105 protein-coding genes and 1 riboswitch (2 of these 106 only partly in view) are annotated in these 113,523 nt (G+C 69.9%); of the genes, 55 read left to right on the top strand and 50 right to left on the bottom strand.

Annotation, left to right across the window (positions count from 1 at the left end; all coding sequences use genetic code 11):
- The 3 genes in view from KCH48_RS19555 to KCH48_RS19545 are tightly spaced (at most 16 nt apart) and all read left to right on the top strand, a layout consistent with a single transcriptional unit that may run on beyond the window.
- Nucleotides 1-836, top strand: the 3' portion of a protein-coding gene (locus tag KCH48_RS19555; protein WP_210575743.1) for a cysteine desulfurase. It extends 421 nt beyond the left edge of the window; only the last 836 of its 1,257 coding nucleotides appear in the window; the start codon falls outside the window, past its left edge; the stop codon is at nt 834-836.
- A gap of 16 nt (nt 837-852) precedes the next feature.
- Nucleotides 853-1,320 carry a Fe-S cluster assembly sulfur transfer protein SufU gene (gene sufU, locus KCH48_RS19550; protein ID WP_210575741.1) on the top strand — a complete coding sequence of 156 codons (468 nt, stop codon included), beginning with the start codon at nt 853-855 and terminating at the stop codon, nt 1,318-1,320.
- Entirely contained in the window at nt 1,317-1,649 is a 333-nt protein-coding gene (locus KCH48_RS19545; RefSeq protein ID WP_055636909.1) for a metal-sulfur cluster assembly factor, read from the top strand. Before sufU ends, KCH48_RS19545 begins: the two co-directional genes overlap by 4 nt.
- 68 nt (nt 1,650-1,717) lie before the next feature.
- On the opposite strand, the gene KCH48_RS19540 is transcribed toward KCH48_RS19545, so the two are convergent.
- A complete protein-coding gene (locus tag KCH48_RS19540) occupies nt 1,718-2,533 on the bottom strand; it encodes an AbfB domain-containing protein (RefSeq protein WP_210575739.1) in 816 nt (271 codons plus the stop codon).
- Nucleotides 2,534-2,705: 172 nt separating this feature from the next.
- Here KCH48_RS19540 and KCH48_RS19535 point away from each other — a divergent pair, with 172 nt between their 5' ends.
- The gene (locus tag KCH48_RS19535; protein ID WP_210575738.1) at nt 2,706-3,026 is read left to right on the top strand and encodes a multidrug efflux SMR transporter; all 321 of its coding nucleotides are present in this window, start codon (nt 2,706-2,708) and stop codon (nt 3,024-3,026) included.
- Nucleotides 3,026-3,583 carry a TetR/AcrR family transcriptional regulator gene (locus KCH48_RS19530; protein ID WP_210575737.1) on the top strand — a complete coding sequence of 186 codons (558 nt, stop codon included), beginning with the start codon at nt 3,026-3,028 and terminating at the stop codon, nt 3,581-3,583. The genes KCH48_RS19535 and KCH48_RS19530 overlap by 1 nt, the downstream gene beginning before the upstream one ends.
- Here the strand turns inward: KCH48_RS19530 and KCH48_RS19525 are convergent.
- Nucleotides 3,552-4,445 carry a winged helix-turn-helix transcriptional regulator gene (locus KCH48_RS19525; protein WP_210575736.1) on the bottom strand — a complete coding sequence of 298 codons (894 nt, stop codon included), beginning with the start codon at nt 4,443-4,445 and terminating at the stop codon, nt 3,552-3,554. The genes KCH48_RS19530 and KCH48_RS19525 overlap by 32 nt on opposite strands.
- Nucleotides 4,446-4,572: 127 nt before the next feature.
- On the opposite strand from KCH48_RS19525, the gene KCH48_RS19520 reads away from it, so the two are divergent.
- From KCH48_RS19520 to KCH48_RS19510, 3 genes are all read left to right on the top strand, one after another.
- A complete protein-coding gene (locus KCH48_RS19520) occupies nt 4,573-5,784 on the top strand; it encodes an MFS transporter (RefSeq protein ID WP_374104693.1) in 1,212 nt (403 codons plus the stop codon).
- A gap of 54 nt (nt 5,785-5,838) precedes the next feature.
- Nucleotides 5,839-6,837, top strand: coding sequence for a 2,3,4,5-tetrahydropyridine-2,6-dicarboxylate N-succinyltransferase (gene dapD, locus KCH48_RS19515; protein ID WP_210575734.1), 999 nt, complete (start codon nt 5,839-5,841; stop codon nt 6,835-6,837).
- Between the two features lie 514 nt (nt 6,838-7,351).
- Nucleotides 7,352-8,488 carry a hypothetical protein gene (locus tag KCH48_RS19510; protein WP_210575732.1) on the top strand — a complete coding sequence of 379 codons (1,137 nt, stop codon included), beginning with the start codon at nt 7,352-7,354 and terminating at the stop codon, nt 8,486-8,488.
- Nucleotides 8,489-8,633: 145 nt separating this feature from the next.
- On the opposite strand, the gene KCH48_RS19505 is transcribed toward KCH48_RS19510, so the two are convergent.
- A complete protein-coding gene (locus KCH48_RS19505) occupies nt 8,634-8,990 on the bottom strand; it encodes a hypothetical protein (protein WP_210575730.1) in 357 nt (118 codons plus the stop codon).
- A 216-nt stretch (nt 8,991-9,206) separates the two neighbouring features.
- Between KCH48_RS19505 and KCH48_RS19500 the strand changes: the two genes are divergently transcribed.
- Nucleotides 9,207-9,431 carry a hypothetical protein gene (locus KCH48_RS19500; RefSeq protein WP_210575728.1) on the top strand — a complete coding sequence of 75 codons (225 nt, stop codon included), beginning with the start codon at nt 9,207-9,209 and terminating at the stop codon, nt 9,429-9,431.
- A gap of 97 nt (nt 9,432-9,528) precedes the next feature.
- Here KCH48_RS19500 and dapA read toward each other — a convergent pair whose 3' ends face one another.
- Nucleotides 9,529-10,425 carry a 4-hydroxy-tetrahydrodipicolinate synthase gene (dapA, locus tag KCH48_RS19495; protein WP_210575726.1) on the bottom strand — a complete coding sequence of 299 codons (897 nt, stop codon included), beginning with the start codon at nt 10,423-10,425 and terminating at the stop codon, nt 9,529-9,531.
- 143 nt (nt 10,426-10,568) lie between these two features.
- Here dapA and KCH48_RS19490 point away from each other — a divergent pair, with 143 nt between their 5' ends.
- The 3 genes from KCH48_RS19490 (at nt 10,569) to KCH48_RS19480 (ending at nt 11,844) form a co-directional block, all read left to right on the top strand.
- Nucleotides 10,569-10,745 carry a hypothetical protein gene (locus KCH48_RS19490; protein WP_210576015.1) on the top strand — a complete coding sequence of 59 codons (177 nt, stop codon included), beginning with the start codon at nt 10,569-10,571 and terminating at the stop codon, nt 10,743-10,745.
- Nucleotides 10,742-11,419: a hypothetical protein gene (locus KCH48_RS19485; protein WP_210575724.1), complete on the top strand. Its 678-nt coding sequence runs from the start codon at nt 10,742-10,744 to the stop codon at nt 11,417-11,419. Before KCH48_RS19490 ends, KCH48_RS19485 begins: the two co-directional genes overlap by 4 nt.
- Nucleotides 11,420-11,484: 65 nt before the next feature.
- Nucleotides 11,485-11,844 (top strand): DUF3618 domain-containing protein, encoded by a 360-nt coding sequence (locus KCH48_RS19480; protein WP_210575722.1) that lies wholly within the window; start codon nt 11,485-11,487, stop codon nt 11,842-11,844.
- 11 nt (nt 11,845-11,855) lie between these two features.
- On the opposite strand, the gene KCH48_RS19475 is transcribed toward KCH48_RS19480, so the two are convergent.
- Entirely contained in the window at nt 11,856-12,134 is a 279-nt protein-coding gene (locus KCH48_RS19475; RefSeq protein ID WP_210575720.1) for a hypothetical protein, read from the bottom strand.
- Nucleotides 12,135-12,308: 174 nt separating this feature from the next.
- Here KCH48_RS19475 and KCH48_RS19470 point away from each other — a divergent pair, with 174 nt between their 5' ends.
- From KCH48_RS19470 to KCH48_RS19460, 3 genes are all read left to right on the top strand, one after another.
- The gene (locus tag KCH48_RS19470) at nt 12,309-13,010 is read left to right on the top strand and encodes an antibiotic biosynthesis monooxygenase (RefSeq protein ID WP_210575718.1); all 702 of its coding nucleotides are present in this window, start codon (nt 12,309-12,311) and stop codon (nt 13,008-13,010) included.
- 105 nt (nt 13,011-13,115) lie between these two features.
- Nucleotides 13,116-13,721: a winged helix-turn-helix domain-containing protein gene (locus tag KCH48_RS19465; RefSeq protein ID WP_210575716.1), complete on the top strand. Its 606-nt coding sequence runs from the start codon at nt 13,116-13,118 to the stop codon at nt 13,719-13,721.
- Between the two features lie 14 nt (nt 13,722-13,735).
- A complete protein-coding gene (locus KCH48_RS19460; RefSeq protein ID WP_210575715.1) occupies nt 13,736-14,479 on the top strand; it encodes an SRPBCC domain-containing protein in 744 nt (247 codons plus the stop codon).
- A 10-nt stretch (nt 14,480-14,489) separates the two neighbouring features.
- On the opposite strand, the gene KCH48_RS19455 is transcribed toward KCH48_RS19460, so the two are convergent.
- Nucleotides 14,490-16,313, bottom strand: a complete 1,824-nt coding sequence (locus KCH48_RS19455; protein ID WP_210575713.1) for an endonuclease/exonuclease/phosphatase family protein — start codon at nt 16,311-16,313, stop codon at nt 14,490-14,492.
- Nucleotides 16,314-16,602: 289 nt separating this feature from the next.
- Between KCH48_RS19455 and KCH48_RS19450 the strand changes: the two genes are divergently transcribed.
- The 5 genes from KCH48_RS19450 to KCH48_RS19430 all read left to right on the top strand — a co-directional run bounded on the left by KCH48_RS19450 (nt 16,603) and on the right by KCH48_RS19430 (nt 23,488).
- Entirely contained in the window at nt 16,603-18,030 is a 1,428-nt protein-coding gene (locus tag KCH48_RS19450; RefSeq protein ID WP_210575711.1) for a hypothetical protein, read from the top strand.
- A gap of 188 nt (nt 18,031-18,218) precedes the next feature.
- Nucleotides 18,219-19,670, top strand: coding sequence for an alkaline phosphatase PhoX (locus KCH48_RS19445; RefSeq protein ID WP_210575710.1), 1,452 nt, complete (start codon nt 18,219-18,221; stop codon nt 19,668-19,670).
- 486 nt (nt 19,671-20,156) lie between these two features.
- Complete coding sequence (locus KCH48_RS19440) at nt 20,157-21,740, top strand: TROVE domain-containing protein (protein ID WP_210575709.1); 1,584 nt, start codon at nt 20,157-20,159, stop codon at nt 21,738-21,740.
- A gap of 87 nt (nt 21,741-21,827) precedes the next feature.
- On the top strand, nt 21,828-22,457 hold the full coding sequence (locus tag KCH48_RS19435) for a GntR family transcriptional regulator (RefSeq protein ID WP_210576001.1): 630 nt from the start codon (nt 21,828-21,830) through the stop codon (nt 22,455-22,457).
- Between the two features lie 14 nt (nt 22,458-22,471).
- A complete protein-coding gene (locus KCH48_RS19430; RefSeq protein ID WP_210575708.1) occupies nt 22,472-23,488 on the top strand; it encodes a 1-aminocyclopropane-1-carboxylate deaminase in 1,017 nt (338 codons plus the stop codon).
- A 67-nt stretch (nt 23,489-23,555) separates the two neighbouring features.
- Here the strand turns inward: KCH48_RS19430 and KCH48_RS19425 are convergent, their stop codons facing one another.
- The 8 genes from KCH48_RS19425 to KCH48_RS19390 all read right to left on the bottom strand — a co-directional run bounded on the left by KCH48_RS19425 (nt 23,556) and on the right by KCH48_RS19390 (nt 31,501).
- Nucleotides 23,556-24,773, bottom strand: a complete 1,218-nt coding sequence (locus KCH48_RS19425; RefSeq protein ID WP_210576000.1) for a TerD family protein — start codon at nt 24,771-24,773, stop codon at nt 23,556-23,558.
- 85 nt (nt 24,774-24,858) lie between these two features.
- Nucleotides 24,859-25,080, bottom strand: a complete 222-nt coding sequence (locus tag KCH48_RS19420; RefSeq protein ID WP_210575706.1) for a hypothetical protein — start codon at nt 25,078-25,080, stop codon at nt 24,859-24,861.
- 328 nt (nt 25,081-25,408) lie between these two features.
- On the bottom strand, nt 25,409-26,398 hold the full coding sequence (locus KCH48_RS19415) for a zinc-dependent alcohol dehydrogenase family protein (RefSeq protein ID WP_210575705.1): 990 nt from the start codon (nt 26,396-26,398) through the stop codon (nt 25,409-25,411).
- On the bottom strand, nt 26,395-27,240 hold the full coding sequence (locus tag KCH48_RS19410) for a carbohydrate ABC transporter permease (RefSeq protein WP_210575704.1): 846 nt from the start codon (nt 27,238-27,240) through the stop codon (nt 26,395-26,397). The genes KCH48_RS19415 and KCH48_RS19410 overlap by 4 nt, the downstream gene beginning before the upstream one ends.
- Complete coding sequence (locus tag KCH48_RS19405) at nt 27,237-28,175, bottom strand: carbohydrate ABC transporter permease (RefSeq protein ID WP_210575703.1); 939 nt, start codon at nt 28,173-28,175, stop codon at nt 27,237-27,239. Before KCH48_RS19405 ends, KCH48_RS19410 begins: the two co-directional genes overlap by 4 nt.
- Entirely contained in the window at nt 28,172-29,542 is a 1,371-nt protein-coding gene (locus tag KCH48_RS19400) for a sugar ABC transporter substrate-binding protein (RefSeq protein ID WP_210575702.1), read from the bottom strand. The genes KCH48_RS19405 and KCH48_RS19400 overlap by 4 nt, the downstream gene beginning before the upstream one ends.
- A 76-nt stretch (nt 29,543-29,618) precedes the next feature.
- On the bottom strand, nt 29,619-30,389 hold the full coding sequence (locus KCH48_RS19395; protein ID WP_210575701.1) for a DeoR/GlpR family DNA-binding transcription regulator: 771 nt from the start codon (nt 30,387-30,389) through the stop codon (nt 29,619-29,621).
- 302 nt (nt 30,390-30,691) lie between these two features.
- Nucleotides 30,692-31,501: an NAD(P)-dependent oxidoreductase gene (locus KCH48_RS19390; RefSeq protein ID WP_210575699.1), complete on the bottom strand. Its 810-nt coding sequence runs from the start codon at nt 31,499-31,501 to the stop codon at nt 30,692-30,694.
- A gap of 204 nt (nt 31,502-31,705) precedes the next feature.
- Here KCH48_RS19390 and KCH48_RS19385 point away from each other — a divergent pair, with 204 nt between their 5' ends.
- From KCH48_RS19385 to KCH48_RS19300, 18 genes are all read left to right on the top strand, one after another.
- Nucleotides 31,706-32,647, top strand: coding sequence for a 5-dehydro-4-deoxyglucarate dehydratase (locus tag KCH48_RS19385; RefSeq protein WP_210575698.1), 942 nt, complete (start codon nt 31,706-31,708; stop codon nt 32,645-32,647).
- Nucleotides 32,644-33,816 (top strand): hypothetical protein, encoded by a 1,173-nt coding sequence (locus KCH48_RS19380; protein ID WP_210575697.1) that lies wholly within the window; start codon nt 32,644-32,646, stop codon nt 33,814-33,816. The genes KCH48_RS19385 and KCH48_RS19380 overlap by 4 nt, the downstream gene beginning before the upstream one ends.
- A 169-nt stretch (nt 33,817-33,985) precedes the next feature.
- Nucleotides 33,986-34,579, top strand: a complete 594-nt coding sequence (locus KCH48_RS19375; RefSeq protein WP_210575696.1) for a TIGR03086 family metal-binding protein — start codon at nt 33,986-33,988, stop codon at nt 34,577-34,579.
- Between the two features lie 124 nt (nt 34,580-34,703).
- A complete protein-coding gene (locus tag KCH48_RS19370) occupies nt 34,704-35,384 on the top strand; it encodes a GntR family transcriptional regulator (RefSeq protein ID WP_210575695.1) in 681 nt (226 codons plus the stop codon).
- Nucleotides 35,381-36,292 (top strand): dihydrodipicolinate synthase family protein, encoded by a 912-nt coding sequence (locus KCH48_RS19365; protein ID WP_210575694.1) that lies wholly within the window; start codon nt 35,381-35,383, stop codon nt 36,290-36,292. Before KCH48_RS19370 ends, KCH48_RS19365 begins: the two co-directional genes overlap by 4 nt.
- Nucleotides 36,289-38,019 carry an L-arabinonate dehydratase gene (gene araD / locus KCH48_RS19360; protein WP_210575693.1) on the top strand — a complete coding sequence of 577 codons (1,731 nt, stop codon included), beginning with the start codon at nt 36,289-36,291 and terminating at the stop codon, nt 38,017-38,019. The genes KCH48_RS19365 and araD overlap by 4 nt, the downstream gene beginning before the upstream one ends.
- Nucleotides 38,020-38,140: 121 nt before the next feature.
- The gene (locus KCH48_RS19355; RefSeq protein ID WP_210575691.1) at nt 38,141-39,079 is read left to right on the top strand and encodes a carbohydrate ABC transporter permease; all 939 of its coding nucleotides are present in this window, start codon (nt 38,141-38,143) and stop codon (nt 39,077-39,079) included.
- A complete protein-coding gene (locus tag KCH48_RS19350; RefSeq protein ID WP_374104692.1) occupies nt 39,076-39,975 on the top strand; it encodes a carbohydrate ABC transporter permease in 900 nt (299 codons plus the stop codon). Before KCH48_RS19355 ends, KCH48_RS19350 begins: the two co-directional genes overlap by 4 nt.
- A complete protein-coding gene (locus KCH48_RS19345; RefSeq protein WP_307840904.1) occupies nt 39,972-41,255 on the top strand; it encodes a pectate lyase in 1,284 nt (427 codons plus the stop codon). Before KCH48_RS19350 ends, KCH48_RS19345 begins: the two co-directional genes overlap by 4 nt.
- A complete protein-coding gene (locus KCH48_RS19340; protein WP_210575690.1) occupies nt 41,252-42,403 on the top strand; it encodes a Gfo/Idh/MocA family protein in 1,152 nt (383 codons plus the stop codon). Before KCH48_RS19345 ends, KCH48_RS19340 begins: the two co-directional genes overlap by 4 nt.
- Nucleotides 42,403-43,248 carry a PmoA family protein gene (locus tag KCH48_RS19335; RefSeq protein WP_210575688.1) on the top strand — a complete coding sequence of 282 codons (846 nt, stop codon included), beginning with the start codon at nt 42,403-42,405 and terminating at the stop codon, nt 43,246-43,248. The genes KCH48_RS19340 and KCH48_RS19335 overlap by 1 nt, the downstream gene beginning before the upstream one ends.
- Nucleotides 43,245-44,753: a glycoside hydrolase 43 family protein gene (locus KCH48_RS19330; RefSeq protein ID WP_210575686.1), complete on the top strand. Its 1,509-nt coding sequence runs from the start codon at nt 43,245-43,247 to the stop codon at nt 44,751-44,753. The genes KCH48_RS19335 and KCH48_RS19330 overlap by 4 nt, the downstream gene beginning before the upstream one ends.
- A gap of 75 nt (nt 44,754-44,828) precedes the next feature.
- A complete protein-coding gene (locus tag KCH48_RS19325) occupies nt 44,829-45,893 on the top strand; it encodes a polysaccharide lyase family 1 protein (RefSeq protein WP_246885537.1) in 1,065 nt (354 codons plus the stop codon).
- A gap of 31 nt (nt 45,894-45,924) precedes the next feature.
- Nucleotides 45,925-47,274, top strand: a complete 1,350-nt coding sequence (locus KCH48_RS19320) for a sugar ABC transporter substrate-binding protein (RefSeq protein ID WP_210575684.1) — start codon at nt 45,925-45,927, stop codon at nt 47,272-47,274.
- Between the two features lie 133 nt (nt 47,275-47,407).
- Nucleotides 47,408-48,190 (top strand): rhamnogalacturonan acetylesterase, encoded by a 783-nt coding sequence (locus tag KCH48_RS19315; RefSeq protein ID WP_210575683.1) that lies wholly within the window; start codon nt 47,408-47,410, stop codon nt 48,188-48,190.
- 142 nt (nt 48,191-48,332) lie between these two features.
- Nucleotides 48,333-49,637: a polysaccharide lyase family 1 protein gene (locus tag KCH48_RS19310; protein WP_210575682.1), complete on the top strand. Its 1,305-nt coding sequence runs from the start codon at nt 48,333-48,335 to the stop codon at nt 49,635-49,637.
- 100 nt (nt 49,638-49,737) lie between these two features.
- A complete protein-coding gene (locus KCH48_RS19305; protein ID WP_210575681.1) occupies nt 49,738-50,847 on the top strand; it encodes a pectinesterase family protein in 1,110 nt (369 codons plus the stop codon).
- Nucleotides 50,789-51,880 (top strand): dienelactone hydrolase family protein, encoded by a 1,092-nt coding sequence (locus tag KCH48_RS19300; RefSeq protein ID WP_210575680.1) that lies wholly within the window; start codon nt 50,789-50,791, stop codon nt 51,878-51,880. Before KCH48_RS19305 ends, KCH48_RS19300 begins: the two co-directional genes overlap by 59 nt.
- 5 nt (nt 51,881-51,885) lie before the next feature.
- Here the strand turns inward: KCH48_RS19300 and KCH48_RS19295 are convergent, their stop codons facing one another.
- Complete coding sequence (locus tag KCH48_RS19295; protein ID WP_210575678.1) at nt 51,886-54,084, bottom strand: family 43 glycosylhydrolase; 2,199 nt, start codon at nt 54,082-54,084, stop codon at nt 51,886-51,888.
- Between the two features lie 203 nt (nt 54,085-54,287).
- On the opposite strand from KCH48_RS19295, the gene KCH48_RS19290 reads away from it, so the two are divergent.
- Nucleotides 54,288-55,442 carry a right-handed parallel beta-helix repeat-containing protein gene (locus KCH48_RS19290; protein WP_210575676.1) on the top strand — a complete coding sequence of 385 codons (1,155 nt, stop codon included), beginning with the start codon at nt 54,288-54,290 and terminating at the stop codon, nt 55,440-55,442.
- Nucleotides 55,443-55,539: 97 nt separating this feature from the next.
- On the opposite strand, the gene KCH48_RS19285 is transcribed toward KCH48_RS19290, so the two are convergent.
- The 3 genes from KCH48_RS19285 to KCH48_RS19275 form a co-directional block, all read right to left on the bottom strand.
- On the bottom strand, nt 55,540-57,222 hold the full coding sequence (locus KCH48_RS19285; protein ID WP_210575675.1) for a rhamnogalacturonan lyase B N-terminal domain-containing protein: 1,683 nt from the start codon (nt 57,220-57,222) through the stop codon (nt 55,540-55,542).
- Nucleotides 57,223-57,304: 82 nt separating this feature from the next.
- Entirely contained in the window at nt 57,305-58,162 is an 858-nt protein-coding gene (locus tag KCH48_RS19280; RefSeq protein WP_210575674.1) for a hypothetical protein, read from the bottom strand.
- Nucleotides 58,159-58,725: a SigE family RNA polymerase sigma factor gene (locus tag KCH48_RS19275; protein WP_210575673.1), complete on the bottom strand. Its 567-nt coding sequence runs from the start codon at nt 58,723-58,725 to the stop codon at nt 58,159-58,161. The genes KCH48_RS19280 and KCH48_RS19275 overlap by 4 nt, the downstream gene beginning before the upstream one ends.
- 250 nt (nt 58,726-58,975) lie before the next feature.
- On the opposite strand from KCH48_RS19275, the gene KCH48_RS19270 reads away from it, so the two are divergent.
- A complete protein-coding gene (locus KCH48_RS19270) occupies nt 58,976-60,430 on the top strand; it encodes an NCS2 family permease (RefSeq protein WP_210575672.1) in 1,455 nt (484 codons plus the stop codon).
- A gap of 78 nt (nt 60,431-60,508) precedes the next feature.
- Here KCH48_RS19270 and KCH48_RS19265 read toward each other — a convergent pair whose 3' ends face one another.
- From KCH48_RS19265 to KCH48_RS19240, 6 genes are all read right to left on the bottom strand, one after another.
- On the bottom strand, nt 60,509-61,957 hold the full coding sequence (locus KCH48_RS19265; RefSeq protein ID WP_210575671.1) for a penicillin-binding protein 2: 1,449 nt from the start codon (nt 61,955-61,957) through the stop codon (nt 60,509-60,511).
- Nucleotides 61,958-62,022: 65 nt separating this feature from the next.
- Nucleotides 62,023-62,697 carry a response regulator transcription factor gene (locus KCH48_RS19260; RefSeq protein ID WP_210575669.1) on the bottom strand — a complete coding sequence of 225 codons (675 nt, stop codon included), beginning with the start codon at nt 62,695-62,697 and terminating at the stop codon, nt 62,023-62,025.
- Complete coding sequence (locus KCH48_RS19255) at nt 62,694-63,983, bottom strand: sensor histidine kinase (protein ID WP_210575667.1); 1,290 nt, start codon at nt 63,981-63,983, stop codon at nt 62,694-62,696. The genes KCH48_RS19260 and KCH48_RS19255 overlap by 4 nt, the downstream gene beginning before the upstream one ends.
- Nucleotides 63,980-64,984 carry a hypothetical protein gene (locus KCH48_RS19250; RefSeq protein ID WP_210575665.1) on the bottom strand — a complete coding sequence of 335 codons (1,005 nt, stop codon included), beginning with the start codon at nt 64,982-64,984 and terminating at the stop codon, nt 63,980-63,982. The genes KCH48_RS19255 and KCH48_RS19250 overlap by 4 nt, the downstream gene beginning before the upstream one ends.
- Before the next feature lie 79 nt (nt 64,985-65,063).
- Nucleotides 65,064-65,537 carry a GNAT family N-acetyltransferase gene (locus tag KCH48_RS19245; RefSeq protein WP_210575662.1) on the bottom strand — a complete coding sequence of 158 codons (474 nt, stop codon included), beginning with the start codon at nt 65,535-65,537 and terminating at the stop codon, nt 65,064-65,066.
- A gap of 4 nt (nt 65,538-65,541) precedes the next feature.
- Complete coding sequence (locus KCH48_RS19240; protein ID WP_030956770.1) at nt 65,542-66,315, bottom strand: IclR family transcriptional regulator; 774 nt, start codon at nt 66,313-66,315, stop codon at nt 65,542-65,544.
- A gap of 133 nt (nt 66,316-66,448) precedes the next feature.
- On the opposite strand from KCH48_RS19240, the gene KCH48_RS19235 reads away from it, so the two are divergent.
- The 7 genes from KCH48_RS19235 (at nt 66,449) to KCH48_RS19205 (ending at nt 72,911) form a co-directional block, all read left to right on the top strand.
- Complete coding sequence (locus tag KCH48_RS19235) at nt 66,449-67,978, top strand: aldehyde dehydrogenase (NADP(+)) (protein ID WP_210575661.1); 1,530 nt, start codon at nt 66,449-66,451, stop codon at nt 67,976-67,978.
- 104 nt (nt 67,979-68,082) lie between these two features.
- Nucleotides 68,083-68,691, top strand: a complete 609-nt coding sequence (locus tag KCH48_RS19230) for a DUF1349 domain-containing protein (RefSeq protein ID WP_210575658.1) — start codon at nt 68,083-68,085, stop codon at nt 68,689-68,691.
- 51 nt (nt 68,692-68,742) lie between these two features.
- Nucleotides 68,743-69,234 (top strand): GNAT family N-acetyltransferase, encoded by a 492-nt coding sequence (locus KCH48_RS19225; protein ID WP_210575656.1) that lies wholly within the window; start codon nt 68,743-68,745, stop codon nt 69,232-69,234.
- A gap of 75 nt (nt 69,235-69,309) precedes the next feature.
- The gene (locus KCH48_RS19220) at nt 69,310-70,029 is read left to right on the top strand and encodes a DsbA family oxidoreductase (RefSeq protein WP_210575654.1); all 720 of its coding nucleotides are present in this window, start codon (nt 69,310-69,312) and stop codon (nt 70,027-70,029) included.
- Nucleotides 70,030-70,100: 71 nt separating this feature from the next.
- Nucleotides 70,101-71,186 carry an aminotransferase class V-fold PLP-dependent enzyme gene (locus KCH48_RS19215; RefSeq protein ID WP_210575653.1) on the top strand — a complete coding sequence of 362 codons (1,086 nt, stop codon included), beginning with the start codon at nt 70,101-70,103 and terminating at the stop codon, nt 71,184-71,186.
- 57 nt (nt 71,187-71,243) lie between these two features.
- Nucleotides 71,244-71,849 carry an RNA polymerase sigma factor gene (locus KCH48_RS19210; protein ID WP_210575650.1) on the top strand — a complete coding sequence of 202 codons (606 nt, stop codon included), beginning with the start codon at nt 71,244-71,246 and terminating at the stop codon, nt 71,847-71,849.
- Nucleotides 71,850-71,909: 60 nt separating this feature from the next.
- A complete protein-coding gene (locus tag KCH48_RS19205; protein WP_210575649.1) occupies nt 71,910-72,911 on the top strand; it encodes a maleylpyruvate isomerase family mycothiol-dependent enzyme in 1,002 nt (333 codons plus the stop codon).
- Nucleotides 72,912-72,914: 3 nt separating this feature from the next.
- Here the strand turns inward: KCH48_RS19205 and thpD are convergent, their stop codons facing one another.
- The 6 genes from thpD to KCH48_RS19175 form a co-directional block, all read right to left on the bottom strand.
- Entirely contained in the window at nt 72,915-73,808 is an 894-nt protein-coding gene (gene thpD, locus KCH48_RS19200; RefSeq protein ID WP_210575648.1) for an ectoine hydroxylase, read from the bottom strand.
- 6 nt (nt 73,809-73,814) lie between these two features.
- On the bottom strand, nt 73,815-74,213 hold the full coding sequence (locus KCH48_RS19195; RefSeq protein ID WP_210575647.1) for an ectoine synthase: 399 nt from the start codon (nt 74,211-74,213) through the stop codon (nt 73,815-73,817).
- Between the two features lie 41 nt (nt 74,214-74,254).
- Nucleotides 74,255-75,526 (bottom strand): diaminobutyrate--2-oxoglutarate transaminase, encoded by a 1,272-nt coding sequence (gene ectB / locus KCH48_RS19190; protein ID WP_210575646.1) that lies wholly within the window; start codon nt 75,524-75,526, stop codon nt 74,255-74,257.
- A gap of 46 nt (nt 75,527-75,572) precedes the next feature.
- Nucleotides 75,573-76,091 (bottom strand): diaminobutyrate acetyltransferase, encoded by a 519-nt coding sequence (gene ectA, locus KCH48_RS19185; protein WP_210575645.1) that lies wholly within the window; start codon nt 76,089-76,091, stop codon nt 75,573-75,575.
- Nucleotides 76,092-76,419: 328 nt separating this feature from the next.
- Nucleotides 76,420-76,947: a DinB family protein gene (locus KCH48_RS19180; protein ID WP_210575643.1), complete on the bottom strand. Its 528-nt coding sequence runs from the start codon at nt 76,945-76,947 to the stop codon at nt 76,420-76,422.
- 29 nt (nt 76,948-76,976) lie between these two features.
- Nucleotides 76,977-78,077: an alanine--glyoxylate aminotransferase family protein gene (locus tag KCH48_RS19175; RefSeq protein ID WP_210575642.1), complete on the bottom strand. Its 1,101-nt coding sequence runs from the start codon at nt 78,075-78,077 to the stop codon at nt 76,977-76,979.
- Between the two features lie 138 nt (nt 78,078-78,215).
- Here KCH48_RS19175 and KCH48_RS19170 point away from each other — a divergent pair, with 138 nt between their 5' ends.
- From KCH48_RS19170 to KCH48_RS19155, 4 genes are read left to right on the top strand one after another with little or no spacing between them, the layout of a single operon-like run.
- Nucleotides 78,216-79,061: a transporter substrate-binding domain-containing protein gene (locus tag KCH48_RS19170; RefSeq protein ID WP_210575641.1), complete on the top strand. Its 846-nt coding sequence runs from the start codon at nt 78,216-78,218 to the stop codon at nt 79,059-79,061.
- Nucleotides 79,058-79,885, top strand: coding sequence for an amino acid ABC transporter permease (locus tag KCH48_RS19165; protein WP_210575640.1), 828 nt, complete (start codon nt 79,058-79,060; stop codon nt 79,883-79,885). Before KCH48_RS19170 ends, KCH48_RS19165 begins: the two co-directional genes overlap by 4 nt.
- Complete coding sequence (locus KCH48_RS19160) at nt 79,882-80,673, top strand: amino acid ABC transporter ATP-binding protein (protein ID WP_307840903.1); 792 nt, start codon at nt 79,882-79,884, stop codon at nt 80,671-80,673. Before KCH48_RS19165 ends, KCH48_RS19160 begins: the two co-directional genes overlap by 4 nt.
- A gap of 22 nt (nt 80,674-80,695) precedes the next feature.
- Nucleotides 80,696-81,790, top strand: a complete 1,095-nt coding sequence (locus KCH48_RS19155) for an amidohydrolase family protein (protein ID WP_210575639.1) — start codon at nt 80,696-80,698, stop codon at nt 81,788-81,790.
- 13 nt (nt 81,791-81,803) lie between these two features.
- Here KCH48_RS19155 and KCH48_RS19150 read toward each other — a convergent pair whose 3' ends face one another.
- Nucleotides 81,804-82,208: a hypothetical protein gene (locus KCH48_RS19150; RefSeq protein WP_246885535.1), complete on the bottom strand. Its 405-nt coding sequence runs from the start codon at nt 82,206-82,208 to the stop codon at nt 81,804-81,806.
- Nucleotides 82,209-82,264: 56 nt separating this feature from the next.
- Complete coding sequence (locus tag KCH48_RS19145) at nt 82,265-89,227, bottom strand: polymorphic toxin-type HINT domain-containing protein (protein ID WP_210575636.1); 6,963 nt, start codon at nt 89,225-89,227, stop codon at nt 82,265-82,267.
- A 369-nt stretch (nt 89,228-89,596) separates the two neighbouring features.
- Here KCH48_RS19145 and KCH48_RS19140 point away from each other — a divergent pair, with 369 nt between their 5' ends.
- On the top strand, nt 89,597-90,502 hold the full coding sequence (locus tag KCH48_RS19140; protein ID WP_210575634.1) for an SCO1860 family LAETG-anchored protein: 906 nt from the start codon (nt 89,597-89,599) through the stop codon (nt 90,500-90,502).
- Between the two features lie 29 nt (nt 90,503-90,531).
- Here the strand turns inward: KCH48_RS19140 and cobC are convergent, their stop codons facing one another.
- Genes cobC through cobM form a run of 6 tightly spaced genes read right to left on the bottom strand, consistent with a single transcriptional unit; the run spans nt 90,532 to nt 96,927 of the window.
- Complete coding sequence (gene cobC / locus KCH48_RS19135; protein WP_210575632.1) at nt 90,532-91,584, bottom strand: Rv2231c family pyridoxal phosphate-dependent protein CobC; 1,053 nt, start codon at nt 91,582-91,584, stop codon at nt 90,532-90,534.
- A complete protein-coding gene (locus KCH48_RS19130) occupies nt 91,574-92,494 on the bottom strand; it encodes a sirohydrochlorin chelatase (protein WP_210575630.1) in 921 nt (306 codons plus the stop codon). The genes cobC and KCH48_RS19130 overlap by 11 nt, the downstream gene beginning before the upstream one ends.
- A complete protein-coding gene (locus KCH48_RS19125; protein WP_210575628.1) occupies nt 92,491-93,081 on the bottom strand; it encodes a precorrin-8X methylmutase in 591 nt (196 codons plus the stop codon). The genes KCH48_RS19130 and KCH48_RS19125 overlap by 4 nt, the downstream gene beginning before the upstream one ends.
- A complete protein-coding gene (gene cobJ, locus KCH48_RS19120) occupies nt 93,078-94,778 on the bottom strand; it encodes a precorrin-3B C(17)-methyltransferase (RefSeq protein WP_210575626.1) in 1,701 nt (566 codons plus the stop codon). Before cobJ ends, KCH48_RS19125 begins: the two co-directional genes overlap by 4 nt.
- Complete coding sequence (gene cbiE, locus KCH48_RS19115) at nt 94,775-96,112, bottom strand: precorrin-6y C5,15-methyltransferase (decarboxylating) subunit CbiE (RefSeq protein ID WP_210575625.1); 1,338 nt, start codon at nt 96,110-96,112, stop codon at nt 94,775-94,777. Before cbiE ends, cobJ begins: the two co-directional genes overlap by 4 nt.
- On the bottom strand, nt 96,109-96,927 hold the full coding sequence (gene cobM, locus KCH48_RS19110) for a precorrin-4 C(11)-methyltransferase (protein WP_210575624.1): 819 nt from the start codon (nt 96,925-96,927) through the stop codon (nt 96,109-96,111). The genes cbiE and cobM overlap by 4 nt, the downstream gene beginning before the upstream one ends.
- 117 nt (nt 96,928-97,044) lie before the next feature.
- Here cobM and KCH48_RS19105 point away from each other — a divergent pair, with 117 nt between their 5' ends.
- Nucleotides 97,045-97,761, top strand: coding sequence for a ZIP family metal transporter (locus KCH48_RS19105; protein WP_210575623.1), 717 nt, complete (start codon nt 97,045-97,047; stop codon nt 97,759-97,761).
- Nucleotides 97,762-97,781: 20 nt separating this feature from the next.
- Here the strand turns inward: KCH48_RS19105 and cobI are convergent, their stop codons facing one another.
- The 7 genes from cobI to KCH48_RS19070 form a co-directional block, all read right to left on the bottom strand.
- On the bottom strand, nt 97,782-98,528 hold the full coding sequence (gene cobI, locus KCH48_RS19100) for a precorrin-2 C(20)-methyltransferase (protein WP_210575622.1): 747 nt from the start codon (nt 98,526-98,528) through the stop codon (nt 97,782-97,784).
- A complete protein-coding gene (locus tag KCH48_RS19095) occupies nt 98,513-100,120 on the bottom strand; it encodes a cobyrinate a,c-diamide synthase (RefSeq protein ID WP_210575621.1) in 1,608 nt (535 codons plus the stop codon). The genes cobI and KCH48_RS19095 overlap by 16 nt, the downstream gene beginning before the upstream one ends.
- On the bottom strand, nt 100,120-100,719 hold the full coding sequence (cobO, locus tag KCH48_RS19090; protein ID WP_210575620.1) for a cob(I)yrinic acid a,c-diamide adenosyltransferase: 600 nt from the start codon (nt 100,717-100,719) through the stop codon (nt 100,120-100,122). Before cobO ends, KCH48_RS19095 begins: the two co-directional genes overlap by 1 nt.
- Nucleotides 100,719-102,737: a putative cobaltochelatase gene (locus KCH48_RS19085; protein ID WP_210575619.1), complete on the bottom strand. Its 2,019-nt coding sequence runs from the start codon at nt 102,735-102,737 to the stop codon at nt 100,719-100,721. The genes cobO and KCH48_RS19085 overlap by 1 nt, the downstream gene beginning before the upstream one ends.
- A 169-nt stretch (nt 102,738-102,906) precedes the next feature.
- Nucleotides 102,907-106,560, bottom strand: a complete 3,654-nt coding sequence (cobN, locus tag KCH48_RS19080; protein WP_210575618.1) for a cobaltochelatase subunit CobN — start codon at nt 106,558-106,560, stop codon at nt 102,907-102,909.
- A complete protein-coding gene (locus tag KCH48_RS19075) occupies nt 106,557-108,068 on the bottom strand; it encodes a cobyric acid synthase (RefSeq protein ID WP_210575617.1) in 1,512 nt (503 codons plus the stop codon). Before KCH48_RS19075 ends, cobN begins: the two co-directional genes overlap by 4 nt.
- A complete protein-coding gene (locus KCH48_RS19070; protein WP_210575616.1) occupies nt 108,065-109,006 on the bottom strand; it encodes a cobalamin biosynthesis protein in 942 nt (313 codons plus the stop codon). The genes KCH48_RS19075 and KCH48_RS19070 overlap by 4 nt, the downstream gene beginning before the upstream one ends.
- A 101-nt stretch (nt 109,007-109,107) precedes the next feature.
- A riboswitch (cobalamin riboswitch) is annotated at nt 109,108-109,240 on the bottom strand.
- Between the two features lie 246 nt (nt 109,241-109,486).
- Between KCH48_RS19070 and KCH48_RS42290 the strand changes: the two genes are divergently transcribed.
- A complete protein-coding gene (locus KCH48_RS42290; RefSeq protein WP_210575614.1) occupies nt 109,487-109,699 on the top strand; it encodes a DUF397 domain-containing protein in 213 nt (70 codons plus the stop codon).
- A gap of 93 nt (nt 109,700-109,792) precedes the next feature.
- Here the strand turns inward: KCH48_RS42290 and KCH48_RS19060 are convergent, their stop codons facing one another.
- From KCH48_RS19060 to KCH48_RS19040, 5 genes are all read right to left on the bottom strand, one after another.
- Nucleotides 109,793-109,969, bottom strand: coding sequence for a hypothetical protein (locus KCH48_RS19060; RefSeq protein WP_210575612.1), 177 nt, complete (start codon nt 109,967-109,969; stop codon nt 109,793-109,795).
- Complete coding sequence (locus KCH48_RS19055) at nt 109,966-110,415, bottom strand: hypothetical protein (protein WP_210575610.1); 450 nt, start codon at nt 110,413-110,415, stop codon at nt 109,966-109,968. Before KCH48_RS19055 ends, KCH48_RS19060 begins: the two co-directional genes overlap by 4 nt.
- 24 nt (nt 110,416-110,439) lie before the next feature.
- A complete protein-coding gene (locus tag KCH48_RS19050; protein ID WP_210575609.1) occupies nt 110,440-111,297 on the bottom strand; it encodes a helix-turn-helix transcriptional regulator in 858 nt (285 codons plus the stop codon).
- Nucleotides 111,298-111,553: 256 nt separating this feature from the next.
- A complete protein-coding gene (locus tag KCH48_RS19045) occupies nt 111,554-111,775 on the bottom strand; it encodes a hypothetical protein (RefSeq protein ID WP_210575608.1) in 222 nt (73 codons plus the stop codon).
- A 30-nt stretch (nt 111,776-111,805) separates the two neighbouring features.
- A complete protein-coding gene (locus KCH48_RS19040) occupies nt 111,806-113,044 on the bottom strand; it encodes an inorganic phosphate transporter (RefSeq protein WP_210575607.1) in 1,239 nt (412 codons plus the stop codon).
- A gap of 254 nt (nt 113,045-113,298) precedes the next feature.
- Here KCH48_RS19040 and KCH48_RS19035 point away from each other — a divergent pair, with 254 nt between their 5' ends.
- Nucleotides 113,299-113,523 carry the 5' end (the start) of a class II aldolase/adducin family protein gene (locus KCH48_RS19035; RefSeq protein WP_210575606.1) on the top strand. 507 nt of this gene lie beyond the right edge of the window, so the window shows 225 of its 732 coding nt (coding positions 1-225); it begins with the start codon at nt 113,299-113,301; its stop codon lies off the right edge, out of view.

Genomic DNA, 113,523 nt, shown 5'->3' with positions numbered 1-113,523 from the left:
AGCTGCTGTCGCAGCGCACGGGCGCGAAGCTGAAGTGGTTCGGCCTGACCGACGACGGCCGCCTCGACCTCTCCAACATCGACGAGATCATCACGGAGAAGACGAAGATCGTCTCCTTCGTGCTGGTGTCGAACATCCTCGGGACGGTCAACCCGGTCGAGACGATCATCCGCCGCGCACAGGAGGTCGGCGCCCTCGTCTGCATCGACGCCTCCCAGGCGGCGCCGCACATGCCGCTGGACGTGCAGGCCCTCCAGGCCGACTTCGTCGCCTTCACCGGCCACAAGATGTGCGGCCCGACCGGCATAGGCGTGCTGTGGGGCCGCCAGGAGCTGCTCGAGGATCTCCCCCCGTTCCTCGGCGGCGGCGAGATGATCGAGACGGTGTCGATGCACTCGTCGACCTACGCTCCCGCCCCGCACAAGTTCGAGGCGGGCACGCCCCCGATCGCGCAGGCGGTCGGCCTGGGTGCTGCGATCGACTACCTGTCCGCGATCGGCATGGACAAGATCCTCGCCCATGAGCACGCGCTCACCGAGTACGCGGTCAAGCGCCTTGCCGAGGTCCCTGACCTGCGGATCATCGGCCCGACCACGGCCGAGGACCGGGGCGCCGCGATCTCCTTCACGCTCGGCGACATCCACCCGCACGACGTCGGCCAGGTCCTCGACGAGCAGGGCATCGCGGTCCGCGTCGGCCACCACTGCGCTCGGCCGGTCTGCCTCCGGTACGGAATTCCTGCGACCACGCGAGCGTCGTTCTATCTGTACTCCACGCCGGCCGAGATCGACGCTCTGGTGGACGGCCTGGAGCACGTACGGAACTTCTTCGGCTGAGGGGCGTGCTGAGACGGTGAAACTGGATTCCATGTACCAGGAAGTCATCCTGGACCACTACAAGCACCCGCACGGGCGTGGTCTGAGGGATGGCGACGCCGAGGTGCACCATGTGAACCCGACGTGCGGCGACGAGATCACTCTGCGGGTGAAGTACGACGGCTCGAAGATCGAGGACGTCTCGTACGAGGGCCAGGGCTGTTCCATCAGCCAGGCCTCGGCGTCCGTGCTGAACGAACTGCTGGTCGGCAAGGACCTCTCCGACGCGCAGAAGATCCAGGAGACCTTCCTGGAGCTGATGCAGTCCAAGGGGAAGATCGAGCCCGACGACGCCATGGAGGAGGTGCTGGAGGACGCGGTCGCGTTCGCCGGTGTCTCCAAGTACCCGGCCCGGGTGAAGTGCGCGCTGCTGAGCTGGATGGCGTGGAAGGACGCGACGGCCCAGGCGCTGGGTTCCGACGCCGCTGAAAGGAAGACGGGATGAGCGACACGGTTGAGATGAAGCCGGCCTCGGAGGAAGAAGTCCGCGAGGCGCTGTACGACGTCGTCGACCCCGAGTTGGGCATCGACGTCGTCAACCTCGGCCTGATCTACGGCATTCACATCGACGACGCGAACATCGCGACGATCGACATGACCCTGACCTCCGCGGCCTGCCCGCTGACGGACGTCATCGAGGACCAGGCCAAGTCCGCCACGGACGGCCTCGTCAACGAACTCCGCATCAACTGGGTCTGGATGCCGCCGTGGGGCCCGGACAAGATCACGGACGACGGACGCGAGCAACTGCGGGCGTTGGGGTTCAACGTCTGAGCAGCCGACCCTTTCGTCGTGAGGCCCCTGGAGCGAATCCGGGGGCCTCAGTCGTTCGGCGTTGAGCCTCAGTCGTTGAGGCCCGCCACCACCTGGAACGCCGAGTCCCGGCGGTACAGGTCGCTGTGGTCGTACGACTCCAGGCGGACGACGAAGTTCCGGTGACGGAGGAAGCGGCCGGGGTAGTTCACGGACTCCAGCATGACCGCGCCGGAGGAGGACGCGGGGCGGGCGCAGAAGGTGGCGTCCTGCTCGAAGAGGCGGGAGCCGTCGTCGCGTTCGGAGCGCAGGACGAAGTTGCGGTGGCGCAGGTAGCCGCCGTCGGCGGTGGCGAAGGAGTAACAGGACGACTTCGCAAGGCCCTCGACCACCTTGAAGATGGCATCCTCGGCGGCCGAGGCGGAGGTGATCGGGTCGACGGTCACGTAGTCGTCGGTGGCGTGCCAGTAGCGGTCGGGGTAGTTGACCGCGCGGACCGACTTCAAGCGGGAGACGGGGGCCGGTGAACTCTCCTCCGGTGCCGTCGGCTTGGACCGGTCGGCGGAGGGCGTGGGCGTGGAGCTGTGCCGGGGCGGCGCCTTCGTGGTGGGGTCGGGGGAGGACAGGCCGCCCTTGCCCTTGGGGGGAGCCGTCGTACTCGGTGAGGGTGAGCCGAAGGAGATCAGGCCGGGCAGGGTGGCGTTGACGGGGGTCTGCGGAGTGCCTGACGCTTCGTCAACTTCCCTGTCCGTCATGACGATCGCCGTGACACACGCGGCGACGGTGGCCACCGCGAGGGTGCCGGCCAGCCAGAGCCGTCGCGTCCCCGGTATCCGGGAGGTGTCAGGTGCCCAGCCTTTCTCCCAGGGCTGGTTCCGCGGAGGGCGTGGCGTGGTGTCTGGCATGCACTGTCCTTCAGCGGCGCCCATGAACGACAGGGCAGGCCGCGGCTGCGAAGACCCGGTATGTGAACGGTGAAACAGTAGTGGACCAAGGGGGCCGGGAGCAGCCTTTTGGAGAGAGCGGTTTCCGCATACGCGGTCAGCGCCGCCCCTCCCGTTATGTACGCTCGTACACATGGGATACCTGACCCTCATCGGCGCCATCGCGGCCGAGGTGGCGGCGACGACCGCCATGAAGTACAGCGACGGCTTCAGCAAGCTCTGGCCGTCCCTTCTGACGTTCCTCGGCTATGTCGTCTCCTTCACCCTGCTCGCCCAGACCCTCAAGACCGTCGGCATAGGCACGGCCTACGCGATCTGGGCCGGCGTGGGCACCGCGACGATCGCCGTCCTCGGGCTCTGGCTGTTCGACGAGGCGCTGACCTTCACCAAGGTCGCCGGCATCCTGCTCATCGTGGGCGGCGTGGTGGTGCTGAACCTCGGGGGAGCGCACTGATGGCCAGGCGCTACGACCCCGAACGCCGCCAGCGGATCATCGACGCCGCCATCCGGGTCGTAGGACGCAGTGGTCTCGCCGGACTGACCCACCGCACGGTCGCGGCGGAGGCCGACGTACCGCTGGGCTCCACCACATACCACTTCAAGACCCTGGACGACCTGATGGTCGCCGCCCTCCGCCAGGCCAACGAGGGCTTCGCCAAAGTCATCGCCTCACGCGGCGCCCTGGAGAACCCGGACACCGACCTGGCCTCCGAACTCGCCGCCGCGACGGGCGAATGGCTCGCGGGCGACCGCACCGGCGTGGAGCTGGAGTGCGAGCTCTACCTCGCCGCCCTGCGCCGCCCCGCCCTCCGCCCCGTCGCCGCCGAATGGGCCCAGGACCTGGCCGACCGCCTCACCCCGCGCACTGACCCGGTCACCGCACGCGCCCTGGTCGCGCTGCTGGACGGCATCTGCCTCCAGGTACTCCTCACCGATGAGACGTACGATGAGGAGTACGCCCGCGAGGCATTGGCGCGGATCATTCCCTCTGGCCCGCGCCAAGCTCCTTGACGACGGCCAGTGCCGCCGCCACGCTCCCCACCACATCGGTGACCGGGTACTGCACGTCCCGGACGACTCGCTCCCGGTCGACGACCAGTGTGAGCCGCTTCAGCCGGTCCGCCCCCGCAGCCCGGAACGTCGGCAGCCTCAACCCCGCGACCAGGGCCAGTCCGGAGTCCGACAGCAACGGAAACCCCAGCCGCTCCTTCTCCGCGAACGCCCGCTGCTCGTCCGGACGTTGAGTGGACACCCCGTGCACACTCGCCCCCGCCGCGCGGAACTCACCGAGCCGGTCCCGGTACGTACAGGACTCCAGAGTGCAGCCCGGCGCACCGGGAATCTCCGACCACCCGGGCGGATAGGAGTCGGCGCGCGCGTAGGCCCCCGGGAAGCAGTACAGAACAGTGAACGGGCTCTCCGCCGCAACGGGATCGAGCAACTCCCCGCCGTCATCGACAAGGAGCAGCTCGGGAACCCGCGTGCCCGTCAACTCGTGCACCCGCCGCGCCTCGACGGACGCCTCCGCCGCCGTGGCCGTCGTGCTCCCGTCCCCCAGAACCCAGGCATCTCCCCAGTCCTGAAGGGCGACGAGTACGGGCAACAGGGCAAGGCCGCGCGGGGTGAGTCGGTACTCGTACCGCACAGGGCGCTCCTGATAGGGCACCCGAACCAGCACATCGGCCTCTACCAGAAGCCGTAGCCGCTCGGTCAACACCTTTCTGGACAGCCCGAGTTCACGCTGCAGCTCGTCGAACCGGTGCACTCCGCGCGCGGTGTCCCGCACGATCAGCAGGGTCCACCAGTCGCCGACGACGTCCAGGGCCTGTGCGATGGCGCAGGTGGAGTCCTCCAGGCGAGTCCTGCGTGCCATGGCCGCGTACGTCCCTTCCGCCACCGATCGCCGGTCGGTCGCCGGTCGGTCGTCGTTCGATCGTCGTTGACCCGAGGCTGTCATGCTGACACAGTGAGTTCCCAAAAGGAACTCACTGGGGGGATGCGTGCTCAAGGACGTACCGAGAACTGTCTGGCTACTGGCCTGCGGCACCTTCGCCAACATGGCCGTGAGCGTGAGCTTCGCCTACCTCTTCCTCTACCTCACCGGGCCCCGGGGCCTCGACACGGCAGAGGCCGGCCTGCTCAGCGGGGTCGGGGGCATCGGTCTGCTCGCGGGCAACTTCACCGGCGGCTGGTACGGCGACCGCTTCGGCCACCGCCGCGTGCTGCTGACTGGAGCCGTCACATCCGGCCTGCTCCTGGCCGCCGTCCCTCTCCTCCCGACACCGGCCCTGTACGCCGCACTGCCCCTGTGCCAGTACGCCGCGGGTGTCCAGCGGGCGGCCAACTCGGCGCTCGTGGCCGTCATCGTGCCGGAGGGGTCCCGTCGCCAGGCCTTCGCCGTCGTACGGGCTGCGGCGAACGGCGGCTTCACCGTCGGCCCCCTGCTCGGCGCGGTGGTCGCGACCAGGTTCTCGTACGACTGGCTCTACGTCGCCGAAGGCCTGGGCAGCCTGACGCTGGCCTGCTGGACGGCTCGAGTGGTCCCACCGCGAGGCGCCGCACGGTCCCCCGGCGGTACCGGTCGGGTCTGGCCGGAACTGCGCGCACGCCCGGCCGTACTGATCCTCCTCGCGGCGATCCTGGTCACCGACGTGGTCTACCGACAGCAGTACTCCACCTACCCGCTCTTCCTCGCCGACCACGGCATGGACACGCGCACCTACGGGGCACTGCTCGCGATCAACGGCGCCGTGCTGCTGTGCCTGGAGTTGCCCGCCGCGCTGGCGCTGCGGCGACGGTCGCCGCTGCGCATCGTCGGCACCGGCCTGTTGCTCGTGGCCGCGGGATACGGCGTGCTGCTGCTGGGCGCAGGCCTGGTGACGGCGGTGACGATGATGACTCTCCTGACCCTCGGCGAACTGCTCTACAAGACAACGGCGACGGCCTACGTGGCCGACCAGGCTCCCGAGCACGTGCAGGGCCGCTTCCAGTCCCTCTACGCCGGCGTGTCCATCAGCGGCACGGTCCTGGCGGCACCCCTGGGCGGAGCGCTGTACGAGAGGGCGCCCGGGATGCTGTGGCCGGTGTGCGCGGGACTCGGCGCGGTGGCCGGCATGGCCGTACTGGCGGCAGCCACAGGCCGACGGGCCCCCACGGCCACCCCCACCGGCCGTCTGGCACCCACAGGCCACCCCCACCGGACCGCCACCTGAGACGCCACCCCCACCGGTTGGCCCACCCCACCCCCCGCCGGTTAGGTTGCCCTCATGACCGACACGACTGCACCCAGCACCACCACTACCGGCGGAGCCGTTGCCGCCGGCCTCGCCACGATCGCCGCCGACGGCACCGTCCTCGACACCTGGTTCCCCGCGCCGGAGCTCTCCGCCGAGCCCGGCCCGTCCGGCACCGAGCGGCTGTCCACCGAGCGGGCCGTGGAACTCCTCGGCGAAGGCGCCGCGAAGGCGATCGGCCCGGACGCCCGCCGTGGCGTAGAGGTGGTAGCGGTCCGTACGGTCATCGCGTCGCTCGCCGAGAAGCCGACCGACGCGCACGACGTCTACCTCCGCCTGCACCTCCTCTCCCACCGCCTGGTCAAGCCGCACGGCCAGAGCCTGGACGGCATGTTCGGCTTCCTCGCCAACGTCGCCTGGACGTCGCTCGGACCGGTCGCCGTCGACGACATCGAGAAGGTGCGCCTGAACGCGCGCGCCGAGGGTCTCCACCTGGCCGTGACGTCCGTCGACAAGTTCCCGCGCATGACGGACTACGTGGCGCCCAAGGGCGTCCGCATCGCCGACGCCGACCGCGTCCGCCTGGGCGCGCACCTCGCCGAAGGCACGACGGTCATGCACGAGGGCTTCGTCAACTTCAACGCCGGCACCCTCGGCACGTCGATGGTCGAGGGCCGCATCTCCGCGGGCGTCGTCGTCGGCGACGGCTCGGACATCGGCGGCGGCGCGTCCACGATGGGCACCCTGTCCGGCGGCGGCAACGTGATCATCTCCATCGGCGAGCGCTGCCTCATCGGCGCCGAGGCGGGCGTCGGCATCCCGCTCGGCGACGAGTGTGTGGTCGAGGCAGGCCTCTACGTCACCGCCGGCACCCGCGTCACCATGCCCGACGGCCAGATCATCAAGGCCCGCGAACTCTCCGGCGCCTCCAACATCCTCTTCCGCCGCAACTCGGTCACCGGCACGGTGGAGGCCCGGCCGAACAACGCGGTGTGGGGCGGGCTGAACGAGATCTTGCACAGCCATAACTGATGGGGTGGCCGTGACTTGCGGCCGCCTGTTCGATCAATGTCCTGACCTGACCTGCTGCTGAGCTGTCGGCAGTTGTCGGCGTTGGTCATCGTTGAGCGCCCTTCCACGGCCCGGGGAGGGCGCTCTTGCGTGACTCGGACACCGATGCCAGACGTGGTTGCCGCGTGTCGCTGCGGTCCGCGCTCGTTGATGTCAGCGTTTGGATATCAGCGGAACAGCTCAGGCACCGGGCAAGCCTCCAAGGACTCGTCCGGCCGGTCGGCCCAGCGCCACCAGACATGCCGACGAGTACACCGCGCCACAGCGACCGGCCTTAACGGAGTGACCGCTTCGTTCCCGAAGCAATTCGAGCACCTTGTAGCGCAGTTAGACACTCAGCCGCTTGGCTCGGCCGGCCCCTATACTCCTCTGTGCTGTCCTGCCGTGCCCCACCACCTGCACGAGACGGAACGGTGCACCCCTCCCCCCACTCCCCTGACCGCCGAGTCACCGGAGCCCCGGAGAAAGGTGCGCCATGCGACGTACCACAGTCCTGACCCGCTTGTGCGGCGGTGCCGCGCTCGTCGCGGTTGCCGTCGCGGTCGGTCTCATCCTCGTACGGCATGACGCTCCCACCCCCAGGTGGGACGTCATCGAGGCGCTGGGGCTCGCTGCCCTGGCCGCCGGCGGCTGGGTACTCGCGTGCCGGGCGGCTCCCACGCTGCAGGTTGAGTCGACCGTGCCGGCGCAGGCCTCGATCCCGCGCTCGCTACGCAAACCGCCCCACGACTGGGGCCTGGCGGCGGGCGTGGTGCTGACGATCGTCACTCCGCTCGCCGTGCTGCGGTTCGGTTTCACTCTGTACGAGGGGGTGCTGACGGGCTTCGTCGGCATCGTCGGCATGGGCCTCGGCTTCTGGCTGCTCGTCTACGTCGCGACCGACCTGCTGGGGCACCGGCTGGGCCCCCGCCAGCGCGTCCTGTGCGCGGACGCCGCCGCAGGGCAGGTGCACGCTGTGCGTGTGCGGATCGGGGCGCCTGTCTGGAAGCGGTACGAGAAACGCGGCGACAAGCCCGGCACGACCAAGGCCGAGCACATGCAATGGCTTGAAGTGTCACCGGTCGAGGGTGGCGTCCCGCTGCAGGTCTACCCGATGTATCCGGCGGGCGGCGGCACCGGCCTGACCCGCACAACCACGGACCTGCTCCAGGCCGGACTTCAACTCGCGGACCACCACGCCTGGTTGTGCCTGCCGACGCGCTGGAAGCTGATCAAGAAGGGGCTTCCCGCAGCTCTCGTCGCCGACACTGGGCACGTAGTATGGGGCGAGCTTTCCCGCGATGCCGCCCGCCAGTACCTCGCCGACCGCACCAACGGTGCCCCCGTCAACCTGCACCCCACCTCGCCCGAACGCCCGAGCCTCGCCCTGCCCGGCCGCGCGAAGTTCCGCCAGGATCTGCACGGACGCCAACTCGTCTGGCTCCTTGCCGCATTCGCACTCGCCGCACCGGCCCTGCTCGGCGCCGTGGCGGACTTCCCCGGCTCGTTGCTCTGCCTCGGTTCGACGGTGGCCGTAACCGCCTCCGGCCTGGCCGTCACCCGCCGCGCCGGCGAAATGCCGGGCGCGATCGGCTGGACGGTCCGCGAAGGCCGGGACCCAGCGATCCGGTAGACAAGGCCGTGGTGCGGGAAGCGGAGCAGGCGGCCCGCAGTTGGACACTCATTGCGCCCCTTGACGCGAGCTACGGGCGGGACGGTCATCCCTGCGCATGGAGAGCGACCCACGACGACATCGACTGGCCTGCTCCCGATCAGTGTTAGCTCTGTCGGCGCGACTCTTCCAGGAAGTCTTCGGGGGGATCTTTCAGGAATTCTGGGGTAAACCAGTCACGGGACGATCGAGGCACAGAGAGCAAAAGGATCATCGTGATCCCGCCATAGACCGCGAATCCCTGAATGATTGCCACGACCTTGGCTCCACGGTTGCCTTGCCACAGGCCTAGGGCTGTCATGCCAGGCAGGAACCCCAGAAGGACGAACAAGAGTATGGCTGGGTCGCCCTTTGCCAGGGCTCCGACCACACTCATCAGGAGAAGGAAGACGGCTGGCAGGGCCCAGAGCACAACCGCTGCGATGACCGGTGCAGGTGGTCTCTTTTTTGCATCTACGGACACGCGACGGAAGGTATCGGCACAGGCGCGGGACCGGTCCCGGATCGCGTTTTGCGGTCTCAGCCACAACTGAACCCACCCGTACGGGTACACACCGCGCCCTCGTTGCGCACGATCGGGTTACTCAACGTGACCTGATCAAGGTTTAGGCAGATGAACGGGTGGACGCAGCGTCCGATCAACTGCCGAACCGCGTATCACGTAGCAAGGGACTGAGCGATGACGAACGAGCGGGCGAGGACCGTGGCACGGCTGCTGACCGGGGCGGTCACCGCGGTGATGGTGTGCTGGCTCCCGGCGGGTGCCGCGCACGCCGACGAGACCAACACGGCCTCGCACAACGGCCCCCGGGTCGGCCTGATCAACGTCGGCCAGGTGGATGACCCGATGGAGGACGTACTGGAGCACTTCCTGCTGTTCGGCGACGGCTACCGCTGGGGCTGACGCCGGCAGCACCCGTAGCCGTAGCCGGGCGTACGTACCCGTACCCGACCCGGGGGCCGTACCGCACTCACGCGGCACGGCCCCTCGGCCTTTCTCATCAGCCGGCAGCCATGAACTCCCCGTACGCCGCTAGCAGTCCGTCGACCGCCCCCCGGCCGGCGGGTCGCAGCGGGGCGCGGACCGGGCCCGCGGGCTGGCCCAGTTCATTGAGCAGGGCCTTCGTCGTGACCGTGCCGGGCAGGCTCGACGACATCATCAACTCGATGAGGGGAGTGGCCCGTTGCTGGCGGCGGGCCGCCTCCGTCGTGTTTCCGGCGTCGAACGCGTCGAGGACGGAGCGGAGTTGGCGGGGGACGACGTTGGCGACCGTGCTGATGTAGCCCGTCGCGCCCACCGCGTACAGGGCGAGGTTGTGTTCATCGCAGCCGGCGTAGTACGCCAAGTCGGTGCGGGCGAGGACCTTTTGGGTGCCGAGGAAGTCGTACGAGCAGTCCTTGACCGCTACGACTCGGGGGTGCTCGGCCAGCCGGATCACGGTGTCCGGCTCGATGCGGATGCCGGTGCGGCCGGGGATGTCGTACAGGACGACCGGCAGTCCGGCGGCGTCGGCCACCTCGCGGAAGTGGGCCTCTACGGCGTCCTGCGGGGGCTTGCTGTAGTAGGGCGCGACGACCAACAGGCCGTCCGCGCCCGCCTTTTCGGCCTCCAGCGCGAGTTCGATCGTGTGCCGGGTGTCGAAGGTGCCGACGCCCGCCACGATCGACGCCCGGTTGCCGACCGCCTCCCGGACCGCCGCGACGAGCGCCGACTTCTCGGCGTTCGTGGTGGTCGGGGACTCGCCCGTCGTACCGGAGAGCACCAGTCCGTCGCAGCCCTCCGACACCAGCCGCTCGGCGAGCCGCTGCGTGCCGTCGAGGTCGAGCGCGCCCTCCTCGGTGAAGGGCGTGATCATGGCGCAGAGGGCGCGGCCGAAGGGGGAGCCGGAAGTCGTCATGGCAGTAGTCTCGGCAGGGCGATCGCGTAGCTCCACTTAATTCTGCTACGAGGTATGGGTAAGGGTTGCTGCGACAACGGGGGGACGGGGCGCGCACGATTGTCCCGAGGCCCTATGTCCAAGCCCGCCCCTCATGGGTCACCATGGCCCAGACGGTCAACCGACGGCAGGTCATGGGAGGCGTCATGAAGCTCGGCAAGGCACTCGCCACCGGGGTCGCGGAAGAGCGGCCGGTCAGCCACGAGGAAGAACTCGAACTCCCTGAAGAGATCACGGAAGTCGAGGCGTCCGCGCCTGAAGAGGTGCCGGCCGCGCGATGAGACTGCGGCTTCCGGAGGAACGCCCGACGGAGCCGCCGACCGGATACAAGATCGCCCACCCGATGCTGTCCCAGGACGGCACCCGGGCCGGGTTCACCGGTGTGTCGCTGGGCGGCGCGCTGCCGTACGGGGTCCTCGACGAGGCCCGGTGCGTCTACGGACTGCGGCACCGCGCGCCGCACCGCCGCTGCGACTGCGGTTTCCACTGCGTGCATGACCGTACGGCGGCCGAGGCGCTGCTCACCACCGCCGAGCACCGCGCGGCCGTGCTGCTCGAAGTCTCCGTCCTGGGCGCCTACATCAGGTTCGAGCGCGGATTCCGGTACGCCCGGCAGCGGGTGCGCACCGCGACCGTCGGACCTTGCGCGTGCGGCACCGTCGCGGTGGCCCTCGCCGACGCTGGCTGGGGCAGGCCCGGCTGGTACGCGCTGGCCCCCTCCTGCGGGGGCTGCGTGCGCGGTCGTACGTCCGTGTCGCTCGCCGGGTTCGCGCGGCTGGCGGGGGAGGGGCTGCGGGTGATCGCGGGAAGCGGCGGTACGGCGATCTCGGCGGCCGGCCTCGATATGCCCGAACTCGTCGCGGAGGCGGCCCTGTTGCAGGCCCGGCTCGACTGGTTCCAGACCCAGCTGGCCCGGCTCGGCGAGCGCGGGACGGGCGGTGGCGGGAAGGGGTAGTGGGGGCAGGTGCGGGTACCCGGGTGTTCCGAAGAGGCAGGGCACCACCCGGGAAAGGCACCACGATGACGCACAGGACAGCACCGGAGGTCACGGGCGGCGGGGCCAAGGGCCCCGACGAACTGCGGCAGCAGCTCGAACACGCCAGGGGCCGACTCGGCCGTACCGTTGAGGAGTTGGCCGACAAGACTCACCTGAAGACCCGCGCCGCCGACCTCAAGGACAAGGCCGGCGCGATGACCGTGCAGTTGCGCAGCAGCGCCACCAAGGCCGGACACACCGTGGAGCACAACGTCCCGCGCCCCGTCGCGAACGTCGTCCAGGCCGGCCTGCGGCACCCCCGTCCGGTCGTCGTCGCCGGCGCCGCCGCGGGCGCGGTGGTCGCGGCGGGCCTGCTGCGGCGCCGCCACAACGGCCACCACTGAGCCGCGCCGCGTCAGTTCCGGTCGTCCGCCGCGGGGAGTCCGGCGGGGAGTCCCACTCCGCCGAGGACGGTGAGGTCCGTGCGCTGCGGTGGCGACGACAGCAGCGCCAGGACGTCGGCTGGGGCGGGGGCACCGGCGGTCGGCGGTGCGGTCAGGGCTGTGCGACGGATCAGGCCGGCTGCAAGAGACGGCGCCTCATCGGTGCAGGTGAGCGAGGGTGATGGGGGAGCGTGCAGCTGCACGGCGGAGAAGAGAGTCGACGAGATGGGGGAGTCGGCGACTGACGGCAACGCGGCAGATGTGCTTGCCAGACCCCGCGACGCCGGCATGATCCGGACAGGCCCTTCTGCCGCCTGTGCGTTTGGGGGAGACGGTAGTGCGCGGGCGGAATCGGCTTGACCTGAAGCTTGGTTGAGGTCGGAGGGTGGTCGGTGCAGGCATCGCCCATCGATCAGGAGACCGACATGACCCGCCGTACCGACGCCCACCCCGACCTCACGCGCCCGGAGGTCGGCGCACCCTTCTTCAGCACCTGGCGGGTGGGGACGCCCGAGCGGCAGCGGAAGGCCGTCGAGGCGATCGCGGCCACATGGGAACGCCGTCCGTGGCCCGCCCCTGACCTGCTCGGGTACCACGTCTACACCGGGCACGACGGCACAACCCTGATGCACTACTCGCAGTGGGCGAGCGAGCAGGCCTACGAGGCTTTCCGGAAGACCCACCGGCAGGAGCGCAACGACGAGATCGACACCGCGGTGCCGGGCATCGAGCGGCTGCACCTCGGCCGATACCGGCGCTACCGCAGCGGCGTCCGCGACGGCGACACGCGTACCCCCGGGTGCATTGTGATCGTCGACATCGAATTCGAGGGACCCGACCCCGACCGGCAGCGCGCCTGGGTGGACGCGGTCTTCGACGCGCTGGAGAGCGAGGCCAAACCGCACCCCGGCGGGATGTCCGCCCACTTCCACCTGAGCACCGATGGCACCAGGGTCCTCAACTACGCCGAGTGGGAGAGCGCCCAGGCGCATATCGACGCGCTCGCCGCGCCGGGCGACGGGATCGGCTCGGCCACGGCCGAGTGGCAGCGCGTACAGAGCTGGCCTGGGCTGAAGGGCAGCACGGTCAGCCGCTACGACCATGCCCTCGGCCTCATCCCCGGCTGACCCGGCTGACTCGACTGACCCCACCGAACACCCCCACCGAACACTCCCAACACCGAACACTTCCCCCTCCTGGACAAAAAAAGTTTTCGGTGAGACCGTGGACCCATGCTGGACGTGACCGTGATCGAAGACCCCGAGGCCGCAGCCATATCCCTGGACCCCATCAGGGCCCGGCTGCTCGCCGAGCTGGCGGCCGGGCCAGCGTCGGCCGCCATGTTGGCCGGCAAGGTGGGGCTGCCCCGGCAGAAGGTGAACTACCACCTCAAGGCGCTGGAGCGGCACGGCCTGGTCGAGCTGGCCGGAGAGCGCCGCAAGGGCAATGTCACCGAGCGGCTGATGCGGGCGACCGCGGCGTCGTACGTCATCTCGCCGCTCGCGCTCGCCGCCGTGCAGCCCGACCCGGACCGCTTCCGGGACCAGCTGTCCGCGCGCTGGCTGCTGGCGGTCGGCGCCCGGCTCGTCCGGGACGTCGGTTCGCTGATCACCGGCGCGGCGAAGGCGCGTAAACGCCTCGCCACCTTCGCGCTGGACGGTGAGGTGCGGTTCGCCTCGGCCGCCGACCGGGCCGCCTTCATCGAGGAACTCACCGCCGGCGTGAGCGGACTGCTCCGCAAGTACGACGCCCCGGACGCCGAGGGCGGCCGCGACCACCGGATCGTCGTGGCCTTCCATCCCACGGTCAAGCCTGAGACCACCCACGAGAGTCAGTGACCCAGGAGCGCACCATGTCCAAGGAATTCGAGATCGCCCGCGAGTTTGAGGTCGACGCCACGCCCGAGGAGGTGTGGGAGGCCGTCACTGCCGGAACGGGTGGGTGGCTGTGGCCGATGGAGGCGCCCGAGCCGCGTGAGGGCGGCAAGGGACCCTTCGGATCCACGATCACCGCCTGGGACCCGCCGCACCGCTACACCAACCGGGTCGAGGACGTCGACGGGATCTCCGAGCAGACCGCCAACCAGCTCGACTACACCATCGAGCCGCGCGACGAGGGCCGGCGCGCCTGGGTGCGGTATGTGCACAGCGGCATCTTCGTCGACGACTGGGACAACCAGTACGACGGCGCCAACCGGCACACCGACTTCTACATGCACACTCTGCGCGAGTACCTCACCCGCTTCCGGGGCCGCCAGCTCACCGCCTTCGCCACCTTCGACGGACCCGAGGCCTCCAAGACCTCCGACGCGTTCGTCACCGTGTGCCGCGCGCTGGGGCTCGCCGATGACACGGCGGAGGGGGAGCGCGTGCGGGTGCGGGGTCCGGAGGGCCAAGTCATCGATGCCGTCGTCGACTTCCGCAACCCGTACTTCCTCGGCCTGCGCACGGACGACGCGCTGATCCGCTTCTTCGGCCGCAACCACTGGGACTACATGGTCGGCATGTCCGTGCACGACTTCGCCCCGGACGCCGACGCCAAGACGGACGAGGACATGTGGAAGGGCTGGCTGGACGGGGTGTTCAGCCAGCCCTGAGCACACGGTGTTACGGGCGGAACCGCAGCACCTGCGGGTCGTGGTCGCTGATCTGGTCGTTGAACTCCGCGTTGATGTGCACGCTGTCGTACGTGAAGTCGCAGCTGTAGCGGATCGACGGGGAGATCAGGATCTGGTCCAGGACCTGGCTGTTGCCCTGGTAGTCGTACGTGTAACGCTCGCTCTTCGGCAGCGACTTGATCGCCGACCACAGGGCGCCGTCGGACTCGAGGATCTTCGTGGTGCCGGAGAACTCGAAGTCGTTGATGTCGCCGAGCGTGATCACTTCCGCGTTCCGCTGCTTGGCCAGGATGTCCTTGACGAAGGCGTTCACCGCAGTCGCCTGGGCGTGCCGCTGGGTCTCCGAGCTGCGGACCGGCGGCTGGTACTGCGCGGTCAGACCCTGGTCGCCACCCTTGGAGTTGAAGTGGTTGGCGATCAGGAAGACCGACTTCCCACGGAAGGTGAACTCGCCCACCAGCGGCTTACGGCTGTTCGCCCAAGCCGGGTTGGAGGGGTCGATACGGCCGGGGGAGGCCGTCAACTGCGCCCTGCCGTGCACCTTCGTGACGCCGACGGCGGTCGTCGCGTCGCCGCCCGCACGGTCGGTGAAGGAGACCCGCTCCGGGTTGAACAGGAACACCTGGCGGATGTTGCCGCCGGGCTCGCCGCCGTCCGTGTTGTTCGCCGGGTCGATGGAGCGCCAGTCGTACGTCGGCCCGCCCGCGGCGGCGATCGCGTCGATCAGCTTCCGCACCGTCTGATCGGCGGCCACCGTACCGTCGTTGGCCGAGCCGTTGTTGTCCTGGATTTCCTCCAGGGACAGGATGTCGGGCGACTGCAGGTTGTTCACGATCGCAGCCGCGTGCTCCTCGAAGGAGGAGTCGGACGGGTCGAGGTTCTCGACGTTGTACGTCGCCACCGCCAGCTCGCTCCGGGACTGCTTGCGGGTCGTCTCCCGCTCCAGACCGCCGCTCTTCAGCGTGCCGAGCTCATTGGCGACGAGCGTGTAGCCGCCGAACTGGTTGTAGTCCAGCGGGCCGGAGGTGGCGCCGCTGAGGGTGTCGCCCACGTTCGCGGCCGGGAAGTCGGCGACCTTGCCGAGCGACTGGATCTGCAGCCGGCCGGTGTTCTGCGAGGTGTAGGTGCCGTAGACCGTGCCGCCGCGGCGGTTGCGGTTCTCCCACGGCTTGACCGTGACCCACAGCTCGGTGAACGGGTCGGTGGCGCCGACCACGCGGGTGTCGGAGACCTGGACGTTCATGCCCTCCAGGGACTCGTAGCGGTCCAGGGCGTACCGCGACGGCTGGAGCGGCAGGGCGTTGACCGAACCGTTCGCGGCGGTGTCGCCGGCCGGGGCGTAGGCCGCGGGCACCGACTTCGCGTCGATCCTCGTCGCGGCCGGGAGCGCGTTGCCGCTGGAGACGACGGTGATCGTCGGGCGGGTGATCTCGGTGATCGACTGGTTGCCGGAGGAGGTCCCGCCCGGGACGTACTCCGTGATGGTGCCCGACACGAGCACCGAGTCGCCGGCGGCGACCTCCGGCTTGGAGTTGGTGAAGACGAAGACGCCTTCACTCGTGGCCGGATTGTCGTCCGCGCTCCGATCCTGGATCCAGAAGCCCTTCGAGCCGTAGGCGCGGACGCCGGTGACGATTCCGGCCACGTCCGTGACCGTCTTTCCGGCGTACGGGGATATTCGGGTGCTGCCCTGAATGTCATGGATGCGCACGGTGTCCGCGTGCGCGGGAGAGGTCAGGGCGATGGTGGACGCCGCGGAACAGACGGCGGCGACGGTGAGCGCGGCGAGGCGCGTGGAACTCCTGCTCGGCAAGGGATCCCTCCGGGGATGTGCGTGGGCGCCGGGACGAGAGTGGTGCGAGGTGGTGCAGGGGTGGCACGTGAGGCGCGTATGACGCGCGTAGAAAAGAGTGAACAGCCCAGGAAAGAGTGAACAGTTGTCCCCCTGTTTCTACGCGCGTCAATCTCCTGCCTGATCACGCCAGTTGTCAAGGTTTCAGCCATGTACAGGGCCTGACCGGGAGATGAACCGGGCGGCATGGGTGTAAATCCGTCTACGCTGAGCGTCTAAGTGGTAGAACGCGCCCGAGGAGAACCAGTTCATGTCTGACAGCTCCCCCCTGCCGCCGGTGCGGCTGCACCCCGAAGCGGAGCTGGCGCGGGACGCGCTGTCCACGCCGTTGCTGTCCCGGGCCGCACGGCTCGCCCGCTGGGCCGGACCCGAGACCCGCGTCGACGCCGGCGGCGGGCTCGTCGACGAGCAGTTGCCGGCCGCCGCCGAGACCCTCGGGCTGACCGGCGACGACGCCGCCGCCTGCGCCAGTGAGGCCTGGCGGGTCGCCGTCGACACCGGGCTCGTCGAGATCGCCGACGAGGAGGAGGGCACGGTCGTGACGGGCGACGACCTCGCCCTGCTCACCGGCGGCTCGCCCCACGACGTGCTCGCGGTGTGGCTCGGAGCGCTGGAGACGGTGCTCGCCGACGCCAGCGTTCCGGACCTCGACGACCTGGTCGAGGCGGTCGACGAGGGCGGTGGCATCGACTTCTCCGCCCTCGACTGGGACCCGGAAGCGGAGGCGCAGTTCCTCGACGGAGTGCTGGCGAACCTGTATGTGCTGACGGTCAGCGAGGACGGTCCGGGCGGCGGTCCGATGCCGCTGCCCGCGCTCGCCGCGTCCATGATCGTGCCCAGCGACATGGGGGAGCCCACCAACGACGTCCTGGAGCAGGTCTCCGACGCGATGATGCGCCTCGACGACCAGTTCCGGATGCTGGCGCCCGTCGGTCTCGTCGAGTTCCAGCCGGTCGACGAGGCGCTGATGGCCGACGCCGACGAGGAGCCCGCGGCACCGGTCGACGACACGGACGTCTCCCGCTACGGCATGGTCACGCTGACCCCGCTCGGGCTCTACGGGCTGCGGGCGCGGCTGCTGGAGGCCGGGGTCGAGGCGCCGGCCGTCGGCGACCTCGCGGACAAGGGCGCCGACGCGCTGCTCGACGGGACCTCCGTCTTCCCGCCGGCCGCCGCGCAGGCCGAGACCGAGCAGTGGCTGGCCCGCCGCGAACCTCTCGCCGCGGCGCGGGAGTTGCTGGCCGCGGCGCGCGGGTCCGACGAAGGTGCCCCACTGCGGAGGCTGCGCTGCCAGCAGGCACTGTCACTTGTCGGCGCGGAGGCCGAGCCCGCGCTGCGGGAGGTGCTCGACGACGCGGAACTGGGCGGGCTGGCGAGGGTCTGGCTCACCGAGCACGGGGCGCCGGACGTGCCCGCGCCGTCCGAGGCGATGGTGTTCTGGCTGACCATCGACACGGTTGCCGCGCAGCTGGCGGCCGAGGGTAACTCCGAGGAGTTGCGGGGGCTGGTGGAGGGGCTCGCTCAGCAGCACGGGGGGTTCTTTGCTGCGGCTTGGCGGGTGGAGCATCCGGCGACTGCGGATGTGCTGGAGGCGATGGGGCGGTTGCATCCGGACAAGCGGGTTGCGAAGGAGGCGCGGAAGGCGGCGTTCAAGGCGCGGTCGCAACAGGGGGGTTGAGCAGGTGTTGCGGGTGCGGGTGGGTTGTGGCTGGTCGCGCAGTTCCCCGCGCCCCTGGGGCGTTGGTGGAAGCGTGTGTTCCGAAGATTTCCGGTGTTTAACTGCCGTTCAGACGTGAGCGAGAACGTGGTGGCCGAATACCGAGGTTCGCCACCCTCCACGGCATACCCACCGTTACAGGAGTACGCATGTCGCTCACCCGTAGGGACTTTGCCAGAAGCTCCGCGATCACCGGTGCCGGTGTCGCGCTCGCGGGCAGTGTCGGCGCCCTCGCCACCGCACCGAACGCGCTCGCCTCCACCGACGTCGAGGGCGAGGCCGAGGGAACGGACGCCGCGTATGGCCGGGTCGGGTACGGGCCGCTGATCCCCGACCCCGACGGCATCCTCGCGCTGCCCGCCGGCTTCACGTACCGCGTCATCACCTACAGCGGCAGGACCAAGCTGGAGTCGGGCGAGACCACCCCGTCCAACCACGACGGCACCGCCGCCTTCGACGGCCCGCGCGGCACCACGCTGCTGGTCAACAACCACGAGATCGGCGGCCCGTACGCCGACGCGGACGCCCCGGTCCCGCTCGCCGAGGGCCTCGTCTACGACCCGGCCGCGGCCGGCGGCTGCACGGTCGTCGAGGTGCGCCCCGGTGGCGAGGTCGCCGAGTGGGTCGGCATCGCCGGCACCTCCACCAACTGCGCTGGCGGCAGCACCCCTTGGAACACCTGGCTCACCTGCGAGGAGACCGAGGACAAGGCCGGATCCAAGGGCATGACCAAGGACCACGGCTACGTCTTCGAGGTCGACCCCTGCGACCGCCGCGCCAACAAGAACCCCAAGCCCATCAAGGCGCTGGGCCGCTACGCCCACGAGGCCGTCGTCATCGACCCCAAGCGCGGCCACGCCTACCTGACCGAGGACGCGTCCAACCCCAACGGCCTGCTGTACCGCTGGACCCCGCCCGAGGGCTTCCGCCACGGTCGCGGCAAGCTGCGCACCCTCGCCGACGACGCGGGCACGTTCGAGGCCTTCAAGTGCTTCGACTCCGGCGGCAAGTTCGTCGACGACCTCTCCCGCGCCACCAAGATCGGCACGGTGTACGGCGTCGACTGGATCGACGTCCCCGACCGTGACGCGAAGACCACCTCCGTACGCAAGCAGTTCACCACCGGCCAGGTCACCCGCTGCCGCAAGCTGGAGGGCATGTGGTGGGGTGACGGCGGCGCGTACATCGTCTCCTCCTACGCCCGCGCGGAGAGCCCCGGACAGCCGCACGACGGCCAGGTCTGGTTCTACGACCCCAAGCGCCGCACCCTCACCCTCAAGGTCCTGCTCGGCGTGAACGCCGACCCGTCCAAGGACGGCGCCTTCGACGGCCCCGACAACATCACCGTCTCCCCGTACGGCGGCCTGATCCTCGCCGAGGACGGCGAGGGCATCCAGCACCTGTTCGGCGCGACGGACAGCGGTCGGACGTACCCCATCGCCCGGAACGACCTGAACATCGGCACCGAAGAGGAGCCCGAGTACAGCGAGTTCGCCGGCGTCACCTTCTCGCCCTGCGGCCGCACCCTGTACGCGAACATCCAGGACCCGGGCATCATGGTCGCGATTACCGGGCCCTGGAAGCGGCAGAAGCGCGGCTGATTAATTCATTGGCCCGGCCCGCGGTACGCCTCCTAAAGTGATGCATGTCCAGGTGCGAAGGCAGGACCTACTTCCACTGATAATGGGGCGGCCGCGGGTTCGAGTCCCGCCACCGGTACAACGCGCCGGTGTAGCTCAGGGGTTAGAGCACCTACGTCGGTTCCGCCGGCCTTGAACTCTGGACACCACAATTTCATGCATGTCACGCACCTCCCGGTGCGCAGGCTGCGGCTACTTCTCTCTCAAAGAATCCACGCCGCCGCCGACTTGATCTCGGGAGGCGCAGCAGATGGTGTGTGCCCGGTGCGCAGGCAACGGTTACTTCTGGGATCAGAGGGTTGCGGGTTCGAGTCCCGTCATCGACTCAGGGTCGGTGTAGCTCAATCGGCAGAGCATCTGACTGTTCCGTCGCCGACCCCAGACCTCGGGCACATTCCATTTGTTGCGCCTCCCCTTGGAAAATCAATGAATTCGGGGGAATTCACCATGGCGCGTTTCAACACCAAGTCCACCAAGGCACAGCCCACTTCCCGCGTGACGTCGACCGGGCGCGTTCTGCGTACCCACCAGGGCGGTCGGGGTCAGGAGCGTGACGCACGCTCCGAGCTCTTTCTCCTCTCGATCGCCAACTTCGTCGCACAGCAGACCTTTTACGAGAGCGGCGAGGCACGCGACGACCGGTTCGCCGCGCTCGTACGCCGGCTCGCCGTCGAGGACCCGGAGTGGACCGCGGGCCTGCTCGGCTGGCTGCGCGGCGAGGGCAACCTGCGTACGGCCGCCATCGTGGGCGCCGCCGAGTACGTGAAGGCGCGGCTCGACGCGGGCGCGACAGACGGCCCGTCCAACCGGCAGGTCATCGACTCCGTGCTGCGCCGCCCCGACGAGCCCGGCGAGCTGCTCGCGTACTGGACTTCGCGGTACGGCCGCGCCATCCCGAAGCCCGTGAAGCGTGGCGTCGCCGACGCCGTACGCCGCCTCTACAGCGCCAAGTCGCTCCTGAAGTACGACACGGCGTCCAAGGGATACCGCTTCGGCGACATCCTGAACCTGGTGCACGCCGCGCCGGACCCTCAGAAGCCGTGGCAGGGCGAGCTGTTCCAGTACGCGCTCGACCGCCGGCACAACCCGGACACGGCGGTGGTGCCCAAGTCGCTGCCCGTGCTGGCGGCCCACCGTGACCTGATGGCACTGCGGCCCGCCAAGCGGCGCAAGGTCGTGACCGGTTCGGGCGGCTCGCAGCGTCTCGCGGACGCGGGCATCACCTGGGAGGCGCTGGCCGGCTGGCTGCAGGGGCCGATGGACAAGGCGGCCTGGGAGGCCGTGATCCCGTCCATGGGTGCCATGGCGCTGGTCCGAAACCTGCGGAACTTCGACGAGGCCGGGGTCTCGGACGAGGTGGCGGCTCAGGTCGCCGCCAAGATCAGCGACCCGGCGGAGGTGGCGCGTTCGCGGCAGTTCCCGTTCCGCTACCTCGCCGCGTACCAGCACGCGCCGTCGCTGCGCTGGTCGTACCCGCTGGAGCAGGCACTCGGTCACTCGCTGGCCAACGTGCCCGCACTGCCGGGCCGCACGCTGGTGCTCGTCGACCGCTCGGGCTCGATGTTCTGGTCCCGGCTGTCCGACCGCTCGGAGCTGAACCGGGCGGACGCCGCGGCGATCTTCGGCACGGCGCTCGCGCTGCGGGCGGCGGACGCGGATCTCGTCGAGTTCGGTACGGGCAGCAACCGGATCCGCTTCCGCAAGGGCGAGTCCGTACTGAAGGTGCTCGACCGTTTCGGCGACCTCGGCGGTACCGACACCACCGAAGCGGTGCGCAAGCACTACAAGAAGCACGACCGCGTACTGATCGTCACGGACGAGCAGGCCGCGTACAGCCACCACGGCGACCCGACCGAGCAGGTCCCCGCCCACGTGCCGGTCTACACCTGGAACCTCGCCGGATACCGGGCGGGCCACGGCCCGTCGGGCCAGGGCAACCGCCACACCTTCGGCGGCCTGTCGGACGCGGCGTTCCGGATGGTGCCGCTTCTCGAGAGCGCTCGGGACGCCGACTGGCCCTGGGCCGCGTAGGCCCCGGCGTGTGCCCCGCACTTCGGTGCGGGGCACACCCTTGTCCGTCGCCATGATTGACATCTAACATTTCAGTTTGTGGAAGCCATACCGCGCACCCTGCTCCGCGACCGTGCCTACGAAGCGATACGGGACGCCATCGTCGCCGGTGAGATCGAGCCCGGTGCGGTCGTGCGGGACGGCGAGTTCGCCGAGCGGCTGGGGCTGTCGCGGGCGCCGGTGCGGGAGGCGTTCTCGCGGCTCGTGGACGAGGGGCTGCTGGAGAGCAAGCCGCAGAGTTATACGCGGGTGACTCCGGTCGTCGCGGCCGACGTACGGGACGCGGCGGCCGTCGTCGGAGCCATGCACGAGCTGGCCACCCGGGTCGCCGTGCCCCGGCTGTTCGCCGCGGACATCGAGAAGATGCGGGCCGCCAACGAGCGGTTCGCCGCCGCCGTCCGCGCGGGCGACGTCGACACCGCCCTGCACGCCGACGACGAACTGCACGACGTCCTCGTCCGCGTCAGCGGCAACCGCGCCGCCGCGGCCACCGTCGCCCGCTACACCCCCCTCATCCGCCGGCTGGAGCGCCGCCGCTTCGGTGAGGGCGGCACCTGCCGGTCGCCCGGGCAGCACGAACGGCTGATCGCGGCCTGCGGGGACAAGGACGTCGACGAGGCGGTCCGCGTCACGGCGGAGATCTGGCGCACCCTCGTGGACCTGGCCGACCCCGACTGAGCCAAGGAGGCTCCATGTCCCTCTCCTCGTACGAGCGTTACCCGCTGCTCTTCGGCCCCTCACCGGTGCACCGGCTGGACCGCCTCACCGAACACCTCGGCGGCGCGTCCCTGTGGGCCAAGCGCGAGGACTGCAACTCTGGTGTGGCGTACGGCGGCAACAAGACCCGCAAGCTGGAGTACCTGGTCGCCGACGCGCTCGCCAAGGGCTGCGACACGCTCGTCTCCATCGGCGGGGTGCAGTCCAACCACACCCGTCAGGTCGCCGCCTGCGCCGCCCGTGCGGGACTCAAGTGCGTGCTGGTGCAGGAGAGTTGGGTGGAGTGGCCCGACTCGGTGTACGACAAGGTCGGCAACATCCTCATCAGCCGACTTGCCGGCGCGGATGTACGGCTTGTGCGCGCCGGGTTCGGGATCGGCTTCAAGGAGAGCTGGGAGCAGGCCCTCAGGGAGGTCGAGGATGGGGGCGGGAAGCCGTACGCCATCCCTGCCGGCGCCTCCGACCATCCGCTCGGCGGTCTCGGTTTCGCCGGGTGGGCGTACGAAGTCGCCGAGCAGGAACGGGAGTTGGGCGTCTTCTTCGACACCGTGATCGTGTGCTCCGTGACCGGCTCTACGCAGGCGGGCATGGTCGCCGGGTTCGCGGCACTGGAGGAGGCGGGTGGACGGCCCCGGCGAGTCATCGGCATCGACGCGTCCGCCGCCCCCGTCCGCACCCGGGAGCAGATCGCGCGGATCGCGCAGGGCACCGGGCAACTCATCGGCGTACAGAAGGAGTTGACGGAAGCGGACGTCGAGCTGGACGAGCGTTACCACGCGGGCACGTACGGGATTCCCGACGAGGCGACGCTCGCGGCGATGCGGCTCGCCGCTCGGACCGAGGGGATGGTCACCGACCCCGTGTACGAGGGGAAGTCGATGGCCGGGATGATCGACCTGGTCTCGCGCGGCGAGATCGGCCGGGACTCCACCGTGCTCTACGCCCATCTCGGCGGGCAGCCCGCGCTGAACGCGTACAGCGCGCTGTTCTAGACGACCGAACGCCGGGCCGCCCCCACGGTTGGGGCGCCCCGGCGTTCGTATCGGCTCGGCTCGGCCGCTACAGCGACTGGGCCGCGGGCTTCACCATGCCCCGCACCGTCCGTGACTTGACGAAGTCGCCCATCGCCGTCATCTCCCACTCGCCGGAGAACTGGCGGATCAGCTTGGCCATGATCACGCCCGTCTGCGGTTCGGCGCTGGTGAGGTCGAAGCGGACCAGTTCCTCGCCGGTCGAGGCGTCCAGGAGGCGGCAGTAGGCCTTGGCTACCTCGGTGAACTTCTGGCCGGTGAAGGAGTTGACGGTGAAGACCAGGCCGGTGACGTCCTGCGGGAGGCGGCCGAGGTCTACGGTGATCACCTCGTCGTCTCCGCCGCCCTCGCCGGTGAGGTTGTCGCCGGAGTGGCGGATCGCGCCGTTCACGATCTGGAGCTTGCCGAAGTAGCAGCTGTCGATGTGGTTGCGCTGCGGGCCGTACGCGATGACCGAGGCGTCCAGGTCGATGTCCTTGCCGCGGTACGCCGGCTCCCAGCCGAGGCCCATCTGGACCTGGGAGAGCAGGGGGCGGCCGCCCTTCATCAGGGACACGGTCTGGTTCTTCTGGAGGCTGACCCGGCCCTTGTCGAGGTTGATCTTTCCGGCGCCGGGGGCGGGGGCGGCCGGGGGCGGGGACATGGCAGGGGCCGGCGGGGTGACCGGGGGCTGCATCGTGGGCGTGGGGGCCGGCGGGGGCGGCGGCGGGGTGACCGGCTGGGGCGGTGCCACGGGAGCCGGGGTGGGCGCCGGTTCCTCCACGCTGACGCCGAAGTCGGTGGCGATGCCGGCCAGGCCGTTGGCGTATCCCTGGCCCACCGCGCGGGCCTTCCAGACGCCGTTGCGCAGATAGATCTCCACGACCACCAGGGCCGTCTCGGCGCCGAGCTGCGGGGGTGTGAAGCTGGCCAGGGCGCTGTTGTCGTCCGCGTTGCGGATCGTGGCCGTGGGTTCGATGCCCTGGAAGGTCTGGCCGGGGGCGTCCGGGCTGGCGGTGACGACGATCTTCTCGATGCCGGGGGGTACGGCCGCGGTGTCGACCGTGATCGCGTCGGGGGCGGTGCCGCCGCCCGAGCGGTACGTCACGCCGGGGCCTGAAGGCTGGTTGTAGAAGATGAAGTCGTCGTCCGAGCGCACCTTGCCGTCGGCGGTGAGCAGCAGGCCCGATACGTCGAGCCGCACCGGGGCGGCGACGTCCACCGTCACGCGCGCGGTGGGAAGAGGGATGTTCGAGCCGGGGGTCATAGCTGTCATGCCCGGTGAACGAGCGAGGGTGTTTTGCCGTTCCCTTACCTGGGGGCCAATCGGCTGAGTGGGTCTTAGCGGCGGTTCAGTGGCGGTTGCGGGGGTGGTTGCGTGCCGTGCGTTCGTTGCCGCGTTTGTAGTTTCCGGTCCAGCGGGCCATGACCAGTTGCGGGTCGGCTGTGGTGACCTCGTGGCGGAACTGGTCCGCTCGGGAGCCGCGCAGGACTGTTGCCTCGCGGCCGGAGTGCGTGATCAGGACGGTGCCGTCCGGGCGGTCCTCGTACTGGAAGCCTTGGGGTCTTGGCATGGTCGCGATGGTACGGGCGCGGGGTGGTGCGGCCTAGCGGTTTCGCCCCCGCCGCCCCTACCCGTCCCATCCCTGGGGGCTGCCGCCCCCAGACCCCCGCTTCGGCCTGAACGGCCTCGTCCTCAAACGCCGGACGGGCTGGATTGTGCGGACCGGCGCCGAGAAGCGAGCGCCAGCGGTCCTGAAAAATCAGCCCCTCCGGCGTTTGAGGAGCGGGGTCCAGGGGCGGAGCCCCTGGCGGGGTGCAGAGGCGGAGCCCCGCGGGGGTCCATGGGGGCGGAGCCCCTGGGGGATGGGACGGGTAGGGGCGGCGGGGGCGATCAAAGGGTTACGGCACTACCACGATTTTGCGGCCGACGCCCGATGCGAACTGGTCCAGTGCCTCCGGGTACCGGTCCAGGGGGATGCGGTCGCTGATGAAGATGTCGGGGTTCAGGACGCCCGTGGCGAAGAGTTCTGCCGCGCGTTCGAAGCTGTGGAGGACGGCCATGGAACCCGTGATGGTGATTTCTTGGTTGTAGATGCGGTACGGGTCGATCGTGACCCGGGTCGCGTAGTCCGCCACGCCGAACTGCAGGAACGTGCCTGCCTTCGCCACCCGTTCCAGGCCGTCCTGGATCGCCGCCGCGTTGCCGGTGGCGTCGATGACGAGGTCCCAGCCCTGGGGGCGGTCGAGTTCGTCGGGGTTCGCGGCGGAGGACGAGACGCCCAGGCGGCGGGCGGTTTCGAGGCGGGTGGGGTTCACGTCCACCACGTCGACGCTCGCCGCGCCGGTCCGCTTGGCCAGTTCCAGCATCATCAGGCCCATCGTGCCGGAGCCGTAGATCAGGACGTGGGCGCCCAGGCGGGATTGCAGGACGTCGTAGCCACGGACGGCGCAGGACAACGGCTCCACCAGTGCCGCGTCCTGTGTGCGGACGTGTTCGGGCAGTCGTACGCAATTCGCCACCGGAGCCACCGCGTACCGCGCCGCACCCCCGGCTGTCGTCACGCCGATCGCCGCCCAGCGTTCGCAGAGGTTGTTGTGGCCCGTACGGCAGTACCGGCACTCGTAGCAGTAGAGGGATGGGTCCACTGCCACCCTGTCGCCTACCGACAGCTCCGTGACCTGGGTCCCCACCCCGACCACCTCGCCCGCGAACTCGTGCCCCGGCACGATCGGCAGCTTCGGGGCGAACTCGCCCTGGAGGATGTGCAGATCCGTTCCGCACAGGCCGCACGCCGCGACCTCGACCACGACGTCGCGCGGTCCTGGCGTCGGGTCCGGGACCTCGGCGACGACGGCCTTGCCCACGGACTCGATGACGGCGGCCTTCATTTGACGGCTCCCAACGACAGGCCCTGGACCAGCTTGTCCTGGGCGGCGAACCCCGCGGCGAGCACCGGCAGGGAGATGACGAGCGAGGCGGCGCACACCTTCGCCAGGAACAGGCCCTGGCTGGTGATGAAGCCGGTGAGGAAGACGGGGGCCGTTTCGGCTACGACGCCTGTCAGCACCCTCGCGAACAGCAGCTCGTTCCAGCTGAAGATGAAGCAGATGAGGGAGGTTGCGGCGATGCCTGGCAGGGCGATGGGGGCCACCACTCGGGCCAGGATCGTCGGGAGCCGCGCGCCGTCCACCCTGGCCGCCTCGATCACCTCCACCGGGATCTCGGAGAGGAAGGACTGCATCATCCAGACCGCGATCGGCAGGTTCATCGACGTGTAGAGGATGACCAGCAGCCAGACGTTGTCGAGCATGTCCGTGTTCTTGGCGAACAGGTAGATGGGCAGCAGGCCCGCCACCACCGGCAGCATCTTCGTCGAGAGGAAGAAGAACAGGACGTCCGTCCACTTCTTCACCGGGCGGATCGACAGGGCGTATGCCGCGGGGAGCGCGAGGAGGAGGACCAGCAGCGTCGATGCCACCGACGCCACCGCCGAGTTGATCAGGGACGGCCAGGGGCTCGCGCCGCCGCCCGCGCCGAAGAACTCGCGGTAGCCGTCCAGGGTGAGGGCGGCCGCGAAGGACGGCGGGTTGGTCGCCGCGTCCTCCTCGGAGTGGAAGGACGTCAGCGCCATCCAGGCGATGGGCAGGAAGAAGACGATGCCGGTCAGCCAGGCCACCAGGCCCAGGCTGATGCCCTTGCGCTTGCGGATGCGTACGGCGATGTCGCTCATGCGCGGCCCACCTCCTCGCGGAACAGGGACGACACGACGCGCAGGGCGAAGGTCGCGATGATGATCGAGCCGATGACCACCAGGACGCCGGCGGCCGAGGCGAGGCCGTTCTCATGGGCCTGGTAGAAGGTCTGGTAGACGGTGTAGGGGAGGTTGGCGGTGCCCAGACCGCCCGAGGTGATCGTGAAGACCGCGTCGAAGTTCTGGACGATGTAGATCGAGCCCAGCAGGGCGCCCAGTTCGAGATAGCGGCGCAGATGCGGGAGCGTCAGGTAGCGGAAGATCTGCCAGTCGCTCGCGCCGTCCACCCGCGCGGCCTCCATCTGCTGCTGGTCGCGGCTCTGCAGGCCGGCCAACAGGATCAGCATCATGAACGGGGTCCACTGCCAGACCAGCGCGGCTTCGACGGCGAGGAGCGGGGTGTTGGAGATCCAGTCCGGCTGTGGGCCGCCGACGTAGTGCAACAGGCCGTTGAACAGGCCGTATTCGGGGTTGTAGAGGACGTGCTTCCAGAGCAGCGCCGCGGCCACCGGGACGACCAGGAAGGGGGCGATCAGCAGCGTGCGGACCAGTCCCCGGCCCTTGAACTTCCGGTCCAGGAGCAGCGCCAGGGCCAGGCCCAGGACCAGGCTGGCCAGCACCACGGCCACGGTGAGCAGGATCGTCGTCCACACGGAGCGGCGCAGGTCCGGGTCGGTGAGGACTTCGGAGTAGTTGGCGAAGCCGGTGAACTCGCGGGCGTCGGGATAGAGCGAGTTCCAGTCGAAGAACGAGATCACCAGCGTGGCCACGAAGGGCAGCTGGGTCACGACGATCATGAAGATCAGGGCGGGGAGGAGGGGGGCACGGGTGGCCCAGGCGCGCATGCGTCCCGAGGGGCGCTTCTCGGCGCGGACGGTTGGTGTGGCGATCGGAGCGGTGGTCGTGGCGGTCATCGTCCCTCGTACTCCTCGGAGATCTTCTCGGCGAGCTGCTGGGACTTGCTCAGGGCCGAGTCGACGGACTGGCGTCCGGCGATGGCCGCGCTGATCTCCTGGGAGACCTTGGTGCCGAGGTCGGTGAACTCGGGGATGCCGACGAACTGGATGCCGGGTGCCGGGCGCGGCTGCACTCCCGGGTCGTTCGGCTTGGCGCCTTCGATGGCTTCCTTCGTCATCTCCTGGAAGGCGGCGGCCTCGGCGCGGTAGTCGGGGTTCTCGTACGTCGACGCGCGCTTGCCCGCCGGTACGTTCGACCAGCCGATCTCGTCGCCGACCAGTTGCTCGTACTCCTTGCTGGACGCCCAGGACACGAACTTCCAGGCCTTGTCGGGGTTGCGGGAGGCGTCCTGGATGCCCCAGGCCCAGGTGTAGAGCCAGCCGGCGGACTCGGTCTTGTCGACCGGCGCGGGCACGTAGCCGACCTTGCCCTTGACCGGGGAGTCGGCGGACTCCAGGGAACCGGCCGCGGAGGTGGCGTCGTACCACATGGAGACCTTGCCCTGGGTCATGTTGTTCAGGCACTCGGCGAAACCGGACTGGGCGGCGCCGGACTCGCCGTGGTCACGGACGAGGTCGACATAGAACTTCACCGCCTTCTCCCACTCGGGGGAGTCGAGCCGGGCCTTCCAGTCCTTGTCGAACCAGGTGCCGCCGAAGGTGTTCACGACCGTGGTGAGCGGAGCCATGACCTCGCCCCAGCCCGGCAGGCCGCGCAGACAGATGCCCTTCATGCCGGACTCGGCGCCGTCCGCCTGCGCGGCGAGGTCCGCCACCTGCTGCCAGGTGGGGTGCGCGGGCATCGTCAGGCCCTGCTTCTCGAAGACGTCCTTGCGGTACATCAGGAAGGACGACTCGCCGTAGAAGGGCTGGCCGTAGAGCTTGCCGTCCTCTGCGGTCAGGGACTCGCGCATCGGCTTGAGGATGTCCTGCTCGTCGTACGCCGGGTCCTTGGCGACGTACGAGTCCATCTCGTGCAGCCAGCCGTTCTTGGCGTAGATCGGTATCTCGTAGTTGGACAGGGTGGCCACGTCGTACTGGCCGGCCTGGTTGGCGAAGTCCTGGCTGATCTTGTCGCGGACGTCGTTCTCGGGGAGGACGGTGAAGTTGACCTTGATGCCGGTCTCTTTGGTGAAGTGGGCGGCGGTGAGCTTCTGGAGCTCCACCATCTGTGGGTTGTTCACCATGAGGACGTTGATCGAGTTTCCGCCCGATCCGGCCCCGCCCGCGCCGACCCAGCAGCCGGTGAGCAGCGGGGCGAGCAGCGTCCCTGCGGCGACCGCGGCGAGTGTGGCTCGCGGCCTCCGACGGCTCTGGGTTCGCATGGATCGCTCCTGAACATTTGGGGAGATAAGGGGTGTTGCCGGGCAGGGGGTGCCCTACAGGAGGTGCATTGGATTTTCAGACCCGGATGACCTGCGGCCCCAGCAGTGAGTAGCGGTGGGCCTCGGCCGTCGGGAGCAGTGTGCTCGTGACGATCGCCTCCACCGCGCCGACCTCGGCGAACCGGCAGAAGCTCACCGCCCCGAACTTGGTGTGCACGCCCGCGAACACGGTGCGCCGGGAGGCGCGCACGGCCTGCGCCTTGACCTCGCTGACGGCGGGGTCGGGGGTGGTCAGACCGTGCTCGCGGGAGATGCCGTTGGCGCCGATGAAGGCGAGGTCGATGACGAAGCCGGCGAGCATCTTCGTCGTCCAGTGGTCGACGGTGGCCAGGGTGCCGGAGCGGACCCGGCCGCCGAGGAGCAGCACCGAGATGCCCTCGACCTCGGCGAGCGTGCCGGCGACCGGCAGGGACGCGGTGACCACGGTCAGCGGCCGGTCCCGGGGGAGTGCCTCGGCGATCAGCTGGGGGGTGAACCCCTCGTCGACGAAGACGGTCTCGGCGTCCCCGAGCAGCTCGGCCGCGGCGGTCGCGATGCGTCGTTTCTCGGGGACATGGCTGGTGGCGCGGAAGGCGAGCGTCGTCTCGAAACCGGCGCTCTCCACGGGATACGCGCCGCCGTGGGTGCGGCGGACCAGTCCGTGGTCCTCCAGGGCGCGCAGATCCCGTCGTACGGTCTCCTTCGCCACGCCCAGCTCGGCGGCGAGCGCGGTGACATCGACCGAGCCGGAGGCGCGAGCGACGCGGACGATCTCCCGCTGACGCTCTTCCGCGGTCTTCTCGCCCATGACCGACACCTGCCTTCGTACGGTGAGCTCCGTTGCCCGTTCGGGCCCGGTGGGACCCATGCAGGAAGTTCTACAGCGGGCGCGCGGCACTGACCAGGCCTGTTGGGGGCCCGATAATGCCCGTGTGTGCCCGTTCGACTCTACCGGTGCCCGCCTCGGACCAGCACGGCTGTCGAGAAGGGCGTGAGATCGGGCATGACCCGTGCCCGGATACGCCGAAGGGCGGGCCCGTTCCGTGCCCGCCCGCCGTAGAAGTGCTCTCGCGTACGTAGGAGTGAAGCAAGTATGAGCGAAGTCGGACGTCAGTACGGCCAGATCGGCGGATCGCTGACGAAGTGGCCGCCGAGGTAGGCGTGCGCCACGTTCTCCGGGTCGAGCTCGCCCTGTTCGGCGACGAGCTTTTCGGCGTACGGCTCGGAGTCGTCCTGTGGTGCGTAGCCGAGGGCCCGCGCGGTGGTCAGGTCCCACCACAGGCGGGTGTTGGCGGAGGAGCCGTAGACGACGGTGTGGCCGACGTGCTCGGCGGTCAGGGCCGCGTGGAAGAGCCGGGCGCCGTCGGCCGGGCTCATCCACACCGAGAGCATGCGCACGCTGGTCGGCTCGGGGAAGCAGGAGCCGATGCGCACGGAGACGGTCTCCAGGCCGTGCTTGTCCCAGAAGAACTGGGCGAGGTCCTCGCCGAAGGACTTGGACAGGCCGTAGAAGGTGTCGGGGCGGCGCGGGGTGTCGATCGGAATGAGGGGGTCTTCGCCCTGCGGGCGGGGCGTGAAGCCCACCGCGTGGTTGGAGGAGGCGAAGACGACGCGCTCGACGCCCTCCTGGTGGGCCGCCTCGTACAGGTTGTACGTCCCCTCGATGTTCGCCCTGACGATTTTCTCGAACGGGGCTTCCAGGGAGATGCCCGCGAGATGGATGATCGCGTCGACGCCCCGGACGGCCTCGCGCAGGGCGTCCTTGTCGGCGAGGTCGGCGACGATCGCGTCCGGCTCTCCCTCGATCGGGCGCAGATCGAGCAGGCGGAGTGTGTAGCCGTAGTCCGGGAGCAGGTCCCGCATCAGGGTGCCGAGCCCGCCGGCGGCGCCGGTGAGCAGAACGGTGCGGGGGGCTGGCATCCTCGGTTCTCCTTGAGTTCAGGGGCCGTATGCATGCACGCACGGTATTCACATTCATGGACAAGCTAGGGATCACCGACCTTGCCCGTCAAGGGTGGCGCACTCCGCGTTCATAAACGTAAACTCCGATCAGAAACCTGCATGCAGTTCCTCCTCCTGTGCAACCGCCCTCGTTCGCAGCCGTCCTCGTTATAGGGAGCGCCCGTGACGCCAGCCCCCCTTGCCGCACGCCTGAGCATCCCCAGCGGGCCGCTGTTCTTCCCCGTCACCGCCTACGGCCCCGACGGCGCGGTCGACCTGGACGTCTACCGCACCCATGTCCGCCGGGGCGTCGAGGCCGGGGCCGCCGCCGTGTTCGCCTGCTGCGGCACCGGGGAGTTCCACGCGCTCACGCCGGAGGAGTTCGAGGCCTGTGTGGGCGCGGCCGTCGAGGCGGCCGAGGGGCGCGTCCCGGTCGTCGCGGGGGCCGGGTACGGCACCGCGCTCGCCGTGCGGTACGCGCGTCTCGCGGCGGCGGCCGGGGCGGACGGGCTGCTCGCCATGCCGCCGTACCTCGTCGTCGCCGGGCAGGAGGGGCTGCTGCGGCACTACCGGGAGGTGGCCGACGCGACCGCGCTGCCCGTGATCGTCTACCAGCGCGACAACGCCGTGTTCACGCCGGAGACGGCCGTCGAACTGGCCCGCACGGACGGCATCATCGGATTCAAGGACGGGCTCGGCGACCTGGACCTCATGCAGCGCGTCGTCAGCGCCGTCCGCACCGAGGCCCCCGGCGACTTCCTCTACTTCAACGGACTGCCGACCGCCGAACAGACCCAGCTCGCCTACCGCGGCATCGGCATCACCCTCTACTCCTCCGCCGTGTTCTGCTTCGTCCCGGAGATCGCCCTCGCCTTCCACCGGGCGCTCGGCTCCGGCGACGACACCACCGCGCACCGCCTGCTGGACGGCTTCTACCGGCCCTTCGTCGACCTGCGCGCCCAGGGCCGCGGCTACGCCGTCTCGCTGGTCAAGGCGGGCGTACGGCTGCGGGGGCTCGACGTCGGTCCGGTACGGTCGCCGCTGCACGAACCGGCCGGGGAACATGTGAAGCAGCTGGCCGAACTCATCGACAGGGGCTACGAGTTGCTGCAGGAGGATGCGTGAAGGCGTCGACATTCGTCTACCCCTGGGACGTGAACGGCGACCCGGAGGCCCCCGGCCGGATCGCCGCGCTCGGCGTGCGGCAGGTGACGCTCGCCGCCGCCTACCACTCCACCCGCGCCCTCACCCCCCGCCACCCGCGTCACCGCATCGTCACCGCCGAGCACGCGGCCGTGCTGTACCCGATGGACGACCGGTGGAAGGGGCGGGAGCTGCGCCCGTACGCGGCCGGTGACTGGGCCCCGGGCGACGCCTACGGCGAGGCGGCCGCCGCGCTCGCTGACGCCGGCCTGGAGGTGCACACCTGGGTCGTCCTCGCGCACAACTCCCGTATGGGCGCCGAGCATCCGGACACCTCGGTCGTCAACGCCTACGGCGACCGCTACCCGTGGGCACCCTGCATCGCCCAGCCCGCCACGCGCGCGTACCTGATCGACCTGGCCGCCGAGGCTGCGGTGCGGCCCGGCGCGCGCGGCACCGAACTGGAGTCCCTCGGCTGGTACGGGCTGCAGCACCTGCACGCCCACGACAAGACCGGCGGAGTGGGCCTCGGGGACGCCGGGCAGTACCTGATGTCGCTCTGCTTCTGCCCGCACTGCCGCACGGGATACGGCGAACAGGGCTTGGACGCCGACGAGTTGGCGGCAGCCGTACGCACCGCGCTGGAGCCCGTGTGGCAGGGCGCACCCTCCGACAGAGGCTGGGCGGCGATCGAGAAGCTGCTCGGCGAGACGAACGCGACGGCCACGCGCGCGTGGCGCGACGACACCGCCCGCACGCTCCAGGAGGCGGCGGTCCGAGCGGTGCGTGCGGCCGCTCCCGACGGCTTCCAGGTCCTGCTGCACGCCGACCCGGTGTCGTACCACTGCGGTGCGAACGCGGGGGTGGACCCCGAGCACATCCTGTCGGTCGCGGACGGTGTGGTCGTACCGTGCGCGGGCGGGCCGGGTCTGCTCACGCCCTTCGTGGAACAGGGTGGCGTGGAGCAGGGGAGCGCCGTCATCGCCGCCAACTTCACCGTCGTCTCCGGCATGGGCGGCAGCCCCGCCACGCTCACCGCGGACCTGGCCCGCGCCCGGGAACTCGGGGCAACCGAGATCCGGCTGTATCACGCCGGGTTGGCATCGGACGGCGACCTGGAGGCGGTGCGCTCCGCACTCACGGCGAGCTGACCGCCACCACCAGCAGATGCCTTGATGCGGCTGTGGAACGGATCCTTGAAGTGATCCCGGTCCCGGCTGAGGAGGCGATGAGCCGGCCGGCCGATGAGTTTTGCGCCGCGGGCCGGTCCACCACCTGAGACGTCTGAGACCGCGACCGACGACATCAGGAGGACCCGCCATGCCCGAGCCGATCATCGACCTCGGCCCGCAGACCAGGATCGTGGCACGCCTGGCGGACGGCGTGCCCGACGAACGGCTCGGGGACGTGACGCCCTGCCCCGACTACACCGTGCGCAACCTGCTCGGGCACCTCACCCACCTGGCCGCCGCCTTCCGCGACGCCGGCCGCAAGGACCTCGGCCCCGGTACGGACACCGACCCCGGCGCCTCCGTGCCGGACATCGCACCCGGCTGGCGCGAGGAGCTGCCCAAGGTCCTCGACGAACTCGCCGAAGCCTGGCGCGACCCGGCGGCCTGGACCGGCGAGACCCGCGCGGGCGGCGTGCCGCTGTCGGGCGCGGAGGCCGGAGCCGTCGCCGTGGACGAGCTGGTCATCCACGGCTGGGACCTGGCCCGCGCCACCGGCCAGCCCTACGAGCCCGACCCCGCCGCCCTCCAGCTCTGCCACGGCCTGCTCCTCGCCGCAGCCGACGACCCCTCCCGCGGCGACGGCATCTTCGGCCCGGTCGTCCAGGTACTGGAGGACGCCCCCCTGCTCGACCGAGCGGTGGGGCTGAGCGGCCGCGACCCGGGGTGGACGCCCGCGCCGTAACTTCAACTTCCTTCGGCAGAACCTGTCAGAAGCATTGACGAAACATTGCGCCCCTCTTACCTTCAACGCGTCGTACTTCGTACGTCATATATGAGACGCGATATGTGAGATCCGAGAGGCGCGCATGACCTCTGTGCCCACGCCGATCCCCTCCCGCACGCAATATGTGCAGGAGGAGATCAAACGCCGCATCCTCACCGGGCAGTTGACGCCCGGTCAGGCCCTGGTCGAGACCGAGCTCGCCGCGCAGTTCGGGGTGTCGAAGACCCCCGTGCGGGAGGCGCTGAAGACCCTGGCCGGGACCGGGCTCGTCGTGATGAACCAGTACAAGGGCGTCACGGTGCGCATGGTGGACGCGGACATGGCACGCGAGGTCTACGACGTGCGGCTGCTGCTGGAGCCCGAGGCGCTGAAGCGTGCGGTCCGGCGCGGCGCCTCGCTCGACGCCGCGCGCGCCGCGCTGACCCGCGCCGACGCGGCCGGCGACACCGCCGAACGCTCCCTCGCCAACCGGGAGTTCCACCGCGCCCTGTACCTGCCCTGCGGCAACCCGCTGCTCGGCCGGATGCTCGACGAGGTCCGCGACCAGGCCGCCCTCGTCTCCGCCGTCGCCTGGGCGGCCTCGCCCTCCTGGGACCGGGAGGCCGGCGAGCACCGCGAGATTCTGCGGCTGGCCCTGGAGGGCGACGCGGACGGTGCGGCCCGCGCCCTCCACGCCCACATCGCGTCGTTCGTGCGGCGGGCCTTCCCCGGGGCCCATGAAGAGATCCAGGCCGAGCAGCAGGACGAGGAAGGTCAGGAATGAGCAGCGTGACGTTCGAGGCCCAGCGGGCGGCCCTGGCCGACGTGGTGGCGATCCCGGTGACCCCGTTCGCCGAGGACGGCAGCGTCGACCAGGACACCCACCGGGCCCTGCTGCGTCGGCTGCTCGACGGCGGCATCGGCATCCTCACGCCGAACGGGAACACGGGCGAGTTCTACACCCTCACACCTCAAGAGCGGCAGCTCGTCACCGAGTTGACCGTCGACGAGGCGGGCGACCGCGCCGCCATCCTGGTCGGCATCGGTCACGACGTACCCACCGCCGTCGCCTCCGCCCGGCACGCCCGCGAACTCGGCGCCCAGATGGTGATGGTCCACCAGCCCGTCCACCCGTACGTCTCCCAGGGCGGCTGGGTCGACTACCACCGCACCATCGCCGAGTCCGTGCCCGAGCTGGGCGTCGTCCCGTACCTCCGCAACGCCCAGCTCAGCGGCTTCCGCCTGGCCGAACTCGCCGACGCCTGCCCGAACGTCATCGGCGTGAAGTACGCCGTCCCGGACGCCGCGAGGTTCGCGGCCTTCGCCCGCGACGCGGGCCTGGAACGCTTCGTCTGGGTCGCCGGCCTCGCCGAGCCCTACGCCCCCTCCTACTTCTCCGCGGGCGCCACCGGCTTCACCTCGGGGCTCGTGAACGTCGCCCCGTCCGTTTCGCTGAACATGATCGAAGCGCTTCGATCCGGCGACTACCCGGCCGCCATGAAGGTCTGGGAGCAGATCCGCCGCTTCGAGGAACTCCGCGCCGCCAACGGCTCCGCGAACAACGTCACGATCGTCAAGGAGGCCCTCGCCTCCCTCGGCCTGTGCCGCCGCGACGTCCGCCCGCCAAGCAAGCCGCTGCCCGAGGACGAACGCGCCGAGGTCGCCGCGATCGCCGCGGGGTGGTCCATATGACCGGCAGAAAGCGCCCGGAAGAACTCAGAAGCCACCAGTGGTACGGCACCGAGGGCCAGTTGCGCACCTGGTCGCACAACGCCCGCATGCGCCAGCTGGGATACGAGGCGGAGGAGTACCGGGGCCGCCCGGTGATCGCCGTCCTCAACACCTGGTCCGACATCAACCCCTGCCATGTCCATCTGCGCGAGCGCGCCCAGGCGGTCAAGCGGGGGGTGTGGCAGGCCGGTGGCTTCCCGCTGGAGTTCCCGGTCTCAACGCTCTCGGAGACCTACCAGAAGCCGACTCCGATGCTCTACCGCAACCTGCTCGCGATGGAGACGGAGGAACTGCTGCGGTCGTATCCGATCGACGCGGCGGTGCTGCTCGGGGGCTGCGACAAGTCGACGCCGGCGCTGCTCATGGGCGCGGTCTCGGCCGATGTGCCGTCGCTCTTCGTTCCCGCGGGTCCGATGCTGCCGGGGCACTGGCGCGGTACGACCTTGGGGTCCGGTACCGACATGTGGAAGTACTGGGACGAGCACCGCGCGGGCAACCTGACCGACTGTGAACTGCGGGAGCTCCAGGGCGGGTTGGCCCGTTCGCCGGGTCACTGCATGACCATGGGGACCGCCTCCACGATGACCGCGGCGGCCGAAGCTCTCGGCATGAGCCTGCCGGGAGCCTCCTCGATACCGGCCGTCGACTCCGGACACGAGCGGATGGCCGCCGCCTCCGGGCGCCGCGCCGTGGAGCTCGCCTGGACCGGGATCGCGCCGTCCGCCATCCTCACCCGCGAGGCCTTCGAGGACGCGGTGACGACCGTCCTGGGTCTCGGCGGCTCCACCAACGCCGTGATCCACCTGATCGCCATGGCCGGACGGGCCGGCGTCAAGCTCACCCTCGACGACTTCGACCGCATCGCCCGCACCGTGCCGGTGCTGGCCAACGTACGGCCCGGCGGACGGACGTACCTCATGGAGGACTTCCACTTCGCCGGCGGTCTGCCCGCCTTCCTCTCGCGGATCACCGACCTGCTGCACCTGGACCGGCCGACCGTGAACGGAACCCTGGGCGAGCAGATCGAGGGCGCCGTCGTCCACAACGACGACGTCATCCGCCCGCGCGACAACCCGGTCGCGCGGGAAGGCGGGGTCGCCGTGCTGCGCGGCAACCTCTGCCCGGACGGCGCCGTCATCAAGCACATCTCCGCCGAACCGCATCTGCTGGGGCACACCGGCCCCGCGGTCGTCTTCGACGACTACAAGGCGATGCAGCGGACCATCAACGACCCGGCGCTGAACATCACCGCCGACAGCGTGCTGGTGCTGCGCAACGCCGGGCCCAAAGGCGGTCCGGGCATGCCGGAGTACGGGATGCTGCCCTTGCCCGACCATCTGCTGAAGCAGGGCGTACGGGACATGGTGCGGATCTCCGACGCCCGGATGAGCGGCACGAGTTACGGCACGTGCGTGCTCCACGTGGCGCCGGAGTCGTACATCGGAGGCCCGCTCGCGCTGGTGCGCACGGGCGACTCGATCACCCTGGACGTCGACGCGAGAACGCTCCAACTCAACGTGGACGACGAGGAGTTGGAGCGCCGCAAGGCGGAGTGGACGCCGCCGCCCGTGCGGTACGAGCGCGGATACGGCGCGCTCTACAACGAACAGATCACCCAGGCGGACACCGGCTGCGACTTCGAGTTCCTCGCGCGGCCGGGCACGGTGCAGGACCCGTACGCGGGCTGAACCACTCTCGGCCGGACCCTCTTCGGTCGAGATCCCGAACGTTGATCGGTAAGCGCTTCACCCGCACGAGTAAACGCACCGAGTAAACGCACGAGCAAACGCACGAGAACGGAGAACAGTCATGGCCCAAGCCGCAGCCGTGGCGAAACCGCCCGCGCCACCGAGGCGGCGGCGCCGTGCCTCTGCCACCCCGCGCAGACTGCCGTATCTGCTGATCGCCCCGGCCGCCGTGCTGATGCTCGGCTTCATCGCCTACCCGGTGCTCAGCGTCTTCTACTACAGCCTGCAGAACTACAACCCCACCAAACCCTGGCGGAACGGCTACGCGGGCTTCGACAACTTCGTCCACGCCTTCACCGAGGACCCCATCTTCTGGGACACGCTGGTCTTCAGCGCGAAGTGGGTCGTCGTCGAGGTCGGGCTGCAACTGCTGTTCGGTCTCGCGCTGGCACTGATCGTCAACCAGACGTTCGTCGGACGGGGACTGGGCCGCGCGCTGGTCTTCTCGCCGTGGGCCGTCTCCGGAGTGCTGACCTCCGCGATCTGGGTACTCCTCTACAACTCCCAGACGGGCATCACCCGTTACCTCGCCGACATGGGCATCGGCACCTACGGCACCAGCTGGCTGTCGGACACCTCCACCGTCTTCCCGGCGGCGATTGTCGCCGATCTCTGGCGCGGCGTGCCCTTCTTCGCGATCCTCATCCTCGCCGACCTCCAGTCCGTCTCGAAGGACCTGTACGAGGCGGCCGAGGTCGACGGGGCGACCAGGCTGCAGCAGTTCTGGCACATCACGCTGCCCCATCTCAAGGACGCGATCATCCTGTCCACGCTGCTGCGCGCGGTCTGGGAGTTCAACAACGTCGACCTGCTCTACACGCTCACCGGCGGCGGACCGGCGGGCGAGACGACGACACTCCCGCTCTACATCGCCAACACCAGCGTCGACGCCCACAACTTCGGCTATGCGTCGGCCCTGACCACCGTCGCGTTCGTGATCCTGCTCTTCTGCTCGATGGTCTATCTACGGCTGAGCAAGTTCGGAAGTGAGGCCAAGTGAGCACCATCAAGGAGGCCACCGCAGTCGCCCCGGCAGCCCGCCGCCCGGCACCCGAGCCGCAGCGTCCGGCGAAGAAGCGCCGCGCCTGGGACGAGGCCCCGCGCTGGCAGATCTACACCCCGCTGGGGATCTACCTCGTCTTCACCCTGATCCCCTTCTACTGGATCCTGCTCTTCGCGCTCCGCCCGGCCGGATCCACCTCCCTTGTGCCCTGGCCGATGACCTTCGACCACTTCGAGAAGGTGTGGACGGACCGGGCCTTCGGCACCTACTTCCAGAACAGCGTCCTCGTCGGCGTCGCGACCCTGGTGATGACGACGATCGTCGCGCTGGCCGGCGGCTACGCCCTCGCCCGGTTCGACTTCAAGGTCAAGCGGGCCTTCATGCTCGGCCTGCTGTGCTCCCAGTTCGTGCCGGGCGCGCTGCTCCTGGTGCCGCTGTTCGAGATCTTCGCCGAACTGCAGATGATCAACTCGCTGGGCAGCGTCATCCTCGCGGAGACGGTCTTCCAGCTACCGCTGTCGATGATCCTGATCAGCAACTTCATCAAGAACGTGCCGTACTCCCTGGAGGAGGCCGCCTGGGTCGACGGCTGCAACAGGATGACCGCCTTCCGGATCGTCGTCCTGCCGCTGCTGCTGCCCGGTCTGATCGCCGTCGGCTCCTTCGCCTTCGTGCACTCCTGGAACCACTTCCTGTTCGCCCTGATGTTCCTCAACAACCAGGACAAGCAGACCATCCCCGTCGGCCTCAACACCCTGATGAGCGCGGACAGCGTCGACCTCGGCGCGCTCGCAGCGGGCGGCATCATCGCCGCCGTACCCGTGGTGATCGTCTTCGCCTTCATCCAGAAGTGGCTGATCACCGGCTTCAGCGCGGGGGCGGTGAAGGGGTGAGAAAGCATCAGCTCATCGTGCCGCTGGCCCTGTTGGCCGCGGTCAGCGTCCCCGCGCACGCCGAGGACCGTGACATCAGCCGCGACATCCTGCCCGCGAACGACGGCTGGGCGGCGTACGGCCCCGGCACCACCGGAGGATCGGCCGCCGACGACGCCCACGTCGTCACCGTCACCGACCGCGCCGGACTGGTCCGCGCCCTCGACGGCGGCAGCGACACCCCGAAGATCATCCGGATCGCCGGGACGATCGACGCCAACACCGACGACGACGGCCACCACCTGGACTGCGCCGACTACGCCACCGACGGTTACAGCCTGAAGAAATACCTCGCTGCCTACGATCCCCGCACCTGGGGTGCGGCGAAGCCGAGCGGCCCGCAGGAGGAGGCTCGCCAGGCGTCCGCCGCCCGGCAGGCCGAACGGGTCGTCCTGAACGTCGGCTCCAACACCACGATCGTCGGCCTCGGCTCCTCAGCGGTGCTCAAGGGCGCGAGCCTCCAGGTCAAGAACGCGAACAACGTCATCATCCGCAACCTCGAACTCCGCGACGCCTACGACTGCTTCCCCGTCTGGCAGCCCAACACCGGCGGCCTCGGCGACTGGAAGACGGCGTACGACACCCTGTGGCTGAACGGCGCCACCCACGTCTGGGTCGACCACATCACCGCCAGCGACAAGGGCCACCCCGACGCGAAGGAACCCACCTACTTCGCCCGCAACTACCTCCGCCACGACGGCCTGCTGGACATCACGGGCGGCTCGGATCTGATCACCGTCTCCTGGAGCCGGTTCGCCGACCACGACAAGGCGATGCTGATCGGCAACGGCGACTCGGCGACGGGCGATCGCGGCAAACTCCGGGTGACCCTGCACCACAACGAGTTCGAGTCCGTCGTACAGCGCGCCCCGCGCGTCCGCTTCGGGCAGGTGCACGTCTACAACAACCGGTACGACGTGGAGGACGGCCACCGGTACTCACTCGGCGTCTCCACCGAGTCCGCCCTGTACGCCGAGAACAACGCCTTCCACACGCCCGGCCACATCGAGGCCGCCGACCTGGTGAAGAGCTGGAACGGCACCGCCCTGCACCAGACCGGCACCCTCTTCAACGGTTACCCGGTCGACCTGCTGGCGATCCACAACGCCTACAACTCCGGCAGCGAACGCGATCTCACGGCCGATGTCGGCTGGACACCTACCCTGCACACAAAGATCGACAGCGCCGAGCGGGCCGACCGAGAGGTGGCCCGCGGCGCGGGCGCGGGGAGGATCCCATGAGCGTAGACATCGTCCTGGCAGGCGCGCGCGGTCACGGCCGCTGGCACGTCGAGAACATCCGTCGGCTGCAGGATAAGGGGCTGGTGCGCCTGGCCGGCATCTGCGAGCTGACGCCGCTGACGGAGGCGGAACTCGGGGGCGGGGAGCTGCCCGCCCAGTCCTCCGACTTCGGCGCCCTCCTCGACTCCACCGGCGCGCGGATCGCCGTGATCTGCACGCCGATCCCGACCCACACCGACCTCGCCCTGACCGCCGCCGAGCGGGGCGTGCATCTGCTGCTGGAGAAGCCGCCCGCGCCGTCGTACGCCGAGTTCCGCAGGATGGCCGACGGGGTCGCACGGGCGGGGGTCGCCTGCCAGATCGGGTTCCAGTCGCTGGGCTCGCACGCGGTGCCGGTGATCCGTGAGCTGATCGCCGAGGGGGCGATCGGTGAGCTGGTCGGCATCGGCGGGGCGGGGGCCTGGGCGCGCGCCGAGGCGTACTACCGGCGGGCGCCGTGGGCGGGCAAGCGGCGGCTGAACGGCGTCGACGTGATCGACGGGGTGCTGACCAACCCGCTCGCGCACGCGGTCGCCACCGCCCTCGCGCTGAACGGCACGACCCGCGCCGAGGACGTCACCGACATCGAGACCGAGCTGCTGCGCGCCAACGACATCGAGTCCGACGACACCTCCTGCGTCCGCGTCACCACCGCGGCTGGCCGCACGGTCACCGTCGCCGCGACCCTGTGCGCCGAAGACCCCGACGAGCCGTACGTCCTCGTGCACGGCAGCCGCGGCCGGATCACCTTCTGGTACAAGCAGGACCGCGTGCTGCTCCAGCGCGCCGACCACGGCCCGGAGGAGACCGAGTACGCCCGTACGGACCTGCTGGAGAACCTCGTCGACCACGTCACCACCGGCGCCGGGCTGCTGGTCACGCCGGACTCGACGGGCGCCTTCATGAAGGTCGTCGAAGCGATTCGACTGGCCCCCGACCCGGCCCCGCTGCCGGAGGAGGCCTGGGACTTCGTCCCCGAAGAGGGCCGCCGGGTGATCCCCGGCGTCGACGGCCTCGTCGCCGCAGCCGCCGACACCCTCTCCCTCTACTCCGAGCTGGGCGCCCCCTGGGCGCTCCCGCAAGCGCGCCCGAAAGAGGTGAGTACCTGATGACGACCACCGACTCCCCGGTCCTGCGCGTCGCGGGCCGCCCGGTCGCCCGCTATGTGACGCGGCCCGAGCTGGCCCCCCGGCTCTCCCCACGCCCCTATCTGCATCCCGTCACCACCCTGGCCGGCACGGCGGTCACCGAGCTGAGCCCCGCCGACCACACCCACCACCTCGGCGTCGGTGTCGCCGTTCCCGACGTCGAGGGGCACAACTTCTGGGGCGGACGCACCTACGTCCGCGACCGGGGCCCCACCGAGCTGGACAACCACGGAGCCCAGCGGCACACCGCGTTCCAGCTCCGCGACCCCGACGGCTTCGTGGAGGAGCTGCGCTGGGTGGCCGCGGGGGCCGAGCTGCTGCGCGAGCGCCGTACCGTGGCGGCCACCGAACTCACCGACGCCGCCTGGGCGTTGGACTTCACCTTCTCCCTCACCAACGTCACCGCCGCCCCGCTGTCGATCGGCAGCCCGGCCACCAACGGCCGCCCCGGCGCCGCTTATGGCGGCTTCTTCTGGCGGGCGCGCAAGGAGTCCACGGCGCCGGACGTGTTCACCCCCGACCGCGAGGGCGAGCAGGAGATCCATGGCACTCGCGCCGCCTGGGTGGCTCTCGCGGGCTCCATCTGGACGCTGATCTTCGCCGGGGCCACCGAACAGACCCGCCGGGACCGGTGGTTCGTGCGCGCCACGGAGTACCCCGGCGTCGGCTCCTCCCTGGCCGCCGAGGAGCGGCTGCCGATCCCGCCCGGCGAGACCGCCGTCCGCCGGATCGTCACCGTCGTCGCCGACGGCCGCATCAGCCGGCTCGAAGCGGCGTCCCTGATCCGCAAGGCGGTGAACGCATGACGACCGACACCTACCGCAACCCGATCCTCGACGCCGACTGGTCCGACCCGGACCTGGTCCGCGTGGGCGACGACTTCTACCTCACGGCCTCCAGCTTCGGCCGCGCCCCCGGCCTGCCCCTGCTCCACTCCCGCGACCTGGTCAACTGGACCCTGGTCGGCCACGCACTCGAGCGCCTGGAACCGGCGGCCGAGTTTAGGTCCCCGCGCCACGACTGCGGAGTCTGGGCACCCGCCTTACGCCACCACGACGACCGCTTCTGGATCTTCTGGGGCGACCCCGACCAGGGCATCTTCCAGATCAACGCCCCCGAGATCCGCGGCCCCTGGACCCGACCCCACCTCGTCAAGGCGGGCAAGGGCCTGATCGACCCCTGCCCCCTCTGGGACGAGGAGACCGGCGAGGCCTACCTGATCCACGCCTGGGCCAAGTCCCGCTCCGGCATCAAGAACCGCCTCACCGGCCACCGGATGCAGCCTGACGGGACGTCACTTCTCGACGAGGGCAAGGTGATCGTCGACGGGGACCGCATCCCCGGCTGGTTCACCCTCGAAGGCCCCAAGCTCTACCGGCACGACGGCTGGTTCTGGATCCTCGCCCCCGCCGGGGGAGTGGAGACCGGCTGGCAGGGCGCCTTCCGCTCGCGCGGGTTCTTCGGTCCTTACGAGGAGAGGATCGTCCTCGAGCAGAAGGACACCGACGTCAACGGACCGCACCAGGGCGGGTGGGTGCGCACGCCGTCCGGTGAGGACTGGTTCGTGCACTTCCAGCAGCGCGGTGCGTACGGCCGGGTCGTCCACCTCCAGCCGATGCGCTGGGGCGCGGACGGCTGGCCGGTGCTCGGCGACGACGGCGCCCCCGTCGCCGTACACCGGCGCCCGGACCTGCCGCCGCAGCCGGCCGCCGCGCCCGCCACCGACGACGACTTCCCCGGCGGACGTTTCGGCCGCCAGTGGTCGTGGACCGCCAACCCGCAGGACGGCTGGGCCACCCAGCACTCCGGCGACGGCCTCCGCCTCACCTGCGTCCGCTCGGCCGACACGCACGACCTGCGCAAACTGCCGAGCGTCCTCACCCAGCGGCTGCCCGGGGCTCCCTGCACGGTGGAGGTCGGGCTGCAGCTCCACAGCGAGGAGCCGGGGTCCAGGGCAGGGCTCGCGGTGCTCGGAGACGCCTTCAGCTGGATCGGGCTGCAACGGGGGACCGACGGGACGGTCCACCTGGTGCACCGGTTCGCCGAGGCCGTCGCCGAGCAGGAACGGGACGCCGCCCATCCGAGGCTCGCGCCCGGCGGACGGGCCCGGCTGCGGATCGAGATCGGCTCCGGGGCGCGCTGCCGCTTCTCGTACGACATCGGCGACGGCTGGACGTCCTCCGGTCCCGTCTTCGCCGCCACCCCCTGGCGCTGGGTCGGCGCCCTGCTCGGACTGTTCGCGCTCGCGCCCGCCGGCGGGGGACACGCCGGCGCCGCGGTCCTCACGCACTTCCGGATCACCCCCCTGTAACTCACGTCACCCGTAAGCCTGTTACGCCCGTCGGGAGCCGCAATGACGCACTTCCACAGCCTCCATAGCAAGCGCTTGCCCCATTCTTCGAGACCGGGGTACGGCCTCGTCCTGGCCGCGGTGATGGGCCTGGTCGCCGCCCTGTGCCTCGGATCCGTCGGGGAGGCGAAGGCCGCCGCCCCGGCCTCCTGGTCCCGCTGGAGCGACCAGCCGCACGGGTTCGCCTCGCTCGCCGGCGGTACCACCGGTGGCACGGGCGGCAAGGTCGTCACCGTCACCGACCAGGCCTCGCTGATGAAGTACGCGGGCGCCGAGGAGCCGTACATCATCCGGGTCAAGGGCACGATCACGGCTCAGCCGTTCGGCGCGAGCGTCGAGGTCGCCTCGGACAAGACGATCGTCGGGGTCGGCGCGAGCGGTGAGCTGGTGCAGGGCGAGTTCCATCTCAGCCCAGGCACCCACAACGTGATCATCCGCAACATGACGATCCGCGACTCGGCGATCGAGGGCAACTGGGACTGCAAGGACACCGACTTCGACGGCATCCAGATGGACACCGTCCAGCACGTCTGGGTCGACCACAACCGCTTCTCGAACATCTGCGACGGACAGCTCGACGTCCGCAAGGACAGCGAGTACGTGACCGTCTCCTACAACCGGTTCGAGAACAACAACAAGACGTTCGGGCTCGGCTGGACCACGAACGTCAAGACGCAGATCACCATCGACCACAACTGGTTCGCCCACACCAAGCAGCGCAACCCGTCCATCGACAACGCCGCGTACGCGCACCTCTACAACAACTACCTGACGGCACAGGTGGATCCCGGCGACCCCGTGTGGACGTACGGGAACTGGTCACGCGGCAAGACCAGGATGGTCATCGAGAACTCCTACTACCAGGACGTCCAGCACCCCTACCAGGCCGACGCCACCGCCGAGTTGGTGCAGCGCGGGTCGATCCTGAAGAACACCACGGGGCGGCACGACACGTGGGGTGCGGCCTTCGATCCGCGGGAGTTCTACGACTACCGGCTCGACCCGGCCGCCGCCGTGCCCGCGATCGTGAAGCGGTTCTCCGGACCGCAGGAGCGGATCGGGGTGGCGCTTGAGCCGACTCAGACCCCCACAACTTCATAACTCCGCTGGATCCAGAAGAAGAGAGCCGACCATGAAGATCAGTATTCGCAGAAGCAGGCGCGCGGCCATCGCGGTCGCCCTGGGGTCAGTGCTCGCGCTGACCGCCACCGCCTGCGGTGACGACGGCAGCGGGACGGGCGGTGACACGGGCGCGGAAGGCAGCGGCAAGGGCAAGGTCGTCTTCTGGGACAACAACGGCGGTGTCCGCACCGACATCTGGAAAGAGATCATCGCCGACTTCGAGAAGGCCAACCCGGACATCGACGTCGAGTACGTCGGTATCGCCTCCACCGAGTACCAGTCCAAGGTCGACACCGCGATCCAGGCCGACGGCCTGCCCGACGTCGGCGGTGTCGGCGCTGCCATGCTCGCCGGGTTCTCCGCGCAGAAAGCGCTGGAGCCGCTCGACGACCGGCTCGCCAAGTCCTCGCTGAACGGCAAGCTCAACGAGGACATGGTCGAGTCGCTGAAGGCCGCCGGCGGCGGGGACGACGCGCTGTACTCGATTCCGACCTCCGCGAACAACGGTGTCCTGTACTACCGCACCGATCTGTTCAAGGCGGCCGGGCTGGAGGAGCCGCTCACCTGGGATGCCTTCTACAAGGCCGCCGAGAAGCTGACCAACTCCGGGAAGAACGAGTTCGGTTACACCATTCGTGGTGGCGCCGGCTCCATCGCGCAGGCGCTGGACGCGATGTACGGGCAGTCCGGGATCACGTCCTTCTGGGACGCGAGCGGTGAGAAGACGACCGTCAACGACCCCAAGAACGTGGCGGCGTTGGAGAAGTACGCGGCGCTGTACAAGAAGGTCACTCCGGCAGCCGACCTCAACAACGACTTCACGAAGATGGTCGCGCAGTGGGACTCCGGCACGATCGGGATGCTGAACCACAACCTGGGGTCGTACCAGGATCATGTGAAGGCGCTCGGGGTCGACAAGTTCCGGGGCATTCCGCAGCCGATCGGCTCCGGCGGCAAGCGGGTCCAGGTGTCCAACCCCGTTGACGGGCTGGGGTTGTTCAAGAGCTCCAAGAACAAGGACGCGGCGTGGAAGTTCATCGAGTTCGCCACGTCGCCCGAGGAGAACTCGAAGTTCAACAAGTCCGCGGGGCAGGTGCCGGCGAACACGGATGCGGCCAAGGACGCGTGGATCTCCGAGGCCGAGCCCACGAAACTGGCTGCGCAGGCGTTGAGTGACGGGTCGACGACGATTGTGCAGCTGCCGTACTACCTGCCGGACTGGAACACGATTTCCAAGGCGGAGAACGAGCCGAACTTCCAGAAGGTGCTGCTCGGGGACATGAGCGCGAAGGACTTTCTGGACACGCTTGCTGACCAGCTGAACGAGGCTCAGGCCGAGTGGAAGGAACAGAACGGCTGAGAGATCGGTGCGTTTCGGTTGTGGGGGGCTGCGGGGCTGTTGTGGCTGGTCGCGCCCACGCGGCGGAGCCGCAAATCGATACAGCCCCGCGCCCCTGGGTGGGTGATCTTCCCCTTATTGAAAGGGCACCGTTGTGTCTCTCAGTCGTAGACAGGTTGCTGCTGCATTTGGGGTCGTTCCGATTGCGGTGACCGGTACCGCGCACGCATCCGGACGCCGACCCCGCACCCTCTTCATCGCCGGTGATTCCACCGCCGCTCAGAAGTACGCCGCCGCCGCTCCGGAAACCGGGTGGGGAATGGCGCTTCCCTTCTTCCTCCGCAAGGACCGGCCCGTTTCCAATCACGCGGTGAACGGCCGGAGTTCGAAAAGTTTCGTCGATGAAGGGCGGCTCGATGTCGTCCTCGGACAGATTCGGGCCGGTGACTTCCTCCTGATCCAGTTCGCGCACAACGACGAGAAGGCCGACGATCCGACTCGGTACACGGAGCCCTGGTCGACGTATCAGGAGTATCTGCGGTTGTACGTCGACGGGGCTCGGGCGCGTGGGGCGCGGCCCGTGCTGGCGACGGCCGTCGAGCGGCGTCGGTTCGATGTGGGCGGCAACGCCGTGCCCAGTCATGGCGACTATCCGGCGGCGATGCGGGCGCTGGCCCAGGAGGAGCGGGTGGCGTTGCTCGACCTTCAGGCGCTGTCGCTCGCGTTGTGGCAGGGGCTCGGGGTCGAGGCGACGAAGAAGTACTTCAACTGGACCGAGACCGAGCAGGACAACACGCACTTCAATCCGCCGGGTGCGATTGCCGTGGCCCGGCTGGTCGCGGGGGAGTTGCTGCACCGCCGGGTGTTGGCGCGGCGGGACGTGCGTCGCTTGGACGACGAGATTCCGGAGTCTTGGATCACGTGGCCCAACGTGTAGGGGCTGCGCCCCAGGCCCCCGCCAGGGGGTGGTGGGTGACAGCCGTGTCGCGACTGCGGGCCCGTTGGGGCTGGTCGCGCAGTTCCCCGCGCCCCTGAAGGGGCGCCCCCGTACTCGAATGTTCTGGAAGGGACCCGCACTCATGCGTACCCGCCAATGGCATGCCCATGCCATTACCGCTGTCGTCGGCTGTACCGGCCTCGTTCTCACCCTCACCGGCCCCACCGCCCAGGCCAAGCCCCGCGACCTCGGCCGCGAGGCCCTCGCCGCCGGCGACGGATGGGGCTCGGAGGGCGCCGGCACCACGGGTGGATCCGCCGCCGACGCCGAGCACGTCTACACCGTCACCACGTGGGCCGAGTTCAAGGCCGCGCTGCAGGACGGGGGAGACGCACCGAAGATCATCAAGGTCAAGGGCGTGATCGACGCCGTCTCCCAGGGCTGCGAGGCCTTCGTCACCGACGGCTACGACCTCCAGCAGTACCTCAAGGACTACGACCCGGCCGTCTACGGCAACGACAAGGTCGCCATGGGACCGCAGGAGGACGCACGGGTCGCCTCCGCCGCCAACCAGAACGCGGAGATCAAGGCCTTCATCCCCGGCAACACCACCATCGTCGGCGTCGGAAAGAACTCCGCCATCCTCGGCGCCAGCCTCCAGATCCTCGGTGTCTCGAACGTCATCCTGCGCAACCTCACCATCGAGGCCCCACTCGACTGCTTCCCCAAGTGGGACCCGACCGACGACGACAACACCGGCAACTGGAACTCCGAGTACGACACCGTGGTCGTCTACGGCACGGACCACGTGTGGCTCGACCACAACACGTTCACCGACGGGCGCTTCCCCGACAGTGAGCGGCCCGTCTACTTCGGCAAGGTCTTCCAGCAGCACGACGGGCTGACCGACATCGTGCGCGGCTCCAACTACGTGACCGTGTCCTGGAACCGCTACGAGAACCACGACAAGAACATGCTGATCGGCAACGGCGACGGCCTCGCCGCCATCGACGCAGGCAAGCTCAAGGTCACCATGCACCACAACCGCTTCGACGGGATCCTCCAGCGTTCCCCGCGCGTGCGGTTCGGACAGGTCGACGTCTACAACAACCACTACGTGGTGAACGAGGAACAGCAGGACGACTACTACATCTTCGGCGTCGGTATCTCCTCGCAACTCCACGCCACCGACAATGCGATCACGCTGCCGCCCGGCGCGAGCGTCGGCAAGGCGCTGAAGAAGTGGAACGAGTCACCGCTCACCGCCGAGAACAACTACGTCAACGGCAAGCGGACCGACCTCATCGCCGTCCACAACGCCGAGATCCCTCAGGAGACCCTCCAGTCCGGCGCCGGCTGGAAGCCGACCCTGCGGACGAAGGTCGACCACCCCAAGGCGGTGCCGGGGATCGTCGCCCATCGCGCGGGCGCCGGCCGCCTGCGCTGAACCCAAGAGCGCGAGCGAGCGGACGGGCCGGGGGGCCGCACCCCTCCGGCCCCGCCTGCCCACCCTCCCCACACGAGCCGCACCGCGAAGGAGTACCCGTATGCCCTCGCAGTTCCCGTTGTCCCGCCGAGGATTCCTCATGGCGTCCGCCGCGGCGGGCGCCGCCCTCGGTCTCGCCTCCGCCCCCGCGCGGGCAGGCGGCAGACCGCGACCGTTCGGCCGATACGGCTCACCGGCCGCCCGCCTCACCCCGAAGACTCTGTACGTCGACCCGCGCGGCCAGGGCGACTTCACCTCCGTACAGGCCGCCGTGAACGCCGCGACCGGCAGCGGCTGGACGCTGGTCCTGGCACCCGGCACCTACCGGGAGACGGTCGCCGTCGACGCCACCCGGACGGAAGCGACCTGGATCGGCGCCTCGGAGAACCCCCGCGATGTCGTGATCGTGTACGACAACGCGGCGGGCACTCCCAAGCCCGGCGGTGGCACGTACGGCACCAGCGGGTCCGCCACCACCACCGTGCAGGCCGACGGGTTCACCGCGCGGGACATCACCTTCGCCAACGACTGGCTCCGCGCCGACCACCCCGAGATCACCGGCACCCAGGCCGTCGCCATCAAGGTGCAGGGCGACCGCTCGGCGTTCTGGCGGTGCCGGTTCCTCGGACATCAGGACACGCTGTACGCCGACTCGATGGCGCTCGGCACCTTCGCTCGGCAGTACTTCGCGCACTGCTACGCCGAGGGTGACGTCGACTTCGTCTTCGGGCGGGCCACCGCCGTGTACGAGCACTGCCGCTTCCACACGCTGGCCCGGGACGTCGACTTCACGCCCAAGGGCATGGTGTTCGCGCCGTCCACGGCCCGTGCCAACCCGTACGGCTACCTGGCCGTGAAGTGCCGTATCACCAGCGGCGCGGAGGACGGGGCGTACAAGCTGGCCCGGCCCTGGGTGCCGAGTTCCGACACCACGGCGCGGCCCGCCCTCGTCGTGCGCGACACCTGGATGGGCACGGGCATCGACGCCGCCGCGCCCTACACCAACATGGCCTCCGGCTTCCCCTGGCAGGACCAGCGGTTCGCCGAGTACCGCAACACCGGCCCCGGCGCCGTGATCAGCGTCCCGGAGAACCGTCCCCAACTCAGCGCCGATGAAGCCGAGTCGCACACTCGGAAGGCGTACCTCCGTGACTGGCGCCCCGCTGCCTGAGTTCCACTCCACCCTCAAGGACGACCTGCGCTTCCCGCTCGCCTGGGGCACCTCGCCGATCCGGGACTTCGAGGAGTGGCGGCGGGCGGCGCGGGCCAAGGTGGAGGAACTGCTCGTTGTCGGGCGGCAGGACGGGGTCCCGTACGCGCCCGAGGTCACGGACGCCGTACAAGACGCCTTCTGCACGCGGGAGTTGGTCTCCCTCTCCCTCACCCGCTACGAACGCGTCCGCGGTGTCCTGCTCACCCCGCACGGCCCCGGGCCCTTCCCCGCCGTACTGCTGCTGCACGACCACGGGGCCACGTTCGACATCGGGAAGGAGAAGCTGGTCCGGCCCTGGTACGACGACACCCGGCTCGCCTCCGCGTGGGCCTGGGCGGATCGGCACTTCAGCGGCAGGTTCATCGGCGACGAACTCGCCCGGCGCGGGTATGTCGTCCTCTGCCTGGACGCGCCCGGCTGGGGCGACCGCGGGCCCCTCGCCTATGACCAGCAGCAGGCCCTGGCCAGCACCTTCTACCACCTCGGCTCCTCGCTCGCCGGGCTCATGGCCCGTGAGGACGCTCGCGCTGCCGACTTCCTGGCCGGCCTGCGCCACGTGCGCACGGTCGCCACGCTCGGCTTCTCCATGGGCGCCTATCGCGCCTGGCAGACGGCCGCGCTGACCGACTCCGTCGCGGCCACCGCGGCCGTCTGCTGGATGACCGGCCTGAAGGAAATGATGGTGCCCGGCAACAACACGCTGCGCGGGCAGTCGTCGTACTACATGCTCCACCCCGGGCTTCCCCGGTTCCTGGACTACCCCGACGTGGCGGGCATCGCCGCACCCAGGCCGATGCTCTTCTTCAGCGGCGCCCTGGACCCGCTCTTCCCCGCCGACGGCGTACGGGTGGCCCACGACAAGCTGACCGCCGTCTGGCGCTCGCGCCACGCCGAGGAGCGGCTGCGGCTGAAGACATGGCCCGACCTGGGCCATGTCTTCGACGACCGCATGCAGGACGAGGTGTTCGCCTGGCTCGACACCGTCCTGTGAGTGAGCTACTTCCGTACCGGCCTGATCGACTCCAGGGTCGGCACCACCGGCTTGATCGTGCCGTCGGCCGCGAACTCCATGCGGTCGATGGTGGTCTCGCGGTGGGTGCCGTCGCCGCCCGCCTTGCCGGGGCCGTTCAGGGCGAAGCGGTGGTAGACCATGTACCAGTTGTCCGTGCCGGGGGTGTTCACCACCGAGTGGTGGCCGGTGGCCTTGATGCCGTACTCGGGCCGCTTGGAGAGGATCGTGCCCTTCTTGGTCCAGGGACCGAGCGGGGACGGGCCCGTGGCGTACGCGACGTGGTAGTTCTCGCTGCGGGTGTCGTCCTCGGACCACATGTAGTAGTAGGTGCCCTTGCGCTTGATCACGAAGGCGCCCTCGCGGAAGTTGTCCGGGGTGATGTCCTTCACCTTGGTCGCGTCGAAGGACACCATGTCGTCGTTCAGCGGGACGACGTAGCCGCGCCCGTTGCCCCAGTAGAGGTACGACTTCCCGTCGTCGTCCGTGTAGACCGAGGGATCGATCATCTGGCCCTGGAACTGCCCGCCCTTGGCGACCAGCGGCTTGCCCAGCGCGTCCTTGAACGGGCCGGCGGGGGAGTCCGCGACCGCGACGCCGATCTGCTGCTCCGCGCAGAAGTAGAAGTAGTACTTGCCGTCCCGCTCCGCGATCGCCGGCGCCCAGGCGTTCTTGTCGGCCCAGGACACGTCAGGGCCCAGGTCGAGGATCTCGCCGTGGTCCTTCCAGTGCACCAGGTCCTTGGAGGAGAACGCCTTGAACTTGGTGCCGCTCCAGCCGGGGAAGCCGTCCGTCGTCGGGTAGATCCAGTAGCGGCCGTTCATGTACTTGACGTCGGGGTCCGCGTACAGGCCGGGCAGGACAGGACTGCGGGTCGGCACCGCCTCCACCGTCCACTTGCGCTTCGTCCCATCCGCCGCCGTCACGGTGTACGTCTGCGGCTTGCGGAAGTCGCGGCGCGTACCCGAGGCCGGGCTGACCTTGGCGCCCGCGCCGACCGCCAGCTTCGGGGCGAGGCGCCTGAGGTCGGCGTTCGGCTCCATCGGCAGAACGACCTTGTTCGCGGCCTCGGTGACGATCGCGTAGCCCTCCTGGTCCTTCGCCGTCACGTCGACGATCGAGGTGGGGCTCGCGGGATACGCGGCCAGCAGGCGGTCGTACTCCTTCTGCGTCACCGGCATGACCGTGCCGTGCCGCGGGCTGGTGGGCAGCTGGTAGTTCTGCGACGGGGTCCACTTGCCCGAGTCGAGGTCGGTGGTTTCGAAGGGGATGTAGCCCCGGCCGCCGTACTCGTCGATGAACAGGTACCACTTCTCCTCGGTGTTGGACTTGAACACCGTCGGGCCCTCACCGCGGTCCATCGCCCCGTTGCCGATGCAGTCCGCGACGAAGTCGTACTTCGTGGAGGTCAGTGTCCGCGACTTCTCCCCGGTGATGAACTTCGCGCAGGGGCTGGAGGAGTTCGGGTCGCGCTCGTCCTTGGTGTAGCGGTAGTACGTGCCCTTGTGGTTCACGACCGTTGAGTCGATGACCGAGTAGCCCGGGTCGTTCCAGACCTTGGGCTCGCTGAAGGTACGGAAGTCCTTCGTGGTCGCGTACATCATTTTGTTGTACGTCGAGCCGGTGTGGTCCGGGTCGTCGTCGGCGTACAGCTTCGAGGCCCAGAAGACGACGAACTCGCCGAGCTTCTCGTCCCAATAGGCCTCAGGGGCCCAGGTGTTGCCCGCGTTGTCGGGGGACACCTTCACCAGGCGCTGGTCGGTCCAGTTCACCAGGTCCGTGGACTCCCAGACCATGATGGACTTGCTGCCGTGGCGCTGGACGTGGTCCCAACTGCCGCTGCTGTTCTGGTACATGCGCAGATCGGTCGCGATCATGTAGAACTTGTCGCCCTCGGGGGCGCGGATCACGAACGGATCCCGCAGGCCCTTCTCGCCGATGGTGGAGGTGAGCACCGGCTTTCCGGCGTTCAACTCCCGCCAGTGCAAGGGATCGTTGCCGCGGCTGAGGGCGTAGCGGATCTGCTCGCCGTCGGCGGTGCCCTCGCCGGTGAAGTAGGCGAAGAGATAGCCGGCGTACTTGGACTTGCTCACGGGCGGCGCTCCTGATTGCGCGGTGCCGGCGGGGGCGGTGATGAGGGTGAGGAGGAGGGCGAGACAGGCGACGAGCACGGCTCTGGGGCGCATGGGCAGTCCTGTAGGAGTGTGGGCGTTTCTGTTGGATGATGCGGCGCCTTCGGAGTGTTACCAGTGGGAAACAGCACGTCAATCGGTAGGCGTGAGATGAAGGGTGGCGAAAGTTTCGGTCGCTTTCGCCAGGGACACGGCAACCTCTTACGGTCACGGCGGCGACTGCATCGCGTCCCCATCCCCCAGGAAAGGAACGCCCCGTGCGGCTCAGCACCGGACGCCACCGCAGAACGCGCACCCTCTCGATCGCGGCGGCGGTGGCCGTCTCCGCCGGCGCCGGCGGCGTCTACCTCGGACTGTCGAACGGCGGCGCCCAGGCAGCCGCGACGACCGTCACCGTCTCCAGCACCGCCCAGCTGGAGTCGGCCGTCGCACGCGCCGCCGCGGGCACCGTCATCCAGGTGCGCGCCGGCACGTACTACCCGACGGCCACCCTCAAGTCCACGGCCGACGGCACCGGTTCGAACCGCATCACTCTGCGGGCCTACGGCAGCGAGAAGGTGAAGATCGACGGCTCCAAGCTGCCCGACGGCTCCTGGCTGGCCGGGATCTACGGCGACCACTGGACCGTGCAGAACCTCACCTTCCAGAACTCCCCGGCCCAGGGCTTCGTCGCCACGTCGTCCGTGGGCGGTGTCTTCAAGAACCTGGTCACCGCCGACAACGGCGACTCCGGGTTCACCCTGCGCGGCGACGGCACGAGCGACAACCTCGTGCAGAACCTGGACAGTCACGGCAACTACGACCCGGCCGGGCACGGTCAGAACGCCGACGGGATCGCCGTGAAGTTCGGCTCCGGGACGGGCAACAGGATCACGGGCGCTCGCCTCTACAACAACTCGGATGACGGGCTCGACCTGTGGCAGTTCTCCTCGCCGGTCACCATCGACCACGCCTGGGCCTTCGGCAACGGCAAGAACCGGTGGGGCGACTCCGCGTTCGAGGGCAACGGCAACGGGTTCAAGCTGGGTGGCGGTGGCGCCACGGTCGCGCATGTCGTCAACAACAACGCGGCCTGGGGCAACACGCTGCACGGCTTCACCGAGAACTCCAACACCGGCGCGATGGCGCTGCACCGCAACACCGCGTACGCCAATGCCGAGGCCGGTTTCTACTTCGCCACGGGTAAGGCGCGGCTGGCGCGGAATCTGGCGGTGGGCAACAAGGGCGGGTTGTCGAAGGTGGGTTCCCGTACGGTGTGCGCCGCGAACAACTGGGACGGCGGGGTGAGTACGCCGGGCTTCAAGTCGACGGATGCGGCTACGGCGTACGGGGCGCGTAAGGCGGACGGCTCGCTGCCGTCGACGACCTTTCTGACGACGGGTTCCACGGCCATCGGGTCGCCGATGAACTGAACCGGACACACCGAAAGGCCCCGCCGGTCGTCACCGGCGGGGCCTCTCTTTGCCGGCCGAGGGGGGCTCGGGCCGGCGTCTGCTGATCGAGGGGGGCTCAGATCAGCAGGTCTATGCAGTCGAACGACGTGCCCGGGCTGAGGTAGGCCGAGCCGGTCGAACCACTGACGATGTTGAGTTTCAGGACGTTGTACTGACTCACGTCCGTCTTCCACGCACTACTAGGGACGTTGAACGTGAACGTGTGGTTGTGCCCTCGGTACGAACCCGTGGTGAGAGAGCGCGTAGTTGGCTGAGTGGGAGCGGTGGGGATGGCCGAAACCCAGTCGTTCACGGTCACCCGCGGCCGGCCGTTGATGTAGGCCGTGGTGACGCCGACGCGCAGGGTGTGCGCGGAGGCGGCCTGCTCCTCGGTCAGCTTGAAGTAGACGAGGACGCCGTCGTTGACGTCCTTCCACATGTACGCCGGGAAGGACGCGGCCTCGCCGCCGCTGCCGATCGTGACGTTGCCCGTCCACTTCGCCGCGCGGGCGTCGGACGGATGCGCGTACGTCATCAGCTCGGCGTTCTTGAACTCGCCGGGCGTGCCGTCCCAGTCGCCGAGCCGCCAGACGGTCCGCGCGGCGGAGGGGTCGCCGGTGAGGGTGAGGGTGTTGAGCGCCGTGGAGCCGCCCGCCGTCACCTTCACCTCCCGGGTGTGGACGGCGAGTTCGCCCTTGTAGACGGTCAGTGTGTACGTCCCCGGCAGCATCCCCTTGCAGGAGAAGGCGCCGGTGCCGGCGGCGGCCTTCGTCCAGTACTGGGCGTCCTTGTTGGTGAAGCCCACCGTGTAGGGGTACTTGGCGTCCATGCCCTTCAGACCGACGCCCGCCACCTTGCCGCGGCCCGCCTTGCCGACCCAGCCGGTGATGCCGAGGCCGTCGACCCAGGAGGTGTCGAGGTTCGCGTGGAACAGCGAGGACGCGGGGGCACCGCCGTCCGTGAAGGACAGGACGTAGGGGCCCTGGAGACCGAAGCGCTGGGCCTCCGTCTGCGACTGGTTGTAGTGCAGGATCTCGTAGAGGCCGACGCCGAGGTCGTTCGAGTGGCGCAGCAGGGAGCGGTAGAACGGGCCGCCGGACGCCTTCTCGTGGTTGGAGCGGACGAGCCAGAGGCCGACGGAGCCGGTGGTGAAGCCGACGTGGTCGTAGTCGATGACCCGCTTGCCCGAGTAGTGCTTGGAGTGGGTCGTGCCGTCCGCGCGCCGCCAGACGTCTCCCGCCTCGATGACCTTGTCCGAGGCCTCGATCCAGGTGTCCGGTCCCTCGTTCGGGAAGATCCCGGGCTTGAGCCGGACGAGGTAGCGGGTCGCCGTGAAGGAGGCGTCCGCCTTGTCGGTCCACAGGTAGACGTTGTTCTGGCCGCTGCGGGCCGCGTACCACTGGGTGATCACGCCGTGCACGGCCTTCACGAGGATCGTCGACCCGGTCTGCCTGATCGTGACGGTCGACGCGCCGAGGCCGGACTCGACGTGCGAGTGCCTGCCGCCGTACCCCTCGTACTCCTTGCCCTTGTGGACCAGGGACGTGATGTCGCCGGTCGACTTCGAGACCTTGAAGACCAGCGAGGCACCCGTGTCGATCACGTAGTTCGAGCCGTCGTCCTGGTAGCCGAAGGTCGCCGCGGACGCGGATGGGAGGAGGCCGGTGCCGCCCGCGACGGCGGCACCGGTGGCGGCGACACCCATCGCCGAGGCCCCGAGCACGCGTCTGCGTGTGAGGTGCTTCTTGTGCGTGCTCAAGGGGTCAGGCCCTTCGTGCTGGGATCCTTACGTCTCCCGGTCGCCACGCCTGCGGGAAAGGTTGCCGCGTCCTCGGAACTTTTTACGAATCGCCCTCGGACGCCGACTCGTCGCCCTCGTGCGGGGCGAAGTCGCCTGCCACGGACAGCTCTTGGCCCCCTGCGGCGGCCGTCGCCGCGTAGCCGTCGTCCCCCGCGTCGCGCCCGCCGCGCTCATGGTTGTACTGCCCGGCGAACACCCACTCGCCCTTCGGGACCGTACGGCCCTCCTTGAGGACCCAGGTGTAGACGAGGAAGCCGTCCTGCTCGCCGGCGGTGAGGGTGAAGTCCTGCTCGGGCAGCGCGCGCCAGGCGCCGGTGGAGCTCACCCCGCCGGTCTGCTTCACCTTCAACTGGACGGTCAGCGCGGTGAGTTGCTCGTCCGTCCGGACGGTCACATTGCTCTGCGCCCAGAAGTCGTTGCTGTGCGGGTCGACCGAGCCGTCCGACCAGAGCGGGCCGTCCTTCTCGCCGTTCGCGGGCGCCAGGGTGGTGGCGGGCGCGGACGGGGACGCCGACTCGGGGGTGCTCGGTTCCCCGGACTTCGGCGGCGCGCTCCGCGTCGGGTCCACCGGGGGGACGGGTGCGCGGCTCGTCGCGTCCGGCGACGGCGTGGGAGTCGCCGAGACGGCGACCTCCTGCTGCGGGGAGGGTTCGTCCTTCACGGCGGAGGCGACCGCGTACCCGCCGACCGCCAGCACGCTCGCGACCGCCGCGGTGGCGCTGACCACCCGCACCCAGCCGAAGACCGGCGGACGGGTGGCCCGATGGTCCGGCCGGGTCTGCTCGGTCATGCCGCGCTCGACGCGGGCCAGGATGCGCGCGCGGTCGGGCTCGTGCTGTCCGGCCGCCTCGTGCAGCCGGGAGCGCAGTTCGTCGTGCACGTCCCGCCGCATGGTCATCGGTTCCTCCCTCCGGCGTCACTGGTGCGCGCCATTGCCGCGTGCACCCTGGGCGGAGCACCCTGAGCGCCGAGCAGTTTCTGCAGCTCGGCCATTCCCTTCGAGGTCTGGCTCTTCACCGTACCCACCGAGATCCCCAGGGCGAGCGCCGTGTCCTTCTCCGAGAGGTCGAAAGCATGCCGCAGCACCACACAGGCCCGTTTGCGGAACGGAAGTCTACGCAACGCCTCCTGGACATCGACCACGCCCGCGACGTCCGGGTTCTCGGTCTTCTCCTCGCGCTGCGACCAGAACAGGGCGACCCGCCGCCGTTCGCGGACCGCGCTGCGGATCCGGGTGCGGGCGAGGTTGGCGACGACTCCGCGGGCGTAGGCCACCGGGTGGTCGGCGGCGCGCACCCGGTCCCAGCGGTGCCACAGCGCCAGCAGCGCGTCCGCCGCCAGATCGTCGGCGGCGTCCGACTCACCCGTCAAAAGGTGGGCGAGACGGGACAGTTCGGCGTAGTGGCGCTCGAAGAAGGCATGGAACTCCACGGAGGCTGCGTCGTCGACGACTGTGCCCACGGGCGACCTCTCCTGGCTCTGCGTGGCATGTGGAAGACGTGTGATCGTCCGGAGATCATCCGGTCGAGATGCGGAAGCCTAGCAGTGATCGAACACGTGATTCGTACGAGGCTTCGAACACCGTGTGGCAGGTCGCACGGTGAGCAGCCCGGATTCCGTAACACGGGGAAAACCTGAAACGGGTTCGACAGGGGAACAATCCAGCCAGCATCCGCACACTGATCAATCAGGCAGCAAGGAGTCCGTGTCCATGTCCGATTCACAGAAGGTGACCGACCGGCGGGGCCCCGCGCCCTCCGCGGTGAGCAGCCTCGACCGGTACTTCAAGATCTCCGAACGGGGCTCCACCTTCGGCCGTGAGATACGCGGCGGCTTCGCCACGTTCTTCACCATGGCCTACATCCTTGTCCTGAACCCGATCATCCTCGGCAGCGCCAAGGACAAGTTCGGCGAACAGCTCGACCCCGTCCAACTCACCACCGCCACCGCCCTGGTGGCCGCGGTCATGACCATCATCATGGGCATCGGCGGCAACCTGCCCCTCGCCCTCGCCGCCGGCCTCGGCCTCAACGCGGTCGTCGCCTTCCAGATCGCCCCGCTGATGAGCTGGGACGACGCGATGGGCCTCATCGTCCTCGAAGGCCTGCTGATCTGCGTGTTGGTGCTGACCGGCCTGCGTGAGGCCGTCATGCACGCCATTCCGCAGCCGCTGAAGCAGGCGATCAGCGTCGGTATCGGCCTGTTCATCGCGTTCATCGGCTTCGTCGACGCCGGCTTCGTCACCCGTATCCCCGACGCCGCCAACACGACCGTGCCGGTTCAGCTCGGCGGCACCGGCTCGCTCACCGGGTGGCCGATCCTCGTCTTCTGCCTCGGAGTTCTGCTCACCATCGCGCTGCTCGCCCGGAAGGTGAAGGGCGCGATCCTGATCAGCATCGTCGCCATGACGATCGTCGCGCTCATCATCAACTCGATCGCCGACGTCAAGGCCTGGGGGCTGACCACGCCCGAGTGGCCCGACAAGATCGTCGACACCCCCGACTTCGGACTCATCGGCCAGTTCAGCCTGTTCGGCGCGTTCAGCGCGACCGACGTGGGTGTCGTCACGGTCATCCTGCTGATCTTCACGCTGATCCTGTCGGACTTCTTCGACACCATGGGCACGGTCGTCGGCATCAGCGCGGAGGCGGGCCTCCTGGACGAGCAGGGCAAGGTCCCGAACCTCGGCCGGGTCCTGCTCATCGACGGTGCGGCCGCGGTCGCCGGCGGTGCGGCGTCCTCGTCCTCCGCGACGTCGTACATCGAGTCGGCGGCAGGCGTCGGCGAGGGGTCGCGCACGGGCTTCTCGAACCTGGTCACCGGTGGGCTCTTCGCGCTCGCCCTGTTCCTCACGCCGCTGCTGACCATCGTCCCGCTTCAGGCGGCGGCGCCGGCTCTGGTCGCCGTGGGGTTCCTGATGATGACCCAGGTCAAGCACATCGACTGGGACAAGTACGAGATCGCGATACCGGCGTTTCTCACGATCGCCGTGATGCCGTTCACGTACTCGATCACCAATGGGATCGGGGCGGGGTTCCTGGCGTATGTGGTGATCAAGTCGGTGCTGGGGAAGGCGAAGGAGGTTCACTGGTTGCTGTGGGGGGCTTCGGCGTTGTTCCTGGTGTACTTCGCTATTGACCCTATTGAGCAGATTCTCGGCGTGTGAGGTGAGGGTTTGCTGCGCGGTCGGGTGCGGGTCTCGTCGTGGCTGGTCGCGCAGTTCCCCGCGCCCCTGACGGGGCGCCTACTCAACCGCTGCTTGCATCATTGCCTTGGCTATGGGGGCCGCCAAGCCGTTGCCGCTTACTTCGGAGCGGGCCGCGTCTGACTGCTCGACTATCACCGCTACGGCTACTTCCTTGTCCCCGGACTTGGCGTAGGACGTGAACCAGGCATAGGGCGTCTGGCTGTTGTTCTCGCCGTGTTGGGCCGTGCCGGTCTTGCCGCCTACCGTCGCGCCCGATATCTGGGCGTTGGTGCCGGTGCCCTTGGAGACGACCGTTTCCATGGCGGACTGCAGTTGTTCGGCCGTGTCGTCGCTGACGATGCGGGTGGTGTTCGTGTTGTCGTCGTAGTTCTCCAGGGCGTCGCCGCCGCTGTCGGTGATCTCGGAGACCATATGGGGGGTGACCAGCTCGCCGCCGTTGGCTATGGCGGCGGACACCATGGCCATCTGCAGCGGCGTGGCCGTGACGTCGAACTGGCCGATGCCCGTCAGGGCGGTCTGCGCCTCGTCCATCCCGGACGGGTAGACGCTGGGATAGGCCCGCACCGGCACGTCCTGGCTCTCGTCGTTGAAGCCGAACTTCTCGGCCATCGCCTTCACCTTGTCCTGGCCGAGGTCGACGGCCATCTTGCCGAAGACGTTGTTGCAGGAGTACTGCAGCGCGGTGCGGATGGTGGCGTTCTCGCAGGGCGCGGACGCGTTCTCGTTGTCCAGGGTCCTCGTCGTGCCCGGCAGGGGGTACGGGTTGGGGCTGTCCGTCTTCTCGTCGACCGACGAGTACAGCCCGTCCTCCAGCGCGGCAGCCGCGACGACCAGCTTGAAGGTGGAGCCCGGCGGCAGGGGCTGGCGCAGGGCGCGGTTCGTGAGCGGCTTGTCGGGGTCCGCGTTGAGCTTCTTCCAGGCCGCTCCGGCGGTGCCCGCGTCGGTCAGCGACGTCGGGTCGTACGACGGGGTCGACACGACCGCCAGGATCTTGCCGGTCGCCGGGTCGATCGCGACGGCCGCGCCCTTCGTGTCGCCGAGCGCGTCGTACCCCGCCTTCTGCACGGCCGGGTCGATCGTCGTGACCACGTTGCCCGGGTCGGCCCGCTTGTCGGTGACCGTGTCCATCAGGGTCTTCAGCCGGGTGTCCGTGCCGTTGAGCAGGTCCTCGTAGATGCCCTCCAGCTGCGTGGGTGCGTAGCTCTGCGAGGCATAGCCCGTCACCGCGGCGTACAGCTCGCCGTCGGTGTACGTGCGTTTGTACGCGAGGTCGCTGCCCGTCGTCCGTGCCGAGCCGGTGATCGCGTCACCGGCCACGATGATGTTCCCGAGCGGCGACGAGTACGTCTCGATCGCATTCCGCCGGTTCTTGCTGTCGTCCGCGAGTGCCTGGCCGTCGTAGAACTGCACCCAGGTCGCCCTGATCAGCAGAGCGAACACCAGCAGCAGCGTGAAGACCGATACACGCCTGATCGTCTTGTTCATCCCGCCAAGAAGACGAACGAGGGATTGCGGAGGGTTCCGTTCCGACCGCTTTTCTCATCGGGTGTTCATGAAGCCGGCCGGGGTGACCTCAGGAACCCCGCCTCGTACGCGGCGATCACCGCCTGCGTACGGTCCCGCGTGCCGGTCTTCGCCAGGACCGCCGCCACGTGCGTCTTCACGGTGGCCGGGCCGACCTCCATGCGCCGCGCGATCTCCGCGTTGGTCAGGCCGGCCGCCATGAGCCGCAGCACCTCGCTCTCCCGGCCGGTGAGCTTCGCCACCCAGGCGGGCGGAGCGGGGTGCACGCGCGCGTGCTCGGTCGCCAGGGTCCGTACGGCGGACGGGAACAGCAGGGTGTCGCTGCGCGCGACCAGCCGTACCGCCTGCACGAGCGTGTCGGCGTCCGCCCGCTTCAGCAGGAACCCGGCGGCTCCGGCGCGCAGGGCGTCGTACACATAGGAGTCGTTCTCGAAGGTGGTGACGACGACGATGCGGGGTGGTGCGTCGAGCGTGGCGAGGATCTGTTCGGTGGCCCTGATGCCGGTTGCCTCCGGCATGCGGACGTCCATGAGGACTACGTCGGGTTGGAGGTTCCGTACGACCGAGACCGCCTCCGCGCCGGTTGCCGCCTCGCCGATGACCTCCATGTCCGGTTCTGCGGAGAGGATCGCGCGTAGGGCGGTGCGGACCATGCGTTCGTCGTCGGCGAGGACGACGCGGATTGGTGGTGGGCTGGTCATGTGGGGCCTTTTCTTGGCAGGCGTACGTGTAGGCGCCAGGTGTCGTTGATGGGGCCTGCGTGGGCGGTGCCGCCGAGTAGGTGGGCTCGGTCGGTGATACCGCGCAGTCCATGACGGTTGCCGGGATGTTGGTCGTCTGCGGGTTCGTTGTGGCTGGTCGCGCAGTTCCCCGCGCCCCTGAGGGGCGCTCCACCGAGGTCTCTTAGTGGGTTCTCCAGGGTGATGTCCAGGTGGTCGTCGGTGGACTCGATGTACAGGGTCACTTCCTGGTCTCCGCCGTGCTTGAGGGCGTTGCTCAGGCCCTCCTGCACGATGCGGTACGCCTCGCGGGAGACGACCGGCGGGAGGGTCTCGGGGGCGACGTCGATCACGTCCCTGATGCGCAGGCCGGTCGCGCGTGTGATGCGTAGGAGGTCGGCGAGGTCGGCGGCGAGTGTCGGGGCCGGGACGGTCGAGTCGCCGTTTCTCAACACGCCCAGGACGGCGTCGAGTTCGGTCACTGTGCGGCGGGTGGTGTCCTCGATCGCGGCTAGGGCTTCGCGGACGAAGTCCGGGTCGGTGTCGAGGACGCGGCGGGCCGCGCTCGCCTGGAGGGTGACGGCGCTCAGGGCGTGGCCGACGGAGTCGTGGAGTTCGCGGGCGAGCCGGTTGCGTACGGCGAGGTCGGCGGCGCGTGCCTCGGCGGCTGCGAGCCGGTCCTCGGGGGTGGGGCCGAGCAACGCGGGCGCCCAGTGAGCGAGTAGCGCCCCGGACGCGGCCGCGCAGGCGGCGAGGGCGACGAGCATCGCCGCTCCCGCGACCGGGGCGAGCGCCAACGCCCAGGTGTGGTCGAGTGCTTCGGGCACCCCGTCGCGCAGCCCGGCGAAAATGGGCAGCACCATCAGCACGACCGCGAACGGCGGCACCGCGAGCGACATCCCGGCGATGATCCCGCCGAACCCGAGGTGCAGCGTGAACCAGGCCGCCATACGCCCCTTCGCGGACCGGCTCCGTGCGGGCCCGTCGGCGAGCCGGTCCCCGTCCACACCGCACAGCGACCGCACGGCGGCGACCTCGAGCGGCCGGGTCAGCGGGAACAGGGAGGTGAGGGCGGCGAGGGGCAACCCCAGGGCGAACGAGGCGAGTTGGAGGGTGAGGGAGCCGAACACGTCCGTGGAGCCGGTCGACGGGCCGACGACCACCGAGCCGACGAGGACGTACGGCATCGCGAGCGCGCCGCCGAGGATCAGATGGATCCAGCGGCGGCGGGCCCGACGGCCGAACAGGAACCGGGCGAACGTGCTCACGCCGGTTGCTTCGCCGCGGCGGACGAGCCGTCCCTCGTCCCGGCGGACCGCTCCGCGAGGAAGTGGGCGCCGAGGGTCGCCACCAGGATGCCGACGATCATCTGGCCAGCGTAGGCGAGGTGCATCAACGGCGTCGGGCGGTCGGCGATGTCGTCCACCCCCGTCAGGGACGCGAGCGCCAGCCAGCCGCCCCAGCAGGCGGCGGCACCCGAACCGACCCAGGCGAGGGCGAGCGGCGTCGTCACGGGCAGCGCCGGGGCGCTCCGGAAGGCGAGCAGCCAGGCGCCGGTGACGGCGGCGACGAGGAAGAGGGCTGTCATGGCTTCCAGGACGTAGAAGTCGGAGGTACGGTCGCCGGCCCGACCCGCACTGAGCCCGGCCGTACCGCCGAAGGCCCACAGCAGGTGCAGGGTGAGCGGCAGCAGGGCGAGTACGGCGGCGGCACCGGCCGTGACGCGCTGGGCGGCGCCGACCGTACTGCGCGGCAGTTCCCACACGCGTCCGCGCCACAGGTGGCCCCAGCGGTCGCGGGCGTACAGCAGGAACAGTCCGCCGAGGGCCAGGCCCTGCACGATGAACCCGGTGTACACGACCCCGAACACCCACTCGTCGAGGAAGGGCTCCCGCCCGCTGTCGGCGGCCGTGGACACGCTCCCGCCGAGCGCCCTCACGAGGAGCTGCAACGGAAACCCGGTCATGATCGGCGCGAGCAGCCCGGTGGCGACCCACACCGGAAACGCCAGCAGCCACGCGGGCACCCGCAGCCCCCACGGCCGGGTCAGCACCAGTGCCAGCACGATGACGGCACTGTCCAGCACCACGGAGACACTGTTGGCGACGGCCATGGACGTCCGGTGCTCCAGCAGCGAACTGCCGTCCGGAATCCCCACCCGGCTCCCGGCGACCCAGGCGACCTTGAGGGCGAGATACGGCACGCAGGAGACGACGGCGACGGCACGGAGGAGCCGGCGGGGCTTGGTGGCGACGAGTGACGTGGTCATACGTCCACGCTCCCGTGCGGAGCTCGACCGGCACGTCCTGCGCCACGACGATCCGCCTCCGCCGCACGGGGGAGAGGCCTCAGCTCTCCAGGGTCAGTACGACCTCGTCGATCTCCTCGCCCCGCGCGTTCGCGAAACCCCTCTCCCGGCCCGTCAGCCGGAAGCCGCACCGCTCCAGCACGCGCAGCGACCCCGCGTTGTCCGCCGCGGCCCGTGCGTACAACGGGCGCTCAGGGGCCTGAGTGAGCAGCACCCGAAGGGCCTCCGTGGCGACACCCTGCCCCCAGTACGCCCGGTCGATCCAGTACGTCACCTCACGCTCGTCCGGCTCCCCGAACACCGACGCGTGCCCCACCACGTCACCGTCCAGCAGGACCGTGCGGTGGAGGACGCCGGCCAAGGACCGGATCCGCTTCCAGTGGGCGTCGAAGGCGTCCCGGTCGGCCGGGTCCTTCGGGGTGAAGGCCGCCATCCACAAGGCCTCGGGATCGTTCATCTGCCGGTAGAAGACGGGCAGATCGCTGTCGTGAACCTCGCGGAGTACCACATCCATGGGGTCAGAGCCTACGGGTCGCCAGTGTCAGCCGGTCCCGCGCGTCGAACAGCGCGTCCTTCACCATCTGCTCATGGGCGGGCGTCAGCCGCGCCACCGGTACCGAGCAGCTGATCGCGTCCCGGGCCGGGGTGCGGTAGGGGATCGCGACGCCGAAGCAGCGCAGCCCCAGCGTGTTCTCCTCGCGGTCGACCGCGAAGCCCTGCTCCCGGACCTGGTGCAGCTCCTCGATGAGCTTCTCGCGGTCGGTGATCGTGTTCTCGGTGAGGGCGGGCAGCGTCTCCGGGAGCATCTTGCGGACCTGTTCGTCCGAGTACGTGCTCAGCAGCGCCTTGCCGAGGGAGGTCGAGTGGGCCGGGAGGCGGCGGCCGACTCTCGTGAAGGGGCGGAGGTAGTGCTGGGACTGGCGGGTGGCCAGGTAGACGACGTTCGTGCCGTCCAGGCGGGCCAAGTGGATGGTTTCCGTCGTGTCGTCCGAGAGGCGGTCCAGCGTCGGACGGGCCGCCGCGACCACCTCGTCCCCGTCGATGTACGACGTGCCGACCAGCAGCGCCCGTACGCCGATCCCGTACCGCGTGCCCGTCGCGTCCGTCTCCACCCAGCCCAGCTCGACCAGCGTGCGCAGTAGCATGTAGAGGCTGGACTTGGGGTATCCGACGGCCTCCTGGACCGCCGCGAGGGAGTGCATTCCCGGGCGTCCGGCGAAATACTCGAGCAGTTCAACCGTCCGCACCGCGGACTTGACCTGCGCTCCGCCCCCCGTCTCGCCAGCCGACATCGCCCTTGACCCCTTCGTTCGACGGGAAATAGTCTCCGACAGCATATTCACCATCAGAGACAGCGTTCAGCATATCGAACGACCCTGGTGAATGACCCAGTACTGCGGCATTACATGTGTGGAGGGACCCGCGGTGGCAGCAGCACCAGTCTGGAGTGTCGACCCCCGAACCGGGAAGCAGCGGGAACAGGTTGCGGTGGAGGCCACAGCCCAGGAGGTGGACGCCACTGTCCGTGCCGCGCACGACGCGCGCGGGGCCCTGGCCGACCGTACGGTCCGCTCGGCCTTCCTGCGGACCGCCGCCGACCGGCTCGAGGCGGCCAAGGACCAGCTCGTCGAGGCCGCCGACGCGGAGACCGCGCTCGGTCCGGTCCGGCTCACCGGGGAACTCGCCCGCACCTGCTACCAGCTGCGGGCCTTCGCCGACATCGTCGACGAGGGCGCCTTCCTCGACGTCGTCATCAACCACCCCGACGCCACCGCGACCCCGCCGATCCCGGACCTGCGCCGCTACAAGGTGCCCCTCGGTGTCGTCGCCGTCTACTCGGCGTCCAACTTCCCCTTCGCCTTCTCGGTCGCCGGCGGCGACACCGCGAGCGCGCTGGGGGCGGGCTGCCCGGTGGTCGTCAAGGCACACCCCGACCACCCGGGCCTGTCCGAGCTGGTCGCGGCCGTGCTGCGGTCCGCCGCCGCGGCGCACGACATCCCCGCGGGGGTCGTCGGTCTCGTCCACGGCTTCGAGGCGGGCATCGAGCTGATCAAGCATCCGCAGGTCGCCGCCGCGGGCTTCACCGGTTCGATCCGGGGTGGCCGGGCCCTCTTCGATGCGGCTGCCGCGCGGCCGGTGCCGATCCCCTTCCACGGTGAGCTGGGCTCGCTGAACCCCGTCGTGATCACCGAGGCCGCCGCTGCCGAGCGGGCCGAGGCGATCGGTACGGGGCTCGCGGGCTCCATGACGCTGGGCGTCGGCCAGTTCTGCGTGAAGCCGGGGCTTGTACTGGTGCCGTCCGGCGCGGCGGGCGACGGCCTGGTCAAGTCGCTCACGGACGCCGTCAGCGACACAGACGCCGGTGTCCTTCTCGACCACCGGATGCGGGACAACTTCGTCGCCGGGGTCGCCGAGCGTGCCGAGCTCCCCGGCGTGGAGACCCCGGTGACGCCGGGCGCCGGGAGCGAGCACACCGTCAGCCCCGGCTTCCTGGCGGTCGCCGCCGAGAAGCTGACGAGCGAGGGCGCGTACGACGTGCTCCTGGAGGAGTGCTTCGGCCCGGTGACGGTGGTGGCCCGCTACGACGACGACGCGCAGGCGCAGGCCGTGCTGTCCCGCCTGCCCGGCAACCTCACGGCGACGGTTCATCTGTCGGCCGAGGAGGCGGCGGGTGAGGGCCGTGGCGCGGAGATCCTCGCGGAGCTGACACCGCTGGCCGGCCGCGTGCTGGTGAACGGATGGCCGACGGGTGTCGCCGTCGCGCCGGCCCAGCACCACGGTGGGCCGTACCCGGCGACGACCTCGACGTCCACTTCCGTCGGCGGTACAGCGATCGAGCGCTGGATGAGGCCGGTTGCCTACCAGGGTGCCCCCGCGGCGCTGCTTCCTGCGGAGCTTCGGGATGAGAATCCGCTGGGGCTTCCTCGGCGGTTCAACGGGCGTCTGGAGCGGTAGCGCCGTTGGGGTGCGGGTTTCTGGCGGGGTGCGGGTTCGTTGTGGCTTGTCGCGCAGTTCCCCGCGCCCCTAGGTGGCTTCACCGGGCCTGAGACAATTGGTGGATGGACTTGGAACTTCCCGAACTGCCTTTCCCCCTCCGTACTTACGGACCCGATGGGCATTGGGCCTACGAGGACGGCATCCTCAGTGGGTGGGCCGGGTCGCGGCAGGATCGGTTTGTGCCGCCCACCGGTGAGGGCCTGGACCCGGCGTCCGATGCGCCGCGGTTGTTGGGGGCGCCTGTGGGGGACTTTCAGCTGATCGCTCGGGTCACCGTCGGGTTTGCCGCGGCCTTTGACGCGGGGGTGTTGTACGTCCATGTCGGGGAGCGGGCCTGGGCGAAGTTGTGTCTGGAGTACTCCCCGGATGTGCCGACCGTGTGCACGGTGGTGACCCGGGGGCACTCCGATGACGCCAACTCCTTCGCTGTGGAGGGCAGTTCGGTCTGGCTCCGGGTGAGCCGGACCGGCCGTTCCTTCGCCTTCCATGCCTCCCGTGACGGTGAACGCTGGACCTTCGTGCGGCTGTTCACGCTGGGCGACGCGGAGGAGACGGGCGCTGCCCTGGTCGGCTTCATGTCGCAGTCGCCGATGGGGGAGGGGTGTGTGGTGACGTACGACCACATCGAGTTCAGGCCGGACTGGCCGAAGGATCTGAGGGACGGCAGCTAGAGGCGCCGTCGCGGCGGAACCGGAGCGGGGGCCTGTCACGTCCTCGGTGGCATGATCAGGGAGCCGCTGACCGGGAACCGAGTGATCCGTACCGTCCTGCCCGCCGAGGCGGACACCGTCGCCGCGTTGCATGCGCGGGCCCGGGCGACGTACTACCCGGGCGGTGTGCCGGACGACGGCACCGACTGGGTCGCCGCCTGGCGGGGCGTGATCGGGCGGCCGGACGCCCATGTGCTGTGTGCCGTCGAGTGCGGCCGTATCGCCGGTGTCGCGTCCTTCCGCACTCCTGAGCGCGCCCCCGCGGAAACGGTCACGCTGTTCCAGTTCCATGTCGACCCCGACCACTGGGGGTCCGGCATCGGCACGGCCCTGCACACGGCCTGTGTCGAGCAGTGGCGGGTCGACGGCAAGCGCACCGGAGTACTCGATGTGCATGTCGACAACCAGCGGGCCCGGGCCTTCTACGGGCGCCGGGGCTGGGTCGCGGAGCCGTTCGACGGGAGCAGCCATCTGCGGCTGCAGCTCATGATCGGCGGGGAATGAAAACGGCCGCTTGAACGTTCACACACTCCGGCGGAGGGAGTCTCCGTTCCCGTAAGAGCTGGAGAGAGCCGAGACATGCGCGTCGAGATCTGGAGTGACATCGCCTGCCCCTGGTGCTACGTCGGCAAGGCCCGCTTCGAGAAGGCGCTCGCGGCCTTCCCGCACCGGGACCAGGTCGAGGTGGTGCACCGGTCCTTCGAGCTGGACCCCGGCCGGGCCAAGGGCGACACCCAGCCCGTGATCACGATGCTCACCAAGAAGTACGGCATGAGCGAGGCCCAGGCGCAGGCCGGTGAGGACAACCTCGGTGCGCAGGCCGCCGCCGAAGGGCTCGACTACCGCACCCGCGGCCGGGACCACGGCAACACCTTCGACCTGCACCGGCTGCTCCACTTCGCCAAGGAACAGGGCCGGCAGGACGAGCTGATCCAGGTCTTCTACCGGGCCAACTTCGCCGAGGAGCGCTCCCTCTTCACCGAGGGCGACGAGCGGCTGGTGGAGCTGGCCGTGGAGGCCGGGCTCCTCGCGGCCGACATCCGCAAGATCCTCGCCGACCCGGAGGCCTACGCCGACGACGTCCGCGCCGACGAGCGCGAGGCCGCCGAACTGGGTGCGAACGGGGTGCCCTTCTTCGTCCTCGACCGCAAGTACGGCGTCTCCGGCGCCCAGCCCTCCGAGGCCTTCGCCCAGGCCCTGACCCAGGCGTGGGGCGAGCGGCCGTCCCTCAAGCTCGTCGGCGGGTCGGACGAGGCAGAGGCCTGCGGTCCCGACGGCTGCGCGGTGCCCCAGCACTGACATCGGCACCGAACCCGCAGGTCGGCGGGTATGTATAAGGGTTCCTTCGCGGTAACACGTAAAAATACGCAATGGACTACGACTTCATCGGGGCCCAGAGTGGAGTCATGGAGACCTTCGAGAGCCTGGTCCGTTCCGAGTTCGCCCCGAAGAGCACCTACCTCAACACCGCGAGCACCGGCCTGATGCCGGCCCGTACGGTGGCCGCCATGCAGGCTGCCGTGGAGGCCTCGGCGGCCGGGCGGCCGACCGACATGTTCGCCGACGTCGAGGCCGCCCGCGCCTCCTTCGCGCGCCTGACCAGGGTGCCCGGCCGCCGGGTGGCGGCGGGGGCCTCGGTCGCCGTCTACACCGGCCTGATCGCCGCCTCCCTGCCCGCGGGCGCCGAAGTCCTCACCGCCGAGGCCGACTTCAGCTCCACGGTGACCCCCTTCCACATCCGCGGCGACCTCAAGGTGCGCACGGTGCCGCTGGAGCGGATCGCCGACTCCGTGCGGCCCGGCACCGCGCTGGTCGCGGTGAGCGCCGCGCAGTCGGCCGACGGCCGGATCGCCGACCTGCCCGCCATCCGCGCCGCCGCGCACGAGCACGGGGCGCGCACCTACATCGACGCGTCCCAGGCCACCGGCTGGCTGGACCTCGACGCGAACGACTACGACTACGTCTCCTCCGTCGCCTTCAAATGGCTCGTCTGCCCGCGCGGCGTCGCCTTCCTGGTCGTCCCGGACGACCTCGGCGGTCTCTCCCCGCTCTTCGCCGGCTGGGTCGCGGGAGAGGAGCCCTGGGACAGCTGCTACGGACCGGTCGAGGAACTCGCCCACTCCGCACGGCGGTTCGACGAGAGCCCGGCACTCTTCGCCTACGCCGGCGCCCGCCACTCCCTCGCCCTGCTGGAGGAGATCGGCGTGGACGCCGTACGCGCCCACGACCTGGCCCTCGCCGACCGCTTCCGCACCGGTCTCGCCTCCCTCGGCCACGAACCCGTGCCCGCCCCCGGCTCGGCGATCGTCTCCGTGCCCGGCCTCGGCCACCGCCAGACCGAGCTGAGCAGCGCCGGAATCGAGGTTTCCAATCGCGCGGGCAACCTGCGCGCGGCCTTCCATCTGTACAACACGACGACCGACGTCGACCGGCTGCTGGACGCCCTGTCTTCCTGAACCACTGGCGCGGGCCCGCCGAGGACGCTAGGAAGGGGCACCAGGGGTGGTGGTGCCGTGGAGTCCACGGGCAATACGTCCGTCGAGGTGCCCGCAGACGCGGAGCTGCACCGGCGGCTGGTCTACGGGGACGAGTCCGCGCTGGCCGAGGCGTACACCGCGTACGGCGGCCTGGTGCGGCGCGTGGCCATGCGGGTCACCCGCAGCCCGGCCGCCGCGGAGGACGTGGCGCAGGAGGTCTTCGCCCAGCTGTGGAGCAGGCCGTACGCCTTCGACGCACGCCGTGGCTCGCTGCGCACCTGGCTGTCCATGCTCTCCCACCGGCGGGCCGTGGACTGGGTGCGCAGCGAGGCCCGGCACCGCAAGGACGCCCGCGCCGACGACTTGGCGCTGCACGCCATCCCCGACACCGGACCCGGCCCCGACGAGACGGTCGTCGACCGGGAGCGCGCCCTGCTGCTGCACTCCGCGCTCGCCGAACTACCGCAGCCGCAACGGGAGGTCGTCCACCTCGCCTACTTCGCCGGCCGCACCTACCGACAGGCCGCCGTGGAGCTGGGTATACCCGAGGGCACGGCCAAGACCCGGCTGCGCACCGCCCTGCGCACCTTGGCGGAAACTTTGGCCGACCCACCCGACCCGGCGCTCGAAAGGGGCGCATGATGGCGGGAGGGGTACTCGCAACGGACAGGCACCACGAACAGGCACGGGGAGGAGCGCGCGATGACCGACGATCACGATGCGGTACGTGACCTGCTCGTCGCCTGGGGCTTCGGTGTCCTCGACCCGGCCGACGAGCGGACGGTCCGGACGCACCTGGCCGGGTGCGAGAGCTGCGCGGCCGAGGCGGCACGGCTGCGGGAGACGGTACGACTCCTGGACGGGCCGCCGCTGAACGCTCCCGCACAGCCGGCCGACGGTGCGCTCTCCCTCGCCCTGCGTACCCGCCCGGCCGCCTTCCGGGCCGCCGCGCACGCCGCCCCCTACGCCGCCGCCGTCGCCGGGCTCAAGGCCCTGCTGCCCGAGCTGGAGGGCCGGTGGGCCACACCGGTCGTGCACGACTGGGACGCGCACGCCACCGTCGCCCACCTCCTCGCCGCCGACGAACACCTGGCAGTCCGGCTGGGCGTCGAGGAGCGCGTGCCGCCCTCGCGGATCGAGGAGGGCACGCCCTGGGAGGACGCCTGGAACCGCCGCACCGCCGATGTCATCGCCCACGAGCACGGCCGTACGCCCCAGGAGACCGTGGCCGACTGGGCCGCGCAGGCGGACGCGCTGCTCGGCACGCCCGAAGCCCGTGACGCCGAACTCGCCGCACGGGCCATGACGTTGATGGGGATGCGGCTGCCCGTCGCCGATCACTTCCTGGTGCGCGCCTTCGAGACGTGGATCCACACCGACGACATCGGCCGCGCCCTCGGCCTCGCCGTCCCGCCGCCGACCCAGGAGCACTTGGGGCAGCTGGTCCGCCTCGCCGTCCGGGTCCTCGGCCTGTCCCTCGGACCCACCGCGCCCCCGGTGCTGTTCTCGGTCATCGGGGGCGAGGAGTGGGTGCTGGGCTCCGACGCCGAGCCCGTACAGGCCGAACTCACCCTCGACCCCGTCGACTTCTGCCTGCTCGTTGGCGGGCGGTACGCGCCGGAGACGGCGCCGAGGGGAGAAACGGGCGACGCGGCCGCCGTACGGAACGTACTGGAGCGGGCCGCGTCGCTGTCGTGGCTGTGAAGGTCACTTCACGGGGGTGAAGTCCCTCGCGCCGATGAACTCCGGACGCCGGATCGGCGCCGCGAACGGCTCGACCGCCGCGTTCTCCACGCTGTTGAACACGATGAACACGTTGCTGCGCGGGAACGGCGTGATGTTGTCGCCCGACCCGTGCATGCAGTTGCAGTCGAACCAGGTCGCCGAACCCGCCCGGCCGGTGAACAGCTTGATGCCGTACTCACTGGCCATCGAGGTCAGCGCCTCGTCGGACGGGGTGCCCGCGTCCTGCATCTGGAGGGACTGCTTGTAGTTGTCCTTCGGCGTGGCCCCCGCACACCCGAGGAACGTCTTGTGCGACCCCGGCATGATCATGAGGCCGCCGTTGGTGTCGTAGTTCTCGGTCAGCGCGATCGAGACGGACACCGTGCGCATGTTCGGCAGACCGTCCTCGGCGTGCCAGGTCTCGAAGTCGGAGTGCCAGTAGAAGCCGCTGGCCCCGAAGCCGGGCTTCACGTTGATCCGCGACTGGTGGACGTACACGTCCGAGCCGAGGATCTGCCGGGCCCGTCCGACGACCCGCTCGTCCCGCACCAGCGCGGCGAACACCTCGCTGATCCGGTGCACTTCGAAGACCGAGCGGATCTCCTGGGACTTCGGCTCGACGATGGACCGCTCGTCGGTGCGGATCGCCGGGTCGGTGACGAGCCGCTCCAGCTCCTGCCGGTAGACGGTGACTTCGTCGTCGGTGACGATCTGCTCGAGAGCGAAGAAGCCGTCCCGCTCGAACGCCTGGAGATCGGCCGCCGAGAAGGGTCCCGGCGTGCCGGGAGCCGACCAGACGACCGGGTCCTTGCGGGGGACGGCCACCTCGGCGGCGCCTCGGGTGGGGTACAGGTCCGTGATCGTGGTCATGGTCATGAGGTGTCAGCCCTCCTCGGTCAGCAGCGGGTACACGCCGTTCTCGTCATGGTCCTCCCGGCCGGTCACGGGCGGGTTGAAGACACAGATGCAGCGGAAGTCCTCCTTGATCCGCATCGTGTGCCGCTCGTGACCGTCGAGGAGGTACATGGTCCCGGGCGTGATCGTGTACTTCCGCCCGGTCTCGTCGTCGGTCAGCTCGGCCTCGCCCTGCACGCACACGACGGCCTCGACGTGGTTCGCGTACCACATCGACGTCTCCGTACCCGCGTACAGGATCGTCTCGTGCAGGGAGAAGCCGACCTTCTCCTTGGCGAGGACGATGCGCTTGCTCTCCCAGGTGCCGGACGCGGATTTCACATGCCGGTCGGTGCCTTCGATGTCCTTGAACGAACGGACGATCACGGTGCTGAACAGCTCCCTCTCTTAAGAGTGACTCGGTCGAGTCACACGGTTTCGCGTACGGCACGAGCGAGGACGCGCAGGCCCTCGTCGAGCTCTTCGGGGGTGGTGGTGAGGGCGGGCAGCAGTTTGACGACCTCGCTCTCGGGGCCGGACGTCTCGATGAGCAGCCCGAGTTCGAAGGCTCGCTTGGCGATCCGGCCGGCGCGGTCCTTGTCGTGGAACTCCATGCCCCAGACCAGTCCGCGGCCCCGGTACTCCTTGACGTCGGCCAGGTTCTCCTCGGTGATGGAGATCAGCGCCTGCTCGATCTGCTCACCCTTGGTCCGGGTCTGCTTCTCCATCGCGGACCCGTCGGCCCAGTACGCCTCCAGGGCCGCGGTGGCCGTGACGAAGGCGGGGTTGTTGCCGCGGAAGGTGCCGTTGTGCTCGCCCGGCTCCCAGATGTCCAGCTCGGGCTTGAACAGGCACAGCGACATCGGCAGCCCGTAGCCGCTGATGGACTTCGACACGGTCACGATGTGGGGCGTGATGCCCGCCTCTTCGAAGGAGAAGAACGCGCCCGTACGTCCGCAGCCCATCTGGATGTCGTCGACGATGAGCAGCATGTCCTGCCGCTCGCACAGCTCGGACAGCGCCCGCAGCCACTCCGGGCGGGCCACGTTGATGCCGCCCTCGCCCTGCACGGTCTCGACGATCACGGCGGCGGGCTTGTTGAGCCCGGAGCCCTGGTCCTCGAGCAGCCGCTCGAACCACAGGAAGTCCTCGACCGTGCCGTCGAAGTAGTTGTCGAACGGCATCGGCGTGCCGTGCACCAGCGGGACGCCCGCGCCGGCCCGCTTGAAGGCGTTGCCGGTCACGGCGAGCGACCCGAGCGACATGCCGTGGAAGGCGTTGGTGAACGACACGATGGCCTCGCGGCCCTTCACCTTCCGCGCCAGCTTCAGCGCGGACTCCACGGCGTTGGTGCCGGTCGGGCCCGGGAACATGACCTTGAACGGCAGGTCACGCGGGCGCAGCACGAGGTCCTGGAAGGTCTGCAGGAAGGTGCGTTTGGCGGTGGTCGACATGTCGAGCCCGTGCGTGACGCCGTCCCGCTCCAGGTAGTCGATCAACGCCCGTTTCAGCACGGGGTTGTTGTGCCCGTAGTTCAGGGATCCGGCGCCGGCGAAGAAGTCCAGGTACTCGTGCCCGTCCTCGTCGTACATACGGCTGCCCTGCGCGCGGTCGAAGACGGTGGGCCAGCCGCGGCAGTAGCTGCGAACCTCGGACTCCAGGGTTTCGAAGACGCTGAGGTCGGGCTGGGTGATGGTCACGACGAATCGCTCCTCGAAGCGTAAGAGTGTGGGGGTGAGGGGGAGGTCAGAGAGACAGGGGCCCGATGCGGTACAGCACTTCGGGATCGTGCGGACCGTCGGGGAAGTGCCCCGCCTCGAACAGGACTTCACGCTCGACGCGCGCACCGTGGCGTTCGGCGTACGAGGTGAAGAGCCGCTCGGACGCGGTGTTGCCCGGCGTGATGGTGGTCTCGATGTCGGTCAGCGGGCGCTCGGCCGCGACGCGCGCGGTGAGCCCATCCAGCAGCCGGGCGGCCAGCCCCTGTCCTCGGTGCCCGGAGTCGACGGCCACCTGCCACACCAGCAGGGTCCGCGGGCGCTCGGGCCGCACATACCCGGTGACGAAGCCGACGGGCCTTCCGTCGGCGGCGCGCGCCACGGCCGACGTACCGGCGAAGTCACGGCACCACAGCAGATAGCTGTACGAGGAGTTGAGGTCGAGCTTCCCCGAGTCTCTGGCGATCCGCCAGAGCGCGGCGCCGTCCGACACCGCCGGACGGTCGATGTGCAGGTCTGCGTGCAAGTCTGCTTGTGCGGCAGTCATGCGAATTGAATTTACCGAGGGAAAATCGGAATTGCATGGCCGGACGGGGTTACGTGTCGGCGGTTCATGTGTTATCGCGCGGGCGTGAGCGGATGCATGGGAGTGAGCTGTTTGTGGCGATTTGACCTGCATATATGGGGCAAATCGATGGTCATGTGTAACGCGTCACAACCGTGCAACCCTCGCGAGATCTGCCCGAAACGCACCCGTTGGCGTCCCAGAAATCTCCGTGTTTAGGTCGAGGGAAAGCGGGCAGAAGAATACGGGAAGCTGCTCTCGGCTGAATTCCCGAATTCCAGCCGGGCAATCCTGGAATTCAATGCCCAATTCAGGCTCCGGTCACTCCGTCGATCCGCTCCCGCAGCAGGTCCGCATGGCCGTTGTGCCGGGCGTACTCCTCGATCATGTGGATCAGCACCCACCGCAGGCTGACCTCCAGACCGGCCACGGGCTCGTCCACCATCCGCCCGGTCTCGTCGAGCGACCGCCCGGCGATCAGCTCTTCGCTCCGGGCGACCTCCCGCCGCCACACCGTGAGCGCCTCGTCCAGCCCGCGGTCGGGGTCCAGGACGTACCCGGTCCGCTCCCCGTATACCGGCGGCACATCCAGTCCGGCGAACACCCGCTGGAACCAGTTCCGTTCGATCTCGGCGAGATGCTGCACCAGTCCGAGGAGGGTGAGCGAGGACGGCTCGACGGACGCCAGCCGCACCTGAGTGTCGTCAAGACCCGCGCACTTCAGCTGGAGCGTGGCCCGGTGAAAGGCCAACCAGCTCTGGAGCATGGGGAGTTCGTCACCGGTCATGAGAGGGATGGGGCGACCGTCGGGCAGCGTGAGGGGTGGGTTGGAAGCCATGGAGCGAGCATGGCACGGGGCACTGACAACTACACCCAGGCACTCTCGGCCGCCCGCCGGGCCCCGGTCGGATCCACGTCCGGCCCCTTCTCGGCGAGCGCCGCCCCCAGCGCCGCCAGACTCGCCTGGACCGCTCCCCGCGTCGCGTCGGCGCCGTAGTGGTTCACCCGGATCATCTCCTTGGCCAGCGCGCCCCCGCCCGCGGCCAGCGGCAGCGCGGGATCCCACGCCAGCGCCCGCGCCACCAGCTCGGACGCCACCACCCCCGCCGGCGCCCGCAGCGTCGTGGCCACCGGCGCCGCGTCCGCGGCCTCGTACACATACGGCTCCAGCCCGCCGCCCAGCGCCGACGCGCCCGCCCGCGTCGCCGCGGCGGCACGCGCGTGCCGGGCCATCACGGTGTCCGGGCCGTCCGCCTCGATCCGCGCGATACATGCCTCCAGCGCCAGCATCTCCAGCTGGGCCGGGGCATGCGGCAGCACCCGGCGCCCGCCGTCGATCCACCGCTCCTTCCAGTCGAGCAGCGAGAGATACGACCGGCGCGGCGCCCGGGGATTCGCGGCCATCCGCGCCCACGCCCGCTCGCTCACCGACACCGCCGACACCCCCGCTGGCCCGCCCATCGCCTTCTGCGCCCCGATCACGCACAGGTCCACGCCCCACGCGTCCGGCAGTACCGGCTCGGCCCCGACGGAGGCGACGGCGTCCAGGTAGAACAGCGCGCCGTGCCGCCGTACGACCTCGCCGATCTCCGCGACGGGGTTGGTGTTGCCGGTCGCGGCCTCGGCGTGCACCAGCGAGACGAAGTCGATCTCCGGATGCTCGGCGAAGGCGTCTTGGATCTGCGCGGCGGTGACCGCCGTGTGGAAGGGCACCGCGAGATCGATCACCGTGGCGCCGCAGTCCCGCAGCCAGTCGCCGAAGGTCTGCCCGTACGGCCCGGTGATCACGTTCAGCGCGGTCGTGCCGGGCCCGGCGGCCGCGCGGATCGCCCCCTCCAGCGGCAGCAGCGCCTCACCCTGCATGATCACCACGTCCTGCCGGGTACCCAGCAGTCGTGCCACACGGTCCTCGACGGACGCGAAGTGCGCGGCGCTCAGCGGGGCCAGATCGAGGAATGGGTGGGCCATCGCGGTTGCTCACTTCCTTCGTGGAGGTCTACTCCGCCGATCTTAGGCAGAACGACTTCGCAGCCATCGGTTTGGTTTGAGTGACTCAAACCTATCCTTATAATCGGAACTCACCGTTCCCTGACAGGAGGCCCTCCCTTGAAGACGACCCTCGGGCGCCGCACCCGCATTCTGGCGGCCACCACCGCGACGGCCGGGCTGGTGCTCGTGGTCGGCTGTTCCTCCGACGACAACGGCGGCGGGGGTACGAAGACCGCGGCCGGCGGCGTCGAAGTCGTCAAGGCGGGCAAGCTCACCACCTGCACACATCTGCCGTACCCGCCGTTCCAGTCGGAGATCGACGGCAAGGTGCAGGGCTTCGACGTCTCCCTGATCGACCTGGTCGCGGGGGACCTGGGCGTCGAGCAGGACATCGTCGACCAGCCCTTCGAGAACTTCAAGACCGGCGGCTCCCTCAACGCCGACCAGTGCGACCTGGCCGCGGCCGGCATGACCATCACCGACGAGCGCAAGAAGAACGTCGACTTCTCCGACCCGTACTTCGAGGCCACCCAGGGCGTGCTGGTCGACAAGAAGAGCGGCATCACGTCCTTCGCACAGCTCAAGGGCAAGGATGTCGGCGCCCAGGCGCAGACCACCGGCGAGGACTACGCCAAGAGCAAGGGCCTGGACCCGGTCTCCCTCGAGTCCTCCGACGCCGTCCTCAACGCCCTGCGCACCGGCCAGGTCGAGGCCGTCGTCATCGACTACCCGGTCGTCCAGGGCTGGCTGAAGGACAAGGCCAACGCCGCCGCCTTCGACGTCGCTGAGCAGATCAACACCGGTGAGCAGTACGGCTTCTCGGTGAAGAAGGGCAACACCAAGCTCGTCGCCGCCATCAACAAGGCGCTCGCGGACGCCAAGGCGGACGGGACGTACAAGAAGCTGTACGAGCAGTGGATCGGCCCGTACGACGAGGCCGCGGCCTCCCCGTCGGCCTCATGACCGACGTCACCGTACAGCCGAAGAAGAAGGGCCTGACCCGGCGCCAGAAGCGCCGGGTCTCGCGCGGCGTCCAGTACACCGTCTTCCTCGCGGCCGTGATCGCCTTCGCGGTCTCGGCCGACTGGGACCGGCTGCAGAACCAGTTCGCGCAGGCGGACATCGCCGAGCAGATGTTCCCGGACGTCATCACGCTGGCGCTGAAGAACACCGTGCTGTACACCCTGTCCGGCTTCGTCTTCGGACTGGTCCTCGGCATGGTGATCGCGCTGATGCGGCTGTCGTCCGTCGGCCCGTACCGCTGGCTGGCGAGCGTCTACATCGAGATCTTCCGCGGTCTGCCCGCCCTGCTGATCTTCATCTTCGTCGGCGTGGCCGTGCCGCTCGCCTTCCCGGGCACGGAGATCCCCGGCGGCACCTACGGCAAGGTCGCGCTCGCGCTCGGCCTGGTGTCCGCGGCCTATATGGCGGAGACGATCCGCGCGGGCATCCAGGCGGTGCCCAAGGGGCAGATGGAGGCGGCCCGTTCGCTGGGGTTCTCACCGGGGCGGGCGATGATCTCGATCATCAGCCCCCAGGCCTTCCGGATCATCCTGCCGCCGCTGACCAACGAGTTGGTGCTCCTGTTCAAGGACTCCTCCCTCGTGCTGTTCCTCGGCGTCACACTGGAGGAGCGGGAACTGTCCAAGTTCGGCCGCGACCTGGCCAGCCAGACCGCCAACTCCACGCCGATCCTGGTCGCGGGCCTGTGCTACCTGCTCGTCACGATCCCGCTCGGCTTCGTCGTACGCCGCATGGAGGCCAAGGCCCAGGAGGCCGTCAAGTGACCCGTCCAGAGATCCACGTCCGGGACCTGCACAAGTCCTTCGGCGACAACGAGGTGCTGCGCGGCATCGACCTGGAGATCAGCCAGGGCGAGGTCGTGTGCGTGATCGGCCCGTCCGGTTCCGGCAAGTCCACGCTGCTGCGCTGCGTGAACCTCCTCGAAGAACCCACCAAGGGCCAGGTCTTCGTCGGCGGTACGGAACTCACCGACCCCGATGTCGACATCGACGCGGTACGCCGCCGTATCGGCATGGTCTTCCAGCAGTTCAACCTCTTCCCGCACCTCTCGGTGACCGAGAACCTCACGCTCCCGCAGCGGCGCGTGCTGGGGCGGGGCAAGGCGGAGGCCGCGAAGGTCGCCGCCGAGAACCTGGAGCGGGTGGGGCTGTCCGAGAAGGCGACGGCGTACCCGTCGTCCCTCTCCGGCGGCCAGCAGCAGCGCGTCGCCATCGCCCGGGCGCTGGCGATGGGCCCCGAGGTGATGCTGTTCGACGAGCCGACGTCGGCGCTCGACCCGGAGCTGGTCGGGGACGTCCTGGCCGTCATGCGCATGCTCGCCAACGAGGGCATGACCATGATGGTCGTCACCCACGAGATGACCTTCGCCCGCGAAGTCGCCGACCGCGTCGTCTTCATGGACGGCGGAGTGATCGTCGAGGACGGCACCCCGGACCAGGTCATCACCAACCCGGCCCACGAACGCACCCGCCACTTCCTGTCACGGCTCCTGGACCCCGCGATGGCCGAAGTCGAGGAGGAGACGTCGGACCAGGTGGGGAAGTCCGAGTAGGGGCTTGATTAGGGTGCCGTACATGAGCGATCAGGGTGCGGTGCTGCACGTGAAGGGCCGGGTCCTCGTCGGGCCCGACGACGTCCGCGACGAACTCTGGGTGATCGGCGGGAGGATCTCGTACGACCGTCCCGCCGGCGCCCATGACGTCCGGACCGTCGAGGGCTGGGCCCTGCCCGGCCTGGTCGACGCGCACTGTCATGTCGGCCTCGGCCCGCACGGACCGGTCGACGCGGCCGTGGCCGAGAAGCAGGCGCTGACGGACCGGGAGGCCGGGACCCTGCTGATCCGGGACGCCGGCTCGCCCTCGGACACCCGCTGGATCGACGACCGCGAGGACCTGCCGAAGATCATCCGGGCCGGCCGGCACATCGCCCGCACCCGCCGCTACATCCGCGACTTCGCCCACGAGATCGAACCGGACGACCTGGTCGCCTACGTCGCCCAGGAGGCCCGGCGCGGCGACGGCTGGGTCAAGCTGGTCGGCGACTGGATCGACCGCGACCTCGGCGATCTGGCGGCGTGCTGGCCGCGGGAGGCCGTGGCGGCGGGGATCGCGGAGGCCCACCGCCTCGGCGCCCGTGTGACGGCCCACTGCTTCGCCGAGGACTCCCTCCGGGACCTCGTCGAGTCCGGCATCGACTGCATCGAGCACGCGACGGGCCTCACGGACGACCTGATCCCCCTCTTCGCCGAACGCTCCGTCGCCGTCGTCCCCACCCTCGTCAACATCGCCACCTTCCCCCAACTCGCCGCCGGCGGCGAGGCCCGCTACCCCCGCTGGTCCGCCCACATGCACCGCCTCTACGAACGCCGCTACGACACCGTCCGCAACGCGTACGACGCCGGCATCCCCGTCTACGTCGGCACCGACGCGGGCGGCTCCCTGGCCCACGGCCTGGTGGCGAGCGAGGTGACGGAACTGGTCACCGCCGGAATCCCGCCGGTGCAGGCCCTGTCGGCGACGGCGTGGGGTGCGCGGCGGTGGCTCGGCCGCCCCGGCCTTGACGAGGGGGCGCCGGCCGACCTGGTGGTGTACGAACGGGACCCCCGCACGGACGTACGCGTGCTGGGGGCCCCGTTGCGGGTGGTGCTGAGCGGGCGGGTCGTCGGATGACGAGGGCCGCTCCTCAGACGGTCAGCTCATCGTAGGCACTGTGCCATGGACCATGCCCGTGGAATCCACGGAGGGCCGCTTCGACCACGGCAGGGGAGAACGACTTCTGGGATTTCATCGCGCCGGCCCGCTCCGGGGAAATCGACACCCCCACCACTCCGTGGATGTCCTGCAGCCGATACTCCCCGGGCGGCTCGACCCAGACCTTGTACTCCGGAACCGGAATTCTCTTCGAGACGTCCCGATTCCCCACGACGCGCCAGGTGTTGTCCTTGATCCGCTGATCCATGGTCTCCACCAGGAAGATCGGCTCCTCGAGTTCGAGCGACGCCACGTCGCACGAGCCCGCGCTGTCCAGGAGCTCGGAGAACACGGCCAACAGGACGTTCCCACGCAGCTTCTCGACGATCTGGGCCACAGCGATCCTCCCTTCGACAACCGGGACGGACAGGACGTCACCCTTCTTGTATTTCGCTAGCACACGGTCCCTCCAGCGGCCCGGTAACGGGCGTCGTTCATCTGTACCCGACTGTTCTCGAGGACGCTTCCCGGTACCGAGCTCTTTCCGCCGCCGGCCCGCATCCAGCTTTCTTCGAGGACGTCGAGATCCTGGCCCGGATTCGCCCTGCCGAGCACCTCGAAGGTGAACTGCCTGCCAGGGTAGTCCCTTGCGTGCTCTCCCTGGCGTTTCAGATAGCGGCTCCAGCTCTTCGCCTGACCGACGTACTCCTGTCCGGTGGCCAGGTCGGTGCGCAGGTACACAACTCCCGGCGGAGTGGGCGGAGTCGGTGTTGTGTTGTGAACGAGAACCGGGGTGTCGTCCGCCAGCACAAAGTACGTGTGAAGGCCTTCGACGGTCAGGTTGTGAACCGTCGCCCGCGCCGTGTGCGTCTCGACCGCCGTGACCTGGACCCAGCTGCCGCTGCCCGTGCTCAGCCAATGGCCGCGCTGCAGCTCGTCGGCCTCGACCCAGCGACCCAGGTCGGGTAGCCAGAACGGGTGGCCGTCGGTGGCTGTGATCGTGGAGGTCTCGGTTCCGGACCTCCCGTCCGTGTCGACGGTGAGCGTGACCAGATGCTTGCTGCCACTGCCCTCGATAGTGCGCGTGACCGTACGGGACTGCCCGTCGTCGGTCTCCACGTCCGCCGCCCGGACCTTGTCGCCGACCTTGATGTCCTCGATCGGCTTCGTGGTGCCGTCGGCCATCAGCACCTTGGTGCCGGGGACGAAACTGTTGGGGATGCGGCAGGAGGCGCCGGAGGCGGGGGGTGCCTCCGGAGGCTTCGGCGGTGCTGCCGGAGCCGGAGCGGGCGCCGGTTTGGCCGGTGCTGCCGGAGCAGCGGGCGCCGGGTCGGCAGGGGCGGGGTCCTTGGGCGTAGTGGGAGCGTCTGGAGCGGCCGGGGGCGCCCCGTTGTCCGCCGCGCGACCGGCGTCAGCCGCCCGCCCTGCGTCCGACGCGTTCTCCGCAGCGCGTGCCGTGTCGCCCGCCGTGTCGATGGCGTCCAGGGCCTTGTCGCCGTACCTGGCTGCCTTCGCGGCTGTCGCCCCATATCCCGCGAACGGGATCGCCGAGGCACACGACAGGCCCGCGTCGACGTAATTGCCCTCGGCCGCGTACCAGCCGCAGTTGGCAAGGTCCGCGGCTTCGCCGACCACCGGGATGAGACCGACCACGTCCAGCGCCGCATGGCCGATGTCGGACCAGGACAGGCCGAACAGATGGCCGTCGATCTCGATGAAGGAGATCGGGTTGCCGCCCGCGAAGGCATAGCGGTTGCCGGTGAAGGGGTCCGTCGTCAGACCCATGTCCGCCAGTGCGCCGCCGTACATGTCGCGGGTCAGGAAGCGGTTCAGGCCGGGGTCGTACGTCCGGAAGCCCATGTCGTAGGTGCCGGACGTCGTGTCGTAGCGCTTGGCGTTGTAGCGGTACGAGTTGTACGGGTCCTCCGGCTCCTCGCCGCTCTCGTCCGGCTTGTCGGCGCCCGTGAACTGCGCCTGGTCGTTCTTGCCGTACGCGGTGTACCCGTACGTCGTCTTGGTGTTGCCGTCCTTGTCGGTCAGTGCCTCGACGTCACCGTGCGGGTGGTACAGGTACTGCGTCGTCTCCGGGTCCTTGTCCTCCTCGTCCTTGATCTGGGTCAGCTTCTGGCCCCAGGAGGCGTACTGGAAGGACGTGACTTCCTCACCCGTCACCTCCTCCCGGAGGGAGTTGGAGGTGATGCCCAGATACGTGAACAGCGTCGTCTTCGGGTCGTCGCCGTCCACCGACTCCCGCACCGTGCGGTCGAAGGCGTCGTACGTCAGGCGCGTGGTCTTCGCCGCCTCGCCGCTGCCCGCCGTGCTGGACGCCGGGCGGTCGAAGCCGTCGTAGCGGTACTTCTGGATCGTCTCGCCGCCGAAGGAAACGGTGTCGAGGCGGCCCAGCGGGTCGTAGTTGTAGGTGGAGGACGCGCCGTCCGCGGTGGAAGTCAGCAGTCGGTTGCGGTCGTAGCGGTGGGTGGTGGTCGTGTCGTCCACCGTCTGCCGGACCACGTTGCCGGCCGCGTCGTGCTGGTACTCCTCCGTCGCCTCGTCGTCGCCGGTCTTGGCGACCTTGGCGATGCGGTCCTGCGGGTCGTAGGTGTAGGCGTACGTGTTGTCGATCGTGTCGCCGTGGTCGTCGGCGTCCATCAGCTTCAGGACGTCTTCGAGCTTGTGACCGTTGGCGTTGTACTTCAGCGCGTGCTCGGCGACGAGTGTGCCGTCCGACTTCTTCTCGGTGGTCTTCTTCGTCGCGCCGTCGCGGTAGTAGTCGACGGTGAGGACGTTGCCGTTGGGCTTGACCTGCTCGGCCACCTCGCCCCGCGCCGTGTACTTCAGCGAGGTGACCTGCCTGCCCTCGGCGGTCGGTGAGGGCGCGTTGGTGATGCGTTCGACCCGGTCCAGGACGTCGTAGTCCAGTTTGCTCCAGGTCAGGTCGTGCGTCGTGGTGAGGGTGTTGCCGTTGGCGTCGTAGGTCAGCGCCGTTGTGTTGCGCACGGCGTCACCGTCGTGTTCCACGACCTTGCCGAGCTGGTTGAGCTCGTCGTACTCCAAGGTGTAGCGGTCGGTCTCGACGCCCGGGCTGCGGTCGATGATCTCGATCTGGTTGCCGTTTGCGTCGTACCGGTAGGAGAAGTCCTTCTCCTCGTTGTCGGTGTCGCCGGAGTTGTCGCGGACCAGGCGGACCGCATCAGCGACGACTGTGCCGGTGGCCTTGTCGGTCAGGGTGACCGCCTGGCCGGTCGACTCCGCGAAGGCGAACTTGCCCAACGAGCGCCACTCGCCCGGGAGTTCGGTCTGGTCGAGGGTCTTGGTCTCGGTGCCGTCCTTGTGCTTGATCTCGTAGGTGGCGTCCTTGGCCGCTCCCTCGACCTTCGGGTAGTGGACGTAGACCGTGTAGTCACCGGCCTGGGGAATCGTCAGCTGCCAGGCAAAGCGAGCCTCGCCCGAACCGGCAGGGTGGGTCTGGGCGTTGTAGCCGTATGCGCCGGCGGCGGCCGACTCGTCCCAGGTGCCTTGCGTCGCCGTGTTGTTGACGTCGCTGTTGTCGACGAGCGCGACCTGGAGTCCGACCGGAACCCCGTTGTCCGAGCGGGACTTGACGGCGCCACTCGGGTAGAAGGAGGAGGTGAGAGTGCGCGAGACCGAACCGCCCGCGCTGGTCAGGGTGTTCTGGGTCTGCTGGCCCAGTTCGTTGTAGTCGTAGGTGTTCTTGATGTCGAAGGCGTCCGTCGAGGTGCGGATCCAGCCCGTGTCGAAGTAGGTGTAGTCCGTCTCGTTGCGGACGCTCTGACCCTCCGACGGTGGTGCGCTGACCTTGGTGACCCGGCTCAGCGCGTCGTACTCGTACGTCGTCCTGTCCGGTTTGTTGTACCGGCCGTCGTCCGGGTCGTACGGGGTCAGGGTCTCCTTGACCCTGTTCAGCTCGTCGTAGACGGTCTCGGAGGCGAAGTCCTCAGCGTCGTCGCCGGTCTCCACACCGCGCGGGGTGACGACGCGGGTCTGGTTGCCGACCTCGTCGTACTCGTAGCGGGTGGTGCGGACGACGTCGTCGTCATGCGGAACCCGCTCCTCGACCAGGGCGGCACGGGCGTCCAGCACCATCTCGGTCCGGTTGCCGTCCGCGTCGGTGGTGGCGGTGGTCAGGCCGTCCCAGTCGTAGGTGCTCGTCGTGGACTTGCCGACCGCGTCGACGGTCTCCAGCAGCCGGTGGTCGAGGTCGTAACGGAACTTGGAGGTGTAGTCGTCGGGGTCCTCGGTCTGGTTCTTGCGGGCGTCGACGACCTTCACCAGGTCGCCGACGTCGTTGTAGACGGCGCTGACGCGGTTGCCCGCCGCGTTGACCGCCTCGACGGGCTGGTAGATCTCGTCGTACTTGGTGACCGAGGTGAAGTCGCCGGGTTCCTCCGTCAGATTGCCCTTCGGCTCGGTCGACGTGAGCTGGTTGCCGACCTTGTCGTAGGTGAACGTCGACACCCGCGGTGCCGAGCCCTCCTCGTCGCCGGGCTGGGTCGACTTCACGAGCTGGTCCGCCGCGTCGAACTCACTGGTGGACTCGGCACCGTTCGGGCCGGTGAACACCAAGGTGTTGTCGTTGCGGTCGTACTCCGGCGCGGGCGTGACGAGGAAGTCGCCCGCCTGCTGGTCCTTGGGCCTGCGATTCTCCAGCGGCCGCCCGAACACGTCGTACGTCTGCGTCGTGGTCGCCCCGTTGGCCTCTTCCAGCTCGGTGACGTTGCCGCGTACGTCGTACGTCGTCAGCGTGCGGTTGCCGAGCGCGTCGACGATCACGCGGGGGAAGCCGGACGGGTCGTAGTCCTCGAACCGTGAGGTGTGCTCGTTGGCGTCCGTGGCGGAGGTCAGTCGGCCGCGGGTGTCGTAGGTGTTGGTGGAGGTGTAGTCGTCGGCCGGCTCGCTCTCGACGCCCTTGGGGTCGGTGACGGAGGTCAGGTTGCCCGCGGTGTCATAGCCGAAGCGCCAGGTGCGGCCCTCCGGGGAGACGCGCTGCACCAGGTCGGCGATGTAGCCGTCCTCGCCGGTGGCGTACGAGAAGGTTGCGGCGGGCCGGTCGTTCTTGACGCTCTCCGCGTCCCGGGACTCCAGCGGATATCCGGTTTTGGGGTCGAATTTCCAGGTGCGGGCCGCCCCGTTGTTCTCCTCTAGGCGGGTGACGTTGTTGTCGGAATCCCAACCGAGCTTCGTGATCTGCTTCTTGGCATCCGTGAGCTTGACCGGCCGCCCGTAGGAGTCCAGGAGCTCAGTGGCCGGATTGCCCTCGGCATCGGTGACGACGGTCTGAATGGCCTTGCCGTCATGCCCGTCCGCATCCGCATACCGGTATCCCGTGACCCCGCCCAGCCGGTCCGTGACCGACTTGGTGTAGCCGAGGAAGTGCAGCTGGTCCTTGTCGTCGTGCGGTCCGACGTAGTCCAGCTTGGTGGTGTTGCCGCGTGGGTCGGTCACCTTGGCGAGCTTCAGACCGGGGTGGTCCAGCTCCTTGCCGTAGTCGAACTTGAAGACCTTGCGCAGCTCGGCGGCAGCGTTGGCGCCGTCCGTGAGGCGGGCCAGCAGGCCCTTCTTGCCGGTGTACGTGAAGTCGACCCGGCGTCCGGAGATGTCGGTGGCTGACTGGACGTTGCCGATGATGAACGGGTTCAGCAGGTGGTCGCCGGTGCGGAGTTCGCCGTCCTCGTCGATGTAGGAGTACTCCTCGCCCGTCTCCCAGTAGTCGAGGGTGAGCGTGCGCTGGCCCTCGGCGTCGGTGATGTGCTTCAGGCGCTTGTGGCCGAGCAGCTGCTCCTCGTAGGTGAACTCCATCCGGTTGCCGTTCTTGTCGACCAGGGCGCTCGGATAGCCCTTGCAGTCGAAGAGGAACCGGGTGCGGTCCGGGCGCAGGAACTCCCAGGCCTCACGCTCGTGCGGCTTCAGCAGGCAGTGCTTCTCCAGCTGCTTGACGCGGAAGTGGACGCCGGACGGGGAGTCCCACTCGCCCTTCTTGTTCATGCTGAAGACATGGCTGGTGCCGTCGCCGTCGGTCAGCGTGATCTCTTTCGGCAGCAGCGACGACGGGTGGAAGGCCAGCGGCGTGCCCAGCCGGACCGGCGAGGACGCCTGCAGGGACCAGCCCGGGCCGGCCGGAGTCGACGACGCGTCCTGCGAGTTGTAGGCGAGGCGCAGGAAGGTCGAGAAGCCGAGCGAGGGGTTGCTGAACGCGTTGTACGACCAGACGGCGTTGCCCGCGTACAGGTTGCTCATCAGCGCGGATCCGGCGCCGGTGTTCTTGCCCGCGTAGGAGTAGAAGTCCTCCAGGCCCAGCTGGTCGGAGGTCGGATACTCGGCCGTCACCTGGTGCTTCGACGCCGGCACGCCGTCCGACTCCGACAGCCACTTGTGTGTGGCCTTGTCGTACAGGTCCCACTCCAGGCCGAAGGTCAGCCGCTTGTCGAGCGGGTCGACGAGGACGGGCGACTTCAGCTCGGCGTCGAAGGTGACGGACTCACCGGGCGGCACGTCCTTCGGCAGATGGGTGGCATCCCGGTTGAGGATTCCGGTGACGTCCTTGCCGTCGAGCGTCCAGCGGTACGACAGGACGCGCTCGTCCTTCTTCCACACCGTGCCGGTGGTGTTGGTGAGCGTCGCCTCGACGGTGTAGGTCTCGCCGGGGACGACCCGGGCGGGCGTGAAGGGGAGGTGGTAGGTCTCCGACTCGGGCGCGGCGAGCAGCTTCGTGCCCTGCGCGACCTTGCCGATCCCGGGCAGTTCGACCGTGCGCGCCGGGCTGGTCAGGAGCTTGCCCTGCTCGGTGCGGACGGCGATCAGGTAGTGATACGTCCGGCCCTTGCCGGGTGAGCCGGTGGCCGAGCGGTCGGTGAAGGTGCGGGTGCCGCGCTCGACGGGGGCGACGAGGGTCTCGGCGGTGGGCTTGAACGACTTGGCCGTGGAGCGGTGGACCTCGTACTCCAGCAGGTCGTCGCCCTCGTACGGCGTCCAGGCCAGGTCGGCGCCGGTGGCGTGGACGGTGCGGGGTGGGGTGAGGCGTACGCCCTCGGCGGTGCCGGTCACCCGCCAGCGGGCGGCGGCGGTGGCGGCGCCGCGGGTGCGGTCGAGGGTGAGCTTGCGGGGGTCCACGGACTTGTCGTCGTTCCAGTCCGCGTCGTTCTTCTCGTCGTCCCCGAACATCTTGTCCCAGAGGCCCCGGTCCTTCTTGGCCTCGGCGGCGCGTTCGCTGTTGGGGCGCCAGCCTTCTCGGGGGTCGCTGGTGTCGGGGGAGGCCGCGGGTCTCGCCTCGGCCTGGCGGGCGGGTGTCGCGGGAGCGACGGTGAGGACCATCGCGGAGGCGACGGCGCCGATCACCGCGGCACGGAGTCGGGCGCGGCGTGACCGGCCGCGCGAGGGTCTGAGTAACGAGGCTGCCATGTGAGTGCTCCTTGTCCCCGTGGGCACAGTCATCGCACAGGAATCTCCGGGCACCGACGTCTTACCAAGCCCCACCCAAGAGATGTCAATGGCATGCCAAAGAGAAGGGTGAGTTCCGGACTTGACGGAGCGTGACGGATCGGTGGGGCGACTCGTTGAGCATTTTCACTCGCGCTTCCAGGGGGCGAGCACGCCCCGTGGCCAAATGACGGTGATCGGGTGAAGTCGTGGAACAGCCGTGCCGAGTGATTCGAAAGCGTTCACGGAAAACGCACGTTGGGGTGAAGTGGCACCGGAATGCCGTCGGTTCACTCTCCGTGCGTAATCCTTGCCGGGTCCCAAGCCTGTCTCTTCTGGGGGTCCCCCACCTTGAACGGCACCAACTTCCGTATGCCCGCACGGCGTTTCGCCACCGTCGCGACGGCCACCGCCCTGGCCGCCGGTCCCGCCGCCCTGGCCGGCGCGGGGCCCGCCCACGCGACCGACGACGGCCGCGCGAACGCCGTCGTCCTGCGCACCGGGCTCGATGTGTCCCTGCTCAACAAGACCGTGAACGTCCCCCTCACGGTCTCCCTCAACGAGGTGCGGGCGCCGCAGAGCGCCGAAAAGGCCGCGCTCACCGCCAAGTTGAACGGCGTCGAGGGCGGACAGCCGATCCAGGTGCTGCAAGCCGACGCGGCGGCGGCGAAGGCGACCGTCGCCGACGACACGGCGCAGGCCTCCACCAACCTTGCCCACGCGAAGGTCCATGTCCCGGGCCTGCCGCTGCTGTCGCTCATCGAGCTCGAGGGCGTGACGTCGAAGGCCACCTGCAAGGCCGGCGAGACGCCGAGCGCCTCCTCCAACCTGCTGGGCGCCGTCACCGTACTGGGCAAGAAGGTCACGGTGTCCACCGGCGGCACGACGGAGGTGAAGGTGCCCGGCGTCGGCGAGGTCCGGCTGGATCTGTCGAAGACGGAGACGACGTCCCGTACGGCGGCCGCCACCGCCCTCCAACTCACCGTCTCCGTCAACCCGTTGAAGCTCAACGTGGCCGAAGTGACCGGCACGCTCACACTCGCCGAGGCGACCTGCGAGGCACCAGCGGCACCCGCCGCGTCCACCGCCCCGAGCGAGGGCCCGGCAGCCGACGTGAAGCCCCAAGGAGCCCCGGCCGAGGACGGGTTGGCCGAGACCGGCGGCAACTCGGCGACCCCGTACCTCGCGGCCGGAGCCATCGCCCTGGTCGTGGCGGGCGGCGGAGCGGTGGTGCTGTCACGCCGTCGCCGGAGCTGACCGGCAAGCGGTTTTCATGATGCGGGTGCTCAGGGACCGGCCAGCGCCTGGCGCAGGGCGTGGAGGAAGGAGTCGACCGTCGCCCGGTCCCGCACCGCCAGCCGCAGCCACTCCTCGTCCAGGCCCGGGAAGGTGTCTCCGCGGCGCACCGCGAACCCCAGCGCGCGCAGCCGTCGCCGCACGTCGGCCGCGTGCGCCAGGCGTATGAGGACGAAGGGCCCCTCGGCGGGGGCAACGACCCGCAGCCCGCCGAACTCCGCGAGCCCGGCGACGAGATGGGCCCGGTCGGCGGCGATGCGGTGGGCCGCGTGGGCCGCCTCCGCGAGCGCCTGGGGCTCCACGCAGGCCTGTGCCGCCGCCAGCGCGGGCGTGGACACCGGCCAGAGCGGCTGGGCCCGTTCCAGGTCGGCGATGGTCTCCGGGGCGGCGAGCACGTAGCCGATGCGTAGGCCGGCCAGACCCCACGTCTTGGTCAGACTGCGCAGGACGACCAGGCCCGGCACGTCCGTCCGCCCGGCCAGCGCCTCCCGCTCACCCGGCACGGCGTCCATGAACGCCTCGTCGACCACCAACGTCCGTCCGGGGCGGGCGAGTTCGGCGATCGTGCCGGCCGGATGCAGCACCGAGGTGGGGTTGGTCGGATTGCCGATCACCACCAGGTCGGCCTCCTCGGGTACGGCGGCCGGGTCCAGCCGGAAGTCGTCCTCCGCCCGGAGCAGCACCCGGTCGACGGTGTGACCGGCGTCCCGCAGCGCGGCCTCCGGCTCCGTGAACTGCGGGTGCACGACGACCGGTTGGCGCACCTTCAGCGCCCGCGCCAGCAGCACGAACGCTTCGGCGGCCCCAGCGGTCAGCAGCACCCGTTCCGGCGCGACCCCATGCCGTGCCGCCACCGCCGCCCGCGCGGCACGCCCGTCCGGGTAGGCAGCGAGGGACGTCAGTGATTCGGCGATCCGGGCGCGCAGCCAGGCCGGGGGAGTGTCGGCGCGGACGTTGACGGCCAGGTCCACGAGGGCCGAGCCGTCGTCGCGCACCTCGGCGTCACCGTGGTGCCGCAGGTCGTGGCCGCCGTCAGTGTGCATGGGCGTGTCCGCCGTGATGGTGGTGACCGTGATGGTGGTGGCCGTCGTCGTCCGGGTGGAAGTGCGGCTGCTGCGGCAGACCCACCTTGTCCTCGAAGCCGGGCAGGGCGATGCGGTAGACGCAGGAGTCGCAGTTCATGCGCAGATCGCCCTTGACGGCCTCCTCGTACCGCTCCATCACCAGATCGAGCAGCTCCGGCTCCGGGCCGATGACCTCGGCCGACCGCACCTCGATCTCGGGGTGCGCGGCGGCCCAGCCCTCGGTCTGCTGCTTGACCCGGTCCGGCAGGATGCCGGTGAACAGGAAGTAGGGCAGGACGACGATCCGCCGCGCGCCCAGCTTCACGCACCGCTCGAGCCCGCTCGGCACGTCGGGCGCGGCCAGCGACACGAATGCCGTCTCCACGCCCGCGTATCCGCGTCCCTCCCACAGCAGCCGGGCCGCCTTGTGCACCTCGGCGTTGGCGTCGGGATCCGTGGACCCCCGCCCGACCAGCAGCACGGTGACGTCCGCCCGGTCCTGGGGGCGGCGCCCGCCCAGAGCCTCGTCCAGCCGCCGCTCCAGCACGTTCAGCAGCGCCGGGTGCGGGCCCAGGGGACGGCCGTAGGTGTACGAGATCCCGGGGTGCCGTTCCTTCTCGCGGGCCAGCGCCGCCGGGATGTCCCCCTTGGCGTGCCCGGCGGACACCAGCATCAGCGGAACGGCGGCGAACCGCCGCACCCCCCGCTCCACCAGCTCGGTCACCGCGTCGCCGAGCGGCGGCGGGGACAGCTCGATGAAGCCGCCCGCGACCGGCAGTTCGGGGTGGCGGAGCCCCAACTCCCGTACGAAGTCGCGGAACGCCTCGGCTCCGGCGTCGTCCCGGGTGCCGTGGCCGGCGATGAGCAGGGCGGGCGGCGCGGTGGTCACTGTTTCTCCTCGGATGGCGAAGTGGGGTGGTACAGCAGGGCGTTGAGCGCGGCGGCGGCGACCGCCGAACCGCCCTTCTCGGACACGTTGCTGACAGCGGGCAGCCCGCTCTCGCGCAACGCGGCCTTGGACTCGGTCGCGCCGACGAAGCCGACGGGCAGACCGATGACGAGCGCGGGGGAGGCGTCCAGCGTCAGCAACTCCTCCAGCGCGGTGGGTGCGTTGCCGATGACCCAGAGGGCGCCAGGGCCGACCTGCTCGTAGGCGAGCCGGATCGCGTGGGCCGAACGGGTCAGCCCCGGCCCAGCCTCGGCGTCCCTCAGCCGGCAGACGGTCTCACGCCGGGTGATCCCGGCGCCCACCATCTCGACGTCGACGACCACGGGCGCCCCGGCGTGCAGCGCCGCGTGCGCCTTCTCCAGCTCGCCCTCGTCCATGACGAGATCGGTCGCGTAGTCGAGATCGGCGGCGGAGTGGATGACCCGCTCCACGACCGCCCGGGTCAGCGGCGGGAAGTGCGAGGTGTCCAGGCGGGCGCGCAGCCGCCGGTAGGACTCCTCCTCGATCGGGTGGACCACACGGTTCACTCGGCACCCTCCTGCGCTTCCTGCCAGCGGTAGCCGCGCGGCGTCACCATGCGTCCCGCGATCTCGCGGGTCGCCGTGTTGCCCACGGTCACGACGGTCATCATGTCGACCGTCGCCGGATCCAGGGTGGCGAGGGTCGTCAGCCGGCCGGACTCGTCCGGCCGTGAGGCGTTGCGCACGACACCGACCGGGGTCGTCCCCGACCGGTGCTCGGCGAGGATGGCGAGCGCCTTCGGCAACTGCCAGTGGCGGCCCCGGGAACGCGGGTTGTAGAAGGTGACCACGATGTCCGCCTCGGCCGCCGCCCGCACCCGCCGCTCGATGACCTCCCAGGGCGTGTGCAGGTCGGACAGGCTGATCGACACATGGTCGTGGCCGAGCGGTGCCCCGAGGATCGCGGCGGCGGCGAGCGCCGCGGTCACGCCGGGTACGCCGACGACGTCGATGTCGTCGGAGGCCTCCGCGAGCGCGGGGGAGGCCATCGCGTAGACGCCCGCGTCCCCGCTGCCGATCAGCGCGACAGCCTGCCCGCGCCGGGCTTCGGCGACCGCGGTCCGCGCCCGCTCCTCCTCCGCGCCGAGCCCCGACTCCAGCACCCGGGTGCCGGGCCGCAGCAGATCGCGGATCTGGTCGACGTACTGGTCCAGGCCGACGAGCACGGCGGCGCGCCGGAGTTCGGCCTTCGCCCGCGGGGTGAGCAGATCCCGGGCGCCGGGTCCGAGCCCGACCACCGCGAGACGCCCGCGCGCGGGGCGTCGTACGACGGCACAGGTCGCCATCGCGGGCTGCCCGTCGGCGCGCTCCGACTTCCGCTTCGGTACGAGGAGTTCACCGCCGCGCACCAGGGCGGCGGCCTCGGCGACGGAACGGGTGCCCACGGCGGCGAGGGGCGCGTCGGAGGGGTTGGGAACCTCTACGGCGGCCAGCTCCTCGGCGGAGTGGGTGACGAGGGGGACGCCGAGCCGTGCGGCGGCTTCGACGATGCCGGGCTCGTCGGCCTTGGCGTCGACCGTGGCGAGCTCGGCGAGGGACTTGGCGGAGAGACCGGCGTCGCTGAGCGCGCTCTCGACCAGCCCGAGCACCTCGTCGACGGGAGCGCCCTTCGAGGCACCGACGCCGACGACGAGGGACGGCGGACGGAGCACGACCTCGCGCTCGGCGGACTCGACGAGCCGATCCGTCAGCCGGATCGCATACGACCCCTCGGCGCCGACCCGGAGCGGCGGCAGCGGCCAGGCCACCTCCGCCTTCAGCGCCACCGGTTCGCCGTCGAGCAGGGCCCGCGAGACCCCGGCGACATCGCCCTCCACCGGCAACCCGAGCGTGTCCAGACCGGGCACCCCCACGGCATCGGTGGCCGTGGTCACCACGGGCTCGGCACCCAGCAACTCCCCGACGTCCCGGGCAAGTTCATTGGCCCCGCCCCCATGCCCGCCGACCAGCGACACGGCGAACCGCCCGCTCTCGTCGACGCTCACCACACCCGGGTCGGCGGCCTTGTCACCCAACAGCGGGGCGATCAGCCGTACGACCGCGCCCGTCGCCAGAAAACACACGAGCTGCTCGCACTCCGCGAACGCCCGCCGTACGGCGTCCCCCACGGGTCCGTCGTACACGCGCGTGCGGTCCGGCCACGCCGCGGCCAGCCGGTCCCGCGCCGCCGCCCCCGCCGCGGTGGCGGAAATGAGGCCGATCACTGGGCAACTCCCTCACGATCCAGGGGCTTTCTGACACCCCACAACAGGAAAACCGGATTGGTCGCCGCGAGCCGGGTCACGTCCCCCGGCAGCGGCGCCAGCCGGGACGACTGCAGCAGAACGCCGTCGCAGGAGAACCCGGCCGCGGTGAGCGCCTCGCGCACCGCCGGGACCCGGTCAAGCGCGGCCATCGCGACGACCACCGTCCGCCGCGCCCGCCGCGCACACGCGGTGACGATGTCCGGCAGATCGCCCCCGCCCCCGCCGACGAACACCGCGTCGGGATCGTCGAGTCCGGCCAGCACGCCCGGCGCGCTCCCGTGGAGAACCTGTACGTCCACCCCGTGCCCGGCGGCGTTCGCGCGGATCCGCTCGACGCCGTCCCCGGTCTTCTCGACGGCGACGACGGCGGCCCCGAGCCGCGCGCACTCGACGGCCACGGAACCGGAGCCCGCGCCGACGTCCCAGACCAGATCGCCGAGGCGCGGCCCGAGCCGGGCCAGCGCCAGTGCCCGTACCTCGAACTTGGTGATCATCGAGTCGCGGTGCGCGAACTCGCCCTCGTCCAGCGCCCATCGGTCGGGCCCGACCCCGGGCCCGGCGACCGTCCGTGGACCGGCTGCCGGCCGCGGGTCCGTCGTGGCTGGTCGAGCGGTTCGGCAGCGCCCCGAAGGGGCGCGGGGAACTGCGCGACCAGCCCCCACCGGCCCGCGGGTGCACGCCGGGAACCGCGTCTCGTCCAGGCACAGCACCACACTCACCGCCGTCCCCCAGTCACGCGCGGCGGCCTCGCGCGGCGTCACCCGCTCCACGCGCTCCCGCTCGGGGTCGCCCAGCGCGGACGCGACGACGAGGACGCGGTCACTGTGCAGCAGGGCGGCACCCAACTCGGCCGGACCGGCGCCGGGCCCGGTCAGCACCGCGACCTTCGGATGCGCCCGGCAGACATTCACCGCCGTCCGTAGCTCCCGGCCGTGCGCGCTGACCACCACCGCGTCGTCCCACGTCAGCCCGGCCCGCGCGAAGGCGGCGGCCACGGAGGACACGCCCGGCCGGATGTCGAGCAGCCCGGCACCGAAGCGCTCGGCCAGCACCCGCACGATCCCGAAGAACCCGGGGTCGCCGGAGGCCAGCACGACGACCGGCGCCTGCTTGGCGACGTACGCCTCGATCCGGTCCAGCGCGGGCGCCGGCGGACCGAGCACGACCTGCTCGGCGCCCGACGGCAGCCGTACGGCGTCGAGATGCCGTCGCCCGCCGACCACCAGCTCCGCGGCGCCGAGGACGTCCTCGGGAGGCGGCGCCCCAGTCCCCGTACCGACGACCGTGATCATGTACTCGCCCCTCGCTCGCGCAGCGCCTTGCGGGCCTCAGGGTCGGCCTTGCGGTAGCCGTGGAAATGGCCGGGGTGGTACAGGTGCGAGCGGGTGCCCCGCGCGGCGAGGGCGGGGCCGACGAGGAAGAGGGTGTGCTTCCAGAGCTTGTGCTCCTTGACCGTCTCCTCCAGGGTCGCGATCGTGCAGCGCACGACCAGTTCCTCGGGCCAGGTCGCCTGGTAGGCGATGACGACCGGGGTCGACGTCGGATAGCCGCCCTCCAGCAACTCCCGTACGAGCTGTCCACTCCGGGCGGCCGACAGGAAGATCGCCATGGTCGTGCCGTGCTTGGCGAACTCGCGCACCTCTTCCCCGGGCGGCATCGGCGTCTTGCCGCCGCCGAGCCGGGTCAGCACGACGGACTGCGCCACCTCGGGGATCGTCAGCTCCCGCTGGGCGAGCGCGGCGACGGCGGAGAAGGCGGAGACGCCGGGCACGACCTCGGTGGCGATGCCGAGCGCGGCACACCGGTCGAGCTGCTCCTGCGTACCGCCCCAGAGAGCGGGGTCCCCGGAGTGAATACGGGCCACCCGCAGACCATCGGTCCGGGCCCGCTCGTAGACGGCGACCACGTCCTCCAGCGACATCGTCGCCGAGTCCAGGATCTCCGCGTCCTCGCGCGCATGCTCAAGGACCTCCGCCTGGACCAGGCTCGCCGCCCAGATCACGACGTCGGCCTCGGCGATGGCGCGCGCGGCCCGGAACGTCAGCAGATCGGCGGCGCCGGGGCCGGCACCGACGAAGGTCACCTTGCCGGCGGTGGCATCGGCCATGGGAAATCGGTCCTCTCGTACAAGCTGCAAAGCGGTCTTACGAAGTCGGGCGAAAAGTCAGTGCATACGGGGGTGCCGGACATGCGCGCACGCAGGGTGATCGGATAGCAAAGCCCTATGGCGGTCTTCGTCGCGCTCGGCGCGTTCCTGATGACGCTGGCCGGCGGCTGGACGGCACAGCGTGTGACCGACCGCCGTCATCTGGTCCTGGGCCTGGCCGGCGGCCTGATGCTGGGCGTGGTCGGCCTGGACCTGCTGCCGGAGGCGCTGGACGCGGCGGACGCGGACGTCTTCGGCGTACCGGCGGCCCTGGTGCTCTTCGTCGCGGGGTTCCTCCTCGCCCACCTGGTGCAACGGCTGCTGGCAGCGCGCGCGGCGCATGAGCCGAACGGCCGGACGCCCGAGGTGGGCCTGTCGGCGGGGGCCGCGATGGTCGGGCACAGCGCGATGGACGGCATCGCGATCGGCGCCGCGTTCCAGGTCGGCGGGGACATGGGCGTGACGGTCGCGCTCGCCGTGATCGCGCACGACTTCGCGGACGGCTTCAACACGTACACGATCACCCGCCTGTACGGGAACGCCCGCCGCCGGGCGCTCGCCATGCTGCTCGCGGACGCGGCGGCCCCCGTCGCCGGCGCGGCCTCGACGCTCCTGTTCACCATCCCGGAGGAACTGCTCGGCTACTACCTCGGCTTGTTCGGCGGCGCACTGCTCTACCTCGCCGCCTCCGAGATCCTCCCCGAGGCCCACCACCTGCGCTCCGCCCGCTCGACCCTGCTCTGCACGGTCGCCGGAGCGGCGTTCATCTGGCTGGTGGTAGGCATCTCCGGCTGAGCGGGACAGACCGCGGCCGTTCACAGCTTCCCGCCCCGCCCGCCGTCGCGCCGCGCGGGCGCGATCAGCGTCGACAGATAGGGGAGGGGCTCACCGTCGAGCTCGGCGGCGGGCCGCACGGACTCCTCCGGCAGCCCGAGCGCCGACCCCCATACGGCGTCGTCCAGCCGCCCGGTCTCCCGCAGCGCCTCCGCGACCTCCCCGGCCTGCCGCCCGAACTTGTACGCGACGACGGTCCCCGGCCCGGCGAGCGCGTCCTTGAGCACGGCGGCCCCCGCGGTCACCGGCACGAGCGTGAGCGGCTCGGTCCCCTCGGTGAGCACGGCCCCAGACCGCGAGGCGAGATCCTGCATGGCGGTGATCCCAGGCACGGTCTCGACTACCGTCCCCGGCACCAACTCGCCGATGGTCTGCGCGAGATAGGTGAACGTGGAATAGACGTTGGGATCCCCGATGGTGGCAAAGGCAACGGCCCCGTGCGTCGTCAGGAGCCGGGCAACCCGCTCCCCGGCAGCATCCCAGGCGGCCTCTCGCCGCCCCCGATCGCTCCGCTCGTTCAGCGCGAACACGACCCGCACGACTTTCTCCTCGGGCACGTAATGCAGAACGGTGGCCTCGGCCCGCCCCCGCTCCCCGGTATCCATGACCGGCACGACGACGACATCGGCGGCACGCAGAGCATTGACGCCCTTGACGGTCACCAGCTCCGGATCGCCGGGACCCACCCCGACTCCGATCAACCTGCTGCTGCTCATGACGTCCGGCACCTCTCCACGAACCGACGGGCCACACCGGGCTCGGACGCCCAGTGCGTGTGCAGATAACTCGCGTGCACACCCTGTTGTACGAAACCTTCGACCCGCCGCTCCGGAGCAAGCACACCCCAAGCGGGAGCGCCCCCCGCCCCCGGCTCGACGACCGTCCGATGAAACTCATGCCCCCGCATCCGCACGCCCGCGCCCGCGATCACACTGTCACTCACGGCAACAGCATCCCGATACCCCAGCGTGAGCCGCCCGCTCATCCGGGCCGCCGCATCAAGCACCCCGCACATAGGCAGCCCATCCAACTCCCGGCACAGATAGAGCAGCCCAGCACACTCGGCGGCGACAGGAGCCCCGGCCTCCGCGAGGGCGGCGACGGCTTTGCGCAGGGGTTCGTTGGCGGACAGCTCAGCGGCATACACCTCAGGAAACCCACCCCCGATGACCAACCCGCAGGTGTTGTCAGGGAGTTGTTCATCGCGAAGGGGATCAAAGACGACGACTTCCGCACCAGCGGCCGCAAGCAGTTCGGTCTGCTCAGCGTAGGAGAACGTGAACGCGGCCCCACCGGCCACGGCGACGCGCTTCAGCCCGTGCGGCGTTTGAGGCCGGGTGGCGCCATCCCGATCCCCCACCCACCCGCAGGGGGCTGACCCCTGAAGGCCGTCCGTGTAATCCAGCCCCTCCGGCGTTTGAGGAGCGGGGTCCAGGGGCGGAGCCCCGGTGGGGGTCTGGGGGCGAAGCCCCGGCGGGGTGCAGGGGCGGAGCCCCGCGGGGGTCCGGGGGGCGGAGCCCCCTGGCGGGGTCGAAGGGGCGGAGCCCCTGGAGGATGGGACGGGTAGGGGCGGCGGGGGCGAAGAAGTCAGTACCTCAGCCGCATCCCAAGCCGCACAAGACAACGCACCCGCGCTCCGCGCAAGCTCCAGCAGCCCTTCGAGATCGCACCCTCGCGCAACCTGCTCTGCCATCGCCGCAACAGCCTCCACCGCCTCCCCCCGCCGCTCCGCAACCGGAACCAGCCCCAGATGCCGCGACGGCGTATCCACCTGCGGCGCCCGCCTCAACACCCCCAGAACCGGCACCCCCACCGACTCCAACGCCTCCCGCAACAACTCCTCATGCCGATCCGAAGCCACCTTGTTCAGGATCACGCCCCCGACCCGAACCTCCGGATCCCACGACACGAACCCATGCACCAACGCCGCAACAGACCGAGACTGAGACGACGCATCGACAACCAGCACCACCGGCGCCCGCAGCAACTTCGCCACATGAGCAGTCGACGCCAGCTCACCCTCCCCCGCGGCCCCGTCATACAGCCCCATCACCCCCTCGACGACGGCGATGTCACACCCCCGCGCCCCATGCGCGAACAACGGCCCGATCAACTCCGGCCCGCACAGATACGCGTCGAGATTCCGCCCCACCCGCCCGGTAGCCAGCGCGTGATACCCGGGATCGATGTAGTCCGGCCCCACCTTGTGCGGAGACACGACAAGCCCCCGCGCGGCGAACGCGGCCATCAACCCCGTGGCAACGGTGGTCTTACCGCTGCCGGACGACGGCGCGGCGACGACCACCCGAGGAACAGACATCACCACTCGATGCCTCGCTGTCCCTTCTGCCCGACGTCCATCGGATGCTTCACCTTGGACATGTCGGTGACGAGATCGGCGAGGTCGACCAGCTTCTCGGGCGCGTTCCGTCCGGTGATCACGACATGCTGGGTACCGGGCCGGTCCCGCAGCACGGAGATCACCTCATCGGTGTCGACCCAACCCCAGTGCATCGGATAGGCGAACTCGTCCAGCACGTACAGCTTGTACGTCTCGGCCGCCAGATCCCGCTTGACCTGCTTCCAGCCCTCCCGGGCCTTCTCCTCGTTGTCCATCTGCTGATCACGCTGCACCCATGACCAGCCCTCACCCATCTTGTGCCAGTCGACGGACCCGCCCTCACCACTGGCACCGAGCACCCGCAGCGCGTTCTCCTCGCCGACCTTCCACTTGGCGGACTTGACGAACTGGAACACCCCGATGGGCCACCCCTGATTCCAGGCCCTGAGCGCCAGCCCGAAAGCGGCGGTCGACTTGCCCTTCCCGACCCCCGTGTGCACCACCACCAAAGGCCGGTTACGCCGCTGACGAGTCGTCAGCCCATCGTCCGGCACGACACTCGGCTGTCCCTGAGGCATTACGCGGCCCTCCTCTGTACGTCCTTCACCAGCCCGGCGATGGAGTCCGCCCGCAGCTCGTCCAGCGTCACGGCCGTACCCCCCAGCTCACCGGCAAGCTGCCCGGCGAGCCCCAGCCGCACGGGCCCCGCCTCACAGTCGACCACCACCGAAGCGATCCCCTCGGCCGCGAACAACCGAGCCGCACGCCCGGCCATCACCACCGGCTCCGGCCCACCGGTCGCCCGCCCATCAGTCACCACGACAACCAGCGCCCGCCGAGCGGGATCCCGCAGCCGCTCCACCCGCAGCACGTCATGCGCCTTCAACAACCCGGCAGCCAGCGGCGTCCGCCCACCGGTCGGCAGCGACTCCAGCCGAGCGGCAGCGGCGTCCACGGACGAGGTCGGCGGCAGAGCCACATCGGCACTCGCTCCCCGGAACGTCACCAACCCCACCTTGTCCCGCCGCTGATACGCGTCGAGCAGCAGCGACACCACAGCGCCCTTCACGGCACTCATCCGCTGCCGCGCCGCCATCGACCCGGACGCGTCGACGACGAACAGCACGAGATTCCCCTCGCGCCCTTCCCGCGTCGCCTGCCGGAGATCGTCCCGCCGCACGACGAGCCCACGCCCGACCCGACCGCGCGCCCGCTGATGCGGCGCCGCCGCCTGCACGGTCGCCGCCAGATGCAGCTTGGTCAGCGCGCCCCGTGGCCGCCGCGCCCCCGTCGTCCGACCGTGCTCGGTCCGCGCCCGCGAACGCCGCCCGGCGGCACCCTGCCCGATACCGGGGACGCTCAGCACCTTCGTACGAAACGGTTCCGAGGCCCGTACGGCGGACTGCTCCCCGGCACCGGAGGCCTGCGGCTCGCCATCGTCACCGGCCTCGGGCCGAGCGCCCGTGTCACCACCCTGCGGACCCTCGTCCGGAGCCGGCTCCCCGCCGCCCCCGCCCGGACCCGGCCCACCGTCATCAGGATCAGGATCAGGATCGGGATCGTGGTCGCCGCCGCCGTCCGCGTCGCCGGAGAACTCCTCCAGCGTCTCGTCGAGCTTGTTCTCGTCAAGTCCCGGCGCGTCAAAGGGATTCCGTCGCCGCCGGTGCGGCAGCGCGAGCAGCGCGGCCTGCCGTACGTCCTCCGCCAGCACCTCGGTCCGCCCGGCCCACGCCGCGAGCGCGGTGGCCGTCCGCGCCATCACGATGTCGGCCCGCATGCCGTCCACCTCGAACGCGGCACAGGTCGCCGCGATCTGCCGCAGCGCGCCGTCGCCGAGCCGCACCGACGGCAGCAACTCCCGTGCGGCGACGATACGTTGACGTACCGCCGCCTCCTCGTCCGCCCAACGGGCCGCGAAACCGGCCGGATCGTCGTCGTAGGCGAGCCGTCGCCGTACGACCTCCACCCGCTGCTCCGGCTCCCGCGACGCCGCGACCTCCACGGTCAGCCCGAACCGGTCGAGCAACTGCGGCCGCAGCTCGCCCTCTTCGGGGTTCATGGTCCCGACGAGCAGAAAACGCGCGGCGTGCCGGACCGACACCCCCTCCCGCTCGACATACGACGCACCCATCGCGGCCGCGTCCAGGAGCAGGTCGACCAGGTGGTCGTGAAGAAGGTTGACCTCGTCGACGTAGAGGATCCCGCGGTGCGCGTCGGCGAGCAGACCGGGCTCGAAGGCCTTGACGCCTTCCGCCAGCGCCCGCTCGATGTCGAGCGCGCCGACGAGCCGGTCCTCGGAGGCACCGACGGGCAACTCGACCATGCGGGCGGGACGCGTGGTCCCGCTGCCGATCTCGTGCGGTCCGTCGGGACAGCCTGGGTCGGGCGCACCCGGGTCGCAGGAGAAACGGCACCCGGCGACCACGTCCACCGCAGGCAGCAGCACCGAAAGCGCCCGCACCGCCGTCGACTTGGCCGTGCCCTTCTCACCGCGCACCAGCACACCGCCCACCGCCGGCGACACGGCGTTCAGCAGCAGCGCGAGCCGCAGATCGTCCTGGCCGACCACGGCCGTGAACGGGAACGGGGTACTCACGCCGCGATCACTCCTTCGAGTGGCTGATGAAATGGCAAGGCGCCGCAGATTGTGGAGGGTGCCAGGCTGTTGCCGTGTTCCCCGCTGACGCGGGGGTGGTCCGAAGTCGAACCCGTGGGCACGGCGCGGGATGACTTGCTCCCCGCCACCGCGGGGGTTCCCAGGGAGATCACGCTTCTCCCTCCAGATCGCCCTCGAGCTCGAGGTAGGTCGCCCGGAGCCGGTCCAGGGTCTCTTGGTCCGGCTCCGCCCAGAGGCCCCGGTCCGCTGCTTCCAGCAGGCGCTCGGTAATGCCCCTGAGCGCCCAGGGATTGGACTTCCGCATGAAGTCCTGGTTCTCCGCGTCGAAGACGTACTCCGCGCTGAGCTTCTCGTACATCCAGTCGTCGACGACCCCGGCCGTCGCGTCGTACCCGAAGAGGTAGTCGACGGTCGCCGCCATCTCGAAGGCGCCCTTGTAGCCGTGCCGGCGCATCGCCGCCATCCAGCGCGGGTTGACCACGCGGGCGCGGAAGACGCGGTGGGTCTCCTCGCCGAGGGTGCGGGTCTTGACCTGGTCGGGGGTGGCGGAGTCGCCGACGTACGCCTCCGGGCTGGTGCCCGTCAGATGGCGCACCATGGCGACCATGCCGCCGTGGTACTGGAAGTAGTCGTCGGCGTCGACGAGATCGTGCTCGCGCGTGTCGACGTTCTTCGCGGCGACCGCGATCCGCCTGAACGCCGTCTCCATGTCCCCGCGCGCCGCCCGCCCGTCGAGCCCGCGTCCGTAGGCGTAGCCGCCCCAGACTGCGTACACCTCGGCGAGGTCCGCGTCCGACCGCCAGTTGCGGGCGTCGATGAGTGGGAGCAGCCCGGCGCCGTACGCGCCCGGCTTCGAGCCGAAGATACGGGCCGTCGCGCGCCGCCGGTCGCCGTGCTCGGCGGTGTCCGCGTCGGCATGGGCGCGTACGTAGTTCTGGTCGGTGGGCTCTTCCAACTCGGCTACCGCGCGCACCGCGTCGTCGATCAGCCCCACCACGTGCGGGAACGCGTCCCGGAAGAAGCCGGAGATACGGACCGTGACGTCGATGCGGGGCCGGCCCAGCTCCGCCAGGGGCACGATCTCGAAGCCGGTCACGCGTCGCGAGGCGTCGTCCCACACCGGTCGGCAGCCGAGCAGCGCGAGGATCTCGGCGATGTCGTCGCCCTGGGTGCGCATGGCGGACGTACCCCACACCGTCAGGCCGACGGACTTCGGGTAGTCGCCGGTGTCCTGGAGGTACCGCTGCACCAGTGAGTCCGCGAGGGACTGGCCGACCTCCCAACTCAGCCTGGACGGGATGGCCTTGGGGTCGACGGAGTAGAAGTTGCGGCCGGTCGGCAGGACGTTGACGAGCCCGCGCGTGGGGGAGCCGGAGGGGCCCGCCGGGACGTATCCACCGTCGAGGGCCTTGAGGATGTGCCCGATCTCGTCGGTGGTGCGCGCGAGCCGCGGCACGACCTCGGAACAGGCGAACTCCAACACGGCCACGGCGTCCGGGAGTTCGGTGCCGAGGACGTCGGCGACCAGGGGACGGGCCGCCGGGACCGCCCAGTCGCGCTCCTCCATCCCCTCCGCCATCCGCCGGCACAGCTGCTCCAGCAGGTCGATCGCGTCGGCGGCGGAACGGGCGGGGCCTTCGGCGAGGTCCGACAGCTCGACCGGAACCTTCAGCGGAGCCCCCGGCTCGGCCAGCAACTCCTTCTCGCTGAGCCCGAAGTGGGCCGCGAGGGAAGCCCTGAGTCCCGGCAGGGCGTTCGCCTGGCCACCCCACACCTGGGAGGCGCGCAGCACGGCGAGCACGAGGTTCACGCGCGGCTCGCCGACCGGGCCACCGCCCAGGATGTGCAGCCCGTCGCGGATCTGCACGTCCTTGATCTCGCACAGATAGCCGTCGATGTGCATGACGAACTCGTCGAACGCGGCGTCGTCCGGCTGGTCGTCCACATGCAGGTCGTGATGCAGCTCGGCCGCCTTGACCAGCGTCCAGATCTGCGCGCGGACCGCCGGGGCTTTCGTCGGGTCCAGGTCGGAGACCAGCGCGTACTCGTCGAGCAGCTGCTCCAGCTTGGCCAGGTCGCCGTAGGTGTCGGCACGGGCCATCGGCGGTACGAGGTGGTCGACGACGGTGGCGTGGCCGCGGCGCTTGGCCTGGGTGCCCTCGCCCGGGTCGTTGACGATGAACGGGTAGATCAGCGGGAGTTCACCGAGCACGGCGTCCGGCGCGCAGCCTCCACTGAGCCCGAGCCCCTTGCCGGGCAGCCACTCCATCGTGCCGTGCTTGCCCATGTGCACGATCGCGTCCGCGCCGAAGCTGTTCTCCAGCCACCGGTACGCCGCCATGTAGTGGTGGGACGGCGGCATGTCCGGGTCGTGATAGATCGCGATCGGGTTCTCGCCGAAGCCGCGCGGCGGCTGGATCATCACGACGACGTTCCCGAACTGAAGCGAGGCGAGCACGATGTCGTCCCCGTCGACATACAGCGAGCCCGGCGGCTCACCCCACGCCTCCAGCATGGCGTCCCTGAGCTCCGGGTCCAGCTTGTCGAACCACGCCTGGTAGTCGGCGAGCGGGACGCGCGCGGGCGCGGAGGCCAGCTGGTCCTCGGTCAGCCACTCGACGTCGTGACCGCCGGCCTCGATGAGCCGGTGGATCAACTCGTCGCCGTTGTCGGGGTATTCGGTGAGGCTGTATCCGGCGTCGTTGAGCGCGTCCAGCACCTGAATTGCCGACGCGGGCGTGTCGAGGCCGACCGCGTTGCCCACGCGCGAGTGCTTCGTCGGGTACGCGGTGAAGACGAGCGCGAGCTTCTTCTCCGCGTTCGCCTTGTGCTTCAACTTCGCATGCCGTACAGCGATCCCGGCGACCCGCGAGGCCCGCTCGGGGTCGGCGGCGTACACGGGGACGTCGTCCGGGCCCTGCTCCTTGAAGGAGAAGGGGACCGTGATGAGCCGCCCGTCGAACTCCGGGATCGCGACCTGCATCGCCGCGTCCATGGGGGAGAGGGCGGCGTCCGACTCGTTCCAGGCGGCCCGCGAGGAGGTCAGGCAAAGCCCTTGCAGCACAGGGATGTCGAGGTCGGCGAGTGCCCCGATGTCCCAGGCCTCCTCGTCACCGCCGGCCGAGGCCTGTGAGGCGTGCGTGCCGCCGGCGGCGAGGACGGTGGCGATCAGGGCATCGGCCTGCGCGAGGATCTCGTACAGCCCGGCGTCGGCTCCGCGCAGCGAACCGCAGTACACGGGAAGGGCGTTGGCGCCGCGCGCCTCGATCGCGTCGCAGAGGGTGTCGACGAAGGCGGTGTTGCCGCTGAGCTCATGGGCCCGGTAGAAGAGCACGCCGACGGTGGGCCGGCCGGCGACAAGAGAACGCTCGTCATGGACGCCGTACTCCGGCATCTTCTGCGGCTCGACGAATCCCTCACCCGTCAGCAGCACGGTGTCGGAGAGGAACCGCGCCAGCTCGGTCAGGTTGGCGGGCCCGCCCTCGACGAGATACCGCAGCGCCTCGGCCACCACACCCGCGGGCACGGAGGACTCGGCCATCAACTCCGCGTCGGGCACGGCCTCTCCACCGAGCAGCACGGTGGGAATGCCGGACGCCTTGAGCGCGGCGAGCCCGTCCTCCCAGGCCCGTTTGCCCCCCAGCAGTCGTACGACGGCGATGTCCGCGCCCTCGACGAGGCCGGGGAGTTCGTGGTCGACGTCCACGCGGGTCGGGTTGCCGATCCGGTAGTCGGCACCGGAAGCGGCCCGGGCCGCCAACAGATCCGTGTCGGCGGTCGACAACAACAACACTGTGCTCATGCGGGCGCTCCCGGTGGAATGAAAGGCAGTCCTTGCGGCGCGCCCGACTCGATGAGCCGCCAGAGCGCGTCCGTGTCCGCGTGCTGTTCGATCAGATCGCCGAGCCGGTCGAGCTGCTCCTCGCGCAGCGCGGCGAACGAGGTGTCAGGGGCCGGCACGAAACGGCGGCCCGCGGCGGCGGCGACCTCGCGCAGGAAGGCCCGCCGGAAACCGTCCGACTCCAGCGAGCCGTGCCAGTGCGTACCCCAGGTCTGGCCGACCCGGCAGCCGTCCAAGAAGGGGTCGCCGCCTACGACTTCGGCGACCCCGTGATGGATCTCGTACCCCTCGACGGGCTCGCCGAGGGCTTCCCCGGTCGGCCGGGTGAGGGTCTTCTCCCGCGCGAACCGCACCCGGACAGGCAGCACCCCGAGGCCCCCGACCTGCCCGCGTCGGCTCTCGACCTCGTCCTCGATGTGCTCGCCGAGGACCTGGAACCCGCCGCAGACACCGAGGATGGGCCGCTGCTCGGCTGCCCTCCGTACGAGGGCGTCCGCGAGGCCCCGCTCCCGCAGCCACTCCAGGGCGCGGACGGTCCCCCGAGTACCCGGGATCACCACCAGATCCGCGTCCGCCAGCTCCTCCGGCCGGTCCACGAACCGCACCACGACGCCGGGTTCGGCGGCGAGCGCGTCGACGTCGGTGAAGTTGGACATGAGCGGGACGGCGCAGACGGCGACGCGCAGCACGTCCTCGCCGACGGGTGAGGAGACGGCGGACTCCCTCACCGTCCCCCGCAGGGAGACCCGCAGCCCGTCCTCCTCGTCGATGCCGAGCCCGTGCCGGAAGGGCAGGACGCCGTACGTCCGCCGCCCCGTGAGGTCGTGCAGCATGTCGAGGCCGGGCTCCAACAGGCTGACGTCCCCCCGGAACTTGTTGACGAGGAACCCGGCGACGAGCTCCTGATCCTCGCGCGAGAGCAGCGCGACGGTCCCGAAGAAGGAGGCGAAGACGCCCCCACGGTCGATGTCACCCACCACAAGCACCGGTAGTCCGGCATTGCGGGCGATGCCCATGTTGACGATGTCGGTCCGCCGCAGATTGATCTCGGCCGGAGAGCCGGCCCCCTCACAGATCACCGCGTCATACGTGCCCCGCAACTCGGCAAGACAGTCGAGCACGGTCCCGAGCAGCCGCTCCTGCCGCCCCCCGTGATACCTGCGCGCACTCAGCTCCCCCACGGGCTTCCCCATGAGCACGACCTGACTGCTCTGCTCGCCACCGGGCTTGAGCAGCACGGGATTCATGAGCGCGGTCGGCTCGACGCGACAGGCCTGCGCCTGCATGGCCTGCGCCCGCCCGATCTCCGCGCCCTCCCGGGTCACGAACGAATTGAGGGACATGTTCTGCGCCTTGAACGGCGCCACCTTGACCCCCTGCCGCACCAGCCACCGGCAGATCCCGGCCGTGACGACGCTTTTGCCGGCGTCGGAGGTGGTGCCGGCGACGAGGAGTCCACCGCCTGTCATGAGGTACGCCCCTTCACGATGCGGCGCGCGGCGACACAGACGCCGAGCGCGAGCCAGCCGACGCGCCGGGACAGCCGTACGGCCGCTTCGATGTCCTGTGTACCGACGGTCCGCCCGGCCTCGTTCAGCACGGGCCGGTGCTCGACCCGTCCGCCGTACGACAGGGTCCCGCCCAGCCGCACGCCCAGTGCCCCCGCGAACGAGGCCTCCACGGGCCCGGCGTTGGGGCTCGGGTGCTTGGCGGCATCGGTGCGCCAGGCTCGTACGGCCGCACGGGGGTCACCGCCGGCGACGGCGGCGAGTACGGCGGTCAGCCGCGATCCCGGCCATCCCGCCAGGTCGTCGAGCCGGGCCGAAGCCCAGCCGTACCGCCGGTACTTGGGCGACTTGTGCCCCACCATGGCGTCGAGCGTGTTCACGGCCCGGAACCCGACGAGCCCGGGAACGCCCCCCGCGGCGCCCCACACCAGCGCCCCCACGACGGCATCGGAGGTGTTCTCGGCGACGGACTCCACCACGGCCCGGGCGATCCCGTCCGCATCGAGCGCCTGCGGATCCCGCCCGCACAGACGCGGCAGCCGCGCCCGCGCCCCCTCGACGTCCCCCGCCTCCAGCGCACGCCCGATGCCCCGGGCCTCCCGGGCAAGCGAAGTCCCCCCGACGACCGCCCAGGTGGCGGCGCCGGTCAGAGCGACGGAGGCGGCAGGAGACGTACGTACGACACGAGCGGCGAGCGCCCCGACGGCCACGGCGCCACCGGCGCACACGGCGGTGTGCAGCGCGCCCCACCCGCGATGGTCGCGCCACAACACCTTTTCCACGGCCCCGGCGACCCGCCCGAACGCGGCGACCGGATGCCCCCGGCGCGGATCGCCGAGCAGCAGGTCGCCGAGGAGTCCGGCGGCGGCGCCGTACGCGAATTCGCGATCGGCACGCATGGAGCTCAGCCGACCGCGGGGTCAGACAGAGACCTGGTACTGCACCTCGAACGGCAGCCGAGCATCGCGATATGTCCTCACTCAGGGTGTCCACGCCCTGGTTCGACGAGACCGGCGGCGAGAGTTCCTGGCTCCCGGGGCTTTCTACCCCGGTGACAGTGGCGGGACCGCGCCGGATTCACACCGGCTTCCTCTTCTGCCGCCGTACATGGCCCCGGCAGTCCACCACGGGGTTGGAACGGCCGTCAACTTGCCGTTGACCTGCGGCGGGAGAGTGTGCTGAGGCCCACATGAGGGCCGGTTTGGCTCTGGTCGACCGAATCCGGCATCTCTAGACTGAAAAGGAGAATTCGGGGAGCGGTACTGGGGGCTATCGAGACCCATTCCTCGGGGGGCCTGCGGCGCCGTACACCGTGACGCTACGGTTTTCGGCGTGGTGGACACCTCTGGGGGACCGGCTCTCGAGCCGAGGAGGTCTGCGTGGTCGACGAGGGTCCGTCCGCGAAGAACTGGCGCGTCAGCAGCTATTCAGTTAACGGCGAGACGTGCGTCGCGGTCGCCGAGGCCGCGGAAGGTGTGCTGGTCCGCGACACGAAGGAGCCGGCCGGAGAGGCGCTCATCCATCTCGCACGCACCCCATGGCACTTGTTCCTCGCCGGGGTGAGATCCCAGGGGTTCAGCACCGCGACATGAACGTGACCGGCCTGGGAGGGGGAGCCCGATGCGCAGTGGCACCGACAGTGGTGGGCGGGGGGTACGCCACACCGAAGGGGTTGTTCTCGCGGGCTACTGCCTGGTGTGCGGTGTGGTGGCGAGCGTGGCCGGGGCGGCCGGCTCGCTGCTGGCGGACGGCACCCGGGACAAGCTGATCGTCTGGGCGATCGTGGCGATGTCCGTCGCTCTCGCCGGCGGTGTGTGGTGGGGATACAGCCCGGAGGCGGTGCGCCGTGTCGTGGCGCTCAACGTCTCTCGCGCCCTTCCCCGTGAGGGCCCCGCAGGAAACGGCCGAGCGCGACACCGACCGCGCTGATCGCGGTCGCGGCGGCGATGCCCAGGGCGATTCCCAGGGGCCTCGGTATGGACAGCTGAATGCCGCGGGCCGCGTAGCAGAGGAAGCCCAGGGCGAGGATCACCACGACGACGCACAGCGTCGCCACCAGGAACCGGCGGATCGCGGTCCTGGAGAAGGCATCGTCCTCCTGGATGCGGCGCAGGCTCTCCGCGTCACGGATGCCGTTGTAGCGCCGGGTCTTGGGCGTCTGATCGGTGACCCGGTCGAGCAGGTCGTTGTCCGACAGAGGAGTGGAAACGGGCTCTTCCTCAAGGGCCGCAGTGGCCTCGTCCGTCACACCGGAGCGCTCTCGTGCTCGCCGCAGTGCCGCAGTGAGCCGTTCGGTGAGTCGCCCCATCGCCCCTCCTGTAGGGCCCTTGGCCTAACTGGTGCCGAAGTCCCGCGCCGCCTCGTCGATCAGGGCGACGGCGTCACCGCCCTTGAGCGCGATATCGCTGATCGTGGCGAAGCATTCCTGGTACCGGGCTACGAGTTCGTGGTCGTCCCGGATGGCGAGCTGGCCCGCCGAATGCTCGACCCAGAGCAGGTCGTCGTCACCCTTGAAACCGAGCAGGACGAAACTGCCGAGCGTGCCGTAGTGGCCCCCGGCGCTGAACGGCAGCACCTGGAGGGTCACGCGGGGGAGTTCCATCACGTTCTTGATGTGCTGCAATTGGTGCCGCATGACCGCGGGTGCGCCGATCCGCCGGCGCAGAGCCGCCTCGTCGACCACGAACGACAGCTCCGGAGAGTCGTCCCCCTCGAAGAGCCGGTCCTGGCGGGCCGTACGTAGTTCCACCACACGCCGGATGCGCTCCTGCGGGGCGTAGGGCGCCAGCAGCGCCTCCGCGTAGTCCTCCGTCTGTAGGAAGCCCGGAACGACGATGGGGTGGTACGTGCGCACGGAGTTGGCGGCGCTCTCGTACCCCAGGTACTGGGTGAACGACGGGTTCAGCACATCACTGAATTCGGTCCACCAGCTCTGGCCCTTCGACCCCCGGGCGGCCTCCTCCAGTTCGGCGACGAGTTGAGGGTCCGTCACTCCGTACTGCTGGAGCAGCGCTCTCAGGTCGGTCACCGAGAGGCTGACCGTGCCGGCCTCGATGCGAATGATCTTCGACAGCGACCATTCCAGGGCCTCGGCGGCTTCACGCTGGGTCAGCCCGGCCTTCTCGCGTGCCTGGCGCAAGTCGATGCGCAGTCTGCGCCGGTTCAGACTCGGGTCCACAGGCCTCGGCATCCTGCTCCTTCTTCCGTCCGTCGGGTCGTTCGCGAAGGGTGGGGAAAGTGGCGATCCGCCACGTCTGATAGGAAGCCTATCAGGCAGCCGTGCGCGAAAAGCCATGTGTCAGTTCGCTGCTTTGGTGAGGCTTGGCTTGGTGACACCTGTCGCTTCGACGTGGGCTGATCTGTACATGCAAAACCCGTGGAGCGGGAAGCATGCTGGGTGCTTCCCGCCCCACGGGGCGAAGGGGAGAGGTGGTGCGGCCGGTCTGTCAGGCGACGATCAGATAGATCCCGTAGCCCACCGCCGCCGCGCAGGCCGCGAAGCAGGTGTACGCGCCGGTGACCGCGAGTGCGGCGGAGTCGCCCTGGGACGCGGCGCGTTCGCGGCGGGAGAGGCCGGTGATGCCGAGGGTGAACAGGGACACGAGGGCCACGGTGACCGCGAGGCTGACGCCGAAGACGGAGCCGAGGGACGCCCAGTCGATCTTCATGTTGCTGCTTCCTTGAGTACGGGGTGAGGGTCAGACCGTGGCCTGCGAAGGCGCCGATTCGGAGGCCGGGGCGGGGATCGTGGCCGTCAGCTCGTCGGTCGCGGTGCCCACGGGCGGCGGGGTCACCGCGGCGATCGCCGTCGTCACCACGCCGGCCGGTTCCTCCGTCGTGTCGTTGACGTTCGTGTGGTCGACGACCTCGCGGCGGGAGCGCAGCCAGATCGCGGCGCTGGAGGCGATCAGGAAGACGGCGACCAGGGCGGTGCCCCAGCTGCCGAAGCCGGTCACGTACTCCGCGATCGCTCCGACCAGGGCCGCCGCCGGCAGCGTCAGGCCCCAGGCGACGAACATCCGGGTGGCCGTGGACCAGCGGACGACGCCGCCCTTGCGGCCGAGGCCCGCGCCCATCACGGAGCCGGAGACCGAGTGCGTGGTGGAAAGGGAGAAGCCGAGGTGGGAGGAGGCCAGGATGACCGTCGCCGCGCTGGTCTGGGCGGCGAAGCCCTGCTGCGGCTGGAGGTCGGTCAGGCCCTTGCCCATGGTGCGGATGATGCGCCAGCCGCCGAGGTAGGTGCCGAGTGCGATGGCCACGCCCGCGGAGAGGATCACCCAGGTGGGAGGGTTCGAGCCGGGGGCGATGGCGCCGCCGGTGACCAGGGCGAGGGTGATGATGCCCATCGTCTTCTGCGCGTCGTTGGTGCCGTGGGCGAGCGAGACCAGGCCCGCGGAGGCGATCTGCCCGGCGCGGTAGCCCTTCTCGGAGGCCTTGCTGCCCTCGGCCTTCTTGCCCAGGGAGTACATCAGCTTCGTCGCGAGCATCGCTGCGACACCGGCGACCAGCGGGGCGGCGATCGCCGGGATCAGCACCTTGGTGACGAGCACGTCCCCGTGGACCGCGCCGACGCCGGCCGAGGCGATGGTGGCGCCGATCAGACCGCCCATCAGGGCGTGCGAGGAACTGGACGGGAGACCGACCAGCCAGGTCAGCAGGTTCCAGAGAATCGCGCCGACCAGGGCGGCGAAGATGACCTCGGGACGTATGCCGGACTCGTCGACGAGCCCCTTGGAGATGGTGTTGGCGACCTCCACCGAGAGGAAGGCGCCGACGAGGTTGAGGACGGCGGACATCGCCACCGCGACCTTGGGTCTGAGCGCACCGGTCGAGATGGTGGTGGCCATCGCGTTGGCGGTGTCGTGGAAACCGTTCGTGAAATCGAACGCGAGAGCGGTGATCACCACAATCGCGAGGATCAGCGAGAAGCTTTCCATTTACCCAGGCAATCGTTCGAGGTCGTTGGCCGGTTGAACGTAGGTAACCTGAATGAACGGAAGATGAACTAGGAAGGGCTGCACGGTGTCCTGGTGTGGCGGTTGCGGTACCGCCGGATCCGCGCGGCCCAGACAGCCCAAGGCTTAGGAGCCTCGGGCAAACTTCTTCAGCTGGTACAGGGATCCATTGAAGAGATTTTGGTCACCTGGGCCGGCGACGGAACGGTTGACGCCGCGCCTGGCAGGATCGCGGCATGGCTGAGCAGCGGCGGGATCAGAGGGGCGGGCGGGAGGCCCGGGAGGAGTCACAGGTCGTGGGGGTGCCATCGGGGAGGGGCGTGCTCCAGGAGGAGGCGCGCGCCTGGGAGGAGCTCGTCGCCACCGCCCGCCGGACCGTGGCCGACGGGCTCGTCGTCGGCACGTCCGGCAATGTCTCCCTGCGTGTCGGGGGCACGGTCCTGGTCACACCGTCGGGCGTC

The organism is Streptomyces sp. GESEQ-4 (assembly GCF_017948455.1).
In the GTDB taxonomy this organism is placed as follows: Bacteria; Actinomycetota; Actinomycetes; order Streptomycetales; family Streptomycetaceae; genus Streptomyces.
This window is presented reverse-complemented; position numbering and strand designations above follow the sequence as displayed.

Coding starts and splice junctions, on each gene's coding strand:
- KCH48_RS19545 (WP_055636909.1), top strand. CDS start 1,317: ATGAGCGACACGGTTGAGATGAAGCCGGCCTCGGAGGAAGAAGTCCGC.
- KCH48_RS19540 (WP_210575739.1), bottom strand. CDS start 2,533: ATGCCAGACACCACGCCACGCCCTCCGCGGAACCAGCCCTGGGAGAAA.
- KCH48_RS19535 (WP_210575738.1), top strand. CDS start 2,706: ATGGGATACCTGACCCTCATCGGCGCCATCGCGGCCGAGGTGGCGGCG.
- KCH48_RS19530 (WP_210575737.1), top strand. CDS start 3,026: ATGGCCAGGCGCTACGACCCCGAACGCCGCCAGCGGATCATCGACGCC.
- KCH48_RS19525 (WP_210575736.1), bottom strand. CDS start 4,445: ATGGCACGCAGGACTCGCCTGGAGGACTCCACCTGCGCCATCGCACAG.
- dapD (WP_210575734.1), top strand. CDS start 5,839: ATGACCGACACGACTGCACCCAGCACCACCACTACCGGCGGAGCCGTT.
- KCH48_RS19510 (WP_210575732.1), top strand. CDS start 7,352: ATGCGACGTACCACAGTCCTGACCCGCTTGTGCGGCGGTGCCGCGCTC.
- KCH48_RS19500 (WP_210575728.1), top strand. CDS start 9,207: ATGACGAACGAGCGGGCGAGGACCGTGGCACGGCTGCTGACCGGGGCG.
- dapA (WP_210575726.1), bottom strand. CDS start 10,425: ATGACGACTTCCGGCTCCCCCTTCGGCCGCGCCCTCTGCGCCATGATC.
- KCH48_RS19490 (WP_210576015.1), top strand. CDS start 10,569: ATGGCCCAGACGGTCAACCGACGGCAGGTCATGGGAGGCGTCATGAAG.
- KCH48_RS19485 (WP_210575724.1), top strand. CDS start 10,742: ATGAGACTGCGGCTTCCGGAGGAACGCCCGACGGAGCCGCCGACCGGA.
- KCH48_RS19480 (WP_210575722.1), top strand. CDS start 11,485: ATGACGCACAGGACAGCACCGGAGGTCACGGGCGGCGGGGCCAAGGGC.
- KCH48_RS19470 (WP_210575718.1), top strand. CDS start 12,309: ATGACCCGCCGTACCGACGCCCACCCCGACCTCACGCGCCCGGAGGTC.
- KCH48_RS19465 (WP_210575716.1), top strand. CDS start 13,116: ATGCTGGACGTGACCGTGATCGAAGACCCCGAGGCCGCAGCCATATCC.
- KCH48_RS19460 (WP_210575715.1), top strand. CDS start 13,736: ATGTCCAAGGAATTCGAGATCGCCCGCGAGTTTGAGGTCGACGCCACG.
- KCH48_RS19450 (WP_210575711.1), top strand. CDS start 16,603: ATGTCTGACAGCTCCCCCCTGCCGCCGGTGCGGCTGCACCCCGAAGCG.
- KCH48_RS19445 (WP_210575710.1), top strand. CDS start 18,219: ATGTCGCTCACCCGTAGGGACTTTGCCAGAAGCTCCGCGATCACCGGT.
- KCH48_RS19440 (WP_210575709.1), top strand. CDS start 20,157: ATGGCGCGTTTCAACACCAAGTCCACCAAGGCACAGCCCACTTCCCGC.
- KCH48_RS19430 (WP_210575708.1), top strand. CDS start 22,472: ATGTCCCTCTCCTCGTACGAGCGTTACCCGCTGCTCTTCGGCCCCTCA.
- KCH48_RS19425 (WP_210576000.1), bottom strand. CDS start 24,773: ATGACCCCCGGCTCGAACATCCCTCTTCCCACCGCGCGCGTGACGGTG.
- KCH48_RS19420 (WP_210575706.1), bottom strand. CDS start 25,080: ATGCCAAGACCCCAAGGCTTCCAGTACGAGGACCGCCCGGACGGCACC.
- KCH48_RS19415 (WP_210575705.1), bottom strand. CDS start 26,398: ATGAAGGCCGCCGTCATCGAGTCCGTGGGCAAGGCCGTCGTCGCCGAG.
- KCH48_RS19410 (WP_210575704.1), bottom strand. CDS start 27,240: ATGAGCGACATCGCCGTACGCATCCGCAAGCGCAAGGGCATCAGCCTG.
- KCH48_RS19405 (WP_210575703.1), bottom strand. CDS start 28,175: ATGACCGCCACGACCACCGCTCCGATCGCCACACCAACCGTCCGCGCC.
- KCH48_RS19400 (WP_210575702.1), bottom strand. CDS start 29,542: ATGCGAACCCAGAGCCGTCGGAGGCCGCGAGCCACACTCGCCGCGGTC.
- KCH48_RS19395 (WP_210575701.1), bottom strand. CDS start 30,389: ATGGGCGAGAAGACCGCGGAAGAGCGTCAGCGGGAGATCGTCCGCGTC.
- KCH48_RS19390 (WP_210575699.1), bottom strand. CDS start 31,501: ATGCCAGCCCCCCGCACCGTTCTGCTCACCGGCGCCGCCGGCGGGCTC.
- KCH48_RS19375 (WP_210575696.1), top strand. CDS start 33,986: ATGCCCGAGCCGATCATCGACCTCGGCCCGCAGACCAGGATCGTGGCA.
- KCH48_RS19370 (WP_210575695.1), top strand. CDS start 34,704: ATGACCTCTGTGCCCACGCCGATCCCCTCCCGCACGCAATATGTGCAG.
- KCH48_RS19365 (WP_210575694.1), top strand. CDS start 35,381: ATGAGCAGCGTGACGTTCGAGGCCCAGCGGGCGGCCCTGGCCGACGTG.
- araD (WP_210575693.1), top strand. CDS start 36,289: ATGACCGGCAGAAAGCGCCCGGAAGAACTCAGAAGCCACCAGTGGTAC.
- KCH48_RS19355 (WP_210575691.1), top strand. CDS start 38,141: ATGGCCCAAGCCGCAGCCGTGGCGAAACCGCCCGCGCCACCGAGGCGG.
- KCH48_RS19340 (WP_210575690.1), top strand. CDS start 41,252: ATGAGCGTAGACATCGTCCTGGCAGGCGCGCGCGGTCACGGCCGCTGG.
- KCH48_RS19335 (WP_210575688.1), top strand. CDS start 42,403: ATGACGACCACCGACTCCCCGGTCCTGCGCGTCGCGGGCCGCCCGGTC.
- KCH48_RS19330 (WP_210575686.1), top strand. CDS start 43,245: ATGACGACCGACACCTACCGCAACCCGATCCTCGACGCCGACTGGTCC.
- KCH48_RS19320 (WP_210575684.1), top strand. CDS start 45,925: ATGAAGATCAGTATTCGCAGAAGCAGGCGCGCGGCCATCGCGGTCGCC.
- KCH48_RS19310 (WP_210575682.1), top strand. CDS start 48,333: ATGCGTACCCGCCAATGGCATGCCCATGCCATTACCGCTGTCGTCGGC.
- KCH48_RS19305 (WP_210575681.1), top strand. CDS start 49,738: ATGCCCTCGCAGTTCCCGTTGTCCCGCCGAGGATTCCTCATGGCGTCC.
- KCH48_RS19300 (WP_210575680.1), top strand. CDS start 50,789: ATGAAGCCGAGTCGCACACTCGGAAGGCGTACCTCCGTGACTGGCGCC.
- KCH48_RS19295 (WP_210575678.1), bottom strand. CDS start 54,084: ATGCGCCCCAGAGCCGTGCTCGTCGCCTGTCTCGCCCTCCTCCTCACC.
- KCH48_RS19280 (WP_210575674.1), bottom strand. CDS start 58,162: ATGACCATGCGGCGGGACGTGCACGACGAACTGCGCTCCCGGCTGCAC.
- KCH48_RS19270 (WP_210575672.1), top strand. CDS start 58,976: ATGTCCGATTCACAGAAGGTGACCGACCGGCGGGGCCCCGCGCCCTCC.
- KCH48_RS19265 (WP_210575671.1), bottom strand. CDS start 61,957: ATGAACAAGACGATCAGGCGTGTATCGGTCTTCACGCTGCTGCTGGTG.
- KCH48_RS19260 (WP_210575669.1), bottom strand. CDS start 62,697: ATGACCAGCCCACCACCAATCCGCGTCGTCCTCGCCGACGACGAACGC.
- KCH48_RS19250 (WP_210575665.1), bottom strand. CDS start 64,984: ATGACCACGTCACTCGTCGCCACCAAGCCCCGCCGGCTCCTCCGTGCC.
- KCH48_RS19245 (WP_210575662.1), bottom strand. CDS start 65,537: ATGGATGTGGTACTCCGCGAGGTTCACGACAGCGATCTGCCCGTCTTC.
- KCH48_RS19240 (WP_030956770.1), bottom strand. CDS start 66,315: ATGTCGGCTGGCGAGACGGGGGGCGGAGCGCAGGTCAAGTCCGCGGTG.
- KCH48_RS19230 (WP_210575658.1), top strand. CDS start 68,083: ATGGACTTGGAACTTCCCGAACTGCCTTTCCCCCTCCGTACTTACGGA.
- KCH48_RS19225 (WP_210575656.1), top strand. CDS start 68,743: ATGATCAGGGAGCCGCTGACCGGGAACCGAGTGATCCGTACCGTCCTG.
- KCH48_RS19220 (WP_210575654.1), top strand. CDS start 69,310: ATGCGCGTCGAGATCTGGAGTGACATCGCCTGCCCCTGGTGCTACGTC.
- KCH48_RS19215 (WP_210575653.1), top strand. CDS start 70,101: ATGGACTACGACTTCATCGGGGCCCAGAGTGGAGTCATGGAGACCTTC.
- KCH48_RS19205 (WP_210575649.1), top strand. CDS start 71,910: ATGACCGACGATCACGATGCGGTACGTGACCTGCTCGTCGCCTGGGGC.
- thpD (WP_210575648.1), bottom strand. CDS start 73,808: ATGACCATGACCACGATCACGGACCTGTACCCCACCCGAGGCGCCGCC.
- ectA (WP_210575645.1), bottom strand. CDS start 76,091: ATGACTGCCGCACAAGCAGACTTGCACGCAGACCTGCACATCGACCGT.
- KCH48_RS19180 (WP_210575643.1), bottom strand. CDS start 76,947: ATGGCTTCCAACCCACCCCTCACGCTGCCCGACGGTCGCCCCATCCCT.
- KCH48_RS19175 (WP_210575642.1), bottom strand. CDS start 78,077: ATGGCCCACCCATTCCTCGATCTGGCCCCGCTGAGCGCCGCGCACTTC.
- KCH48_RS19165 (WP_210575640.1), top strand. CDS start 79,058: ATGACCGACGTCACCGTACAGCCGAAGAAGAAGGGCCTGACCCGGCGC.
- KCH48_RS19155 (WP_210575639.1), top strand. CDS start 80,696: ATGAGCGATCAGGGTGCGGTGCTGCACGTGAAGGGCCGGGTCCTCGTC.
- KCH48_RS19145 (WP_210575636.1), bottom strand. CDS start 89,227: ATGGCAGCCTCGTTACTCAGACCCTCGCGCGGCCGGTCACGCCGCGCC.
- cobC (WP_210575632.1), bottom strand. CDS start 91,584: ATGCACACTGACGGCGGCCACGACCTGCGGCACCACGGTGACGCCGAG.
- cbiE (WP_210575625.1), bottom strand. CDS start 96,112: ATGATCACGGTCGTCGGTACGGGGACTGGGGCGCCGCCTCCCGAGGAC.
- cobM (WP_210575624.1), bottom strand. CDS start 96,927: ATGGCCGATGCCACCGCCGGCAAGGTGACCTTCGTCGGTGCCGGCCCC.
- KCH48_RS19105 (WP_210575623.1), top strand. CDS start 97,045: ATGGCGGTCTTCGTCGCGCTCGGCGCGTTCCTGATGACGCTGGCCGGC.
- KCH48_RS19095 (WP_210575621.1), bottom strand. CDS start 100,120: ATGTCTGTTCCTCGGGTGGTCGTCGCCGCGCCGTCGTCCGGCAGCGGT.
- cobO (WP_210575620.1), bottom strand. CDS start 100,719: ATGCCTCAGGGACAGCCGAGTGTCGTGCCGGACGATGGGCTGACGACT.
- cobN (WP_210575618.1), bottom strand. CDS start 106,560: ATGAGCACAGTGTTGTTGTTGTCGACCGCCGACACGGATCTGTTGGCG.
- KCH48_RS19075 (WP_210575617.1), bottom strand. CDS start 108,068: ATGACAGGCGGTGGACTCCTCGTCGCCGGCACCACCTCCGACGCCGGC.
- KCH48_RS19070 (WP_210575616.1), bottom strand. CDS start 109,006: ATGCGTGCCGATCGCGAATTCGCGTACGGCGCCGCCGCCGGACTCCTC.
- KCH48_RS19055 (WP_210575610.1), bottom strand. CDS start 110,415: ATGGGGCGACTCACCGAACGGCTCACTGCGGCACTGCGGCGAGCACGA.
- KCH48_RS19050 (WP_210575609.1), bottom strand. CDS start 111,297: ATGCCGAGGCCTGTGGACCCGAGTCTGAACCGGCGCAGACTGCGCATC.
- KCH48_RS19045 (WP_210575608.1), bottom strand. CDS start 111,775: ATGAAGATCGACTGGGCGTCCCTCGGCTCCGTCTTCGGCGTCAGCCTC.
- KCH48_RS19040 (WP_210575607.1), bottom strand. CDS start 113,044: ATGGAAAGCTTCTCGCTGATCCTCGCGATTGTGGTGATCACCGCTCTC.